Source organism: Bacillus sp. GW823-FHT06B01, assembly GCF_058952315.1.
The window spans coordinates 57672-173014 of record NZ_JBXAHR010000006.1 but is presented as its reverse complement, the minus strand read 5'-3'; the positions used below and the strand labels follow the sequence as shown (position 1 = coordinate 173014).

Annotated in this window: 97 protein-coding genes and 3 pseudogenes (2 of these 100 cut by a window edge); 68 read left to right on the top strand and 32 right to left on the bottom strand. The window is 35.3% G+C overall.

The features are described from left to right. From AC1Q8N_RS24535 to AC1Q8N_RS24505, 7 genes and pseudogenes are all read left to right on the top strand, one after another. A protein-coding gene (locus tag AC1Q8N_RS24535) for a C39 family peptidase (protein ID WP_142330325.1) crosses the window boundary here: on the top strand, window positions 1–403 show its 3' portion. It extends 347 nt beyond the left edge of the window; the window shows 403 of its 750 coding nt (coding positions 348–750); its start codon lies off the left edge, out of view; it ends in the stop codon at window positions 401–403. Between the two features lie 252 nt (window positions 404–655). Beyond that, window positions 656–1699 (top strand): annotated as a pseudogene (locus tag AC1Q8N_RS24530) (HAMP domain-containing protein); the annotation flags it as partial. After that, window positions 1691–2638 carry a methyl-accepting chemotaxis protein gene (locus tag AC1Q8N_RS24525; RefSeq protein WP_438285567.1) on the top strand — a complete coding sequence of 316 codons (948 nt, stop codon included), beginning with the start codon at window positions 1691–1693 and terminating at the stop codon, window positions 2636–2638. The pseudogene AC1Q8N_RS24530 and the gene AC1Q8N_RS24525, both read left to right, overlap by 9 nt. A gap of 78 nt (window positions 2639–2716) precedes the next feature. Beyond that, complete coding sequence (locus AC1Q8N_RS24520; protein WP_048541627.1) at window positions 2717–4315, top strand: sensor histidine kinase; 1599 nt, start codon at window positions 2717–2719, stop codon at window positions 4313–4315. Between the two features lie 2 nt (window positions 4316–4317). Then, the gene (locus AC1Q8N_RS24515; protein WP_048541629.1) at window positions 4318–5025 is read left to right on the top strand and encodes a response regulator; all 708 of its coding nucleotides are present in this window, start codon (window positions 4318–4320) and stop codon (window positions 5023–5025) included. A gap of 122 nt (window positions 5026–5147) precedes the next feature. Then, complete coding sequence (locus AC1Q8N_RS24510) at window positions 5148–6494, top strand: 2-hydroxycarboxylate transporter family protein (RefSeq protein WP_000512729.1); 1347 nt, start codon at window positions 5148–5150, stop codon at window positions 6492–6494. Between the two features lie 59 nt (window positions 6495–6553). Then, window positions 6554–7753: an NAD(P)-dependent malic enzyme gene (locus AC1Q8N_RS24505; RefSeq protein ID WP_088608950.1), complete on the top strand. Its 1200-nt coding sequence runs from the start codon at window positions 6554–6556 to the stop codon at window positions 7751–7753. Between the two features lie 297 nt (window positions 7754–8050). Here AC1Q8N_RS24505 and AC1Q8N_RS24500 read toward each other — a convergent pair whose 3' ends face one another. Both AC1Q8N_RS24500 and AC1Q8N_RS24495 read right to left on the bottom strand, forming a co-directional pair. Continuing rightward, the gene (locus AC1Q8N_RS24500) at window positions 8051–8575 is read right to left on the bottom strand and encodes a DUF4871 domain-containing protein (RefSeq protein ID WP_098048142.1); all 525 of its coding nucleotides are present in this window, start codon (window positions 8573–8575) and stop codon (window positions 8051–8053) included. A 115-nt stretch (window positions 8576–8690) separates the two neighbouring features. Continuing rightward, window positions 8691–9617, bottom strand: a complete 927-nt coding sequence (locus tag AC1Q8N_RS24495; RefSeq protein WP_098076912.1) for a DMT family transporter — start codon at window positions 9615–9617, stop codon at window positions 8691–8693. Between the two features lie 120 nt (window positions 9618–9737). On the opposite strand from AC1Q8N_RS24495, the gene pdxR reads away from it, so the two are divergent. Further along, window positions 9738–11138, top strand: a complete 1401-nt coding sequence (gene pdxR / locus AC1Q8N_RS24490) for a MocR-like pyridoxine biosynthesis transcription factor PdxR (RefSeq protein WP_048541634.1) — start codon at window positions 9738–9740, stop codon at window positions 11136–11138. 32 nt (window positions 11139–11170) lie between these two features. Here the strand turns inward: pdxR and AC1Q8N_RS24485 are convergent, their stop codons facing one another. From AC1Q8N_RS24485 to AC1Q8N_RS24475, 3 genes are all read right to left on the bottom strand, one after another. Next, window positions 11171–11683, bottom strand: a complete 513-nt coding sequence (locus AC1Q8N_RS24485; RefSeq protein ID WP_000351216.1) for a GNAT family N-acetyltransferase — start codon at window positions 11681–11683, stop codon at window positions 11171–11173. A gap of 145 nt (window positions 11684–11828) precedes the next feature. Continuing rightward, window positions 11829–13292, bottom strand: a complete 1464-nt coding sequence (locus tag AC1Q8N_RS24480) for a sensor histidine kinase (RefSeq protein WP_048541636.1) — start codon at window positions 13290–13292, stop codon at window positions 11829–11831. Window positions 13293–13357: 65 nt separating this feature from the next. Continuing rightward, on the bottom strand, window positions 13358–14029 hold the full coding sequence (locus AC1Q8N_RS24475) for a response regulator transcription factor (RefSeq protein ID WP_000238948.1): 672 nt from the start codon (window positions 14027–14029) through the stop codon (window positions 13358–13360). A gap of 329 nt (window positions 14030–14358) precedes the next feature. Between AC1Q8N_RS24475 and AC1Q8N_RS24470 the strand changes: the two genes are divergently transcribed. Continuing rightward, window positions 14359–14481, top strand: coding sequence for a hypothetical protein (locus tag AC1Q8N_RS24470; protein ID WP_001068388.1), 123 nt, complete (start codon window positions 14359–14361; stop codon window positions 14479–14481). A gap of 346 nt (window positions 14482–14827) precedes the next feature. Here the strand turns inward: AC1Q8N_RS24470 and AC1Q8N_RS24465 are convergent, their stop codons facing one another. Beyond that, the gene (locus tag AC1Q8N_RS24465; protein ID WP_000405878.1) at window positions 14828–15334 is read right to left on the bottom strand and encodes a GNAT family N-acetyltransferase; all 507 of its coding nucleotides are present in this window, start codon (window positions 15332–15334) and stop codon (window positions 14828–14830) included. A gap of 230 nt (window positions 15335–15564) precedes the next feature. Beyond that, on the bottom strand, window positions 15565–16371 hold the full coding sequence (gene fdhD, locus AC1Q8N_RS24460) for a formate dehydrogenase accessory sulfurtransferase FdhD (protein WP_048541637.1): 807 nt from the start codon (window positions 16369–16371) through the stop codon (window positions 15565–15567). Between the two features lie 299 nt (window positions 16372–16670). Here fdhD and fdhF point away from each other — a divergent pair, with 299 nt between their 5' ends. The 8 genes from fdhF to AC1Q8N_RS24420 all read left to right on the top strand — a co-directional run bounded on the left by fdhF (window position 16671) and on the right by AC1Q8N_RS24420 (window position 28175). Then, window positions 16671–19607, top strand: a complete 2937-nt coding sequence (fdhF, locus tag AC1Q8N_RS24455) for a formate dehydrogenase subunit alpha (protein ID WP_098076909.1) — start codon at window positions 16671–16673, stop codon at window positions 19605–19607. Between the two features lie 12 nt (window positions 19608–19619). Next, window positions 19620–20102, top strand: coding sequence for a helical membrane plugin domain-containing protein (locus AC1Q8N_RS24450; RefSeq protein WP_048541641.1), 483 nt, complete (start codon window positions 19620–19622; stop codon window positions 20100–20102). 46 nt (window positions 20103–20148) lie between these two features. Beyond that, the gene (locus tag AC1Q8N_RS24445) at window positions 20149–20271 is read left to right on the top strand and encodes a hypothetical protein (protein WP_255288421.1); all 123 of its coding nucleotides are present in this window, start codon (window positions 20149–20151) and stop codon (window positions 20269–20271) included. After that, window positions 20258–22129: a glycerophosphoryl diester phosphodiesterase membrane domain-containing protein gene (locus AC1Q8N_RS24440; RefSeq protein ID WP_087983419.1), complete on the top strand. Its 1872-nt coding sequence runs from the start codon at window positions 20258–20260 to the stop codon at window positions 22127–22129. The genes AC1Q8N_RS24445 and AC1Q8N_RS24440 overlap by 14 nt, the downstream gene beginning before the upstream one ends. 370 nt (window positions 22130–22499) lie before the next feature. Then, a complete protein-coding gene (ald, locus tag AC1Q8N_RS24435; RefSeq protein ID WP_048541645.1) occupies window positions 22500–23633 on the top strand; it encodes an alanine dehydrogenase in 1134 nt (377 codons plus the stop codon). A gap of 103 nt (window positions 23634–23736) precedes the next feature. Next, complete coding sequence (locus AC1Q8N_RS24430) at window positions 23737–25152, top strand: amino acid permease (protein WP_098643049.1); 1416 nt, start codon at window positions 23737–23739, stop codon at window positions 25150–25152. Between the two features lie 255 nt (window positions 25153–25407). Further along, window positions 25408–25785: an ArsR/SmtB family transcription factor gene (locus AC1Q8N_RS24425; protein ID WP_000290207.1), complete on the top strand. Its 378-nt coding sequence runs from the start codon at window positions 25408–25410 to the stop codon at window positions 25783–25785. A 23-nt stretch (window positions 25786–25808) separates the two neighbouring features. Further along, complete coding sequence (locus AC1Q8N_RS24420; protein WP_098076906.1) at window positions 25809–28175, top strand: heavy metal translocating P-type ATPase; 2367 nt, start codon at window positions 25809–25811, stop codon at window positions 28173–28175. Window positions 28176–28377: 202 nt separating this feature from the next. Here AC1Q8N_RS24420 and AC1Q8N_RS24415 read toward each other — a convergent pair whose 3' ends face one another. After that, on the bottom strand, window positions 28378–29841 hold the full coding sequence (locus AC1Q8N_RS24415; protein ID WP_048541651.1) for a nicotinate phosphoribosyltransferase: 1464 nt from the start codon (window positions 29839–29841) through the stop codon (window positions 28378–28380). A 199-nt stretch (window positions 29842–30040) separates the two neighbouring features. On the opposite strand from AC1Q8N_RS24415, the gene AC1Q8N_RS24410 reads away from it, so the two are divergent. The 3 genes from AC1Q8N_RS24410 (at window position 30041) to AC1Q8N_RS24400 (ending at window position 33307) form a co-directional block, all read left to right on the top strand. Continuing rightward, a complete protein-coding gene (locus AC1Q8N_RS24410; protein ID WP_048541653.1) occupies window positions 30041–31312 on the top strand; it encodes a helix-turn-helix domain-containing protein in 1272 nt (423 codons plus the stop codon). 2 nt (window positions 31313–31314) lie between these two features. Beyond that, on the top strand, window positions 31315–31440 hold the full coding sequence (locus tag AC1Q8N_RS24405; protein ID WP_000738188.1) for an NprX family peptide pheromone: 126 nt from the start codon (window positions 31315–31317) through the stop codon (window positions 31438–31440). Window positions 31441–31606: 166 nt separating this feature from the next. After that, complete coding sequence (locus tag AC1Q8N_RS24400; protein WP_060487028.1) at window positions 31607–33307, top strand: M4 family metallopeptidase; 1701 nt, start codon at window positions 31607–31609, stop codon at window positions 33305–33307. A 63-nt stretch (window positions 33308–33370) separates the two neighbouring features. Here the strand turns inward: AC1Q8N_RS24400 and AC1Q8N_RS24395 are convergent, their stop codons facing one another. Then, entirely contained in the window at window positions 33371–33919 is a 549-nt protein-coding gene (locus AC1Q8N_RS24395) for a TVP38/TMEM64 family protein (RefSeq protein ID WP_046953834.1), read from the bottom strand. A 396-nt stretch (window positions 33920–34315) separates the two neighbouring features. Here AC1Q8N_RS24395 and AC1Q8N_RS24390 point away from each other — a divergent pair, with 396 nt between their 5' ends. Then, window positions 34316–34834, top strand: a complete 519-nt coding sequence (locus AC1Q8N_RS24390) for an RNase A-like domain-containing lipoprotein (RefSeq protein ID WP_000822712.1) — start codon at window positions 34316–34318, stop codon at window positions 34832–34834. A 15-nt stretch (window positions 34835–34849) separates the two neighbouring features. Next, window positions 34850–35122, top strand: coding sequence for a hypothetical protein (locus AC1Q8N_RS24385; RefSeq protein ID WP_048541658.1), 273 nt, complete (start codon window positions 34850–34852; stop codon window positions 35120–35122). Window positions 35123–35161: 39 nt separating this feature from the next. Here the strand turns inward: AC1Q8N_RS24385 and AC1Q8N_RS24380 are convergent, their stop codons facing one another. The 3 genes from AC1Q8N_RS24380 to AC1Q8N_RS24370 all read right to left on the bottom strand — a co-directional run bounded on the left by AC1Q8N_RS24380 (window position 35162) and on the right by AC1Q8N_RS24370 (window position 39041). After that, a complete protein-coding gene (locus AC1Q8N_RS24380; protein WP_048541660.1) occupies window positions 35162–36424 on the bottom strand; it encodes a VanW family protein in 1263 nt (420 codons plus the stop codon). 234 nt (window positions 36425–36658) lie between these two features. Then, window positions 36659–37675 carry an LCP family protein gene (locus tag AC1Q8N_RS24375; RefSeq protein WP_048541662.1) on the bottom strand — a complete coding sequence of 339 codons (1017 nt, stop codon included), beginning with the start codon at window positions 37673–37675 and terminating at the stop codon, window positions 36659–36661. A 187-nt stretch (window positions 37676–37862) separates the two neighbouring features. Then, window positions 37863–39041, bottom strand: coding sequence for a NupC/NupG family nucleoside CNT transporter (locus tag AC1Q8N_RS24370; protein ID WP_048541664.1), 1179 nt, complete (start codon window positions 39039–39041; stop codon window positions 37863–37865). A 91-nt stretch (window positions 39042–39132) separates the two neighbouring features. Between AC1Q8N_RS24370 and gloA2 the strand changes: the two genes are divergently transcribed. From gloA2 to aspA, 3 genes are all read left to right on the top strand, one after another. After that, the gene (gene gloA2, locus AC1Q8N_RS24365) at window positions 39133–39519 is read left to right on the top strand and encodes an SMU1112c/YaeR family gloxylase I-like metalloprotein (protein WP_048541666.1); all 387 of its coding nucleotides are present in this window, start codon (window positions 39133–39135) and stop codon (window positions 39517–39519) included. 107 nt (window positions 39520–39626) lie between these two features. Continuing rightward, entirely contained in the window at window positions 39627–40925 is a 1299-nt protein-coding gene (locus AC1Q8N_RS24360; protein WP_098076903.1) for a hemolysin family protein, read from the top strand. A gap of 276 nt (window positions 40926–41201) precedes the next feature. Further along, window positions 41202–42635: an aspartate ammonia-lyase gene (gene aspA, locus AC1Q8N_RS24355; RefSeq protein WP_048541670.1), complete on the top strand. Its 1434-nt coding sequence runs from the start codon at window positions 41202–41204 to the stop codon at window positions 42633–42635. A 41-nt stretch (window positions 42636–42676) separates the two neighbouring features. Here the strand turns inward: aspA and AC1Q8N_RS24350 are convergent, their stop codons facing one another. After that, entirely contained in the window at window positions 42677–44296 is a 1620-nt protein-coding gene (locus AC1Q8N_RS24350) for an L-lactate permease (protein WP_098048151.1), read from the bottom strand. An 815-nt stretch (window positions 44297–45111) separates the two neighbouring features. On the opposite strand from AC1Q8N_RS24350, the gene AC1Q8N_RS24345 reads away from it, so the two are divergent. Then, window positions 45112–45399: an ArsR/SmtB family transcription factor gene (locus AC1Q8N_RS24345; RefSeq protein WP_000081429.1), complete on the top strand. Its 288-nt coding sequence runs from the start codon at window positions 45112–45114 to the stop codon at window positions 45397–45399. A gap of 191 nt (window positions 45400–45590) precedes the next feature. Then, on the top strand, window positions 45591–45770 hold the full coding sequence (locus AC1Q8N_RS24340; protein ID WP_000382688.1) for an acid-soluble spore protein H: 180 nt from the start codon (window positions 45591–45593) through the stop codon (window positions 45768–45770). A gap of 38 nt (window positions 45771–45808) precedes the next feature. Here the strand turns inward: AC1Q8N_RS24340 and AC1Q8N_RS24335 are convergent, their stop codons facing one another. After that, window positions 45809–47158, bottom strand: a complete 1350-nt coding sequence (locus tag AC1Q8N_RS24335) for a peptide MFS transporter (protein ID WP_000338304.1) — start codon at window positions 47156–47158, stop codon at window positions 45809–45811. Between the two features lie 379 nt (window positions 47159–47537). Next, complete coding sequence (locus AC1Q8N_RS24330; RefSeq protein ID WP_493521412.1) at window positions 47538–48503, bottom strand: ABC transporter substrate-binding protein; 966 nt, start codon at window positions 48501–48503, stop codon at window positions 47538–47540. Between the two features lie 172 nt (window positions 48504–48675). Here AC1Q8N_RS24330 and AC1Q8N_RS24325 point away from each other — a divergent pair, with 172 nt between their 5' ends. From AC1Q8N_RS24325 to AC1Q8N_RS24315, 3 genes are read left to right on the top strand one after another with little or no spacing between them, the layout of a single operon-like run. Further along, on the top strand, window positions 48676–49680 hold the full coding sequence (locus AC1Q8N_RS24325) for a FecCD family ABC transporter permease (protein WP_048541677.1): 1005 nt from the start codon (window positions 48676–48678) through the stop codon (window positions 49678–49680). Further along, the gene (locus AC1Q8N_RS24320; RefSeq protein WP_000760065.1) at window positions 49677–50735 is read left to right on the top strand and encodes a FecCD family ABC transporter permease; all 1059 of its coding nucleotides are present in this window, start codon (window positions 49677–49679) and stop codon (window positions 50733–50735) included. Before AC1Q8N_RS24325 ends, AC1Q8N_RS24320 begins: the two co-directional genes overlap by 4 nt. 12 nt (window positions 50736–50747) lie before the next feature. Further along, window positions 50748–51569, top strand: coding sequence for an ABC transporter ATP-binding protein (locus AC1Q8N_RS24315; protein ID WP_001167944.1), 822 nt, complete (start codon window positions 50748–50750; stop codon window positions 51567–51569). Window positions 51570–51601: 32 nt separating this feature from the next. On the opposite strand, the gene AC1Q8N_RS24310 is transcribed toward AC1Q8N_RS24315, so the two are convergent. Next, window positions 51602–52333: a class I SAM-dependent DNA methyltransferase gene (locus tag AC1Q8N_RS24310; protein ID WP_098643050.1), complete on the bottom strand. Its 732-nt coding sequence runs from the start codon at window positions 52331–52333 to the stop codon at window positions 51602–51604. A gap of 213 nt (window positions 52334–52546) precedes the next feature. Here AC1Q8N_RS24310 and AC1Q8N_RS24305 point away from each other — a divergent pair, with 213 nt between their 5' ends. From AC1Q8N_RS24305 to AC1Q8N_RS24290, 4 genes are all read left to right on the top strand, one after another. Continuing rightward, window positions 52547–53737, top strand: a complete 1191-nt coding sequence (locus AC1Q8N_RS24305) for a glycine C-acetyltransferase (RefSeq protein ID WP_000095906.1) — start codon at window positions 52547–52549, stop codon at window positions 53735–53737. A gap of 44 nt (window positions 53738–53781) precedes the next feature. Further along, complete coding sequence (locus AC1Q8N_RS24300) at window positions 53782–54747, top strand: L-threonine 3-dehydrogenase (RefSeq protein WP_000723143.1); 966 nt, start codon at window positions 53782–53784, stop codon at window positions 54745–54747. Window positions 54748–54858: 111 nt separating this feature from the next. Then, a complete protein-coding gene (gene pyrE / locus AC1Q8N_RS24295; RefSeq protein ID WP_493521411.1) occupies window positions 54859–55401 on the top strand; it encodes an orotate phosphoribosyltransferase in 543 nt (180 codons plus the stop codon). Next, the gene (locus AC1Q8N_RS24290) at window positions 55388–55810 is read left to right on the top strand and encodes an NUDIX hydrolase (RefSeq protein WP_048541686.1); all 423 of its coding nucleotides are present in this window, start codon (window positions 55388–55390) and stop codon (window positions 55808–55810) included. The genes pyrE and AC1Q8N_RS24290 overlap by 14 nt, the downstream gene beginning before the upstream one ends. A 40-nt stretch (window positions 55811–55850) precedes the next feature. Here the strand turns inward: AC1Q8N_RS24290 and AC1Q8N_RS24285 are convergent, their stop codons facing one another. From AC1Q8N_RS24285 to AC1Q8N_RS24275, 3 genes are all read right to left on the bottom strand, one after another. Next, complete coding sequence (locus tag AC1Q8N_RS24285; protein WP_493521410.1) at window positions 55851–57734, bottom strand: vWA domain-containing protein; 1884 nt, start codon at window positions 57732–57734, stop codon at window positions 55851–55853. A 3-nt stretch (window positions 57735–57737) separates the two neighbouring features. After that, on the bottom strand, window positions 57738–58631 hold the full coding sequence (locus tag AC1Q8N_RS24280) for an ATP-binding protein (RefSeq protein ID WP_000892965.1): 894 nt from the start codon (window positions 58629–58631) through the stop codon (window positions 57738–57740). A gap of 127 nt (window positions 58632–58758) precedes the next feature. After that, entirely contained in the window at window positions 58759–60288 is a 1530-nt protein-coding gene (locus AC1Q8N_RS24275) for a cardiolipin synthase (RefSeq protein WP_098643052.1), read from the bottom strand. Between the two features lie 387 nt (window positions 60289–60675). Here AC1Q8N_RS24275 and AC1Q8N_RS24270 point away from each other — a divergent pair, with 387 nt between their 5' ends. Both AC1Q8N_RS24270 and AC1Q8N_RS24265 read left to right on the top strand, forming a co-directional pair. Further along, window positions 60676–60999, top strand: a complete 324-nt coding sequence (locus AC1Q8N_RS24270; RefSeq protein WP_493521409.1) for a cobalt transporter — start codon at window positions 60676–60678, stop codon at window positions 60997–60999. 490 nt (window positions 61000–61489) lie between these two features. Next, window positions 61490–63193, top strand: coding sequence for a putative bifunctional diguanylate cyclase/phosphodiesterase (locus tag AC1Q8N_RS24265; protein ID WP_048541691.1), 1704 nt, complete (start codon window positions 61490–61492; stop codon window positions 63191–63193). Between the two features lie 31 nt (window positions 63194–63224). Here the strand turns inward: AC1Q8N_RS24265 and AC1Q8N_RS24260 are convergent, their stop codons facing one another. Next, a complete protein-coding gene (locus AC1Q8N_RS24260) occupies window positions 63225–64622 on the bottom strand; it encodes an amino acid permease (protein ID WP_048541693.1) in 1398 nt (465 codons plus the stop codon). A 449-nt stretch (window positions 64623–65071) separates the two neighbouring features. Here AC1Q8N_RS24260 and treR point away from each other — a divergent pair, with 449 nt between their 5' ends. The 3 genes from treR (at window position 65072) to treC (ending at window position 69025) form a co-directional block, all read left to right on the top strand. After that, window positions 65072–65782 (top strand): trehalose operon repressor, encoded by a 711-nt coding sequence (treR, locus tag AC1Q8N_RS24255; RefSeq protein WP_098124197.1) that lies wholly within the window; start codon window positions 65072–65074, stop codon window positions 65780–65782. 140 nt (window positions 65783–65922) lie between these two features. Beyond that, window positions 65923–67350, top strand: a complete 1428-nt coding sequence (gene treP, locus AC1Q8N_RS24250) for a PTS system trehalose-specific EIIBC component (RefSeq protein WP_098642936.1) — start codon at window positions 65923–65925, stop codon at window positions 67348–67350. Window positions 67351–67363: 13 nt separating this feature from the next. Then, on the top strand, window positions 67364–69025 hold the full coding sequence (treC, locus tag AC1Q8N_RS24245) for an alpha,alpha-phosphotrehalase (protein WP_098076882.1): 1662 nt from the start codon (window positions 67364–67366) through the stop codon (window positions 69023–69025). A gap of 32 nt (window positions 69026–69057) precedes the next feature. Here the strand turns inward: treC and gerKC are convergent, their stop codons facing one another. Genes gerKC through gerKA form a run of 3 tightly spaced genes read right to left on the bottom strand, consistent with a single transcriptional unit; the run spans window position 69058 to window position 72752 of the window. Continuing rightward, the gene (gene gerKC / locus AC1Q8N_RS24240) at window positions 69058–70182 is read right to left on the bottom strand and encodes a spore germination protein GerKC (RefSeq protein ID WP_098076879.1); all 1125 of its coding nucleotides are present in this window, start codon (window positions 70180–70182) and stop codon (window positions 69058–69060) included. Beyond that, window positions 70163–71269 (bottom strand): GerAB/ArcD/ProY family transporter, encoded by a 1107-nt coding sequence (locus AC1Q8N_RS24235; protein ID WP_098076877.1) that lies wholly within the window; start codon window positions 71267–71269, stop codon window positions 70163–70165. Before AC1Q8N_RS24235 ends, gerKC begins: the two co-directional genes overlap by 20 nt. Further along, window positions 71250–72752 carry a spore germination protein GerKA gene (gene gerKA, locus AC1Q8N_RS24230; RefSeq protein ID WP_098642935.1) on the bottom strand — a complete coding sequence of 501 codons (1503 nt, stop codon included), beginning with the start codon at window positions 72750–72752 and terminating at the stop codon, window positions 71250–71252. The genes AC1Q8N_RS24235 and gerKA overlap by 20 nt, the downstream gene beginning before the upstream one ends. Window positions 72753–73158: 406 nt before the next feature. Here gerKA and AC1Q8N_RS24225 point away from each other — a divergent pair, with 406 nt between their 5' ends. From AC1Q8N_RS24225 to AC1Q8N_RS24150, 16 genes and pseudogenes are all read left to right on the top strand, one after another. After that, window positions 73159–74982: a GAF domain-containing sensor histidine kinase gene (locus tag AC1Q8N_RS24225; RefSeq protein ID WP_493521408.1), complete on the top strand. Its 1824-nt coding sequence runs from the start codon at window positions 73159–73161 to the stop codon at window positions 74980–74982. Window position 74983: 1 nt separating this feature from the next. After that, complete coding sequence (locus AC1Q8N_RS24220) at window positions 74984–75625, top strand: response regulator (RefSeq protein WP_098076871.1); 642 nt, start codon at window positions 74984–74986, stop codon at window positions 75623–75625. 390 nt (window positions 75626–76015) lie between these two features. Beyond that, on the top strand, window positions 76016–80257 hold the full coding sequence (locus AC1Q8N_RS24215; RefSeq protein WP_098642933.1) for a S8 family serine peptidase: 4242 nt from the start codon (window positions 76016–76018) through the stop codon (window positions 80255–80257). Window positions 80258–80515: 258 nt separating this feature from the next. Beyond that, entirely contained in the window at window positions 80516–81115 is a 600-nt protein-coding gene (locus tag AC1Q8N_RS24210) for a TasA family protein (RefSeq protein WP_000023371.1), read from the top strand. Window positions 81116–81317: 202 nt separating this feature from the next. Next, window positions 81318–82004: pseudogene (locus AC1Q8N_RS24205) on the top strand (CPBP family intramembrane glutamic endopeptidase). 23 nt (window positions 82005–82027) lie between these two features. After that, on the top strand, window positions 82028–82999 hold the full coding sequence (locus AC1Q8N_RS24200; protein ID WP_098076865.1) for a phosphotransferase enzyme family protein: 972 nt from the start codon (window positions 82028–82030) through the stop codon (window positions 82997–82999). A gap of 159 nt (window positions 83000–83158) precedes the next feature. After that, window positions 83159–84619: an alanine/glycine:cation symporter family protein gene (locus AC1Q8N_RS24195; protein WP_493521407.1), complete on the top strand. Its 1461-nt coding sequence runs from the start codon at window positions 83159–83161 to the stop codon at window positions 84617–84619. Beyond that, a pseudogene (locus AC1Q8N_RS24190) lies at window positions 84564–85488 on the top strand (amino acid ABC transporter ATP-binding protein). Before AC1Q8N_RS24195 ends, AC1Q8N_RS24190 begins: the two are co-directional and overlap by 56 nt. A gap of 12 nt (window positions 85489–85500) precedes the next feature. After that, window positions 85501–86331, top strand: coding sequence for a glutamine ABC transporter substrate-binding protein GlnH (gene glnH / locus AC1Q8N_RS24185; RefSeq protein ID WP_000916483.1), 831 nt, complete (start codon window positions 85501–85503; stop codon window positions 86329–86331). Window positions 86332–86431: 100 nt separating this feature from the next. Continuing rightward, complete coding sequence (locus AC1Q8N_RS24180) at window positions 86432–87088, top strand: amino acid ABC transporter permease (RefSeq protein WP_048541718.1); 657 nt, start codon at window positions 86432–86434, stop codon at window positions 87086–87088. Continuing rightward, on the top strand, window positions 87089–87733 hold the full coding sequence (locus AC1Q8N_RS24175; RefSeq protein ID WP_493521406.1) for an amino acid ABC transporter permease: 645 nt from the start codon (window positions 87089–87091) through the stop codon (window positions 87731–87733). It abuts the gene before it with no gap. A gap of 204 nt (window positions 87734–87937) precedes the next feature. After that, a complete protein-coding gene (locus AC1Q8N_RS24170; RefSeq protein WP_098132096.1) occupies window positions 87938–89356 on the top strand; it encodes an amino acid permease in 1419 nt (472 codons plus the stop codon). Beyond that, window positions 89340–89717, top strand: a complete 378-nt coding sequence (locus AC1Q8N_RS24165; RefSeq protein WP_048541724.1) for an OsmC family protein — start codon at window positions 89340–89342, stop codon at window positions 89715–89717. The genes AC1Q8N_RS24170 and AC1Q8N_RS24165 overlap by 17 nt, the downstream gene beginning before the upstream one ends. A 62-nt stretch (window positions 89718–89779) precedes the next feature. Next, window positions 89780–90214: an HIT family protein gene (locus tag AC1Q8N_RS24160; RefSeq protein ID WP_098132097.1), complete on the top strand. Its 435-nt coding sequence runs from the start codon at window positions 89780–89782 to the stop codon at window positions 90212–90214. Window positions 90215–90393: 179 nt separating this feature from the next. Beyond that, entirely contained in the window at window positions 90394–90951 is a 558-nt protein-coding gene (locus AC1Q8N_RS24155; RefSeq protein ID WP_048541728.1) for an RNA polymerase sigma factor, read from the top strand. Next, window positions 90917–92341, top strand: a complete 1425-nt coding sequence (locus AC1Q8N_RS24150) for a DUF4367 domain-containing protein (protein ID WP_048541730.1) — start codon at window positions 90917–90919, stop codon at window positions 92339–92341. Before AC1Q8N_RS24155 ends, AC1Q8N_RS24150 begins: the two co-directional genes overlap by 35 nt. Before the next feature lie 29 nt (window positions 92342–92370). Here AC1Q8N_RS24150 and AC1Q8N_RS24145 read toward each other — a convergent pair whose 3' ends face one another. After that, window positions 92371–93324 carry a helix-turn-helix transcriptional regulator gene (locus AC1Q8N_RS24145; RefSeq protein WP_048541732.1) on the bottom strand — a complete coding sequence of 318 codons (954 nt, stop codon included), beginning with the start codon at window positions 93322–93324 and terminating at the stop codon, window positions 92371–92373. 106 nt (window positions 93325–93430) lie between these two features. Here AC1Q8N_RS24145 and AC1Q8N_RS24140 point away from each other — a divergent pair, with 106 nt between their 5' ends. Further along, a complete protein-coding gene (locus AC1Q8N_RS24140; RefSeq protein WP_048541734.1) occupies window positions 93431–93955 on the top strand; it encodes a dihydrofolate reductase family protein in 525 nt (174 codons plus the stop codon). A 149-nt stretch (window positions 93956–94104) separates the two neighbouring features. Here AC1Q8N_RS24140 and AC1Q8N_RS24135 read toward each other — a convergent pair whose 3' ends face one another. Both AC1Q8N_RS24135 and AC1Q8N_RS24130 read right to left on the bottom strand, forming a co-directional pair. Further along, the gene (locus tag AC1Q8N_RS24135; protein WP_098132100.1) at window positions 94105–95490 is read right to left on the bottom strand and encodes a sensor histidine kinase; all 1386 of its coding nucleotides are present in this window, start codon (window positions 95488–95490) and stop codon (window positions 94105–94107) included. Between the two features lie 11 nt (window positions 95491–95501). Continuing rightward, the gene (locus AC1Q8N_RS24130; protein WP_098079410.1) at window positions 95502–96179 is read right to left on the bottom strand and encodes a response regulator transcription factor; all 678 of its coding nucleotides are present in this window, start codon (window positions 96177–96179) and stop codon (window positions 95502–95504) included. A gap of 174 nt (window positions 96180–96353) precedes the next feature. On the opposite strand from AC1Q8N_RS24130, the gene AC1Q8N_RS24125 reads away from it, so the two are divergent. The 4 genes from AC1Q8N_RS24125 to AC1Q8N_RS24110 all read left to right on the top strand — a co-directional run bounded on the left by AC1Q8N_RS24125 (window position 96354) and on the right by AC1Q8N_RS24110 (window position 100030). Beyond that, window positions 96354–97601: an ArsR family transcriptional regulator gene (locus AC1Q8N_RS24125; protein WP_098630995.1), complete on the top strand. Its 1248-nt coding sequence runs from the start codon at window positions 96354–96356 to the stop codon at window positions 97599–97601. A gap of 155 nt (window positions 97602–97756) precedes the next feature. Next, window positions 97757–99208, top strand: a complete 1452-nt coding sequence (locus AC1Q8N_RS24120; RefSeq protein ID WP_098630993.1) for a SulP family inorganic anion transporter — start codon at window positions 97757–97759, stop codon at window positions 99206–99208. A 65-nt stretch (window positions 99209–99273) separates the two neighbouring features. Further along, window positions 99274–99696, top strand: coding sequence for a universal stress protein (locus AC1Q8N_RS24115; RefSeq protein WP_000277996.1), 423 nt, complete (start codon window positions 99274–99276; stop codon window positions 99694–99696). Window positions 99697–99904: 208 nt separating this feature from the next. Next, on the top strand, window positions 99905–100030 hold the full coding sequence (locus AC1Q8N_RS24110; protein ID WP_000453510.1) for a DUF4027 family protein: 126 nt from the start codon (window positions 99905–99907) through the stop codon (window positions 100028–100030). Window positions 100031–100130: 100 nt separating this feature from the next. On the opposite strand, the gene opp4A is transcribed toward AC1Q8N_RS24110, so the two are convergent. The 6 genes from opp4A to glpT form a co-directional block, all read right to left on the bottom strand. Further along, a complete protein-coding gene (gene opp4A, locus AC1Q8N_RS24105) occupies window positions 100131–101903 on the bottom strand; it encodes an oligopeptide ABC transporter substrate-binding protein (protein WP_048541830.1) in 1773 nt (590 codons plus the stop codon). Window positions 101904–101918: 15 nt separating this feature from the next. Next, complete coding sequence (locus tag AC1Q8N_RS24100) at window positions 101919–102824, bottom strand: ABC transporter permease (protein WP_048541744.1); 906 nt, start codon at window positions 102822–102824, stop codon at window positions 101919–101921. Between the two features lie 18 nt (window positions 102825–102842). Continuing rightward, on the bottom strand, window positions 102843–103808 hold the full coding sequence (gene opp4B, locus AC1Q8N_RS24095; protein WP_048541746.1) for an oligopeptide ABC transporter permease: 966 nt from the start codon (window positions 103806–103808) through the stop codon (window positions 102843–102845). Window positions 103809–103822: 14 nt separating this feature from the next. After that, on the bottom strand, window positions 103823–104749 hold the full coding sequence (locus AC1Q8N_RS24090; RefSeq protein ID WP_048541747.1) for an ABC transporter ATP-binding protein: 927 nt from the start codon (window positions 104747–104749) through the stop codon (window positions 103823–103825). Continuing rightward, complete coding sequence (locus tag AC1Q8N_RS24085; protein ID WP_048541749.1) at window positions 104736–105755, bottom strand: ABC transporter ATP-binding protein; 1020 nt, start codon at window positions 105753–105755, stop codon at window positions 104736–104738. Before AC1Q8N_RS24085 ends, AC1Q8N_RS24090 begins: the two co-directional genes overlap by 14 nt. Window positions 105756–106039: 284 nt before the next feature. After that, window positions 106040–107389 carry a glycerol-3-phosphate transporter gene (gene glpT, locus AC1Q8N_RS24080; RefSeq protein ID WP_048541751.1) on the bottom strand — a complete coding sequence of 450 codons (1350 nt, stop codon included), beginning with the start codon at window positions 107387–107389 and terminating at the stop codon, window positions 106040–106042. Between the two features lie 271 nt (window positions 107390–107660). On the opposite strand from glpT, the gene AC1Q8N_RS24075 reads away from it, so the two are divergent. From AC1Q8N_RS24075 to rbsB, 8 genes are all read left to right on the top strand, one after another. Next, window positions 107661–108119, top strand: coding sequence for a MarR family winged helix-turn-helix transcriptional regulator (locus AC1Q8N_RS24075; protein ID WP_001132358.1), 459 nt, complete (start codon window positions 107661–107663; stop codon window positions 108117–108119). Window positions 108120–108138: 19 nt separating this feature from the next. After that, window positions 108139–109752: an MDR family MFS transporter gene (locus AC1Q8N_RS24070; protein WP_493521405.1), complete on the top strand. Its 1614-nt coding sequence runs from the start codon at window positions 108139–108141 to the stop codon at window positions 109750–109752. 137 nt (window positions 109753–109889) lie between these two features. Then, a complete protein-coding gene (gene rbsR / locus AC1Q8N_RS24065) occupies window positions 109890–110861 on the top strand; it encodes a ribose operon transcriptional repressor RbsR (RefSeq protein WP_029437473.1) in 972 nt (323 codons plus the stop codon). A gap of 13 nt (window positions 110862–110874) precedes the next feature. After that, window positions 110875–111771, top strand: a complete 897-nt coding sequence (gene rbsK / locus AC1Q8N_RS24060) for a ribokinase (protein ID WP_048541756.1) — start codon at window positions 110875–110877, stop codon at window positions 111769–111771. Next, a complete protein-coding gene (gene rbsD / locus AC1Q8N_RS24055; protein ID WP_000716160.1) occupies window positions 111768–112163 on the top strand; it encodes a D-ribose pyranase in 396 nt (131 codons plus the stop codon). Before rbsK ends, rbsD begins: the two co-directional genes overlap by 4 nt. An 18-nt stretch (window positions 112164–112181) precedes the next feature. After that, a complete protein-coding gene (gene rbsA, locus AC1Q8N_RS24050) occupies window positions 112182–113666 on the top strand; it encodes a ribose ABC transporter ATP-binding protein RbsA (RefSeq protein WP_048541758.1) in 1485 nt (494 codons plus the stop codon). Window positions 113667–113668: 2 nt separating this feature from the next. Beyond that, window positions 113669–114604: an ABC transporter permease subunit gene (locus AC1Q8N_RS24045; protein ID WP_001074641.1), complete on the top strand. Its 936-nt coding sequence runs from the start codon at window positions 113669–113671 to the stop codon at window positions 114602–114604. 14 nt (window positions 114605–114618) lie between these two features. Further along, window positions 114619–115343, top strand: the 5' portion of a protein-coding gene (rbsB, locus tag AC1Q8N_RS24040; RefSeq protein WP_493521404.1) for a ribose ABC transporter substrate-binding protein RbsB. The gene runs 202 nt beyond the window's last position; only the first 725 of its 927 coding nucleotides appear in the window; the start codon lies at window positions 114619–114621; the stop codon falls past the right edge of the window.

Genomic DNA, 115343 nt, shown 5'->3' with positions numbered 1-115343 from the left:
AAATATTTATACCTTTTCTGAATCTGGATATGGTGTATATCACGGACCACTTTTTCAATTAGCGAAAAAGTATTTACCTAATAAAGCTGTGGACTTAACAGGGAAGAGTATAGAAGAACTTTATAAGAGTGTAAAATCAGGACAACCGGTAGTTATGATTACGAATGCAACATTTGCGCCATTAGATGAAGATGAATTTACTACATGGGAAACAAATAGCGGAGATGTTTCTATTACGTATAATGAACATTGTGTTGTAATGATTGGATACGATGAAGAATTTGTATATATTCGGGATCCTCTCGATGATAGCCTAGATGTAAAAGTGCCGAGAGAAAACTTTGAAAAGGCATGGATGCAAATGGGGAGTCAGGCAATTAGTTATGTGAAAAGCTCTAAATGAATTAGTAAGGAAATAGATGTAAGGAACTGTAAGAGGAGTTTTTGTGGGTGTTTTTTGTTAAGAAATAAGAGAACTTCAGCTTATTATATAAGCTGAGGTTCTCTTATTTTTTATGATTAAATCTTTAGAAGTAGTGAATATGTAAAAATGCATAATTGACAAAAAAATTACATGTTATCATTATATATTGTTTTACACATGTTAATTGTATAAAATTACACAAGTATTCACATTACATAAAGGAGGCTTATTATGCAAAAAATATTTAACTGGGTTAAATGTATGAGTATCAAGAAAAAATTAATCATTTCATTTTTTCTTATTTTAACTATACCAGGACTTATTATCGGTGGTGTTTCATATCAAACTGCCAAAACAAATTTTGAACAACAAATTACAGGTAAGGCAAAGGAGAATATTTCAGTTTTAAATACTGTTATTTCTCAAAATATAGAAGAGAAATTTGTTGATGCGGCGTACTTTGCAGATATTTTAACAGAGGATACATATCCAAACGGACAAGAAGAAATAGTAAGAACGAAGTTAACGCAATATATAAAACTTCATCCAGAAGTAGAAGGTATTTATATTGGAACACAGGCAGGAAAGTTTATAAGAGAACCATTTATCCAAATGGCTGATGGGTATAATCCAACAGATAGATCTTGGTATAAAGAAGCACATGAAAATAAAGGGAAAGTAATTGTTACTGCACCATATCAATCAGCATCTACTAAAAATATGGTAGTGACAATTGCTAAAGAAGTAAAAGATGGTAAAGGTGTTATAGGAATTAACTTAAATTTAGATAACATCTTAAAAATTTCCAAAATGATTAACATTGGTGAAAAAGGTTATGCAGTTATTCTAGATCAAAATAAGCAAATTGTTAGTCATCCATCTAGAAAACCAGGTGCAAAAGTTACTGATCCGTGGATTAAACCAATTTATGAAGAAAAACAAGGAAATGTGTCTTATACAGAACAAGGTGATAAAAAGAATTTAATCTTTGCAACAAATGAGAAAACAGGATGGAAAGTAGTCGGGGTTATGTTCGACGAAGAAATTACCGAAGCTGCGAATCCAGTGTTTTATAAGACTTTGATTGTCATTGCTATAGCTATTGTATTTGGTAGTGTATTAATTTATTTCATTACAAAGTCTATTACAAGACCATTAAGAAAAATAGCTGACTCGGCACATAAAATTAGTAAGGGAGATTTGACAGAGAAAATTACAATCCATTCCAAGGATGATATAGGGAAATTAGGGAATTCATTTAATGAAATGTCTGCCTCTTTACAAGATGTGATTACTCAAATTAGTTTTTCAGCAGAACATGTCGCTGCATCGGCTGAAGAGTTAACAGCGAGCGTACAGCAAGCAAATGATGCGACAGATCAAATTACAATTGCAATGGAGCAAGTATCAGGTGGAGCTGAATCACAAAGTCAAGGTGTTGAAGAAGGTGCGGCTACATTACAACAAGTAAATACAGCAATTCAAGATGTAACTGGAAGCGCGGAATCAATTTCTATCTCCTCATTACATGCGAGAGAAAGAGCTGAAGAAGGGGAAGAATTGGTTGAACAAACAGCAAAACAAATGCAGTCTATTTCTAAATCGGTATCCGAGTCAGATGCTATTATTAAACTTCTTGATGAGAAATCAAAGCAGGTAGGAGCTATTTCTGAAGCGATTCAAAACATCGCTACTCAAACGAACTTATTAGCTTTAAATGCGGCTATTGAAGCGGCTAGAGCAGGTGAACAGGGCCGAGGGTTTGCTATTGTAGCTGATGAGGTTAGAAAATTAGCGGAGCAATCAGGAGAATCATCTGGAGAGATTGCAAATTTAATTGCAGAAATTAAGGCGGATATTGAACATACTGTTAAGGCGATGGATAATGTGAATGGAGAGGTCCAACAAGGCCTTGATGTTGTAACAAAAACGAAAGCAAGTTTTACGGAAATTTTAAGTTCTACTACACATATTGTTTCTCAAGTTAATCAAATGGTAGAAACAACGAAGAGAATTGCTGGAGATGCAAATGAAGTGACAAATGCTATTGATGAAATTGCAGCGGCTGCAGAAGAAAATACAGCTAGTATGCAAAGTGTTGCTGCTTCAACAGAAGAACAAGTGAATTCAATGGAAGAAATTAGTTCAGCTTCGCAAAACTTAGCTGGGATGGCCGAAGAACTACAAGCGATGACTAGTAAATTTAAAGTATAATAACAGCAGATAAGTAAGGTGATATTATTTTCACCTTACTTATTTTTCTATTCAGCAATTAGGGGAGTCATTAACGGGATGAAAAAAAGAAAAAGACTATGGAATTTATGGAAAACGATTACATTGTTAGTTTGTACAGTTGTAATTTTTTCTTTACTTGTGACAGATATATTAATTAGTCATAATGTAGAACGGACGACGGAGGATAGCCAAGCAGAGAAAGCAAAAACAATTGCACACATTGTGGCGAATGATTCAATTGTAATCGATGGTTTGATTGGGAAGGCAGATACTTCTGCAATCCAAACGTATACAAATAGAATATTAAAAAACACAGGTGTTCAATTCATTGTAGTTATGGACATGAATGGAATAAGAAAATCACATCCAAATCCTCAAAAAATAGGCTATCACTTTATTGGGGGAGATGAAGGGCCTGCATTGAAAGGAAAGGAACATGTATCGCTGGCAGAAGGAACTTTAGGTATTTCAATGCGAGTGTTTGTACCTATATTTTCTGAAACAGGTGAACAACTTGGAGCGGTGGCCGTTGGTATTTCAGCAGATAATGTAAAAGAGAGAGTTAAGGAAAGTAGACATATCATTTATATTGGTGTCGGAGTAGGAGTACTAGTCGGAATTATAGGAGCAATATTGCTAGCTAGACATATAAAGAAAAGTTTATTCGGTCTTGAACCTCACAGGATAGCAAAAATTCTTGAAGAAAGAAATACGATGCTACAATCTGTAAGGGAAGGTATTATTGCTGTAGATAAAGAAGCCAATGTAACTTTAATAAATAATGAGGCAAAACGATTGTTTAAGAAAAGTGGACTTGAAGAAGATTTTATCGGTAAAGATGTTGAGTTGTATATGCCTAATTCACGTATAAAAGAAGTATTACAAACGGGAGAGGTACAATTAAACGAAGAACAAAATATTTATGGAATTACGATTGTGACGAATCGTGTCCCTTTATATGTAAAAGGAGAAATAGTTGGTGCAATTGCAACATTTCGTGATAAAACAGAGATTAGAAAATTAGCAGAAGAATTAACTGGTATTAGACTATATGCGGAAGCATTACGGGCACAATCGCATGAGTTTATGAATAAAATGCATGTCGTATTAGGGCTTACACACATGAAGCAGTATGAAGAATTACAGAAGTATATAAGCGGTATGGTATCAGAGCATCAATATGAAATTGGTGGGGTTATGAAAAGAATAAAAAGTCCAGTATTTGCTGGTTTTTTACTTGGGAAACTTAGCTATGCTAGAGAGAAAAATATAAAATTAATTATAAGTGAAGATTCTTACATGCCGGAAATGGATGATGAAAGTATTACTCATGAACTGATTACGATTGTCGGAAATTTAATTGATAATGCATTAGAGGCAGTGACGAATTGTGAAAAGAAGCAAGTTGAAGTTGAGATACAATATGGGGATACATTAACCATTACAGTACAAGATACGGGAAAAGGTATACCAGAAGAAGAAATAGGGGCATTATTTACGAAAGGTTATTCCACAAAGGGAGATAACCGTGGTTATGGTTTGTATCTTGTAAAAGAAAGTATACAGCGAATAAATGGGGAAATTCATATGCATTCATTAGTAGGAAAGGGAACAACGATAACAATTGAAATACCTAAAGGTAGGGATGAGAGGTAAATATGATTAAAGTTTTAATTGTAGAAGATGACCCGATGGTAGCAATGTTAAATACGCATTATTTAGAGCAAGTAGGAGGGTTTGAACTTGTTCAAGCAGTTAACTCCGTTAAAGAAGCGATAGAAGTATTAGAGGAATCACGAGTAGATTTAGTATTACTTGATATTTTTATGCCAGAAGAAACTGGATTTGAGCTTTTAATGTATATTCGGAACCAAGAAAAAGAAATCGATATTATGATGATTTCAGCTGTACATGATATGGGGAGTATTAAAAAAGCATTACAATATGGTGTAGTAGATTATTTAATTAAACCATTTACATTTGAACGATTTAAAAAGGCGTTAACTATATATCGAGAAAAGCTTACTTTCATGAAAGAACAACAAAAAATTAGTCAATCGGAATTAGATTCGTTAATTTTGCAAAAAGAAAAAAGAGAGCCTACTGTCACTAAAGAGCTTCCGAAAGGATTAACGAAGCAAACGATGCAATTAATTTGGCAGAAGATCGAGTCGCTGAATGGACGAGCGTTTACAACAGATGAAATGGCGCAATTAGTTGGAGTTTCAAGAGTTTCTATTCGAAAGTATGTAATGTTTTTGACTGAAATTGGAGTATTAGAAAACGAAATGGTGTATCAACATGTAGGAAGACCAGTGAGTAAATTAAGATGTATTGACAAAAATAAAATAGAGTTTTACGTATAAGCGACTTATTATAAGTCGCTTATACTTTTTTTAATTACAAAATCAATTACAAAACTTACAAAAACTATTTTTACTATTGAAAGCGTTTTAATATTGTTATTAAGAAAACAAGGAGGTGCCATATGGGAATTCAAAAGAATGTGGAAGCGGTATCATTTTCTGGAGGAAATGAAGTACAAAGAGAATCTTTCGCTTCTAAAATTATGAATGTAAAAATCGGTGTTATACCTTTACCGTTATATGTAGTATTGGCTGCTATTATTTATGGGGCATCTGTATATAATAAATTGCCAGCAGATATGATTGGTGGATTTGCAGTTATTATGATTATGGGTATTTTCTTAGGTGACATTGGAATGAGAATTCCAATTTTAAAAAATATCGGCGGTCCGGCAATACTTTCATTATTTATTCCATCATTACTTGTATTTTTTAACTGGATGAATCCAGCTTCAATGGAAGCTGCGACTATGTTAATGAAAAAATCGAACTTTTTATATTTATATATTTCTTGTTTAGTAGTCGGAAGTATTTTAGGAATGAATCGTAAAGTGTTAGTACAAGGTTTCGTTCGTATGTTTATACCTTTAGTAGTAGGGACGTTAGCTTCGGTAGCAGTAGGATTATTAGTCGGTTCACTATTTGGATTTGAAATGAAGCAAACATTCTTCTTTATCATCGTACCAATTGTGAGTGGTGGTATTGGGGAAGGGATTTTACCATTGTCGCTAGCTTATAGTGATATTTTAAATGAATCATCAGCAACGTTTGTATCACAACTTATTCCAGCGGCTATTATTGGAAATATGTTCGCAATCGTGAGTGCAGGGTATATGAAGCGTTTAGGTGAGAAGAAACCGGAGCTTAGTGGTAACGGTGTATTAGTGAAAACAGACAATCAAGCAGAGCTATTAAAAGAACAAAATACAGAGAAGCCAATTGACTTCTCATTAATGGGAGCAGGTTTATTAATTGCGTGTACGTTCTTCATCTTCGGAGGATTTGCTTCTAAGTTCATCGGTATTCCTGGGGCAATCATTATGATTTTCTCAGCAGCACTTGTGAAATACTTTAAATTAATGCCGGCAAAAATGGAGCAAGGAGCATTCCATTTATATAAATTCATTTCGAAGAATTTAACTTGGCCGTTAATGGTTGGACTAGGATTGCTATATATTCCGTTAAAAGACGTAGCAGCAGTTCTTTCAGTAGGATATGTTGTTGTGTGCGCATCAGTTGTTCTTACAATGGTAGCATCAGGTTTTCTTGTAGGGAAAGTGATGAAAATGTATCCAGTTGAATCAGCAATTGTAACGGGATGTCATAGTGGTTTAGGTGGAACTGGAGATGTTGCTATTTTATCAGCTTCAAATCGTATGGAATTAATGCCGTTTGCTCAAATTTCAACACGTTTAGGCGGGGCAGCAATGGTTGTAACAGCGACAATTTTATTGAAAATGTTTTCATGATCAAACAAGCTAGCTATATTCATATAGCTAGCTTGTCAATTTAAGGGGAGATTATAAGTATGTTAGATAATCAAATTAATGAAAGATCATTGTTACTGCATAAAGAATTAGTAGGGAAAATTGAAATTACAAGTAAAGTAGAAGTAAATTCAGCGGATGATTTAAGCCTGACATATACACCAGGTGTAGCGGAGTCTTGCAAAGCAATTGCGGCGGATGAAGAAACAGTGTATGACTATACGGCACGCGGTAATATGGTGGCAGTTATCTCAGATGGAACAGCGGTACTTGGTTTAGGGAATATTGGACCGAAAGCAGCTATGCCTGTTATGGAAGGGAAGAGTATTTTATTTAAGAAATTTGCGAATGTAGATGCTTTCCCGTTATGTTTAGGTACGACTGATGTGGATGAAATCGTTACTCTTGTGAAAAATTTAGAGCCTACGTTTGCAGGAATTAACTTAGAAGATATTGCGGCACCACGTTGTTTTGAAATTGAAAAGCGATTAAAAGCAGAAACAAATATTCCTGTATTCCATGATGATCAACATGGGACCGCTATTGTCGTCTTAGCAGCTGTTATTAATGCATTAAAAGTTGTTAGCAAACAAATGGATAATGTGAAAATTGTTATTAACGGTGCGGGTTCGGCAGGAATTGCAATTGGAAAATTATTATTAAAAGCTGGTGCAAAGCGCATTACGTTAGTTAGCTTAGAAGGTATTGTTTGTGAAGGTGAATCATGGATGAACGAAGCACAAATTGAAGTTTCCAAAAAGACAAATCGAGAATATGTGCGTGGAACGTTAAAAGAAGCGATTCATCAAGCTGATATTTTTATTGGCGTATCTGCTCCTAACGTATTAACGAAAGAACTTGTACAAACGATGAATGAGAAAGCAATTGTGTTTGCTATGGCGAATCCAATTCCAGAAATCTTCCCAGAGGATGCATTAGAGGCTGGGGCAGCTGTAGTAGGAACCGGACGCTCGGATTATGCGAATCAAGTAAATAATGTATTGGCGTTCCCAGGGATATTCCGTGGTGCGTTAGATGTGCGCGCGACTGATATTACAGAAGAGATGAAATTAGCGGCAGCATATGGGATCGCTAACATCATTACGGACGAAGAACGTAATGCGAATTATGTAATCCCGAATCCGTTAGATAAAAGAGTTGTTCCAAGTGTTGCGGAAGCTGTAGCGAAAGCGGCCATTGATTCAGGTGTGGCGCAAATTATGAAAATACCAAGTTATTAATAGCTAAAAGCAGTGCCTAAAAAGGCACTGCTTTTTTGAGATAAGAAATCAAAATAATGAAGAAGTGTAAAATTATTTATTTGTGTGTCTTCACTATTTATTTAATTCCATTGCAACTTGTTTACCATTTACTAAAACCTCAGTTACTGCTACGATTACTTCTATCATTTTTTTCATCTCTCATCTCTCCTCGTGTCATTTCTTACTTTAAGTATAAGAGAAGAGAGATACTTCAACTATCGAAGTACATGACGTAGAAATTACATTGTTGTAAGAAAGTGTTTTAGTTTTGTCACTTTACTCAGCGGTAATTAAAAACTGATCATAATATTTTTCATTCACATATATATTTAATACCCATAATCCAGATGAAGGTAGTGACATAGTGAGAGGGAGTTCGTTTGTAGTAGAATCAATTGTATTTGAAGTAGTCCAAGTTGGTTTGGAAGTTTCTTGTTGAAAGAGTACGGGTGTTGGAGTTATTGATCCTTGTTTTAGTGCAATAATAGATAGTTTTCCAGTTGGCATTTCAGGATCTAAAAAGTACCACATTATTTCATTTTTTTCATTTGCGATAATAGGACTATCAGCCATTGCGATTTTTTCTTCGATGCCTTTTAAAGGTATTTTTTCTTGTATGAAGGAGGGTGTTTCTTCCCAATTTACATCTTTTAAAACGCTAAGATGAAAGAAGGAAGGTGCATTAACTTGAGTGGATGACGTTGCGATGGCTTCTTTTTTAGGTGCTTCTGAATCAGGTTGCGCTTGTGTGCATCCAGCGATGAGAAAAGAGAAAAGTAGCATAGTTCCGATTTTTTTCATGGTGTCACACTCCTAAATTTTATTGTTAGTGTAATTGTATTTGCTAGAAAGCGGGACAATTCCTTTAAAGTATAAAAAGAGGTCGTAAGTTTTGTACGACCTCTTTTGACATTTTCTATATTTGTTCAGTTGAAAAGGTAGGTTCATTCTCTTTTTGTGGCATCGTTAAGAAAATAACAGAAAAAATGATACATACGCCGCCTAATAATTGATATGCTCCAAAGGATTCATTTAGCCAAGCGATTGAAACGATGGCAGCTACAAGTGGTTCAATGCTAGATAAAATGCTCGTTTCTGTTGCTGCTAAATATTTCAGACTACCGATATAAAGGAGGAAAGAAAGAGTGCCACTTATGATGATAAGAATAAGCATAGAAAAAGTTCTTGATGTAAAAGTTTGTGAAAGCTGATTCCATTCAAACGAGCGATTACAAATAAGCAGGGCAATACCGCCAATTAACATTCCCCAGCCGATTACTACAGTTGTTCCGCATTCTTTAATAAGAGAGGCTGGATGGAGGGTATAAAATGCAAATCCAATTGCTGTTAATAGACCAAAAATAATGGCTTCTTTTGATAAAACAATATTTTCAATTGAACCATTTGTAATAATAAAGTATGTCCCCGTTAGTGCTGTTATAATTGCGAGCAGTTGCATAGACGCTGGGAATTTTTTTTGTCCAAATGCGACATAAATGGTAATAAAAACAGGGCCAAGAAATTGAAATAATGTCGCTGTAACGGCGTTACTAATATGAACTGTTTCAATAAAGGCGTATTGCGCACCAAGCATGCCGAGAATAGAGAAAATAATAAGTTGTATAGAATATCTAGGGTGTTTCCAAATTTGAAATATGTTTTGTTTCTTTATAAGTAAGAAAGACAAAATAAATATTCCTGCAAGCAACAAGCGAATTGTTAAAAAATCAATTGAGGATACATTAGTATGCTGAAATAGCCACTGAATCATTGGACCAGATAATCCCCATAATGTAGCCCCTATAATAATCATAATGAGTCCGATACGTCTACCATTGTTCATTATCATGTTTCTCCTCTCCGGTATTTGATTTTTTATGTGTGACATGATAAAAGGAATTATATATAAAATCTGATACTGTAAAAAGTATCAGATTTTAGTTTTATTAAGGGGTCAGATATTATGTTAGAATTAACGCCTAATTTAAATGTGAATAGTAAAAGAGCATTGTACATGCAATTGTATGAGTATATAAAAAAAGAGATTAAAGATGGAACGATTCCGGCTTTAACAAAATTACCTGCAAAAAGAAAGCTGGCAAGCTATTTAAAAGTGAGTAAGAATACAGTAGAAGCGGCTTACGAGCAATTACTTGCAGAAGGTTATATTGAGTCAGCATCGAGAAAAGGTTATTTTGTATGTAAAATTGAACGAATGATTTATGTAGAAGGAAGTGAAGCGAAAGTAGAAGAAGTACCGTTTCGGGAGGAGAACTATACATTTGATTTCACCCAAACAGGGGTTGATACGAATACGTTTCCATTCACTACGTACCGCAAGCTTATAAATGATGTATGGCAACCACATAATAATGAGTTGCTTTTTCTTGGACACCCTCAAGGGGAATTGAGCTTAAGGGAGGAAATTGCGAACTATTTGTATGAATCTAGAGGTGTACGTTGCTCAGCTAGTCAAATTGTATTAGGGGCGGGAACACAAATATTAGTGAAGTTACTTTTTCAATTGTTGAAGGGAAGTAATTATGCTGTTGAAAATCCAGGTTATCATAGGAAAATGGTCGTTTTTGAACAGGGAGAAAAGAAGGTTCAAATATTGTCTTTAGATAGGGACGGAATTTGTATGGCAGATTTAGAAAATAGTGATGCAAATGTTGTATTTGTAACTCCTTCTCATCAGTTCCCATATGGAATGATTATGCCTATTACGAGAAGGACGCAGCTTTTACAATGGGCAAAGAAAGAAGAAGACAGATATATTATTGAAGATGATTACGATAGTGAATTTCGTTATTCAGGAAAGCCAATTCCGGCACTACAAGGGTTAGATACAGATGGGAAAGTTATTTATATGGGGACACTATCAAAAGCTTTGTTGCCCTCATTACGGATGAGTTATATAGTATTACCGAAGAATGTAATTGAAAAATATCAAAAGGAATATTTGTTTTATACACAAAGTGTTTCAAGAATGGACCAAGAAGTGATTAGAAAGTTTTTAAATGAAGGCTATTGGGAAAAACATATTCATAAAATGCGCGTCGTCTACCGGAAAAAGAGGGATCGACTTGTTTTTGAAATAGAGAAGTATTTCTCTAATCGTGTTGAAGTGATAGGAGAAGATTCTGGATTACACATTTTATTAAAAGTGCATAATGGAATGCGAGAAGAAGAACTAATTAAAGAAGCTGCAAAATATAGTATTAAAATATATCCTGTTTCTACGTACTATAAAGACGGTACTGCGCCTGAAAATGTAGTTTTACTTGGGTTTGCAATTTTATCAGAAGACGAAATTGCGAAAGCGGTTCAATTATTACATAAGGCATGGTATACAAGAAAGTAAAAAACATCCTCCAGGCATGAGGATGTTTTTTATTATTTATTTTCATCTAAGAATAAGACCATATGCTCTTCGTCCCAATATTGTCCGTTATATTTTAATGAACGCTCTTGTACACCGAATGTTTTAAATCCTAATGATTCATAAAGTTTTTTTGCTCCATCGTTGCCAACAACAACATCAAGCATAACTTGTTCTACTTCTAAAGATTTAGCAAGTTCAAGACATTCTTTAATAAGTGCTTTTCCTGCTCCAAGTCCGCGTGCTTTTGGAGACACATATACAGAACCGATTTTAGCTTTATGTTCTTGTTTTACATATGGTTTCGTTTCCAGTGTTGCAACCCCGATTAATTGTCCATCTTTAAATGCACCTAGCGTATAGTTTTCATCTTGTGCTAATTTTTGTGCTTTATATTCAATCGCACACTCTTTATTAATAATATCTTCATAAGAAGAGCTGAAAGCTTCAGGATTTTGCTTTAATCCTTCTACACGAAGTTCTAAGTAAATTTCAGCTTCGTCTTTTGTTAATACATGGATATCCAATTGTATCACCCTCCAAATCTTTGCAAATGTACCTTTATTTTATATTGAAATAAGAATAATTTCAAAAGCTTAGCTTATATGAGCTGATTTTATGAACAAAATAACACCAGTAGTGTTTACTACTACTGGTGTTTTCACACGCATCTTATTCAAAAGGTAGCTCGATTATAAAGTTTGTTCCTACTCCTAATTGGCTTGTTACTAGGATGGAACCGTTATGCAATTCTACAATTTCTTTTGCAACAGCTAGCCCGATGCCTTTTCCACCAGTAGCTCTCGTTCTGGATTTATCAACACGATAAAAACGATCAAAAATATGCGGGATATCTTCTTCAGGAATACCTTCGCCTTCATCGGCTACACTTATTATAAAAGAATCTGTTTCTGTGAGCACGCGTATCGTAATAGTTGTGTTTTCTGGCGAATGTTGATAAGCATTGTGTAATAAATTTAACATAACTTGTTCCATACGTCTTTCGTCTATGCAAACTTCTAAATCATCTTTGCAATATACATGGAGTTGCATTTGTTTATTTGTTAATGTTGTTTTTGTTTTTTCAACCATTCGTTCTAAAAATGGTTGAAGAATCACTTTTTGTTTTTTTATAACAAACTGGTGTTGTTCTAATTGCACTAACATAAATAAATCTTGGACGAGATCGGTTACACTATCTGTTTCATCCTCAATGATTTGTAAGTATTCTTCACGCTCTTCTTTCGTTAAAGAGTCTCTCTTTGCAACCTTCGCATAACCTTTCATATAGGTCAATGGAGTTAATAGTTCATGGGCAACACTAGCGAGAAATTCATTACGTTCTTTTTTCATATAAGTCAGTTCACTGGATAAATCTTCAATCGTTTTTGCTAAGCTTCCAAGTTCATCATTCCGTTTAATACCTAATTGAATTGGTGTATTTAATTTTGATATTTTTTCTGTCGCCCTCTTCATTTTTATAAGTGGTTCTGTAATAACGCGCGAAAAAACAAAGACAGAAATAGTAGTCAAAATAATTGTCAAAACACCAATGATAAGAAATTGTTTCATGAGTTTAAGTAACATATTCTCTAAGAAGGATGTTTTTAATAACATATATAACTTCCCTTGAAACTCTGCTGTGTTAAGTGGGCTTACCGTTGTGATGAATTTTGATTTTTTCCAGTTCTTTTCGACGATCAATCCGCCTTTTGGAATAGGTTCTGTCTTGCAAATAAGTTGTTTTTGCATTGCCTTTGTTACGGGTTCTGAAGTGGAAATAATTTTGCCATTATTGTCTGTTAGTATGATAGCTATATCAGAGTTAGCAATTAATTCTGATTCTACTAAGTGTGCAGCTGCATCCGCGATATCGAAATCTGGATACATAGGACGGTTAGGGTTTTTATTGTATTCAGCGCGTTCGGGATGTTGCTTTTCTTTAGCAATTGCATTCCACTTTGTGCGGCTTGTAATTTTTTTACTATAGCGATTACCTTTTTCTAAAAGAGCAAGTGTTTCTTCCTCAATCCGCATTGTTGAAATGCTTTTGTAAAAAGATACAAAAGCAATTGTTTCAATACATAAAGCTAATATTAAAAAGTATGTCCCAATTTTAAGTGAAAGTTTACTCATTTTCTCACCATACCTTATTTCATATAAAGGGTCAGTGGTATACTATTGTCCACTGACCGAAGTAATTATTCACTTTTCCATTTATATCCGACTTTATAAACAGTTTCTAAGTAATTTTCAACTGGAAATCCTTTTTTGCGTAATTTATCACGGATATTGCGAATATGTGAATCGATTGTTCTATATTCAATGTCTGTTTCATAACCCCAAATTTTTTCGATTAAATCATCTCGGCTATAAGCACGGTTTGTATTTTGTAAAAATAGTCCAAGTAAAGAAAATTCGATAGGAGTTAGTGGAATTTTTTCATCATATACTGTGACAGTATGTTTCGTTTTATCCCACTCAATACCATTGAAGCTAACGAAGCCATCTTTCTTTGTACGGCGTAATATAGCTTCGATTCTTGCAACTAATACATGCTCATCAAATGGTTTTGTAATATAGTCATCCGCGCCCATAGTAAGGCCTTTCACCATATCGTAATTTTGATTGCGAGCTGTTAGCATAATAATTGGAACGTTGGAAATTTGACGGATTTGATAGCAAGTATCCCATCCATCCATATTCGGCATCATAACATCTAACAAAATAATATCGAAGTCTTTTTGTTCTATTAACTTTAGTGCTTCAAGGCCAGAGGTAGCTTTCATACAAAAATAGCCACGAGGACTTAAGAACAGATCTAATAATCTTAACATGCGTTCTTCATCGTCTACTAATAAAATTTTAACCATAATATTGTGCACCCCAAACTGTTCATTCTACTTGTATAGTTTACATGAAAATGATAAAAAACTCTTTTTATGTGATTGAGTGGAAGAGTGATTTCTCGCTCAGAGTAATTGACATAAAAAATGCACTAGTTTTGCACAACTATTTTTTATAATAGAAAACGTAGCGACACAAAATACCCTATGTTGCGACATAACGTCATGTCATTTTATTTATAAAATGACAATTCCATTCTATTGTGTATGTGAGATAGAGAGGGTTTTCGTATTCACCTCGCATCGGATAAGAAAAAATTCCTATCTCACACTTTTTTTAAAAGGAGATCATACACATGAATCCAAAAGAAGAAATTTCAAAAAAAGAAAAGCAAGATCGTAATACGGTTGTCATGTGCATTGCCGTATCTATGGTTATTATTATAAGTTGTGTAAATAAAATTTTGGGGATTTTATAATATAGAAAAAGCTTATTGCTTCTTAAGAAGCAATAAGCTTTTTTTCGTTATTAGGGGAATAGTTTTATATAATAAACCAAGGTAAAATTGCTAACCCAGAAGTTACAATTGCTGTAGTAAATATTAAAAGCATAGCTCGTTTGTTTTGTTTCATGTCACATTCTCCTCTATCTATCAATTGAATGCTATACGCTCATTTCATAATTGGTGCCTTACTTTATACTTTTAGTATAATGAATGGAAAGGTTTGGTACGATCGATAAAGGTGACATGAAGATTACATTGTTGTAATGAAAAAAGCACCTTCCTTAATAAGAAGATGCTTTTAAAAAACTATATTGAAGTATTAATCATTTAAGAACAGAACCATATGTTCCTCGTCCCAATATTGCCCGTTATGTTTTAATGAACGCTCTTGTACGCCGTAAGTTTGGAAGCCTAATGACTCATATAATTTTTTTGCTGCATCGTTACCAACTACAACATCGAGCATAAGTTGTTCTACATGTAATTTATCGGCATTTTCGATAATTGCTTTAATTAGAGCTCTTCCTGCTCCAAGGCCACGCGCTTTTGGGGAAACAAAAACGGAACCGATTTTTGCTTTATGTTCTTGTTTAATGAAAGGCTTTGTTTCTAAAGTAGAAATGCCGATTAAATCGTTATCTTTGAAGACCCCTAGAGTATACTTATCCGGATTGCTTAATCGTTTTGCCATAGCAGCTACAGGATCCTCATGTTTAAGAACATCTTCATAAGAAGAGCTAAAAGCTTCCGGGTTCTTCGTTAAACCTTCCATACAAACTTTTAAATATATTTCTGCGTCCTCTGTCGTTAATAAGCGAATTTCCATAGTTATAACCTCCTTGGTCGATTTCAAATAAAATAAATCCATTACTTCTATAAGATTGTGTATGTGTTTTGTTAACAGTCTCTTTTAATTTGTAAAAGAATGAAAAGATATATGCTACAATGTTTTGTTTTTAATATGTAATGAAATTATATATTAACTTCATTAACTATTCAAGTCTTTAATATATTACATTTTTATAACTAAAATAACTCCTCAACCGAGGAGTTATTTTAGTTATTCGATTGATAACCATCAATTCGATTTGGATGTGTGTAAATATTGCAAGATTCATTTCTAATAAATCCTACGACTGTAATGCCTAAATCATGAGCGAGTTGTAATGCTAATTTTGTTGGAGCGGATTTAGATAGAACCATTTCACATCCGATTTTTGAAACTTTGAGTAAAATTTCGGATGAAATACGCCCACTAAATGCGATGATTTTTCCTTTAACGGATATATCGTTGCGTAAACAATGGCCATATATTTTATCTAATGCATTATGTCTTCCGATATCCATTCTTGATAGGAGGATATTGTTTCGATCACATAGCGCGGTATTGTGAACCCCACCGGTTTGGCGAAAGGTAGTGGAAGATTGTTGTAAAGTATTCATTAAGTAAAAGCATTCTTCAGGAGTAATTTTTACATGTATATCATGTAAATCTTTTGCTTTTGCTGCATCGTTAACGAAAATAAAACCTTGTCTACCTTTTCCGCAGCAAGAAGTGATGTATCGTTTATTATATAAAGTTTGATAGAGTGGATTTACTTTTGATGATGTTACATGGACAATTCCGTTATCTTTTTGCACCCATAGTTCTTCAACATCTTTATAGGAAGCAATAATTCCTTCAGAAATTAAAAAACCAATTACCATATCTTCAATATAATTTGGTGTGCATACAACTGTTACATATTCTTCACCATTTAATTTAATTGTAATAGGAGATTCTGTAACAATCTCATCCAGTTGTTTTGAAAATGTACCAGATTGATAGCGTACAATTGTATAAGTCTCTTGCGTAGGCCCCATATTTAATTCCCCTTTTATATGTATTTCTCTCCCATATTTATCATAAAACAATGGGGAAATAAAAACACCTATTAGCAAGGAAATCACAGATTATTTTGGTTATTATTGTATATGTACGATATAATAGAACTGTAGAATAGTGATATTTTCAAGCTTTCGTAGTTATACCTTATAACATCTAGAATCGACTTCATAAGAAAAGTATTCGGACAGAGCGTTCAAAAATATGTACAGTAATGCGATTTTGAAAACGGATTCATAATTGTGTTGTACAGTTGGTTGTAAGGAGAGGGGAAACTATGGCAGAACAGACAGTCCATGTAACCGTGGATGGTAAAGAATTTTCCACATCGGGTGAAAAGACGATACTACAATTATTTAACGAGAGTAATTTGGAACATCCTCAAATTTGTCATGTACCAGAAGTAGATCCAATTCAAACTTGTGATACGTGTATTGTAGAAGTAAATGGGAAGTTATTACGTGCTTGTTCAACAAAATTAGAGAACGGTATGCATATTGAAAGACAGTCCCAGCGTGCAAAAGAGGCACAGACTGAGGCAATGGATCGAATATTAGAGAATCATTTATTGTATTGTACCGTTTGTGATAACAATAATGGTAACTGTAAAGTCCATAACACAGTACATATGATGGGAATTGAAGAACAGAAATATCCGTATGAGCCGAAAGTAAGTGCTTGTGAAGTGGATATGTCACATCCGTTTTATCGGTATGATCCAAATCAATGTATTGCTTGTGGACAGTGTGTAGAAGTATGTCAAAACTTACAGGTTAATGAAACTATATCGATAGACTGGAACTTAGATCGTCCACGTGTTATATGGGATCATGGTGTAAGCATAAATGACTCATCTTGTGTAAGTTGTGGGCAGTGTGTAACAGTATGTCCATGTAATGCGTTAATGGAAAAAACAATGCTAGGTGAAGCGGGGTTCATGACTGGATTAAAACCAGATGTGTTAGATCCAATGATTGATTTTGTAAAGGATGTAGAGCCTGGATATAGTAGTATTTTAGCGGTTTCAGAAGTAGAGGCTGCGATGCGTAAGACGAAAGTTAATAAAACAAAAACAGTTTGTACATTTTGTGGTGTCGGTTGTTCCTTTGAAGTATGGACAAAAGATCGCCATATATTAAAAGTGCAACCTGTTTCAGATGCACCTGTTAATGGTATTTCCACATGTGTAAAAGGTAAATTTGGATGGGACTTTGTAAATAGTGAAGATCGAATTACGAAGCCATTAATTCGCCAAGGAGATATGTTTGTTGAAGCTTCATGGGAAGAAGCATTAGAAGTTGTTGCTTCTAACATGCAGCATATTAAATCTCAATATGGCAGCGACGCATTTGGATTCATTTCTTCATCGAAAGTAACGAATGAAGAAAATTACCTTATGCAAAAACTAGCCCGACAAATATATGGAACGAATAATGTGGACAACTGTTCTCGTTATTGTCAATCTCCAGCGACAGACGGTTTATTTAAAACTGTCGGTATGGGCGGGGATGCTGGAACAGTGAAAGATATAGCTGAAGCAGGCCTTGTTATTATCGTTGGTGCGAATCCAACAGAAGGACATCCTGTACTTGCTACGAGAGTAAAACGTGCTCATAAATTACACGAGCAAAAACTGATTGTAGCAGACCTTCGTAAACATGAAATGGCAGAGCGTGCGGATCTATTTATTCATCCGCGTCAAGGAACGGATTACGTATGGCTTGCAGGTATTACGAAATATATCATTGATCAAGATTGGCACGATAAAAAGTTTTTAGCTGAAAATGTGAAGAACTTTGATGAATATAGCAAAATGTTAGAAAAGTATACGCTTGATTACACAGAAGAAATTACGGGGATTTCTAAAGCTCAGTTAAAAGAAATGGCCCGTATGGTATATGAAGCAGATGGTACTTGTATACTTTGGGGAATGGGTGTAACTCAAAATACAGGAGGAAGTACGACATCAGCAGCAATTTCAAATTTACTACTTGTTACGGGTAACTATCGTCGTCCTGGTGCAGGTGCATACCCATTAAGAGGGCATAATAACGTACAAGGTGCTTGTGATATGGCAACATTACCAAACTGGCTTCCTGGTTATCAAGCAGTATCAGATGATACGCTTCGTGCGAAATTTGAAAAAGCATACGGTACAACTATTCCGAAAGCACCAGGATTAAATAATATTGCAATGTTACTTGCAGCGGAAGAAGGAAAACTACGCGGTATGTATGTCATGGGTGAAGAAATGGCTTTAGTCGATTCAAATGCGAACCATGTGCAACATATTTTATCAAATTTAGACTTCCTCGTTGTTCAAGATATGTTCTTATCAAAAACAGCTCGTTTTGCTGATGTTATTTTACCGGCAGCACCAAGCTTAGAAAAAGAAGGAACGTTTACGAATACAGAGCGCCGTATTCAAAGATTATATGAAGTATTGAAACCGCTTGGTGATTCCAAACCAGACTGGTGGATTTTGCAAAAAGTTGCTCGTGCACTGGGCGGAGATTGGAATTACGAAAGTCCAAGTGAAATTATGGACGAAATTGCATCACTTGCACCGTTATACTCTCAAGCGACGTATGACCGTCTAGAAGGATGGAATAGTTTATGTTGGGGTAGTCATGATGGTAGCGATACACCGCTATTATATGTAGATGGATTTAACTTCCCAGATAAATTTGCTCGTTTATCATTAGATGAATGGGTACCACCGGTTGTAGCGCCAGATGAGTATGATTTACTTTTAAATAATGGTCGTATGTTAGAACATTTCCATGAAGGGAATATGACGAATAAGTCGGCTGGTATTTTATCTAAAGTATCTGAAGTATTCGTTGAAATTTCACCTGAACTCGCTATAGAGCGCAATGTAAAAGATGGTGGTCTTGTAGAATTAGCATCACCATTTGGGAAAATTAAAGTACAAGCGCTTATTACTGATCGTGTAACGGGGAAAGAGCTATATTTACCAATGCATGCAACAGTAAATGAAGAGGCAATCAATATTTTAACTGGGACGGCAACAGACCTTTATACGTGTACACCAGCATATAAACAAACGATGGTGAAAATGCGTGTGTTACGTGAAAAAGGAAATCGTCCGTTACCATCTTCAAACCCGCGAGATAAAAAGCGTAATCCGCAAAATGGTGTTGAAATCGAGCAAAAGTGGCAAAGAAAACAATACGTATCACTTGTGGACTAGGGGGCGGAGATAGTGGCGAAAGAAATTACGTTAATTAAAAAGAAAGTTGTAACAGAGGAAGAACAGAAACAGCAATTAGCAGATGAACTTCTACATGAGCTATCTAATAATCGTGAAGCAGTAGAAGAAACGATGCAGCTTTTAGCACAGTTGCAGAAGGCTGGGATATTAGATGCAGCGATTAGTTTACTTGCTGCGAAGGAAGATGTTTCAAAAATCGCTGTGGAGCAATTAAATCGTGAACCCGTTAAAAATGCACTCAACAATATGATGGGAGCGGGGGAAGCGCTATCTGCAGTTGACCCAGAAGTAACGAAGCAAATCACATCGAGTTTAGTTACTGGATTGCAATTTGCAACAGATGAATTAAATAGTGGTAAAAAAACAAAAGTGATGGATTTCTTTAAAGTGTTAAAAGATCCAGATATCAATAGAGCCATTACATTCGGTTTTAGCTTCTTGAAAGCATTTGGGCAAGGATTAGAGAAAAAATAGAGTAAATGAAAAAGTGATGGGACGTAGCCATCACTTTTTTCATTGTATGTATAAGAGTGTTCATGTTAAGCGGAATATATTATTATTAAAAAGATGGATTGGAAATGGAAGTATGGAATCCATCTCAAATATCGTTTTAGAATGTGGAGGAATATATGCAACACCGTAAAAGACTATCTATACCAGGGGTAATGGGACATTCCTTTCAAACAGTTAGATTTGCTTTTTGGAATGTATTAACCTTTCAACTTGCTTATAAATTATTAGCAGCAATTGTATTTGTCCCGCTATTTGGGATTATTTTTAATAAGTTATTGTATTTTGGTGGTTATGCAAATGCGACGAATGATGAATTATTAGCGTTTTTAAAGACACCATACGGCATTTTGGCAATCGTAATTTTATCATTGTTAGCACTGTTTCTTATCTTTACGGAATTTGCGGTACTTATTATTATTTCGTACTTCGCTCATAAAAGACAAAAGGTGAAATTACGTCCGATTTTATATAAAACTGTAACGTATTTACCTACTCTGTTCACATATTGCTTACCAGGATTTATTTTATATGCTGTCGTATTGTTACCTCTTTTAAATATTGGATATGAAACGGCATTAATTCCGCAAATTCAAATTCCTAACTTTATTACAGGGGAACTATTTAAGACAACGATGGGACAAGTTGGCTATTACACATTTTTTGCTGTAGTTGCGTATTTGAATCTTCGCTGGATTTTTGTTCTACCTATTGTTGTTTTAGAGCAAAAGCCGTTTCGCACAGCAGCACGTAAAAGTGCAACGTTAGTAAAAGAAAGTTTTTTAAAAGTACTATTCTTTTTAGTAGGATTTTTTATTTCAATAGGGATTGTGTACGGTGTATTTTTTGGAATATATTTATTGTGTCTATGGGGCATGTACGAATTTACAAATCCACAGGGAACATTTGCATTATTAGCGGAATCAACAATGTCTGTATTTTTAACGAGTACATTGTATTTATTTAGTTTTATCGTGACGCCATTTTATATTATGGCAATAACAAGATTATATTTACAAAAGGTTCCGGTTGAAGATGTTTTATTAGAAGAAGGATTAGATTATTCAAAGACGAAAGCAGATAAATGTTTCTTCCAAAAACATCGTTGGAAATTTATTGGCGTATATATTGTAGGAATTATTACTGCGGGAATGGTTGTGGCTTTCATTGTTACCTTTATTACAAACACATATAAAGAACCAATTATTATGGCTCATCGTGGTTATATTTCAAAAGGCGTAGAGAATACGAAAGAAGCTGTGCAGGGGGCTATTGATGCGAAAGCAGATTATGCTGAAATTGATGTACTGCAAACGAAAGACGGTGAACTAGCAGTTATACATGATTTGAAGCTAAAACGTCTTGCTAATGCTAATGTTCATGTGTCAGATTTAACGATGGATGAGTTAAGGCAGCTTACTCTTAGTCAAGACGGATTGTCAGGACAAATCAGTACACTTGATGAGATCATTAAGCTGTCAAAGAACAAAATCAAACTTAATATTGAAGTGAAGCTTCATGGTGGCGAAAAAGATTTCGTAAACAAAGTATTAAAAGTGATTAAAGATAATGAATTTGAGAAACAATGTGTCATTCAAACGCTACACTATCCGCTTATTAAAGAGTTTAAACGTGCAAATCCAAATATAAAAGTAGGATATATACTGTATGCAAGTAGAGCCAACTTAAAGAATGTGAAGGCTGATTTTTATGTAGCAGAAGAATACATGTTAAATAAGAAATTAGTAAAAGAAGCAAGAAAGTTAAACAAGCCGATTTACGTATGGACGGTAAATGATATGGAAAGTTTAAAGGGATATTATAAATTAAACGTAGATGGTATCATTACCGATTATCCTGAAGATGCACGTGAAACAATTAAGATGTTAAAAGAGCAAGAAGCGGAAGAAAGTGATCTGTTTGATAAAATTAGTGAAACAACAGATGATTTATTTTCCAAGTTATTTATAAGTTACCCAGCTGCTGGCTAAATGCCTGCAGCTGTTTTTTTTAGGAAAAGAATATATCTCTAAAGTATTGTGTACAGTAATAAGTGTATATGTATACGTCGATACTTAGGTTTCTTACATTGTTACATTATTGTCGAATAATAAGTGAATACTGCTTATTTTTAGGGAGTATAATAAAAATAGAGTGATAGATAATGAAATGGAGCGAAGATGCTAATAGAATCAATGTTTCTTATATTTACACTATTCTAAATATATAAACTTTTAAAAAATGATATGTTAGCGTTTTCATAACTTTTAAGTTATGCTAGAATAAGGACATAAGTTATTAATTATTACAAAAAGAAAAAAGACTTTCTTTTTTCTGTTAATTATAAGGGGGCATTTCATTATGCGTATTGGGGTACCAGCAGAAATTAAAAACAACGAAAACCGTGTGGCAATGACACCAGCAGGTGTTGTACATTTAATTCGTAACAATCACGAAGTATTCATTCAAAAGGGTGCAGGTCTAGGATCTGGTTTCACAGATGCTCAGTATGTTGAAGCGGGAGCAAAAATTGTTGATACGGCTGAAGAAGCATGGAACATGGAAATGGTTATGAAAGTTAAGGAACCAGTTGAAAGCGAATACAAACACTTCAGCGAAGGTTTAATCTTATTCACATACTTACACTTAGCTCCAGAACCAGAATTAACAAAAGCATTAATCGAAAAGAAAGTTGTTTCTATTGCATATGAAACAGTACAATTAGAAAACCGTTCTCTACCATTACTTGCACCTATGAGTGAAGTAGCTGGTCGTATGGCTGCACAAATTGGTGCACAATTCCTTGAGAAAAACAAAGGCGGTAAAGGTATCTTACTTGCAGGTGTTCCAGGGGTTAAACGTGGTAAAGTAACAATCATCGGTGGTGGACAAGCTGGTACAAATGCTGCTAAAATTGCAGTTGGACTAGGTGCGGATGTAACAATCATCGACTTAAGTGCAGAACGTCTTCGTCAATTAGATGACATTTTCGGAAACCAAGTAAAAACTTTAATGTCTAATCCTTACAATATTGCAGAAGCTGTAAAAGAGTCTGATCTTGTAATCGGTGCAGTATTAATCCCAGGTGCAAAAGCGCCAAAACTTGTAACAGAAGAAATGATTAAATCAATGGAACCAGGTTCTGTTGTTGTAGATATCGCGATTGACCAAGGTGGTATTTTCGAAACAACTGACCGTATTACAACTCATGATAACCCAACTTACGAAAAACACGGCGTTGTTCATTATGCAGTTGCAAACATGCCAGGTGCGGTTCCACGTACATCAACTCTTGCATTAACAAACGTAACAGTACCATATGCAGTACAAATTGCTAACAAAGGCTACAAAGAAGCTTGCCTAGGGAACGCTGCATTACTAAAAGGTATTAACACATTAGACGGCTATGTAACATTCGAAGCAGTTGCAGAAGCTCACGGTGTAGAGTACAAAGGTGCTAAAGAATTATTAGAAGCAGAAACAGTATCTTGCTAATAGAAGCATTATACAAAACAAAATCGAACAATATATAAAACAACATGAGAAGAGCTAAGAGTGAAGATCTCTTAGCTCTTCTTGGCAAAAGGGGGCATACATCGTGGCCAACCTATTTAAAAAGAAATCCGTTACGCAATTGTTAGGGGAAAGTAAAAGTAAAACTTTAACGAAAACGCTAGGGGCATTCGACCTAACAATGCTAGGGATTGGTGCGATAATCGGTACAGGAGTTCTAGTATTAACAGGATTAGTAGCAGCAAGAGATGCTGGTCCAGCAGTTATTTTTTCATTCATGATTGCAGCAATTGTTTGTGGATTTGCAGCTTTATGTTACGCAGAAGTTGCATCTACACTTCCTGTTTCAGGTAGTGTGTACACATATTCGTATGCAACAATTGGTGAGTTTGTTGCCCATTTAATGGGATGGACATTGTTATCCGTATATGTCGTAACGACTGCCGCAGTAGCTGGCGGATGGACGGGTTATTTCCATAACTTAGTGAGTGGATTGGGACTTGAAATTCCAAAAGCATTGCTAACGATTCCATCGCAAGGTGGCATGGTAAACTTACCAGCAGTTATCGTTACGTTAGTGATAACTTGGTTATTATCACGAGGTACAAAAGAAAGTAAGCGCGTGAATAACATAATGGTATTAATTAAAATTGGTATTGTTGTTTTATTCATTGCAGTTGGTGTATTCTACGTGAAACCAGAAAACTGGATACCATTTGCACCTTACGGTTTAAGTGGAGTGTTCGCAGGGGGAGCAGCAGTATTCTTTGCTTTCTTAGGATTCGATGCATTAGCAACTTCTGCTGAAGAAGTAAAAAATCCACAACGTGATCTACCAATTGGTATCATTGCTTCGCTAGTTATTTGTACAATCATTTATGTTGTAGTTTGTCTCGTTATGACAGGTATGGTTTCTTATAAGGAATTAGATGTACCTGAAGCTATGGCATATGTGTTAGAAGTTGTAGGACAAGATAAAGTGGCTGGTGTAATTGCTATTGGAGCTGTAATCGGAATTATGGCTGTAATTTTCGCTTACATTTATGCAACAACTCGTGTATTCTTCGCAATGAGCCGTGACGGTTTATTGCCAAAATCTTTTGCGAAAATTAACAAGAAGACTGAAGCTCCAACATTTTCAGTTTGGTTAACAGGAATTGGTAGTGCTTTAATTGCTGGATTTATCGATTTAAAAGAATTGTCGAATTTAGCGAATATTGGAGCGTTATTAACATTCGCCATGGTTGGTGTAACTGTTATCATTCTTCGTAAAACGCATCCGAAATTACAACGTGGATTTATGGTACCACTTGTACCGATCTTACCGATTATTTCAGTTGCATGTTGTCTATTCTTAATGGTAAATTTACCATTAAAAACATGGATATACTTCGGTGTTTGGTTAGCAATCGGAGTAGTTGTATACTTTGTTTATTCGAAAAAACATAGTCATTTAAAAGACGATGGAAGTTCGCAGGATAATTTAGAACAAGCTAATTAAAAGGGATATAAGTATAGTAAGCCTTGTGCGTCTAGGGAGCGCGCAAGGCTTTTTTCTTTTGTGCAAAATGTACATCCTTTTTTGTATGAGAATGTAATGGATGTGGAAAATATGTGTAAGCCTTATTAAAATATGAACAAAATGTTCGGAAAAATATATGAGATTTCATTGACACATATGAATGGACGCTCATATAATAAGAGTATAAGATATATGAATGATTGTTCATATGTTCAAATGAAGAGGTGAGCTATAATGGCTGTAAATAAAGTAGAAACACCACAAGAGACATGTTCTCAAACGATAATTCATGAAGAAGTTGTTGATCAAGTAAAACAAACAATTCCAACTGACGAAAGTTTAAGTAAAGTAGCAGAACTATTTAAAGTATTAGGTGATCGTACACGTACGAGAATATTACATGCGTTATTTGAAGCAGAAATGTGTGTGTGTGATTTAGCGTATTTATTAGGAATGACACAATCATCTATTTCACATCAGCTTCGTGTGTTAAAGCAAGCGAAACTTGTAAAGAATCGTAAAGAAGGAAAGGTCGTTTATTATTCGTTAGCTGACCAGCACGTAATTCATATCTTCGAGCAAGCGTTTGAACACGTAAACGAGGAAGAATAAAAAGAACGCGAGGAGGGAGAACGATGGCTGAAGCATTAGTGAAAAAGAAACTGGTGTTAGAAGGTTTAGATTGTGCGAACTGTGCAATGAAAATTGAAAAAGGCGTTGGGAATATAGAAGGAGTAAATTCTTGCTCTGTAAATTTCGCGACAAAAACAATGGTTTTAGAAACAGTACAAAATAAAGAAAGCGAAGTTGTTACAGAAGCAAAACAACTCGTTACAAAATTAGAACCGCACATTAAAGTACAAGAAGAAAACAACACAAAAGTAGCGAAAGAAGTATTTATATTAGAAGGTTTAGATTGCGCAAACTGTGCGATGAAGATTGAAAATAAAGTGAAAGAAATGCCCACTGTTTCAGCAGCAACTGTTGATTTCGTATCAAAGAAATTAAGAGTTGAAGTAGCGAATAAAAGAGAATTAGAAGCGACTATAGCAAATATAACAAATGTCGTTCAAAAGTTAGAACCAGATGTAAAAGTTATTCGTGAAGAAAAAGGTGGTCATGACCACGGACATAGTCACGACCATGGTGAAGCAAATGTGAAAAAGATGGTAGGACGATTAGTGGTCGGCGGAATTTTGACAGCAATTGCTGCATTAGCTGGCTTACCACAAATGATAACAATTCCGTTATTCGTCCTTGCGTATTTATTAATAGGCGGAGATATCGTTTGGAGAGCGGTAAGAAACATAACTCGCGGCCAAGTGTTCGATGAGAACTTCTTAATGGCAATTGCAACACTAGGAGCTTTTGCGATTCAACAATATTCAGAAGCTGTTGCGGTAATGCTATTCTATCAAGTAGGGGAACTATTCCAAAGTATTGCGGTCAATCGCTCCCGAAAGTCAATTACTTCATTAATGGATATCCGTCCTGATTATGCGAATGTGAAGGTTGGAAATGAAACGAAACAAGTATCACCAGAAGATGTACAAATCGGCGATTATATTATCGTGAAGCCTGGTGAGAAAGTACCATTAGACGGAAAAGTAGTTGAAGGAACATCAATGGTAGATACTTCAGCATTGACTGGTGAATCTGTACCACGTGAAGTCGAAGTTGGAAATGATGTATTAAGTGGTTTTGTGAACCAAAATGGCGTATTAACAATTGAAGTTACAAAAGAATTTGGTGAATCAACTGTATCAAAAATTTTAGATTTAGTTCAAAATGCAAGCAGTAAAAAAGCGCCAACAGAAAACTTTATTACGAAGTTCGCGCGTTACTACACTCCGGTTGTAGTTATTACAGCAGCGATCATGGCGTTTATTCCACCACTTATTTTAGAAGGAGCTACATTCTCAGAATGGATTTATAGAGCTTTAGTGTTCTTAGTAATCTCTTGTCCATGTGCGTTAGTTGTATCTATTCCTCTTGGATTCTTTGGAGGAATTGGTGGTGCATCTAAAAGTGGTGTGTTAATAAAAGGAAGTAACTATTTAGAAGCTTTAAATGATGTGAAATATATTGTTTTTGATAAAACAGGAACATTAACAAAAGGTGTCTTCAAAGTTACAAAAATGGAACCAAGCGAAGGTATTACAAATGAAGAATTATTAGAGTATGCAACATTTGCTGAAGTGTATTCTAATCATCCAATTGCACAATCTATTCGAAAGGCATACGGAAAATCAATTGATGAAAAAATAATCGATGAGTATAGCGAAATTTCTGGTCACGGTACAGTCGTAAAAGTACAAGGAAAAGAAATTTTTGCAGGTAATGCTAAATTAATGAAAAAAGAAAACATTACATTTAAGCAACCAGAAACGGTAGGTACATTAGTTCACGTTGCTGTAGATGGGGAATATGCAGGTTATATCGTTATCTCTGATGAGGTAAAAGAAGATTCAAAACAAGCAATTCAAAAATTAAAAGAACTAGGTATTAAGAAGACAGTCATGTTAACGGGTGATGCAAAATCCGTTGGTGAAGCTGTTGGTAAAGAATTAGGTTTAGATGAAGTTCACGCAGAACTATTACCGCAACAAAAAGTCGAAGAGATTGAAAAAATTGATGCGGCGAAGAACGGAAAAGAAAAAGTTGCTTTCGTTGGTGATGGTATTAATGACACACCGGTATTAGCAAGAGCAGATGTTGGTATTGCGATGGGTGGTTTAGGATCAGATGCAGCGATTGAGGCGGCAGACATTGTTATTATGACTGATGAGCCTTCAAAAATTGCAACAGCCTTAAATATTGCAAAACGCACACGACGCATTGTATGGCAGAATATCATCTTTGCATTAGGGGTAAAAGGATTAGTTTTATTACTTGGTGCTTTTGGTATTGCAACAATGTGGGAAGCTGTCTTCTCAGATGTTGGTGTGACACTACTTGCAGTGTTAAATGCAATGCGTGTACTACGAGTGAAAGATTTATAAAAAAGAGGACGCAACCTGCGTCCTCTTTTTTAGGTTATTTTGTTGAAATTGACTCAATAAAATAATAACAAATATTATTTTGTAAATAAATAACGTAATATTAAAATTTACAAATAAAAAATATTTGTCGTACTATTTTAATATATTTTCCACAAAGATACATATCGTATTGAAAAAACAGAGAAGGAAAAGCTTCTCTGTTTTATTTTTGTATATTTTTTTCAACTTGTTCTCGAACAGTTTGAATGTAATTCATTTTATGATCCCAACATTCTTGACTTAAATCGACAGGGTACTCTTCGGGATTTAAAGTTCGCATATATTCTTCCCAAAATAGTGCGAGACTCTGTTCATTATATTTTTGAATATCTAATATACCTGGTAGTTCATATGTTCTTTCGCCGTTAATGAAAATGTCTTTATGCAGTTCGCGTGCTTCAAAGTTTGTTACAAATTTACTTATATACGTGTGTACAGGATGAAACATTTTTAAACGTTCTTCTTTTCCTGGCTCTTCAGAATCTAATGCAATATAATCGCCTTCTGCATGATCGTTAACTCGATTGATAATGCGATAAATTCGTTTCAGTCCTGGAGTGGTAATTTTTTCAGGGTTAGATGAAATTTTAATTGTATCATTTAACTTTCCATCAGTATCTTCAATCGCAACTAGTTTATAGACAGCCCCTAACGCTGGTTGCTCAAAGGACGTAATTAATTTTGTTCCAACGCCCCATACATCAATTTTTGCGCCTTGAGATTTCAAATGCATAATTGTGTATTCATCTAAATCGCTAGAAGCAATAATTTTTGTATTTGTAAACCCAGCTTCATCTAGTAGTTTTCTTGCCTTTTTAGATAAATAAGCCATATCACCACTATCAAGGCGAATGCCGTAAAAATCGATACGATCTCCAAACTCCTTCGCAACGCGAATTGCATTTGGAACACCTGATTTTAAAGTGTCGTATGTATCAACGAGAAAGACACATTTTTTATGAGTTTCAGCGTATTTCTTAAACGCGACATATTCATCGCGATACGCTTGAACGAAAGAGTGAGCGTGTGTGCCTGCTACAGGTATTCCGAAGCGTTTCCCAGCTCGTACGTTACTCGTAGATGAGAAACCACCAATAAAGGCAGCGCGTGTGCCCCAAAGAGCTGCATCAAACTCGTGGGCACGTCTTGTACCAAATTCTAAAAGTTCATCATTATTTGCAGCGTGCTTCATACGAGCAGCTTTTGTTGCAATTAATGTTTGGTAATTCACAATGTTTAACAGGGCAGTTTCAATAATTTGTGCTTCACCGAGCGGTGCATCAACACGTAATAAAGGCTCGTTATTAAATACAACTTCACCTTCTTGCATACTTCGAACGGTCCCAGTGAATTTCATATTTTGTAAATAATGAAGGAATTCTTCTTCAAATTGTAATTCTGCTAAATAAGCGATATCGCTTTCGGTAAAGCTGAAGTTTTCTATGTACTCTACAATCTTTTCAAGGCCAGCAAAAACAGCATAGCCGTTCTCGAATGGAAGCTTTCGAAAGTATAAATCAAACACCGAGCGGCGATTATGAATACCATCTTTCCAATATGTATAAGCCATATTAATTTGATATAAATCTGTATGTAAGGCATAGCTATCGTCTTTATAATAAGTCATCGCGAAAACACCTCCATAATTTGGTTATAGTATACCAATTTTTCACCGCTCGTAGCAAAGAATGGATATGAAAGTATAGTCAAGAGGGAAAAAAATGAAATAATGCATATTTTTTAGAAAATTAACATTTATCAATTTATATTTCTCAAGATTTTATGTATTATTAGAGTAATGGGGGTAATGAGAATGGAGGAGGACAATGCAACAAACATTAGAAAAAATAGGCAAACAAGTCTTTTATAAACGGCTACAGCAAAAAATGACACAAGAAGAATTATGTCAGGGCATTTGTTCTGTCTCATACTTAAGTAAAATCGAAAATGGAAAGATCGAGGCATCAGAAGAAATTCTACAATTGCTCTGCACAAGGTTAGAAATTGCCGTGACGGATTTGAGAGATGTAGAAGAAGATGTGAAGGGGAAGCTAGATGAATGGTTGAATGCACTAGTTCATTTGGACAAGCCACAAGTAGAACGCATATATGAAGAGTTGCAAGGTGAAATGAAGCATGTTTTGGATTTTGAAATTATAAATTATTATAAACTGCTGTATACGCGGTATTTAATTATGAAACGAGATTTTCTGGCTGTTGAAGAAGAATTAGAGAGATTAAAAAAGATGTACAAAAAGTATTCGCCATTTCAGAAATTATTATATACGTATAGTAAAGGTCTATATTATTTTTTACAGCATAAATATAAAACGGCCTTAGATTATTTAGTTCAAACTGAAGTGATGGCGAAAGAACAAGGCTATTATGAAACTGGGATCTATTATAATTTAGCTCTTGTTTATAATGAATTAGAAATAGAACATATGGCTTTACATTTTGCTCATTTAGCTATGGAAGGCTTTAAGAATGAATATAAATTTCGTCATGTGATTAATTGCCAGTTATTGATAGGGTTAAGTTATATACAGAAAAAACAATATAACGAAGCTTTAGGGATTTATAGAAATATTTTAAGAGAGGCTAATTCTTTTGCGGATAAAGATAACATAACAGCGATTGCTCTAAATAACATGGGGTATTTACATTACCATTTAAAGGATTATGCAAAAGCGAAAGAGTATTATTTACAATGTTTACAATACAAGAAGGAAGAAGATTTAGATTACATTGATGCTGTATATGAGATTGCATTGCAATGTATTGAATTGAAGGAATTTGAAGAAGTAAAAGAGTGGATTAATAAAGGGATAGAAGTTGCGAAAAGAGATGAGAAGTATAAAAGTATGTTATATACACTTTTAATACTTCAATATAAATATTTTGAAGAAAAGGGGGTGTATAAAAAGTTTTTAGAAACAGAAGCTTTAACATTTTTTAGGCAAGAGGAAAATAAAAAAGATTTGAAAAAGGTATATTTAGAATTAGCAAAATATCATGAAGAAGTATTAGAATTCCAAGAAAGTAATCGGTATTATAGACTAACTATTAATTTATTAGAAGAAAAGGGAGGAAGATGAATATGAAGAAAATGATTTTTGGTGCACTAGCATTAGTGGCTATATTAGTAGTGTTAGAACCTCAATATGCTTGGACTGGAGATATGTATGGTCAAGCTAAAGAAGTAATAGAAGTAATAAATTCTTAATAAAAACCCCTTTCCAATCGGAAAGGGGTTTTTCAATATTTGTTCCTCAAAATTCTACAAAACTTGAGAAAAAAATTATTTGAATTTTTAGTATATTAATAGTGGAAACATAGTGCTACGATAAAACTACTCTTTTTCAAAAAATAATTTATTAGGGGGAAGATTCATGAAAAAGAAAAGTTTAGCGTTAGTGTTAGCGGCAGGAATGGCAGTTACAACGTTTGGAGGGACAGGCTCTGCATTTGCGGATTCTAAAAATGTGCTCTCTACGAAGAAGTACAATGAAACGGTGCAATCACCTGAGTTTATTTCTGGTGATCTAACTGGAGCGACTGGTAAGAAAGCAGAATCTGTTGTGTTTGATTACTTAAACGCAGCAAAAGGTGATTATAAGTTAGGGGAAAAGAGTGCGCAAGATTCTTTCAAAGTAAAACAAGTGAAAAAAGATGCTGTAACTGATTCAACAGTAGTACGTATGCAACAAGTATACGAAGGAGTACCTGTATGGGGTTCTACTCAAGTAGCTCATGTAAGTAAAGATGGTTCTTTAAAAGTATTGTCTGGAACAGTTGCACCTGATTTAGACAAAAAAGAAAAGTTGAAGAATAAAAATAAGATCGAGGGCGCAAAAGCAATTGAAATTGCGCAAAAAGATTTAGGTGTTACACCTAAGTATGAGGTAGAACCAAAAGCGGACTTATATGTATATCAAAATGGTGAAGAAACAACATATGCATACGTTGTAAATCTAAACTTCTTAGATCCAAGCCCAGGAAACTACTACTATTTCATTGAAGCAGAAAGCGGTAAAGTATTAAATAAGTTTAATACAATCGATCATGTGACGAATGATGATAAGTCACCAGTTAAACAAGAGGCTCCTAAGCAAGATGCAAAAGCAGTTGTAAAGCCTGTAACAGGAACAAATAAAGTAGGTACTGGTAAAGGGGTATTAGGAGATACGAAGTCGCTTAATACAACGTTATCTGGATCATCTTACTACTTACAAGATAATACACGCGGGGCAACGATTTTCACATATGATGCGAAAAATCGTTCAACATTACCAGGAACATTATGGGCAGATGCAGATAATGTTTTCAATGCAGCGTATGATGCAGCAGCGGTAGATGCTCATTACTATGCAGGTAAAACATATGATTACTATAAAGCTACATTTAACAGAAATTCTATTAATGATGCAGGAGCGCCGTTAAAATCAACAGTTCATTACGGAAGCAATTATAATAATGCATTCTGGAACGGATCACAAATGGTATACGGAGACGGTGATGGTGTAACGTTTACTTCATTATCTGGTGGAATTGATGTAATTGGTCATGAATTAACGCATGCGGTTACGGAAAATAGCTCGAATTTAATTTATCAAAATGAATCAGGAGCATTAAATGAAGCAATTTCTGATATCTTTGGTACATTAGTAGAGTTCTATGATAACCGTAATCCAGATTGGGAGATTGGTGAAGATATTTACACGCCTGGTAAAGCAGGAGACGCACTTCGCTCTATGAGTGATCCAACGAAATATGGTGATCCAGATCATTATTCTAAGCGTTACACTGGTTCAAGTGATAACGGTGGAGTTCATACGAACAGTGGTATCATTAACAAACAAGCTTATTTATTAGCAAATGGTGGTACACATTCTGGTGTAACTGTAACTGGTATTGGTAAAGATAAGTTAGGTGCAATTTATTACCGTGCAAATACACAATATTTCACGCAATCTACTACATTTAGCCAAGCTCGTGCTGGTGCAGTACAAGCTGCAGCTGATTTATATGGTGCGACTTCTGCGGAAGTAGCAGCAGTTAAGCAATCATTTAGTGCTGTTGGTGTAAACTAAGGGTTTAAGAGAGTATTATTAATAAAATACTTCAAAAATAAAGAAGGAGCATAGGCTCCTTCTTTATTTTTTTCTCCATTTTTTCCACAAATAAAACAATCCAACACAACCCGCTATTGTTACAATCCACTTCGCTTCATTCGTTCCATTCATGACATGATAGGCAGAATATACTTCGATTAACAAAGCCGGTATTTTACCTATTGTGCTGGCAATACTGAAAGAGAGTAATGACATTTTGCCTAGAGCGGCAAATAAAGTAACGATACTTGATGGGATGAAAGGTATGAATCGAAACGATAGAACGAGTAGAAAGGCCTCTCTACCTTCTACATAAAGTAGGCGTTCTACCTTTGGATACTTATTTACTTTGTTGTGAGTGAATTTCTGAAGGCCTATACGATAAATATAAAACGAGATAATAGCCCCTAATGCCTCACCTGCGATCGAAATAATGGTTCCGTTTGTTACACCAAAGAGCTGTATGTTAATAGCGGTCAAAAAAATACTAGGGATAAAACCTAAAAGACTGATGATGACGTTAATTAAGATACTAAGTGGAATTGCGATTGAATAATAGTCTGTTAAGAAGTTTTGAATTGTTTCAGCCATTGTTTAAAATCCTTTATCTTTTTTTGCATTACACCATATTTCTATTGTGTAGGCAAGTACAAATTTACATAATGTAGAAAACGTTGATAAAACACCATCAATATACCTTATATAGGTATTGGGTATATTGAATTGGGGGTATATTTTATTTTTAGAAAATCACCAAAAAACTCTGTTTTTAAAGGGAATATTTAGCTTTTTTAGGGGTGATTTAATCCGGGAAATAATTATAAAAACATAGGGGTATATTTCAGAGGGGGTCCAAAATAGTAGTTTGATGAAATTAGGGTGGTAATATGGCAAAATTGATGATGAATTTTAAAAATGTATATGTTTTTTCGTTGTGAAATTGACTTTTAGTGAAGTTACGATAATAATCATGGAAGAGGTGATATGATGAAACGAATAAGTAGTCTTTTCTTGAGTAGTTTATTGGCATTAATGCTGATCTTAAGTGGATGTGCAGGAAAAGAACAAAAAACAGAGAAACAAACAGGGAATCAATCGACATCAGTAGAAAAAATTAGTGATAATATTTTAGATGAAATGGAAGGGCCACCTAAAAATGGTCATACGATTGAAAGACATGTAGGAAAATCAGAAGAGGATTTGAAGAATCGCTTGAAGACAGATAAAGTATCAGCGGCAAGTACATACTATGATAAGGAAACAGCGACGAAAGCTGTAAAAGATAGTTTGAAGCAGCATGATAAGGAAATTCAAGATTGGTTAAAAAATTCTAAAGAGGCTCGTCTCGTATTAAATACAACTCATTCATTCCCGGTTGGAAAAACGGTAATAAAGAAAAATATGAATGTAAAAGACAAGCTAGTAAAAACTGTTACTGTTTTGGCGAGAGATAAGTCAGGAGATTTAGGATATAAGATCATTACTTCTTATCCATCTGACAAATAAGAAGGGGGAGTACATATGTATACGACATTACAATACTTTCTTAAATCGTACTGTACGTTAAGTGTTCATGAAGATGAAATAGTAGGCGTGATGGAAGAGTTTATAGAGCAAGAAGATGAAGAAATTGTTTTGAAATTACGCGATGAATTATTATATATGAAGAAAAAGGATACTTGGGAAGAGGCGTGCGTATTAGCTGCGAAGCAAGGAAATCGCATGTGGTCTTTAGAGGAAACGAAAGACCATCTGGAAGCTTTTTTACTATTATTGCAAAAGAAAAAGGCGTGAATAGATCACGCCTTTTTTGTTTGCCAATTTGATGGTGTCTCATTGTGTTGGGGCACTTTTATATACGCTTTTGGAAATTTGTCCATTTGATACTACTTCACCGTTTTGTGTTACTTTTTTATACGTAACCGCTGTTATTTTATCACCAGTTCTACTAACTACTTGAGAAGAAACTTCAACATTTTTACCAGTATTTGTACCAAAAATGCGAGTAGTAATACTACCGCCGTTTGAAAATGCTTGAATATAAATATGATTGCCTGTATTGTTTTTAAATTTTAAATCCGGACCATAATCTGCCACTGCTGCATCTTGCCCAAGTGGTAAATAATTTACGGGCATAGAATGATTACTTCGAGAAACAATTCCTAAATCTGCTCTTAAAGCTGCGCTATATAAAGTACTACTAACTTGGCAAACGCCTCCGCCTGCACTTTGTATAACTTTACCTTCTGAAAATACTGCTGCGGATTTATAACCATGTGCAGCATCCGTTACGCCAACGCGGCCATTAAAACTAAACGTTTCATCAGGTGCGACAATAACTCCACTTAAAGTATTAGCTGACTTATTTACGTTATAGGATTGGTTTCCATTACGACCAGCCATTGGAGTTGAATATTCAGCAATTACTTCTTTAATCCCCATTTTTTGTATATCTTCTGTAGAACGCTCAGGTTTTAAGAGTGTAACTGGTAACGTAACGTCTGATGTGCCAGAAGTAATGGCCTGTTTCGTTAAATCAGTTAACTTTCCTTTATCAATTTTTTCTCCATTTTGACTTTGGCTAATATTTACTGTAGAGCCTTCAACACTTAATTCTGCATTAACAGGATTTTTTAATGTGTCATTATATTTATCCTTCATAAAGCTTTCATAGGCAGTTGTATTTAATTGAGCTGTTAATTTATAATCACGTTTTAATTCACCGTTTTCAGCCTGCTTCCGCATTTTGTAACGATTCATTGCATTTCCTTCTTGTTCTGTAAAGATTTTGTCGATAATATCTTTTTCCTTATAATTTACCCCTAAATCTTTCCATGTGTACGTTTGTTTATCATTTTGGAATATGTACGTAAGAGATTTTTGATCTAATTCAGTTACCTTTTGATTAATAATTGCTTGAATATCTTTTTTGTTTTTTCCATCGAGAGAAATACCTTCAAATGTAGTATTCGGTAATGCAGTAGTATTTAATTGATTATTTAGTTTGGATACATATTGATATCCACCCACACCGCCTACACAAAGTAATATGCCCCCAGTAATTGCAGAACCGATTAGTATTTTACTTAGCTTCATTTATTTCCCCCCAGAAATTTTTGTATAAATATATGTATTACATTTTTTGTATAAAAATGATGAAAATAACATTATGTACGTACTAGTATACTATTATTTTCACTATGCGTGTAATGTTTTTATAAAAAATGTTACACTGGTGTAATAATTGTCTCTTTTTGTCACAATATGTACGAGAAATATGTTGGAAATTATAATAAAAAGGCTGTCTAGAAAGATCTAGCAGCCTTTTTATTATAATTTTTTATGTTCATTTTTATTCGTAACACCGAGATGTTCTTGTAGTTTTGTCGAAATGTTATTGACGCTTTTTTCGTTTGGAACGTAATAATAAATACCACCAATATATTTATCTGTACCTTCTACTTGCATTTTGTCCATTTTCAAATTGGAATCCATTGAATTTTTTGCAATTGTCATCATATCATCAAAAGTTAAATTTGTTTTTAAGTCTTTATCAACAGCGTCTAATAGACCACCAATCTTATTAATGGAATTAAGTGATAGTGCTTTTTGAGCAATAGCTTCTAAAACAAGCTGTTGTCGTTGACCGCGCATATAATCACTATCGATATGACGAGTTCTAGCTAGTGCTAATGCCTCTTCTCCATTTAAATGTTGACGTCCTTTTTTCAAATGAATTGCATCTGGTTCGTCTTTACTATTTTGTTCTGTGAATTCAACAGGAACATCGACAGTAATACCACCAAGGGAGTCGACAATTTTAATAAATGATTTAAAGTTGAATTTTACATAGTAATCAACTGGAACATCTAAAAAGTTCTCTACGGTATCAATCGTGCTGTCTACACCACCGAATACGTGCGCGTGTGTAATTTTATCGTATTTATCACGTGATTTAATGAAGACACGTGAGTCACGTGGAATACTGACAAGTTTAACAGATTTGTCGTTTTTATTAATTGTTGCAAGTAATAGCGCATCCGTACGAGTTGCTTTTCCATAACTCTTATCCCTAATATCACTTTCATCAACACCCATAATAAGTACGGAAATGTTGTCAGTCATAGGTTTCACGGCTTTTTCACGTTTGCTGGATTTGTCCCCGCGGCCCAGTTCAGAATAAGCATTATTTAATACAGACTTTGCTTTACTGTATATATGGAAGGAATAGCCTCCTGCTCCAAGTGCTATAATCAGTAATGGAATAAGAAGGAACCAAAGGAGGCGTTTTTTCTTTGAGCGTCCTTTTTTGGCTCGAGTATCTTTGTTCATATCGGATTTCATCATTTTTTCTCCTTTAAAGCTATCAAAGTGTATACATCTAGAAGCGCATTCAAACACATAAAAAATATTGTACGCTAAATAAAAGCGATTGTACATGTATAAAAAATAGATGTCTTGATTATTTATAAAGACATCTATTCGTTATTGTATACAAAAGATAGGGATAAGAAAATGATAAAATTTTACCTGATTACAACATAATGCTTACGATAATTGCAGATAAAATGCTAACGAGAGTAGCTCCATATAGTAATTTAAGGCCAAATCTGGCAACGACGTTTCCTTGTTCTTCGTTTAACCCTTTTACTGCACCTGAAATAATGCCGATAGAAGAAAAATTGGCAAAAGAAACGAGAAAAACAGAAATAATCCCCACTGTACGGGGAGAAAGGCTATTAGAAATTTTACTAAGGTTCATCATTGCTACAAATTCATTCGTTACAAGCTTCGTTGCCATAATGCTACCAGCTGTGACAATTTCAGAACTTGGTACACCGATAAGGAATGCAACAGGCGCAAATACGTAGCCGATTAATTGCTGGAAAGTAATGCCGAATATAATGAGGAATAGGTCATTAATGCAGCTCATTAATGCGACGAATCCGATGAGCATAGCGCCGACAACGATGGCTACGCGAAAGCCATCTAGAATATATTCTCCAAGCATTTCAAAAAAGCTTTGCTTTTCGCCTTTAATTTCTAAAATATCTTCGTCATCTTTAACGTCGTAAGGATTGATGATGAGTACGATAATAAAACCACTAAATAAATTGAGAACGAGTGCGGTTACTACATATTTAGGCTCGATCATTGTCATGTAGGCACCTACGATAGACATAGATACGGTTGACATGGCAGAAGCACAAAGTGTATAAAGACGGTGTTTTGGAATTTGAGCTAATTGCTTTTTAACTGTAATAAAAACTTCTGATTGGCCGACAATGGCAGAGGCGATAGCGTTGTAAGATTCCAATTTCCCAAGACCATTTATTTTGCTAAGGAAGTAACCGATCCAATGAATAAAAAATGGTAGTATTTTGAAATGTTGTAGTATACCAATTAAGACGGAAATGAAGACAATTGGTAATAATACAGTAAGGAAAAATGACATTTCACCTTTATTGGCAAGACCGCCAAATACAAAGTTTATACCATCAGCAGCATACTCGAGCAGCTTTGTAAACAGACTGGAAATGACCCGAATAAGTATGAGGCCGATTTCTGTATTTAATAATAAATAGGTTAAAATCAACTGTATAATAAGCATGATGAAAATTGGTTTAAATTTAATATGTTTCTTATTGTTGCTAGCAATATAAGCAAGGAAGAAAACAACGATAAGTCCCACGAAAAAAGTAATAAATTTCATAGTAAGCCCCCTAAAAGAGATATTCTGCTATATATGTTTTTCATTTCAAGGGAGAATATGCATCTTTGGTAAAGAAAGGAATAGAGAGAGCATGAATATATGTAAAGTGCACCACGTTGCAATTATTTGTTCGAATTATGAACTGTCAAAGGATTTTTATACTCGGATATTAGGTTTAAAAGTGATAAATGAAGTATATAGAAAAGAACGAGATTCTTATAAGTTAGATTTATGTGTAGGGGAAGAGTATCAAATTGAATTATTTTCATTTCCTAGTCCACCTGAGCGCCCCAGTTTTCCAGAAGCAGCTGGACTTAGACATTTAGCATTTGCTGTTACAAATATAGAAGAAGCTGTAAACCATTTAAAACAATGCGGTGTGGAGACTGAAGCGATACGTATGGATGAAATTACGGATAAAAAATTTGTCTTTTTCCAAGATCCTGATGGCTTGCCTTTAGAATTGTATGAGGCTTGAAATTGGTGAATTTTATACAGGGTTGCTTTCAAATAAATGAAGAAACTAAAGTGAAACTTCTTTTTTAAAGGAGGTGTAACTTTAGCTAAGAAAGCTAAAGGACATATGTGGATATTTTAAAATTATTGATGGTAGTTATCCTTATTGCGTTAACAGCATTTTTTGTAGCTGTTGAGTTTGCAATTATTAAGGTACGTAGCAGTCGTATTGATCAACTCGTTAGTGAGAAACGACGAGGAGCATTGGCAGCTAAAAAAGTAACGTCGAATTTAGATGAGTATTTATCAGCATGTCAGTTAGGTATTACAATTACTGCTTTAGGGCTTGGGTGGTTAGGAGAGCCCACTATAAAACATATACTCGAGCCGTTGTTTTTAAAACTACACCTATCTCCTGCAATTGCAAGTACAGTTTCATTTATTATTGCCTTTGCAGTGATTACATTTTTACATGTTGTCATTGGTGAACTTGCTCCGAAGACGCTCGCTATACAAAGAGCAGAGCAAGTTAGCTTATTATTATCGAAGCCAATTATTTATTTTTACCGAGTAATGTATCCGTTTATTTGGGCTTTAAATGGTTCAGCAAGGCTTGTAACAGGGCTATTCGGATTACATCCAGCCTCTGAACATGAAGTAGCTCATTCGGAGGAAGAATTGCGATTAATCTTATCCGAGAGTTATGAGAGCGGAGAGATTAATCAAAGGGAATTTAAATATGTAAATAATATTTTTGAATTTGATAATAGAGTCGCAAAGGAAATTATGGTACCTCGTACGGAAGTTGTAGGTTTATATGAGGACGAACCATTTGAAACACATATTAAAATAATCGCACAAGAAAAATATACGAGGTATCCCGTATTTGGTGAAGATAAAGATGAAATTATTGGGATGGTTAATGTAAAGGATTTATTTATTCGTTATATGGATGGTAACCGAGATGAGGAGTGCTCGATTACACCGTATACAAGGCCAGTTATTGAAGTACTAGAAAATATTCCTATACATGATTTGCTATTACAAATGCAAAGAAAACGAATCCCATTAGCTGTACTATATGATGAATATGGTGGTACAGCGGGGATTGTTACATTAGAAGATATTTTAGAAGAAATTGTTGGAGAAATCCGAGATGAATACGATGAAGACGAGCACCCGCCTATAGAGCATATAAGTGAAGGGTGTAAAATCGTAGAGGGAAAAGTGCTTATTAGTGAAGTAAATGATTTATTTGGCATACACTTAATCGCTGATGATGTAGATACAATTGGTGGCTGGATTATGGTACAAAAGCAAATCGTTGCTGAAGGAGATGTTATTGAAAAACACGGCTTTTCTTTTAAAGTTCTCGAAAAGGATATGCATCAAATTAAACGAGTGGAAATAAAGAAGGTAGAAGAATGATTTTCTATAAATTGTTATCCCGCTATTTGTGGGCAGTAAGACCCCTACTTCAAAATTCAGCGAAAGCGAAGAAGTTAGGTGGGGGATCAACAAAACCCTCACTGATTAAAGTTTCACTTTATAAAAGGTATATATAGAAAAATAAATGTTTGCGCTTTCAAAAAAGGTGCTATATAGTGAAGGTGGATACTGAAAAATTCTTCTGAATGATACTCGTTTTTTTTAGAGGCGAATTTTTTAGATAAGGATTTAGAATGAAAAGTATAGGTGATGAAAATGATAGCAACGAAGGATATACGTATAGAGAAAGATTTTTTAGGTGAAAAGGAAGTACCGAGTGTAGCTTATTATGGGGTACAAACATTACGTGCTGTAGAAAACTTCCCGATTACAGGATATCGCATTCATCCGTCACTCATTACGGCAATGGCAATTGTGAAAAAAGCGGCGGCACTTGCAAATATGGATACTGGTTACTTAGCTAAAGACATTGGATATGAAATTGCAGAGGCAGCGCAAGAAATTGTTGATGGGAAATTCCATGATCAATTTATCGTGGATCCAATCCAAGGCGGTGCTGGAACTTCTATTAATATGAATACAAATGAAGTAATTGCTAATCGAGCTTTAGAACGTATGGGATGTGAAAAAGGCGAGTATGTGAAAATTAGCCCAAACACGCATGTGAACATGGCTCAATCAACAAATGATGCGTTTCCAACGGGAATTCATATTGCAACTCTTATGATGTTAGAAGAACTTCTTATTACAATGGAAGAACTTCATGCTGCTTTCCGTGCAAAAGCAAAAGAGTTCGACCACGTCATTAAAATGGGACGTACACATTTACAAGATGCTGTTCCGATTCGTCTTGGACAAGAATTTGAAGCGTATAGCCGAGTGCTTGAACGTGATATAAAAAGAATTAAACAGTCTCGCCAACATTTATATGAAGTGAACATGGGGGCGACAGCTGTTGGTACGGGATTAAATGCAAACCCTACGTACATTGAACAAGTGGTTAAACACTTGCGAACATTTAGCGGATTCCCACTTGTTGGTGCAGAGCATTTAGTTGATGCAACGCAAAACACAGATGCATACACAGAAGTATCTGCGGCATTAAAAGTATGTATGATGAATATGTCTAAAATTGCAAATGATCTTCGTATTATGGCATCTGGTCCACGTGTTGGATTGGCGGAAATTCAATTACCAGCTCGCCAACCAGGTTCATCTATTATGCCAGGTAAAGTAAATCCTGTTATGGCAGAAGTAATTAATCAAGTTGCTTTCCAAGTAATTGGTAATGATCATACAATTTGCTTAGCATCAGAAGCAGGACAATTAGAGTTAAACGTAATGGAGCCTGTACTCGTATTTAATTTAATTCAATCTATTAGTATTATGAATAACGGATTCCGTGTATTCCGTGAATATTGTATTAAAGGAATTACAGCAAATGAAGAATTGCTGAAGCAATATGTAGAGAAAAGTGTTGGAATTATTACAGCAGTTAACCCTCATATTGGTTATGAAGCAGCATCTCGTATTGCACGTGAAGCAATTGAAACAGGAAAATCTGTTAGGGAGCTATGTTTAGAACATGGTGTACTGACAGAAGAAGAATTGGATATTATTCTAGATCCGTTCGAAATGACGCATCCTGAAATTGCTGGAGCTTCTTTATTAAAGAATAAGAAGATGTAATATGAATAAAACACCGATCCATTTGGATCGGTGTTTTATTTTTAAAAGATATTAAATACAGCGTTTAATTGAAGTAAGCTAATAATAGCTAAGAAGATTAAACTGTATTTCATCGCTGTTTTAAATAGGGCAGACTCTTTACCAACTAGTCCAACTGCTGCACAAGCAACGGCTACAGATTGTGGTGAAACCATTTTTGCCATTGTACCACCTACTACGTTTAATGCAACAAGAGTAGAAGGAACGATATTTAATTGATCTGCAGTTACTGCTTGAAGCGGTGCGAATAATGAACCACTTGATACTACTGAACCTGTAATGAATACGCCAATCCATCCTAAGATTGGAGAAAGAACTGGGAATGCATTACCAGTAGAAGAGAATGCCAGTCCAAGTGTAGATGACATACCAGAGTAGTTCTCTACGTAAGCTAAAGCGATAACGCTACAGATTGTATATACTGGAGCTTTTAGTTCTTTCATTGTTTCTACTATTAATTCTTTAACCATTTTACCTTTTACGCGGTAAACGATAAGTGAAACAATAATTGCTAATACGATTGCAGTAGTTGTAGATGAGAATACATCAAACTTGAAAACAGCCGCGAAAGGTGTATCAGCTTTTGTAATTGGTGTAGTTTTCATAACAGCATTATGAAGACCAGGGAACTGAATGTTAAATACTAAGTTTGCTAGTGCGCCATCCGGAGCAAATAAAGCTTTAATTGGTTTTAAATTAAAGATTGTTACGAATGCAGTTAAGAATACGAATGGAGACCAAGCATATAAAATTTGATTGAATGTATGAGGTTCTTGTTCTTCTTGTTTTTCTTCTGTAGAAGAAGATTTTGGTTGCCAAACACGTAAGAATAATGCTAGAGAAACCATACTTACAACGGCTGCGAAAATATTAGTAAGTTCTGCACCTAAGAAGTAAGTCACAAGGAACTGAGTTATAGCGAAAGAAAAACCACTTACAAGAATACCTTGCCAAGTTTCTTTAATACCTTTAATTCCATCAACCATTGAAACAAGTAAGAAAGGTAAAACAATACTAATGAATGGTAAAATAAGAACAGTTTGACGACCGATAGTTAATGCGTCTAGCTCAGTTAATTGTGCTGGTACTGTAACTGGGATACCCATAGCACCCATAGCACCACCAGCGATGTTAGCTACTAAACAAATACCTGCTGCTTTTAATGGATTAAAGCCCATACCCACAAGTAATGCAGCTGTAATAGCAACTGGAACCCCTAAACCAGCTGCGCCTTCTAAGAAAGCACCGAAAGAATAAGCGATTAATAATACTTGTAAACGTTGATCATTTGTAATGCTTGAAATACTATCACGAATGATGTTGAATTGCTCTGTTTTAACAGTTAATTTGTAAAGGAAAATTGCTGCGATAACGATAGTACAAATTGGATAAAATCCAGATAAAACACCGAATCCGGCAGATGCTACAGCTACGGTTGCTGGCATTTTATAAACGAATATAGCAAGAATAATAGCGACAATCACACTGTAAAGACCAGCCATGTAACTTTTCATTTTCAGTCCCATTAAACAAATGATGAAGCAGAAAATTGGAAGTGCTGCGATTAGTGCAGATAACCAAATATTGTTTAATGGGTCATAAATTTGTGTCCAAGTACTCATAATAATGACAACTCCTATCTATTTTATGTGAAGAAATTCACATTATTTGTGAAACAATTCACAATCAACTTACATGCTTAGTATATTCTCCTTCAACACTATTGTCAACGTAAAAAAGTATAATTATTCCATAATAGTATTAAAAGAAATGCTTTGTTCATAAAGTAGACAAAAAGCAAACTCAAATAGATTTGAGTTTGCTTTTTGAAGTTATTTCTATATTGTTTTATTTGTTCGTATATCATTAATCTTATATGTTAGATGACGTCTTTGCATTAAGTATATAGGATGTTGAAATTTGATAGGTGTCACATGCTGGTCTGAGTTGATCTAGTAAGAAAGAGAAACCAAATGCATTTAATAGGAAGTTTTGAATAACAGTCTGAGCAAGTACAATACGAATTAAAACAACAATAAGTCAATTTTTAATATTACATTATCTTTTTTTACTGAAAATTCCTTTTAGCATAACAAAGAGGTTAAATATAACCCAAATACGTTACGATAGGTTATCAATTATAGACGGTATTTTACAATATCGTTACTGTAAGTTGCAGTGAGGTGAAAATATAACAAAAAGCTTGATAAAACAACGTTTGTAAGCAAAGTATTCATAGCCCTTACTTTTGCTTTTTCATTATATCATATAGTATAATATTCAAAATCAGCAAGGAATTTTTCCTGAATTCTTTCCTGATAAAGGTGGAAAAAATTTTCAGCATTATAGGTTGATAAAGTTATGTCGTAACAGGAAATATAAGAACAGATATATAAATAAATAAAAAGAAAATAAAAACGAAAATGAGGGGAACTTTATGAGCCAAAATCAATTCGAATGTCGTATTTCAGAAGAAGATGTACAAATGTTAAGAGCGTTAGCGCATCCGTTACGTTTACGCCTAGTAATGGAACTAATGCAACGTGGAACTTGTAATGTAACACAATTACAGGAAGTGTTAGAAATTCCACAATCAACGGTTTCACAACATTTAACGAAATTAAAACAAAATAAAGTAGTGCGCTTTGAAAGACGAGGACTAGAAGTGTATTATCAAATTCATAATGATAAAGTAAGTGAAGTTGTAAAAACATTATTTTCTTAAAATTTGAATATTATGGAAAAAGACGTGTGGGATATACGTCTTTTTTTATTTGTCAGAAAGGTGATATGAGAGTAAATGTTAGCATGTAAGGAAGAAAAGGTTATCAATTAACATGTTGTTATATGGAATATATTCTAAAGGGAAAAGAAAAGATAGAAAGGAGTGTAGTAAGGAAAAGGAGGAATAGTAGTATGGATGTAAAACGTGTGAAACAAATCTTATCTTCTTCAAGTAGCATTGACGTTACATATGAGGGCGTACCAGTATGGATTGAGAGCTGTGACGAGCAGAGTGGAGTTGCTCAAGTGTATGATGTATCTAATCCTGGAGAAAGCGTTCACGTGAACGTGACGGCTTTAGAGGAGAAGTAATAGAAAAGACGCTTCTAATTTTAGAAGCGTCTTTTTTATTATTCCATCATATGTGCAATTTTCTTAGAGAACATAAGAAGTACTAATCCTAGTACGATTACGATAACACCGATGCTTGCGAATACTTCTAAATATCCTAAAGATTGAGTGAAAGCAGCTAATTGTCCTGCTAAGAAGTTTGCACATCCAGTACCAGCTAACCATACACCCATTAATAAAGAAGCTAATTTAACAGGAGCGATTGCACTAACCATAGATAATCCGATTGGTGATAAGAATAATTCACCGATTGTGTGGAACATGTAAGTGAATACAATGAATAGTAAGTTTGCCTTCATTGTAATGTTACCTTCATCACTACCAGTTTTTAAAACAGCTAAAGTTAGAACTAAGTATCCAATACCTAGTAAAATCATACCTAGTGCCATTTTTGTTGGAATTTTTAAATCACCATTTTTTGTTTTTGAAAGCTTAATCCATAAAGCTGAAACAGGTAATGCTAGTAAGATAATGAATAGTGGGTTTACAGATTGGAACCAAGGTGTTGGAATTGTAAATCCACCAATTGTACGATCTACGAACTTATCTGTGTAAAGTGTTAAAGAACTACCAGCTTGTTCAAAGCCTGCCCAGAAGAATACAACGAAACAAGTTAAAATTAAAATTGCAGCTGTACGTTTTTTCTCTTGTGATGTTAAAGGTTTTTTCTCAATTACTTTTGCAGTTTTTTCTTTAGACTTTTTACCTACAACAGTTGTACCAATTGTTCCTAAGTAACGAGGTGCTAAGAAATTAAAAGCAACCTGTCCAATGATCATACCGATACAAGCTGTTAAGAATCCATATTTGTAATCTGTGAAGTAACCGCAAATGAATGGAGCGATAAGAGCTCCTAAGTTAATTCCCATGTAGAAGATAGTGAAAGCACTATCACGACGAGAATCGTTGTCGCTATATAATTGACCTAGTAAAGTCGAAATATTTGGTTTGAAGAATCCGTTACCAATAACTAATAATCCTAATCCTAAAAATAGTCCAGTTTTCGTATTCATTGAAAATAGTACAAAGTTACCAATTGCCATGATGATACCACCAATAGTAATGGCGTGTCGCTTCGTAATGAAATGGTCAGTTAACCAACCACCAATAATCGGAGTGAAGTATACTAACATTGTGAAAATACCGTATATTTGTACAGCAACTGCTTTATCAAATCCTAAACCGCCGCTTACTAAGCTCGTTGTTAAATAAAGAACTAATAAGCCACGCATTCCGTAATAACTAAATCTTTCCCATGCCTCTGTAAAGAACAACAAATATAATCCTGGTGGATGTTTTTTTGGTGATTGTTGCTCTCCAGCTTTGTCTAATTTTAAAGCTGCATCCATGTTTGTTTCCCCCTAATCCTGTATAACGGATATTTATGTAATTATTTTAATTCACAAAATATTTAGAAGTCAATAGAATTATATGGAAATAGAAAGAAAATTTCTAAAAAAATCTATTTCTCTTCAACCGTTACTGTATTTTTCCCTGAAAACTAGATAATAAGCGTTTTCAAATGTAATAATTGAATTCTAAAAGAATATAAAATAGTGATTAATCAGAAAATTTAGATTAAAATATTTATTCTGATATAGAGAAAATATATTCTATTTACTTTTATAATATAACATATTGGGAATAAAAATACAAAATGAAATAATGTGACATTTAAGTGAATCAAAAAATAACCAGCTCCATAGAAGGGAGCTGGTTAGGGAAATATTATTTAACAAAGCGTTTTTCGATATCATCTAATAGTAGGTTAGCAGCCATTACACCACCGGCTGTATTCCAAATAACGTCGTCAACTTTGTATGCTTTACCGTTTTTCACTGCATTTAAATTTTTAAATAGAGGATCATTGATATATTCTTTTTCTAATTCAGAACCTTTTTTCTCGTTTCCTTTATCGAATGTGAAGTAGAATAATACATCGCCGTCCATTGTTGAAATACGTTCTTTAGATACGTTACGCTCTGCAAAGTCATCTTTATTTTGATCTCCAGGACGTTTAAATCCAAGTTCTTTTAAAATAACACCAGAGAATGTATCACCGTGATAAATACGAACATCACCAGGCATAAAGCGAACCATAGAGATTTCTTGATTTACTTTATCGCCTAGTTTAGTTTTTAAATCTTTCATACGTTTATCGTAATCAGCTAAAACCTTTTGACCTTCTTTTTCTTTATTTAATGCTTTTGCATAAAATTTGAAGTTATCTTTCCATTCACCACGTAGCGTTTCCGAGAACACAGTAGGTGCAATTGCCTTTAGTTGCTCGTACACTTTTTCGTGACGCATTTTGTTACCGATAATTAAGTCTGGTTTTAAGGAAGCGATTGTTTCCACGTTCACTTGCCCTTCATCACCAACAACCTTTACATCTTTCATTTTATCTTTAATATGTGGATACCATGGATCACCAGTCCAAGATTTCACAGCCCCAACTGGTTTTACACCTAACTCGAGTAAAGCTTCAGTGCCTTCATTTGTTAAAATAACTACACGTTTTGGACTAGCGGGAACTTCTGTTTTACCCATTGCATGTTCTACAGTAATCATTTCTTTTTTCGTATCTTCTTTTGATTCTTCTTTCGTATTTGATTTTCCACAAGCACTTAAAAGTAGTGAAAAGGCTAGTAAAAATACAAATACTGTAAACGATTTCTTTTGCACGAATTTCATTATGTACCCCCTACATACTGAGAAGTTTTTTCAATAGCAAGCATGATATTAAGCTTTTATCTTTTGATTGTCAATACATATCAATGAAAATAGTTCTCATTATCGTTGACAATGAGAATTAAGTTGAAATACACTTACAACGTATCATTATACATTGAAGGGGAAACGCTGCATGTTATTAAAAACAAATCAAGCAAAATGGATTGGGTTATTTGTTGGAATCATTGCAGTCATTATTTGTATTTGGGGAAGTATTATTTTCGGATATACAAATACGAGTTGGAAATTAGCGTTAGATGCTTTTTTCCATTTTAATGGTTCCAATGAACATATTATTATTCAAAATGTGCGTCTACCAAGGGCACTAATTGCAGCTAGTGTTGGTGCTAGTTTAGCCATTGCTGGTTGTCTTATGCAAACTTTAACGAAGAATCCACTTGCTTCTCCAGATTTTATTGGATTAAATTCAGGCGCTGCGTTTTTCATAGTTGTAGCAATTGTGGTTTTTTCTGTTACATCATTGTCAGCTTTTACTTGGATTGCCTTTTTAGGGGCAGCAGTTGCTGCAATCCTTGTATTCGCTTCTAGTTCTTTAGGAAAAGAAGGGACGACGCCTCTTAAGTTAACATTAGCAGGGGTCGCAATTAGTGCGTTATTTTCATCATTAACACAAGGATTACTTGTGTTAAATGAAAAAGCGCTTGAAGAAGTACTGTTTTGGCTTGCCGGATCTGTGCAAGGAAGAAAGTTAGAAATTTTACAATCTGTATTCCCATATTTATTAGTAGGCTGGATCGCATCGCTTATGATGGCAGGGAAAGTAAATACATTGATGATGGGGGAAGACGTCGCGAAGGGGCTTGGACAACGAACAATTTTAATGAAATCATTCGTGTTACTTATTATTGTCCTGTTGTCTGGTGGTTCAGTTGCAGTCGCTGGTCCGATTGGATTTATCGGAATCATTATCCCACATTTCGCCAGATTTCTTATTGGAGTAGATCACAGATGGAGAGTACCGTATAGCGGCTTGTTAGGTGCAATACTACTAATCTTGGCTGATATAGCAGCGAGATATGTCATTATGCCACAAGAAGTACCAGTAGGGGTTATGACAGCATTTATCGGGGCACCATTCTTTATTTATATTGCACGTAAGAGAGGGCTTAGCAAATGAAGAAGTATATTCCGTTTCGTATAGGAAAAGGCGGGCTCTCGTTTTTAATGTATAAACGAGCGTGTCTCGTCTTATTCAGTTTACTAGTTGTTTTAATAGGATTATTTTTTGCGAGTGCAGGTATGGGAGACATGAAAATTGCTCCTTATGATGTATGGCAAGCAATCACTGGAAATGGCGATGCGATGTCTAATATGGTTGTAAATAAGTTTCGTATGCCGCGTATTTTAATTGCCATCCTTGTAGGAATCGCACTTGCAGTAGCAGGATGTATTTTACAGGGGCTCGTTCGAAATCCACTGGCTTCTCCTGATATCATTGGGATTACAGGTGGTGCAAGTGTTGCAGTTGTATTATTTTTAGCTATATTTAGTGATAAAAATAATGCGCTAACTGTAAGCATTCATTATATGCCGTTAGCAGCCTTCGCTGGGGCAACGATTGTAGCGCTTTTTGTATATTTATTTGCATGGAGAAATGACGGATTATCACCGATTAGTCTTGTTTTAATTGGTGTTGGTTTTTGGGCATTAACGAAAGCGGCAACGACTTTGTTTATGCTGTTAGCGCCAATTTATCAAGCGAGTCAAGCGAATGTATGGATTACAGGTACTGTTTACGGTTCTTCATGGCAAAACGTTATGGTGCTTGCGCCGTGGGTTCTCATTTTAACGGTAATATCATTTATAGCTGCTAGGCATTTAAATGCGCAAGAGCTAGGGGATGATATTGCGGTAGGACTCGGTGTTCCTTTAACGAAGTCACGCGTATTCATGTTATTACTGAGTACAGCTTTAATTGGTGGCGCAGTTGCCTTCGCCGGAGGAATTGGGTTTGTCGGTTTAATGGCACCTCATATTTCACGAAGACTAGTTGGTTCTTTATACGGTGCATTACTCCCAGTTGCGGCTATTGTTGGTGCAATTTTAGTACTTGCTGCAGATTTAATCGGGCGTACAGTTTTCACACCACTTGAAATTCCAGCAGGGGTATTTACATCAGCAATTGGTGCACCTTATTTTATTTATTTACTTTATAAAAGTCGGAATTCATAAAGGGAGATGAATATGCAAAAAGCATTGGAGACGAAACGTTTGACGCTGTCTTATGGTGAAGCAATTATTATTGATGAGTTGAATTTAGAAATTCCAAAAGGCGAAATTACAATCTTTATCGGTTCTAACGGTTGTGGAAAATCAACTTTATTACGTTCACTAGCTAGATTATTAAAGCCAACAACTGGTGACATTTTGCTAGATAATCAAGCCATTCAAAGTATGCAAACGAAGCAAATCGCTCGTCAAATGGCAATTTTACCGCAAGGACCGCAAGCTCCAGAAGGGCTTACAGTATTGCAACTTGTAAAGCAAGGGCGTTATCCATATCAAACGTGGCTGAAGCAATGGTCAGAAAAAGATGAGGAAATGGTACAAAAAGCACTCGCAGCAACAGGTATGACAGAATTTGCTGAGCGTGATGTGCATGCTCTTTCAGGTGGACAACGTCAACGTGCTTGGATTGCAATGACGCTTGCACAAGATACAGATATTATTTTACTGGATGAGCCAACTACATATTTAGATATGACTCACCAAATTGAAGTGCTAGATTTATTGTTCGAATTAAATGAAACAGAACAAAGAACAATTGTTATGGTATTACACGATTTAAATTTAGCATGCCGCTATGCAGACAATATTGTAGCCATTCAAGATAAACAAATATATGCACAAGGTAAGCCGGAAGAAGTAGTAGATGAGAAGCTAGTACGTGATGTATTCCGAATGGAGTGTCAAATCAGTACGGATCCATTGTTTGGGACGCCACTTTGTATTCCGCATGGAAAAGGAAGACGTGTACGTAAAGAGGTTGCTCAGGCAATGAGTTAATGAAAAAAGACGATGAGGATTCATCGTCTTTTTTATTTTCTACAAGAAAATAAGAGGAAGAGGGGAATTCGTAAACGTCGTTCATATTCTTCTTCGCTCTGAAAATAAGTTTGATTTGGTGTAGCTTCTTTTATATTTGTAATCGTAAATCCAGCTTGTTGTAATAATGTAAAATATTCTTCCGTTGTACGATGATATTTAATAACTTCTTGATCAATCCAAGGTTCAACGCGTTTTCCCATTTTAAAATAATCATCGACGAGCCAGCTTGTTCTTTCTCCGCTCGTTTGCAAGCTTTCAAATGAAGAAGTAATAACAGGGTGTTGAACACTAAAAGTAAAGGTTCCATTTGTTTTTAAAGCTTCGTACACATTTTGAAAAATGATAGGAAGATGTTCAATATAATGTAAGGCGAGTCTAGATGTTACTAAATCAAAAGTAGCGGGAGGGTATGTGTAGTCTTTGAGGTTTAAAAAATGGACGGTCCCATTTTTATTTTCTAGTTGTTTTTTAGCTTTTTCATACATAAGTTCGGAGCCTTCAATACCAGTGTAAGAGTGGCAGTCTTTTTCTAATAATTCCTCGCCGAATTTAGCATCACCGCAGCCTAGATCGAGGATTTGCTTTCCTTTCACATCACCAATGAGTTGAAAGAAGGCTGGTTTTTCAAGTGACTCATTTGGGCTATTTTCTCGGTATCTTCGTTTCATATATTGTTCAAAAAATGCTTCGTGATTATATACATCAGATTCAGTAAATGCCATGATTGAAGCCCCCTTAAATATTTTTTTAATTCTACCAAATATGAAAAGTAAATGATAGATTTCTTGTAATGAATCATTTATAATCTAGAATTGTAAGCGGTTACTTTAAACTATTTTTCTATAATAAATTCTGAAAACGTGTTAAGCTAGTAGAGGGATTATTAGAACTATTAAGACAATAATTCGCTTACATGAACGATGGGAGGCTTCACAATGTCTAGTAAAACACTTGCGAAATTTTTAGAAGAAAATTTAGAGGATTTAAAATCAAAGGGGCTTTATAACGTAATTGATCCGCTTGAGAGTTCAAATGGACCGATCATTACAATTGGCGGAAAAGAATATATTAACTTATCTTCAAACAACTATCTTGGATTAGCAACAGATAGCCGTTTGCAAGAAGCAGCAATTGGTGCAATTCATAAGTACGGCGTTGGAGCAGGAGCTGTTCGTACAATTAACGGTACTTTAGATTTGCATATTAAATTAGAAGAGACAATTGCAAAGTTTAAACATACAGAAGCAGCAATTGCTTACCAATCAGGATTTAACTGTAATATGGCAGCGATTTCAGCCGTTATGGATAAAAATGATGCGATTCTTTCAGACGAATTAAACCATGCTTCTATTATTGATGGTAGTCGTTTATCAAAAGCAAAAATTATTGTTTATAAACATTCTGATATGGAAGATTTACGCCAAAAAGCAATCGCGGCGAAAGAATCAGGTCTTTACAATAAATTAATGGTAATTACAGATGGTGTCTTCTCAATGGATGGAGATGTTGCAAAATTACCAGAGATTGTTGAGATTGCAGAAGAATTAGATTTAATGACATATGTAGACGATGCACACGGTTCAGGTGTACTTGGAAAAGGTGCAGGAACTGTAAAGCATTTCGGTCTATCTGATAAAGTTGATTTCCAAATTGGTACATTATCAAAAGCAATTGGGGTAATTGGTGGATATGTAGCAGGGAAACAAAACTTAATTGACTGGTTAAAAGTTCGTTCACGTCCATTCTTATTCTCTACAGCATTAACACCAGCTGATGCAGCTGCATGTATGCGATCAATTGAAATTTTAATGGAAAGCACAGAGTTACATGATCGTTTATGGGAAAATGGCCGCTATTTAAAACAAGGGTTAAAAGAACTTGGCTTTAACATTGGAGAAAGTGAAACGCCAATTACACCTTGTATTATTGGTGACGAAGTATTAACACAAGAATTTAGTAAACGTCTAAATGAAGAAGGCGTATATGCAAAATCTATCGTGTTCCCAACTGTAGCTAAAGGAACAGGACGCGTTCGTAATATGCCTACAGCAGCTCATACGAAAGAAATGTTAGATGAAGCAATTCGTAAGTATGAAAAAGTAGGGAAAGAAATGGGCATCATTTAAGTAACGACATCTTTTGAATAGCTTGCAAATGAGGAGTGGGGAAAATGAAAAAAATTCTAGTAACCGGTTCTTTAGGGCAAATTGGTTCTGAACTAGTAATGAAACTTCGTGATGTATACGGTGCATCAAATGTTATTGCAACAGATATTCGTGAAACAGATAGTGAAGTAGTAACGTCTGGTCCATTTGAAACGTTAGATGTAACAGATGGACAAAAACTACATGATATCGCAAAGCGTAATGAAGTAGATACAATTATTCATTTAGCAGCTTTACTTTCAGCAACAGCAGAAAAAAATCCGTTATTTGCTTGGAATTTAAATATGGGCGGACTTGTAAATGCGTTAGAAGCAGCTCGTGAATTAAACTGTAAGTTTTTCACGCCAAGTTCTATCGGTGCATTTGGTCCATCAACGCCGAAAGATAATACGCCACAAGATACAATTCAACGTCCTACTACGATGTATGGGGTAAACAAAGTAGCAGGAGAATTACTATGTGATTATTATCATCAAAAGTTTGGCGTTGATACGCGCGGTGTACGTTTCCCTGGTTTAATTTCTTATGTAGCTCCTCCAGGAGGCGGAACAACTGATTATGCAGTTGAAATTTATTATGAGGCGATTAAAAAAGGCACATACACCTCATACATTGCAGAAGGAACATACATGGATATGATGTACATGCCAGATGCTTTACAAGCGATCATTTCATTAATGGAAGCTGATCCAAGTAAACTTGTGCATAGAAACGCATTTAATATTACAGCGATGAGCTTTGAGCCAGAGCAAATCGCAGCATCCATTCGTAAACACATCCCGACGTTTACAATGGATTACGCTGTAGATCCTGCTCGTCAAACAATCGCTGATAGCTGGCCGAACTCTATTGATGCAACAGCAGCAATGAACGAGTGGGGCTTTAAAGCAGAATACGATTTAGACAAAATGACAACGGACATGTTGGCTAAGTTAAAAAAAAAGTTCACAGCTGAGTTAGTGATGAATTAACAGGAAGGGTCGATTCTTAGGAATCGACCCTTTTATTTGTATTTTAGGAATATACAAATAATTACAAGTGTGATAGAATGAGTTAATTTGTGAATAAAGGGGAGAGATACAATGGAGAAATGGGAGTTAGCAAAGGAAATTTACAATACGTCACGTTTAACGGGAACATTTAAGCTTCGATCAGGGCAAGTATCAAATCAATACTTTGATAAGTACTTATTTGAATCTAATCCAGTACTGTTATTAGAAATTGCTAAACAATTGAAAGAGCTCATTCCTCCTGAGACAGAAGTACTCACAGGTTTAGAAATGGGAGGAATTCCAGTAGCAACAGCATTATCTTTACAAACAGGTATACCTGTTGTATTTGTAAGAAAAGAAGCGAAGAAGTACGGTACATGTAAGTTAGCAGAAGGCGTTAATATTGCTGGGAAAAATGTTTGTGTTGTTGAGGATGTTATTACGACAGGTGGTCAAATATTATTAAGCACGAAAGATTTAAGAGAACTAGGTGCGAAAGTACATCATGTTCTAGGTGTAATTGAACGAACGAAAGAGGGAAAAGACAACTTATTAGAAGATGGCTTACAACTACATTCTTTATTTACAATGGATGAGTTAATTGAAGGAGAAAAGCAACATGCAAAGAGTTGACGTCGTATATGCACTAATACATGATGAAGAAACAGATAAAATATTAATGGTACATAATATAGAACAAAACGTTTGGTCACTGCCGGGTGGGGCTGTTGAAAAAGGTGAAATATTAGAGGAAGCACTAATAAGAGAAGTAAAAGAAGAGACAGGTTTAACTGCTGTGGCAGGTGGACTTGTTGCGATCAATGAAAAATTCTTTGAAGCATCAGGGAATCATGCGATACTATTTACATTCCGAGCAAATGTAGTAAAGGGTGAACTGATTGCGGAAGATGAAGAAGAAATTTCTGCAATAGAGTGGGTGGACCGAGCAATTGCAAATGAACGATTCCCATTCTACGATGGCGGATTCGAGGCATTATTAGAAGTAGCTATTCCATACAAGTTTCAACCAGAAACAAAGTGATTGAGTAGAAAAAAACAGGAGCGACAACGCTCCTGTTTTTCTATTCAATCGTCTTCAGTAATAACTTTTTCAATAGTGGTTTAATCTTCAGACGTAAATCTTCAGCATGATTTGCAACTAAGAAGTGATGGTTATAAATGTTCTTCATTAATTGATAAGTTGCTTCTTTTGCTTCGCCTTCTTCGATGAAGATTCCGATTACTTCCATACCACTTTTACGAGCAAGTTTGACAGCTTCATGCGTATCTAAAATACCGTCTTGTTGATAGTCTAGCGCAGAAGGCTCACCGTCTGTAAAGACAAGTAAGAATTTATGTTTTTCTGTTCTTTTTGCAAGTTTTTCAGAAACGATACGAATAATATATCCGTCGCGGTTATCTTCTTCTTCGCGAAGCTGCATAATTTCTGGACCGACGTTTGGTAACGTTGAGTTTTTATACGTTACAACTTCATGGATAACGTTTGGCTTATCCTCAGGCTTAGCACTAGAAGCATCTTCCCAAAATCCACTAATGGCGTGCGGGATTTTTAAAGATTTCAATGCTTCATGGAATAGGACCACACTCTTTTTCGTTTCTTCCATTTTGTTATACATAGAACCAGAGCAGTCCACTAGTAGTTGGAATGCAACGTCAAGTTCTTGTGATTCTTGTCCTTTTTTATAAAACATGCGCGGCTGCTTTTCAGTATAAATACGAAGGAATTTCTTACGAAGTCTTCCGTAATATTTATCACTATTTGCATTCGTTTTATTTTCAATCGTTTTTTCGATAATTTTCTTTAATTCTTTTACATCTTTATTAACGACTGATTTGATAGCTTGGTAATCCTTTTTTTCATCAGGATTTGATTTGCGAGCTTCTTTAAATATATGAGAAGCACCAACGTTATACTTACCGTATGCACCCTCGTTTTGGCTAGAAGCGTGTGAAGCTCTTGCTTCTTCTGTATCAGCGCCATCAAAGTTGGATTGTGTACTCTTTTGAGAAGTACCTTGTACAGAACCAAGTGCTTGGTCGCCATCTTCTGATTCACGAGCAGTATCGCCCATCATGTTTGTTTTTGTTCCACTTTCTAATTCAAAGCGTAAAAAATTCTCGTTTTCGTTATTTTTATTTTCACGATGCCATGTGGAGAAACTTTCATCCATTTTGTTTTTATTTTCATCGTCATCTATGAGCTGCGTATCATCATTTGCTAAATCTTCGACGCGACAGTTCTTTTCGTCTGCAATGACAGATAAATAAAGCGGAGCATGTCCGAAATAATTATTAAGCATATCACTTTCAAGAAGTCCTTCTACACGATAGCGAATTTTTTCAACGATATACATAATGTCTTCTGTATTACGAGCTTGGAATGTTTCATGCAAAATTGCTTCAATTTGCTCGAAATATTCATTATTAAACATTTCATATTTATCGCTCGTTAATGAAAGATAGCAGAGACAAAATAGACGATCACCGTGATAGTTACGAACACGATTGATTTCATTTTGTGAACCAAAGTAATTGCGATACATTTCTTTTCTTCTTTTAAAAACATGCTTTGTGCCAGGGCGTAAGTCTTTTACGATTTCCTCAACACGTAAATCTTCTAATAGAACAAATAATTGTGTTAAAAACTTTTTTAAGGGTGATTCTTGTAATTCAATCGCATAAGAACGAATTAAAGTCATGTCCGAGTAATGTTTATTACCAAGTGCTTTTAAAAACACTTCGCTTTTTAATCCGATTACTGTATCCTCTTCTTTTCGATCATCCCAAAAGTGACTAATGACAACCTTTTTTTCAATTTCGTCGTAGTATGCTTTATAGCCATACTCAAGGTAGGCATCGTCTTCTTTTAGAAGAGCATACATTAAGTTTTCCATTTGTAGAAACAGCGACGCATCAATTTTTTTGTCACTAAAAATTTGTCTCATGAATTATCCCTCAAAGAAATAACTTTCTGCTAATTCACGGACAGTCATTTGTTCTGTTTCATCGTTTAATTTTGCGATAATACTACGTTCAATTGCACGCATAACAGGAATATATACACCTAAATCACATGCGTCGATAATGCCACGAATACTTGCTGCTTCTTCACTTACACGTCCATCACGAGCTAAAGGCATAAGGTCGCTTGCAAATGCAACGAACTTTTCAATTGTTGCAACATCATTTAATTTTGATTCAGATAGTAATAGTTCTTTTAATGTGTCACCTTGAATGTATGGAACTTCAATAATAACGAAACGGTTTTTTAATGCTTCGTTTAGTTCGCTTGTTCCAACGTAACCTTCATTAATTGCTGCAATTACACGATACTCGTCATCGCCATACACAACCTCTTGTGTAAATGGATTTGTAATCATTTTACGGTAATCTAATGCACCGTGAAGAAGTGGTAACGTTTCAGGTTTTGCCATATTGATTTCATCAATATATAGGAAATGACCGTTCTTCATTGCTTTCATAAGAGGGCCGTTAACAAATGTAACTTCAGATGCGCCATCTTTCGTTTGTAGTGTGTTGTATCCTAAAATACCTTCTACATCTAGGTCAACAGAACAGTTAATGCTATGCATTGGTTTTTGGAATAAAGAAGAAAGAGTTTCAGCTAGTACTGTTTTACCACTACCAGTCGGCCCTTTTAATAGAATGTTTTTGCCAAGAAGAAGCGCTGTAATAGCATCTTCAATAATGCTGTTATCAGATGCTTTATATATTTTCTTTCCAATTAAATGTGCGTTTTCACCAGCTTCTTGTTTATTTTTTTCGTGAATGGTTGAGAGCTGTTGTTTTAAATCAGCATGTATATGAAATTGTTCTAACATGTATTTCCCACCTAACATTATTTTCATAAAGTAATACATCTTATGATAACTTGTTTTAATATGGTATGCAAAGAAAAGGAGAGAGGGGAAATGGAAAAGAAAAAGCAATCAATAGTACATTGATTGCTTACAGTAAAGGAGAAATGAGTCGCATGAAAGACTCTAATATTCGTTTTTTGATACTTCTTTTTTGGAATGCGTTCCATTTAATTTCAGTGGAATGCTTAAAGTCGTCTTCAAAATCATGTTTAATATCATGAACGGTTTCTGATTCATATAGTACGCTAATAAGTTCATAATTTAATTCGAAGCTGCGTACGTCCATATTTGCCGTTCCAATTGTCGCGATCTTATCATCAACGAGTACAATCTTTGCATGCATAAAACCATCTTTATAACTATAAATGGAAGCACCAGCTTTTAAAAGCGGAGTGAAGTAGGACTGAGATGCCTGATCACTAATAATACTATCACTTTTACCAGGATATAAAATGCGTACATCTATGCCAGATATTGCACTTAAACGTAATAATGTTAAAGTTTCTTGATCTGGAATAAAGTAAGGTGTAGCGATCCAAATCGATTTTTTTGCAGATCCCATAACAGCTAATAATGTATTGCGAATGCTTTTATCATCTGAGCTAGGCCCGCTGGCTACAATTTGCACAGCACCTTCTGCACTTGAAATTTCTTTACCTGGGAAGTATTGTCTATTCATAAATTGATCCCAAGAATAAGTATTCAATCCACTAGAGGCATAGAGCCAATCTTCTAGAAAAATTGCTTGTAATTTATATAACGCTTTTCCTTCTACTTTTAAATGACTATCACGCCAAACGGGAAATTTTTTTGAACGGCCAAGATATTCATCACCGACGTTGAGTCCACCAGTAAAACCGATTTCTCCATCTACAATAACGATTTTTCGATGGTTACGATAATTGACAGTTTCAAGTAACCAAGCTGAAAAAATAGGGTCAAATTCTACAATTTCAATACCAGCTTCTTTCATAGGTTTTAAAAAGCGCCTTCTTAACGTATTACTTCCGAGTCCATCATAAAGAAAGCGTACAATAACACCAGATTTTGCTTTTTTTATTAAAGCATCTCGAACTTTCGTACCAATCTCATCAGATTTATAAATATAGTATTGAATATGTATGTGATGTTTTGCTTGCTCGATAGCTTGCAAAATTTCTGAGAATGTTTGATCTCCGTTTGTTAAAAGCTTTGTAGTTGTTCTATCTGCGGCAGGCCCGCCTCCAAATTTTTGTACGACTTCTGTTAAATGGGCAGAGCGTTCACTTAATGGGACTTTGAGTGATAACTCTACTCGTCTTCCTTCTAATATTTCACGGAATAATTTTCTTTGCTCTTCTGAACGATGGAGATGTTTTTTTCTTCTCCAACGGCTACGACCGAAAATAGAGTATAAAAGCACCCCTATAACGGGAAGAAGTGCTAATACTAAAAACCACGCTAAGGTGCTTTGAGGAGATCTATTTTCGATGAAAATAACGAATGAAATTCCTACGATTGTAATAGACCATAGGGCACCGACAAATGTATATAAAGAAATAAACGATGTATTTAATAGGAAAAGAACGATAGATATAATTGTAAATATTAATAGTAATTGAACGATAGGCTTCTTCATTTCTATAAAATTCCTCTAATCTTTCTTAAATATAGACTTCTTATATAAAAGGTATAATCCGACATTCTTATTATAAAGTGTTTTGTTTTTTTTACAAAATATAGACATTTTCCCCATGCTTTCCGCATTTGTCCTACATACAGTATATTGTTACGTTATTATCCTGCTATTTGCTGGTTAATAAACAGTGTAGGGGGGACAAAACATTTGTCCGTTATATAGGAACAGGGATAACCATATCATGGATTTGTAACAGGTGCATGATGAAGCGAAGGATATGGTTATTCGTATTATACAGATTCTTCTTATTATATAGGTTACTAACAAGGTCCGTACTATTCATACAATACCTATTAAGATAAGAAAATGGAAAAGGAGAGGGGAATAATGAATTATATAGAAAATAACGGATTGTATTATCGTCATAATCATGGAGGTCACCATCATAATGGCGGACATAACCATCATGGAGAGCACAATCACTATGATCATCACCACCATCACGGAGGTGGATGGGGCTGGGGTGGCGGCTCATGGGGCGGTGGATTTTTCCCAGGAAGTTTTGCTGGAGGCGTGTTAGGTGGACTTACAGCTGGCGCATTAACGGGTGCAGCAAGTGGAGGCTACTATCCAGCAACGTACCCAGTAACTTATCCAGCGCCATACCCAGCACCATATCCAGGGTATCAGCAAATACCATATCCGTATTAAACTAAAAAAGAGGCTTGCCTCTTTTTTAGTTTAATAAAGTATTTATAAAATATTTCCAAAATAAAGGTGAAAATATGTTAATATTTTGTTATTGTAATTCAAAAACATATATACTAATTTTAACTTTTATATTAGTATCCGTGAATAGTTGTATAGTGTGCTCGGAATTCTATTTCGCTAGTAAAGTAAAGAGGGTTAAATGTGAGCGGGATTATTAGGAAACAATGGTCGTATAGAGCTAGTTATAAAGGAACGTAAGAGAATGAATAAGGTATAATAAAATAAGATCATTATAGTGATAAGAAACTACTATTTATAATGGAAACGGCATTATATTGCTTTTTATTATAAATAATATTATGTTATTTTAATCGGCATATTTCAAAATGTGATGAATGCAAATAGCTATTATTAAGAAATGAAATATCTCTATTTCTATGAAGAGAAACAAGTTGTGTTTTAGTCAGATAGGAAGCAAGGAGAGATGCGCATGCTAGAACAAAGAGGTCATGCATTATATGACTCTTCATTGCGAGATTTAAAGTTAGCATTAGATGAGTCTTCAATTGTTGCGATTACAGACCGAAATGGTCTTATTACATATGTAAATGATAAGTTTTGTGAAATCTCCAAATATACACGAGAAGAGTTAATAGGAAAAGATCATCGTATTTTAAATTCAGGATATCACCCGAAAACATTTTTTCAAATTCTATGGAAGCGTATTTTGAACGGAAAAGTATGGAGAGGTGAGATTCGAAATCAAGCAAAAGATGGGACGTATTATTGGGTTAAAACAACAATTGTTCCGTTTTTAAATGAAAAAGGAGAGCCGTATCAATTTATCGCGATCCGAAATGATATTAGTAGTAGGAAAGAAGCAGAGCAGAGGTTGCGGTTAAGTGAAAGTCGTTATAGGGAGCTTGCGTATCATGATGCTTTAACGAGTTTACCGAACCGATTGCAGCTAATAACGACTGTAAACGAGATGATTGCAGGAAAAAAAGAATTTGGTATGATTTACTTTGATTTGGATCGTTTTAAATTAGTAAACGATACGCTAGGTCATATGATAGGGGATTTACTTTTAAGCGAAGTTGCTTCACGGTTGCATTACGTGCTAGGAGAGAAAGACGTTCTGGCTAGGCTGGGTGGCGACGAATTTGTGCTGTTAACAAAAAATCATAAACAAGATGAAATGAGGCAGTTAGCGACATCTGTGTTGTCATGTTTTCAGGCACCATTTATGCTTGAAGGTCATGAAGTATACATTTCAGCTAGTCTAGGACTGTGCGCATATCCGCAAGACGGACAAGATGTAGAAACTCTATTGAAAAATTCGGATTTAGCCATGTATAGTGCGAAAGAACAAGGCAGAAATGCCGCGTGTTTCTTTACAGATGAGTTACGTGCGAAAATAAATCGTAGAATGAAAATTGAATTCGCTTTGCAAAAGGCAATTCGTGATGAAGAATTAGATGTGGTACTGCAGCCTATTATTGATTTGAAAACGAAGAAATATACCGGTATTGAGGCTTTAGCGCGTTGTTCGACAGAAGAAGGGCCTATTTCGCCAGGCGAATTTATTCCAGTAGCTGAAGAATCTGGACTTATTATAAAATTAGGAGACTGGGTATTAGAAAAGTCATGTCGCTTGTTTAAAACATTGCCAGATTACGAAGAAGGACTAAAGTTATCTGTTAATTTATCCATACAACAATTAATGCAAAAGCGTTTTATTATATCTGTACGTAGCATTTTAAGGAGAACTGGCTTTCCACCGAATCGTTTAATTTTGGAAGTAACGGAAAGTATCGCTGTTCGCCATTTTGATTATATTATTGCTACATTACAAGAATTAAGAAATATGGGTATTTTAATTGCTTTAGATGACTTCGGAACGGGCTATTCTTCCTTATATTATTTAAAACAACTGCCACTGGATATAGTAAAAATTGATCGTAACTTTATTCGTGAATTTCATTATGATCATGCACAGCCAGAGCGAACGATTGTAAAATCTGTTATTGAAATTGCTCATAGCTTAAATTTAGCAGTAGTTGCTGAAGGGGTAGAAACAGTAGAGCAAGAAAGTTTATTACAATCTATGGGCTGTGATTACGTACAAGGATTTTATTATGCGAAGCCTTTATCTGTAGGGGAGTTAAAAGAAAAGTTAATTATAGATTTTTAATAAAAAAGAGAAGCTGGTAGCTTCTCTTTTTTTAATTTATTTTTTGTGAGTTTTTCATTAGTACTGGATAAAGAATAAGACCTAATACAAACAATCCAATTCCTAAGAAGAACGTTTTTAAATCAGCAGTTCCTGTTTTAATAACCCAAATAGAGTAGACAAATGCTAATGTAGTAATGATCCCATCTTTTATTCGAGAGCCAGGCATTATATCATACGTTTCTCCTGTAATAACCAATTTGAATTGGTACAGCGTAGAAACAAGGTATGGAATTAAATAAGCTAATGTTGCTACAACGATAGCGAAATTATAAGCTTCTGATACGGTACCAGAAATCGTTGAGAATAAGAAAATTTGCGTCATCACATTTGTAATAAATAATGATTTTGAAGGACTACCTTTTTTATTTGTTTTCGCAAAAAACTTAGGGAAAAGTCCATTCTTTGCTGCCTGGTAAGGTACTTCTGAACTAACAACGATCCAGCCAACTGTAGATCCAAATAAAGATACAAGTGCAAGTAAAGCCATTATATATGCGCCTTTATTGCCAATTGCTAAATTTAATGCGTCTACTAATGGTTTTTGAGATTCTTTTAAAGCATCTTGCGAGAGAGCTCCCATTGTAAGTAAAGTAATTGACATGTAAATAAGAAGAGCGATAATCAACCCGAAAATGGTAGCTTTTTTTACATCGCGCTGAGATTTTGCGCGGTTAGAAAGCATTACAGCAGATTCAATACCGATAAATGCCCAAAGTGTTGCGATAGCAGCTGAATTGATTTGTCCACCTAACGAAATTGATTGTCCTGCTTCATTCATAAATGTTTGACCGTCTCCGAAATTAGAGGCATTGAAAATGAATAATGTGATTACAATAAACATTGTAAATCCAATAATTTTTGCAATGGTAGCAAGAAGATTCATATTTCCAGCTCGGTCAATATTTTGAGAAAGAATATATTGAATTCCCCATAACATAAGGCTACATACGAGGAAAGTTAGTCCTTTTCCGAGTTCTAGTGAAAATCCGTTCGTTGAAAAAAGAATTTGCTTACTTTGTAACACTGGAAAGAATGTTGATAAATATCCAGCAAAGGAAATAATAACAGATGCGGTTGCAGCCCAGTTCGCAGCCCAATAGCCCCATGCCATACTATATCCTGCAACTTTACCCGCTTTTTTTGAAGGGAACATCGCTTGAGCATAACTTTGTGGTCCAGCTTTTAATTCTGGTTTTCGGATTGCTAAATTTCCAAATACGAGTGCAATCATAAATACGCCAAGGCCTGTAATACTCCATGCGAGTGTAGAACCCATTGGACCTGATACGTGTGCTAAATTTGCTGGGAGCATAAATACGCCACCGCCAACCATATTTCCGATTACAAAAGCTGTTAAAATCCATAATCCCCATTTTTTCGTTTCCATTTTTGTTAACTCCTTTGTAGTAAGTTTTGCTTAAACATCATTTTTTACTAGCTTTTTGGCAATAAAAAAAGAGCCATGTAGATAAAAAATACCTACATGGCTCTTCGCCTAACGTAGGTACAACGGGAATAACCCTTGTACCTACGCGTAATTTTTCCGCTAGGTTTCAAGGGTTACGTATGATGATGATGTTTTTGTGCAAATGTAACTACAATTGTTGTATAAGTAAGCATAGTTCTTTGCTCCCTTTCTCCTCTGATTTTGAAGTTAGTATACTACATGTTTTTTTGAATGAAAAGAAAAATATAAAAATTTTTATAAAAATACGTTTTAGAGATTAAATATTTACCTGTATTTTTCCTATACTGGAAAATAAGTGAGAGATTGGCAGAAGAGTGTAGCATGGTATAATACATATAGAATTAGAAGGTGACAAGGGGCTATTGTAGATGATGAGTAAGTATGAACAAATTTATACAGCAATCAGTAAGTCTATTGATAATAAGCAATTAAAAGAGGGATGCAAAATCCCATCCGAAACTGAATTAATGAAGCAGTATGAAGCAAGCCGCGGTACGGTAAGAAAAGCTGTAGATTTATTACAAGAGCGTGGATATGTTCAAAAAATACATGGAAAAGGTGTTTTTGTTTTAAAGCGAAAAAACATTGAATTCAACTTTGGTGGTATTGTAAGTTTCCAAGAAGAAAATGAACGTTTAGGACGCCATTGTATTACAGAAGTCGTGGAAATGGAGAAAGTAAAAGCGACAAAAGAAGTTGCAAAGCTATTAAATGTGAAAGAGAAAACAGAAATAGATCATATTAAACGAGTACGAAATATTGATGGAGAAAAAGTAATTTTGGATATTAATCATTTTGTATCGGAATATATTCCTGGATTAACGAGTGAAATTGCAGCAAAGTCCATTTATAAATACATTGAGAAAGAATTAGGTCTTCATATTAGTTACTCACAGAGGGTAATTGAAGTGCAGCCATGTACAGAGGACGATAGAGAGTATTTAGATTTAAATGGAACAGACTATGTTGTCGTTGTGAAAAACTTTACGCATTTTTATGATGGAAGTCAGTTCGAATATACAGAATCACGCCATCGTTTAGATATTTTTCATTTTTCGGATGTGGCGCGGAGAAAATAAGGAGATGGAACGAAATAACGTTTCATCTCTTTTTTTATAAAAAAATCACAAACTCGTATATACGAGTGTTGACTAACTTATATATACGAGTTAATATGTAATTGTAAACGGTATCAAAAAAAGAAAAGAGGGACGGGAATATGGGGAAAGACTATCGTCAAACAGCAGAGGAAGTGTTGCAGTATATTGGTGGGAAAGACAATATTGAACAAGCTGCGCACTGTGTAACGAGGCTCCGTATCGCTTTAAAAGATGAAAGTAAAATAGATAATGATAAATTACAGTCTGTTTCATTAGTGAAAGGAGCGTTTCATAACGCTGGGATATTTCAAATTGTAATTGGCCCAGGGGACGTAGATCGTGTATACGCTGAATTGATAACGCTTGCAGGTATGAAGGAAGCGACAGTAGCTGACGTGAAAGACTCTGGAAACCAAAAGTTAAATCCAGCTCAAAAGTTTGTAAAAGTATTTTCAGATGTATTTATGCCGATATTACCAGCGATCGTAACAGCTGGTTTACTAATGGGGATTAATAATCTATTGGGGGCAAAGGACTTATTTTTTGAAGGTAAAAATTTATTAGATGTGTATCCAAACTTAGGCGGGCTTTGGGATTTAATTAATATGATGGCGAATACAGCATTCGTATTCTTACCAGCACTTGTCGGTTGGTCAGCGACGAAGCGTTTTGGTGGTAGTCCGATATTAGGGATCGTTATGGGATTAATGCTCGTTCATCCGGCCTTATTAAACGCGTGGGATTATGGAAAAGCAGCGACTGGTTTAGAGGGACAAAAGATTGAGTACTTCGATATTTTAGGATTATTTCAAATTGAAAAGGTAGGGTATCAAGGTCAAATCTTACCGGTTTTAGTAGCAGCATTTGTATTAAGTAAAGTGGAAATTTTCTTGAAGAAACATGTACCAAATGCAATTCAATTATTAGTTGTACCAATTACAACGATTGTCGTAACAGGTGTGTTAGCATTAGGAATTATTGGTCCAGTTACACGTCATATTGGAGATTTATTAACAGCTGGATTAGTAGGTGTATATGAAACAGTACCAGTAGTTGGAGCAGTATTGTTTGGAGCATTATATGCACCGCTTGTAATTACAGGTATGCATCATATGTTTATTGCCATCGACTTACAATTAATTGCACAGCACGGTGGTACATTCATTTGGCCAATGATTGCTCTTTCTAACATTGCGCAAGGTAGTGCGGCACTTGCGATGTTCTGGATTTCTAAAAATCAAAATGATAAAAGCATGGCATCTACATCAGCAATCTCAGCATATTTCGGTATTACAGAGCCAGCTATGTTTGGTGTAAACTTACGAAATAAATTCCCGTTCTATGCAGCGATTATAGGATCGGCTATTGCAGCTATATTTATTACGTTAAATGGTGTATTAGCACCTGCTATCGGAATTGGCGGATTACCAGCATTTATTTCTATCATTCCGAAATCGATTCCAATGTTTATTGTAGGAATGGTTATCGCAGTTGTAATCCCATTTACGTTAACATGGTTATTTGCAAAACGAGTAAAACAGAAGTAGGAGGAAGTTAAACATGAAGGATTGGCATAAAAGTGTAGTTTATCAAATTTATCCGAAGAGCTTTAATAGCTATTACAATAAAGAAACCGGTGATATAAAAGGAGTTACAGAGAAACTAGATTATTTAAAGGAACTCGGAGTAGATTATATTTGGCTAACACCGATATACCAATCACCACAAAATGATAATGGATACGATGTAAGTGATTACTACAGTATTGATCCATCTTACGGAACGATGGAAGAGTTTGAAGAGCTTTTAGAAGAAGCAAAGGCACGTAACATTGAAATTATGCTCGACATTGTTGTAAATCATAGTTCTACGGAGCATAAGTGGTTTAAGGAAGCGAAGGAAGATAAAAATAGTCCATATCGTAATTACTATATTTGGCGTGATGAAAAAAATAATTGGCAATCTAAGTTTGGTGGGTCTGCTTGGAAATATGATGAGAAGACAGAGCAATATTTTTTACATCTATTTGATGAGACACAAGCTGATTTAAATTGGGAAAATAAAAAACTTCGTGAAGAAGTATATGATATGATGCGTTTTTGGCTTGATAAAGGGGTAACTGGATTCCGATTAGATGTTATTAATTTAATTTCAAAAGATCAACAGTTCTTAAATGATGACGGAAGTACGGCGACAAGCGATGGGCGTAAATATTATACAGATGGCCCGCGCGTTCATGAATATTTACAAGAGATGAACCGAAATGTTTTTGAAGGGAAAGATGTAATTACAGTTGGAGAAATGTCATCTACGACAATTGATAATTGTATTAAATATTCAAACCCTGAGCGTAATGAATTAAGTATGACGTTTAGTTTCCATCATTTAAAAGTAGATTATCCGAATGGAGATAAGTGGACGCAAGCTGATTTTGATTTCATTAAATTAAAAGAGATTATGTCTAATTGGCAAATTGAAATGCAAAAGGGCGCAGGATGGAATGCGTTGTTCTGGTGTAATCATGACCAACCTCGCATAGTGTCACGCTTCGGTGATGATAGAAAGTACCGAAATGAATCTGCGAAAATGTTAGCGACAGCTATGCATATGTTGCAAGGAACACCTTACATTTATCAAGGCGAAGAAATCGGTATGACGAATCCTAAATTCGAGTCCATCGAGCAATATCGCGATGTGGAATCGTTAAATATACACGATATAAAGCTAGAAGAAGGATTATCAAAAGAAGAGATTATCGGGATTTTAAAACAAAAATCTCGTGACAACTCTCGTACTCCGATGCAGTGGAATGAAAAGGTGAACAGTGGTTTTACAACAAGTACACCTTGGATTTCAGTGGCTGAAAACTTTACAGAAATAAACGTAGAAAAAGCATTAGAAGATAAAGAGTCTGTATTTTATCATTATAAAAAGTTAATAGAACTTAGAAAAACGTATGATGTAATTACAGAAGGGGAATATGCTATTTTAGATGAAAAACATGCAAAGGTTTGGGCATATACTCGTACCTTAGAGAATGAAGTACTACTTGTTATCAATAACTTCTACGGAGAAGAAATAACGTATGCTGTACCAGCTCATGTTCCATTAGATGGAATGAAACAAGAAATACTACTGTCGAATTATAAAGATTTCAGCAAGGATATTACAAAACTTAACTTAAGACCATATGAATCAATTGTATATCGATATACGAAATAAAAAGGTTGTATGCCCGCGTGGCATACAACCTTTTATTTTAAGACACCACTATACAAAATGTTTACTTCTACTTCAGGTTTGAATTTTACTTTTGCATAATCTTTATTCCAATTTTTTTTCTTCCATAACTCAGGGTGATATGCGATAAGGTGTCTGCCGACACCGAAAGCATCACAATTTGCTTTTTGTAACCTGTTCGTTATTTGTTTTGCTTCTTTTGTAAGTTGTTTAGATAATTTTTCATTTAATTTTTTTCTTTCTTCCATTTTGTAAATATTATCTCTTGGAGCCTCAAGGGCTATAACTTTTAGTTGAAGCTTAATGTGAGCATATACATTTCCTTTTTTATCTGTTGTTATTTTTAAGTCTCGCTTTAACTTTCGATTGCTAATTTCCATTGTTAAATAATCAGATGTCTTCTCTGATTCATCGCTAGTAAGTTTTTGGGTTATACGGGCACTTGTTCCCATTTTTCCGGTTAATAATACGAATAAAACAGATTGTTTCAAAGGTAAATGCCCAGTTAATTTATCATTATTAAATAAAGCTAACCCGTTTGTAATTACTTCTTTTCCTTTTATTTTTATAGACGGGAGGGTGAAATCTTTACCGGGATCTAACATTTTTGTAGCAGCTGTTTCTAAAGTTTCTTTTGGAAATACACTCATATCTTCTAAGCTTTTCACTTTTTTCTTTAGAAAATCTCCAATTAGTAAATTTCCTATTTTCTTTTTTTCGAGTATCTCGGACGTTTCACCATCTACTGCAATAAGTTTTACTAAAGCAGTTGGGTTTGTTGGGTCACGAAAGCTGACATCTAAATACGGTAGTATACCTTTTTTTAGAATTTTGGTTCCTAGTAATTGAACACCATATTTGAAATAGCGAATATTCCCAGTCACATTTTTTTTTAGGGCATCGCTTGTATCCCTTATGTTATGCCCGGTTGCTGAATGTATTTCATTTTCGAATGAAGATTGCTCTCCGCTTGAACTTTTTACGAGTTCAAGCGTTTGCTGAAGTTTATTTTGTTCCGTAATATCATATCCAATGCTATAAGCTAATCTCGCTTCTCTTAATGGTTCTTGATCCCAACAGCCAGAAAGGAATGCACTAGTACATAATATAAAAAGTAATTTAACTCTTTTTTGGAACATACTGTTCTCCTTTCTTATTCCTTATTACTGAATAAAGTAGAAATAAAAGAGGGAGGACAACTATGAAAATATACGTGAACTTATCAGTAAAAGTTGCAATTACTTTTAATTCTTCAGGTGTATCTATAAATAGGGCTACACTAAAAGCAATAATACCAACGATTGGAACAGCCTTTTTATGATTAGCCAGATTGAAGATATGTCCAATTCCTATAGAAGCAGCACAGTAATAACTAGCAATAGAAGCTACAACAGTTATCATCCATATTGGGATGAATAGTAAATCGGTTCGGTCTATAATCCCAATATGTAGAGAACGCAATAAGTAAGCAACTGGCTCTGGAATAAGTTCAACTTGTTTTGGACTAAATACGATAAAGCAAATCCAAACAGTAAAAGTATAAAAAAGAGTTACAAATCCATTAGCGATAGAAATTGCTTTCAGTTTTGCCACAGAATTCCCATTTACTTTTGGGAAAGCGATAAGAATAATCTCAAAACCATACATAGCTGTAATGGTTTCTTTTGATGCTTGAATAATATTCCACCATCCGGCTTCTGTAATTGGAAAAATGTAAGAAAAATCAGCTCGTGTAAGCCCTAGGGCAATTAAAAGAGCCATTGGTAAAATGAGAATAGAAGCCATGACGTAAAACCGTACGATGACTTTGAACGTATTATAAGCTATGTAACAACAAGCTATTGTAAATAGCATGAGGGTGGCATACCAAGGAGTTGCTTGTAATATCCAAACTTTAATGACATTACAAGCATTTAACATAACCGTCATACCGATAAGGGTAAAATAAAAAACATAAGCAAAACCTAATAGTTTTCCAAGCTTATTCCCAAATAGCATACAAACACTTTCATACATATCTGCATCAGGAAATCGTTTTAAGAAAAGCCACATAAGTAAAATAATAAGTTGAATTGCAAGACCAGCGATGAGAGCAGAAATCCATCCGCCACCTTTCGCTATTGGGTGAAGACGGTTTGGTAGAGAAAGTATACCAACTCCGATTTGGCATTGAATAACGAAAAAGGTAAATTGAACAAGTGAAATTTTACTTTGCGTGTTTGTCACCGTTCTCATCCTCTCTCGTTACATGTTGTCGTTGCATTTCTTTCGGTTTTGAATCATGTGGTCGTTCCCAAAACGACCAAATTGGTAGTCGTACAAAAGAGTCTTTCATATCTTTTATCCGCATCGGAGCAACAGGAGAAAGATATGGGGTATGAAATGAATGTAACTGGCATAAATGAACGAAAGTTATAATGAGACCGAATGATATTCCTACATAGCCGAATATGGCAGCAAGGAGCATTAATGGAAAGCGAAGAATCCGAACTGCGGAACTCATATCATTTGATGGAACAAGAAAAGATGAGATTGCAGTTAAAGCTACAACGATAATCATTGTATAAGAAACGAGACCGGCTTTTACAATTGCATCACCAATTACTAAACCACCTACAATACCGATTGTTTGTCCAACTCGGCTTGGCAAGCGAATACCAGCTTCCCGTAATAATTCAAAGATTAATTCCATTAAGAGAGCTTCAAAAATAGGAGGAAGTGGCACTTTTTCTAATGAAGCTTTAATCGTATAAACAAGTTCGAGCGGCAACACATCAGGATGAAAAGCAACTGTTGCGATATATATAGCGGGCAAGAGAAAGGCAATCAAGAAACTGACTAAGCGAATCATTCGGATGAAAGAACCGACAATCCAGCGGTTATTATAATCATCTGGAGATTGATAAAAGGCAAATAATGTGACGGGTACAATAAGTGCTGTTGGATCCCCATCAGAAAAAATGGCGACTCGTCCCTCCATTAGATTCGCCGCGACTCTATCTGGACGTTCTGTATTTAATTGTTGTGGAAAGGGTGAGAAAGAGGTATCTTCTATGAATTCTTGTATGTATCCTGGAGGCATTAATGCATCCGTTTGAATCGTTTCTAACCTTCTTTTTACTTCTGTAACTAGATCGTCATTCGCTATATTTTGCATATAAGCAATTGCCACTTTCGTATGCATTTCTTCACCGAGTGTGAAATATTTAACGACGACATGTGGACTTTTTATGAGTTTACGAATAGAAGCTAAATTGGTTGCTAAATCTTCTACTAAACCAGTATGCGGTCCACGGACAATCCCTTCATTATCAGGTTCTGTTATATCTCTCTTTAAAGATAGAGCTGTTTCGAAAATACAAAAACTGTCGACGTGTTCATGAAAATATAAAGATTTACCTTGTAATAAAAGCTGCACACCATAATTTAAATTTGTTTCTTTTTTCATATTTAATGTGGCAAAAGCTTTATCTAAAGACAGATCCGATCGAGTTAATAATGGTTCAAGAGCTAATTGATGAATTAAATTTGGGTCTGCTAAAGATTCGATATATATAATTGTTCCTTTTCCATTTTGAAAAGGGATATCTAATTTTTTTATATCGTCTGAATGGGAAAGTTTGTTTTCAATGTAATTAATGTTCTCCGGAAGTGATGGAAACATATGCTTTTGATTTTTACTCTCTTGTTGTTCTTTAGGCTCTGTCATAATTTCCACCTCTTTTAGAATAAAGTCACTTCAGTTAATTTTTGTTGTTTGTGAGAAATTTATGCTTGGATTATTCGGGTGAGAGATTGAAAATTCTGCTTTTTTATCTTCTATACTTAAAGAAAATGAAAATTAGGAGAATGGGAAGAAAGCGTATATTAGATTGGCAATATTAATATATATCTTTTGTACTATAGGAGGGTAAACCTAGCGGCACATATAATTACATCATTCGATGAATAGGAAATTTAAGAAAAGCGATTTATAATAATAGTATTGTGTCTTGCCTTTTTAGGGGCAGTACACAGCCGGTGATTGGCTAGTGGAGGTTCTTCCATTTTGCCAGTGCCGGTTTTTTATTGGATAATAGAGAAAATGAAGTTTTATAAAGAAAGAAGGGGTTGTTTTGAAGGATGTAAATTCTATCTTTATGAGAGAAAAGATTGCTAGTTCTTATCTTTATTTTATTTCTTTTCTTGGTTTGATTACTATAACTATATCTTTACTTGAAATTAAAATCCCTTCTCATTTAACAATACTAATATTGTTATTAATATTTATGGGGATTGCAGAGTATTTTCCTGTACGATTTTGGAGAGGAACGAGCTCGCTTACCTTTCCCATAATTTACGCTATGAGTTGGCAGTTTGGAATCCATATAACTATTATTGCTATTGTACTCGTAACGTTAATTATTCACCTGCATCGTCGTTCACCAATACAAAGAATGTTATTTAATAGTACTCAGCATGCGCTTAGTTTGATCTTGGCCGAATGGTTTTCAAATAAATGTATGCACTTATTAATTAACAATATAGATATGTCAGTTCTGTATGAAAATTTAATATCTTTGTTATTATTTTGCGTGTTTTTTTGTTTTTTCAACAACCGCTTTTACGATTTGTTAATGATACTCCTTCCACAGCCATATTCAATCTATCAGTGGTATAAAAAAACTGTAACGGTATTCCTTTGCGAAACTTTTGGTTTCTCTTATGCGGCCTTGATGCATGTATTAATTAGTACATATAGTGTGGAAGTAAATGAGATTACAGTACTTTTTTTCTTTTTTCCACTTGTAGCAATTTCAGTTATTAGCTCTTTTTCTGTACGGATAAGGATGGAGAAGGAACGATTATATGAGCTGTTTCTTATTACGACAGAAATTAGTCGTGGACTAACCGGAGGGAACCTGAAACATATTAAACGAGCACTTAAAGGTTTTTTTGGCATACAAGCATATGGAATATGGACAAAAGATGATGGAAACTGGAATCTTCTATTAAAAGATGGGAAAGTCCGTCTTGATATTTCTGATCATTCGGAAAAGTTTGAGGGAATCTCTAAAAATCTTGTGTTTAATGATTGGAAAACTGGTACGGCTCCTGGAGATGAAATATTTGATAGTGTCATACGCTCCCTTGTATATTTTCCTCTTATTGTAAATGATGAACTAGTCGGAATGTTTGTTGCAGGGAAAAGTAGAACTGCGGGTTTTTTCCCGGAAGATGTACAGTCTTTAGCTACGTTTTCTAATCAATTAGCTAACGTAGTTAAAACAAGGATATTGATTTCTGAACAGGAAAAAAGAATGATTTTAGAAGAAAGAAATAGAATCGCACGCGAAATTCACGATGGTATTGCGCAAACATTGGCAGGGGTGATATATCAACTAGAATCCGCACAGAAAAAATATCGTGATAAACCAATAGATATGCAACAAATAGTAGAGAAAAGTATAAAAGATTTAAGAGGAAGCTTAGGAGAAGTTCGCTATTCTATTTATGCTTTAAAACCATATCCGACACAACAATTAGGGCTAAAGCAGGCGATAGCAAGTAAAATAAAGTCTTTAAAACAAGAATATGAACTAGATATTACATATCATGAAAGAGGTCATGCACGTGCGCTTAGCTTTTCAAAAGAAAGAGCTATTTTTGATACATTACAAGAGAGTTTGCAAAACATTGTAAAACATGCACAAGCAGACAAGACTGATGTTTTACTTAGCTATCAAAGTGAGCACGTGCTTTTAAGGGTTAAGGATAATGGAGTTGGGTTTTCACTATTTGAGTCTATGGTTAAAACGAAGAATGAGCCACATTATGGTATATTACATATGAATGAACAAGCTGAACAATTAGGGGCTACTTTACAGATTGATAGTTCTGTAGGGAAAGGGACAGAAATTACACTATTAATTCCAGATTCACAAACAAGGGGTGCGTAAAATGATTAAAATATTAGTAGTGGATGATCATGCTTTTTTACGAGACGCAATTCGGAGCATACTAGAGGATGAATCTGATATGAACGTGGTTGGAGAAGCTAGCTCTGGGGACGGAGTATTGGAAAAAGTAGAAGAATGCAGACCAGATTGTATTTTGATGGATATTAATCTTCCTGGGAAAAATGGTATTGAAGCTACAGAGTTGGTGAAAAAAAATTATCCGAATTGCCGAGTACTTGTGTTTACAATGTATGAGCATGATGAGTATTTAATGGATGCACTTCAAGCTGGTGCTGATGGGTATTTATTGAAAGATTCATCATCGGAGCAGGTAGTAGCAGCAATTCGGATGTTATATCGAGGCGATTCAGTTATTCATCCGCGTATGACTAAAAAATTAATTACATATCATCAGCAAAAAATGAAAGTAGAATCAAATGAAAATGAACTGACGGAACGTGAAAAGGAAATTCTCTTTGAATTAGTAAAAGGATTTAGTAATAAAGAAATTGCTGAAGCTCTGTATATTAGTGATAAAACAGTTAAAATTCACATCAATAAAATTTTTAAAAAACTAAATGTGAAAAGTCGGTCGCAAGCGGTGATTTATGCTGTTCGAAATCAATTGGTTCCGTTGGATTAAATAAGAGATGTTTAAAAGAACTATCGTGTTTCTTTATTCTATATTACAAAGAATAAAGAGCAAGATAGTTCTTTTGTACTATGTAGACATAGAATCATTAGAAAAAAGATACGCCTTTCGTTTAATTTTCAGAAAAGTTAGAATGTGGAATAATAAAAATAGAACTATTGCTTAAAGCTACTAATAATTCATGTTGTAAATCATTGTAGTTGGAAACAATTTATGGGGGCTTTTATAGAAAGAAGATTAGAAGTGTGGGGATGGCGGTAGTAGTGTTGGAGATTTTTGATCCTTTTAAATAGATCCAAGGTTGATAGAATTGCCAATGCTACATAGGAGCTCAGAAGATTTATTTTAGAAAAAATAATTTTAATAATAAGGAGATGCGCTATGAAGAAGGGGAAATTCGGAAGAATACTTATCGGAACGCTAACTGTTGGCATGTTAATGTCTCAAGGAATTCCATATAACGTATTGGCAGAAGAAGTAAATACATCTACTTTAACTGGAATTGATGATGCAAGTTCTATATTGAAAGGACTTACAAAGGAACAACGTAATGCTTTAAAAACATTAGATACAAAACCTGGTTTTGTTATTTCACCAGGCATTAATACAGCAAGTCCTGATAATGTGAATGTGATTGTAGAATTTAAGCAAGCACCTAGCAAAATCGAGATGTTAAAACAAGCAGCTAAAGGGAAAAAAATAGCTCTTTCAACTGCAGAACAAAAGGTGGAAGCATCGCATAAAGGATTTAAAACTGAGCTTGAACAGCTTCAAAAAAAGAAAGATAAGGGGCCGGATTTTAAAACTGCCAAAATAACAAGAGAATATAAGAATGCTTTTAATGGTGTGGCAATGTCGTTACCTGCGAATATGATCGAAGATTTAGTTCGCACTGGTATTGTTAAGCGTGTATGGGAAGATCGTGAGGTCAAAATTGATTTACCGAAAGAAACAGCTAAGACGGCTGCCGAACCCAAAATGGCAGATAGTGTACCACAAATTGGTGTGGACAAGCTGCATGATGAAAAAATAACAGGAAAAGGAATTAAGGTAGGTGTACTGGACACAGGTATTGATTATAACCACCCTGATTTAAAAGATGCTTATAAAGGGTATCGTGCAAAGCAAGGTGAAGATCCAAGCAAAATAGATCCGAACTCAATAAAAGGATGGGATTTTGTTAATAATGATGCTGATCCAATGGAGACAACGTATAAGGATTGGCAAAATTCTGGAGGATATCCTGAAATTTATGATGGAAGTGCATACTATACATCCCATGGGACTCATGTAGCTGGGACAATTGCTGCAGACAAAAAGAATAGTGTGGATTATGCAGTTACGGGAGTCGCTCCGGATGTAGATTTATATTCATATCGTGTATTAGGTCCATATGGAAGTGGACAAACAAGCGGTATTCTTGCTGCGATTGATAAAGCAGTGAAAGACGATATGGACGTTATCAATTTATCATTAGGTGCGTCTATTAATGATCCTTTATATCCTACTTCTATTGCAGTAAACAATGCGATGTTAGCTGGTGTTGTTACAGTAGTAGCGGCAGGTAATAGTGGTCCAGAAGAAGGTACCCTTGGATCACCTAGTGCAGCAGCACTTCCAATTACAGTTGGAGCAAGTGACGCTGCGATGACTATCCCGACATTTTCCACCGATGCAGCTGATTTACATGTGGATAAAATGATGCTACTTGGAAAAAGCTTTACTGATAAGATTGAAGATTTGAAAGGTCAATCCTTATCGCTTATATATGCAGGACTTGGGAAATCAGGTGATTTTACAGGGAAAGATGTAAAAGGGAAGTTAGCTCTTATCCAACGCGGTGAGATTACATTTGATGAAAAAATTAAAAATGCTAAGGAAGCAGGTGCAAAGGCGGTAATTGTATATAACAATGTAGATGGTGAAATTACAAGTTATCTTGGAGAAAGTACTTCATCTATTCCATCGTTCCGCTTAACAAAGGCAGATGGTGAGAAATTGCAAGCAAAAGCTGTCCAAGGAGATGTCTCTTTAACATTTGGAGAACTGAGTAACACAAAAACAGAGGGAGATCACTTAGCCGATTTCAGCTCTCGCGGTCCTGCAAGTAAAACAGATGATATTAAGCCGGATATTGTAGCGCCAGGTGTGTCTATTTTCTCTACTGTTCCTGAATATATTAATGATCCAAAGGATGGAGAAAATTATCCGGTAGCGTATGGACGTATGTCAGGTACATCTATGGCAACTCCTCATACAGCGGGGGTGGCAGCACTCATTTTGCAAGAAAATCCAAACTACAGTCCGTTTGAAGTAAAAGAAGCGCTTATGAATACTGCAGTTGACTTAAAAGAGGCACGCTCTGTATTTGAGGTGGGATCAGGCCGAATTGATGCGTATCGTGCAGTTCATGCAGATACAGCTATCGAGGTTATCGATAAAACATCAAACGTTGTAAATGATGAAGAAGTAGAAATTGAAGAAAAAACAGGGTCTATTGCATTCGGATATAAAAATCAATTGGGAAATGGACCTATTAAAGATAGTCGAAAAGTCTTAATTAAGAATAGCAATAAAACAGACGAGAAAGAGTTTAAATTAGAAGTAGAGTTTTCACCAACAAGTGTAGGTGTGCAAGATGCAGCGAAGAATGGTGTGAAGCTGAACGTACAAGATTCTATTAAAGTAGCTCCTAGTACATCAGGGGAAATTAGCCCTGAAATTATCATTCCAGAAAACGCTGAATTTGGTAGATATGAGGGATATATTCATATTTCAAATAAAAAAAATGAAAAAGAAGTATATCAAGTGCCATTTGCAGTTAAATTCACAGAAAAAGGAATTGAATCTGTAGATTTGCTGAGAGATGCAATGGCAACAGATACATCTAACTTCCATCCATTTATGGAAAGGCCGAGTTCACCGCTGACATTTAAATTGAACAGTCCACTTGAAACTATCGATGCAGTGGTGAAGGATCGAAAAACAGGAAAGGCATTAGGAATTGTGGGGACAATTAATGCTAGCAGTCTAACACCAAATATTGAATATATCATGTTCGATGGTATGGGTGGCTATGTATTCCCGTTTACAGGAGATCCAAATCATCCAATTGGAGACAAGCGAGTTACGTTGCCTGATGGAGATTACCAACTTGATTTCATTGGATATGACAAAGAAGGGAAACCTTATACAAAAGGAGATAGCGTAATTATTGATAATATCAAACCTGAAATGAAATTTACCGATGTAAAACCTGGCGTTCATGAGGTAAATGAATCTATGTTCAAAGAAGAAGATGGTCAGCGTGCATTATGGGTACATGGTAACATATATGATTCTACGATAGATGTATTAAAGGCAAAAGGCCTTCAGTATGACCAAAAAACTAATGAAATTGTATATTACCAAAACTCTGCTTTTCCGTCAGGTTGGTTGAATACAATTCAAGCCAATGGTGATTTTAAATTTGGTGTACTTCCAGAGGAAATCAATGAACCGCTTAATTTAAGGTTATTTGGATATGATCTTGCAACTGCATCAAATATGGTAAATGGATTTAAAGATTATGTCTTTGTTAAAGAGGGAACGGAATACGCTGTCCCAAGCTATGACAAGGATAAAGTTAAACTAGGAGAAAAAATTACATTAACTTTAAATCTTAATAATGTGAAACAACTTATGTCAGGTACATTTGAGATTCCTTATAGTAAACAGTTGTTTAAATTTGTAGATGTTAAACCAAATCCAGCACTTGCAGAATATGCAAAACAACATGGATTAAATATTAAATTAGAAGATCCAGTGATAAATGAAGAAGGAAACTGGGAAAACAAGGTGAAAGTTGGTGCATCTTTAGAAGGAACAGAATTTAAAGGTCTAGATGGAGACGCACCATTTGTAGATGTTACATTCGAGATGACGAGTGACGAGTATTTTAATAATTTAACAGCATTTGGAGTAGATAAATTCTCTTATACAAAAACAGGTGCATCAGAAGGCGTTGAGATTCCTGTGTTTAAAGATAAATCCTTTTCTATTATTTCGAAACATGCAATGGTTACAGGATATATTGGACCAGAAGCTTTCTTAACTGAAGAGGGGTATTTAGGTAAGAATGACTACACAAAACTAGGAGCAAAAGTGTATGCAGTTGGTAAGGATGGAAAGAAATATACAGGAACGGTTGATGATAATGGGCAATTTGAAATTCATAGTGTTCCAGTAAGTGATACAGAATATAATATTTTCGTAGAAATGCCAGGTCATTTAAATAGTAAATTAACTACAAAAATAGGGAAAATGCAGGATGGAGAATTAGTGGGACAAAACTTTAGAGCTGATATGGATGACAGCCTTGCAGGTGATGTAAACGGCGATAAAATGGTAGATATTCAAGATGCTAGAATAGCAGCTCTTTCATATGAAAAAGGAAAAGTGGCTGTAAAAGATGGAGATGTCAATCAAGATGGTGTTGTAAATGAAACAGATATTCGTTTTATTGAGAAGAATTTCATGAAAAAGGGTCCAGATGCCAAAGAAAATCAGAAACCGAAAGAAAATGTAGGGCCAGTGACGTTAGATAAAATCTTACGTTCCATTGGATTAGAGCCAAAAAAATAAGTGGGCACAATTCTAGAGTAAACTAAGTGATAAAACAATGAGTATAGAATTAAATAGGATTTACTAACAATGGACCGGTAATGATTCGATGTAACATTACCGGTTATTCTTAAAGTGATAGTTATTTGTAAACATGAAGTAAATAATTTAACGTTGGTTAGGTTTCGTTATGGGGAATATTATTTGTTTAATTAGTATTGTTTGTGGGATGGAAATAAGGTTTGGAGTTTGAACTTTAAAAATAGGGGGACTTGTGAAATGAGTATTAAGAAAAAACTTGGTATGGGTGTTGTAACTGCAGGGCTTGGTTTATCTTTAATTGGCGGGGGGACATATGCGTATTTTAGTGATAAGGAAGTATCACAAAACACGTTTGCAGCGGGTACTTTAGATTTGAGTGTTAATCCTGAAGTTGTTATTAATGTCGACAATATTAAACCAGGTGATGAAATGGAACGCGGTTTTCAATTAGTTAACAAAGGAACTTTAGCGATAGGAGACGTGAAACTTCTTACAGATTATAGTGTAATCGATGCTAAAGGAGATAATGGAAGTGCTGATTTTGGTGATCATATCCGTGTCGATTTCTTATGGAATTTGGATAAAAATGAGGTTCCAATTTGGTCTACTACATTATCTGAATTAAAGGTAGCTACGCAAAACGGAAGTATTCCTGATCTTGTACAAAAAGGTGTTGTAGACCGAGAAGGAAATGGACTTGCTCCTGGTGATGATGATACTTTCTATGTAATGTTCACATTTGTAGATAGCAATGAAGAGCAAAATGTATTTCAAGGAGATTCATTAAAATTAAATTGGACTTTCAATTCAATGCAGACAAAAGGTGAAGAGAGATAAAGATAAATGTTATATATAAGAATAAATTGATGAAGAATTGAGAAATAAAATTTTTAATAGTGTAAGGGTTGATTTAGTGAATCAACCTTTTTTGTGTTTTGAGAGAAAATTATGCTTGGATTATTTGAAAAAAAATAAGCTTGAAAGTTACGTTACGTCATCTTTTATACTTAAGGAAACAAGGAGTAGAGGGATGGTGTATATAATTTTGAAAAGTATGTGGGGATGGAAAGAAATTTTATATTTATTTGTGTTTGTATTTATTATTGTTCCAGTAATTGTTGAATCTCTTTTTTATGACTATGCTTTAAAAATAATAGGGAACTCATTATATGCTGGAGTATTAATGGGATTTATAATGGCAGTGATATTTACTACTGTAGTTTATCTTTTTTGTATAAAAAGATATAAGCTCTCGTGGAGAGATATTGGAATTCGGAAGCTTTCATGAAAAGATTTCTTATGGACATTTGGAGCGGTTATTTTCTTAATTGTAGTTAGTATTGCTGTATTAATGATAATGGAGAAAATGGGTATTTCTTTTGAAAATAGTAAAACGGAAACGGTCCAAAATGATAAATCAATATATTCATTCTGTATCGCGGTAATCGGAGCAGCAGTTATATCACCAATCTATGAAGAGATTTTGTATCGAGGGGTTTTTTATACGTTTTTTCGTGATAAATATGGTATATGGGGCGGAGTGCTTATAAGTTCCATAATATTTACCGTTGTTCATATTCCAACATATAACACATTACCAGTGAATTTTTTTAGTGGAGTAGTATTTGCGTGGTTATATGAGAAAACAAATTCTATTTTATCAGCTATGATTGCCCACGCATTATTCAATTTTATAGCAGTACTTCTCACATTTATGTCGAATTAAGAAGATATATAGGAGGGATACATATGGAAATAGCTGTAGAACGTGTTTTTACAAAAGAGGTTTTAGCAAGAGCAGCAAAGGCATTTCATGTAACAGTGGAAGAAAAGCCACTTGGAGATTTTGAAAATTATATTTTTAAGGCAAAGGGTGATCGTGGTGAAGATTACGTATTACGTTTAACACACTCTTCTCATCGTTCTAAAAAAGAAGTTGAAGCTGAACTAGATTTTTTACGATATGTTGCGGAGCATGGGGCAAAGGTAGCAGGACCTCTTTATTCAAAGTCTCAAAATCTTGTAGAAGGGATCAGAGCAGAGGATGAAACTTTCTTTTTCGCTTCTTTATTTACATATGCAAAAGGTGAACAAGTAAAAGGAAAAGAATCGCCTTATTGGGGAGATGCTTATTTTGAAGCATGGGGAAAAGCGATTGGTCAACTGCACCGCTTAACAATGAACTACCCTAAAACAGATTATCGTGATACGTGGGAAGAAGACGAAAGTGGGATTGTTAATGAATTAGAAGATGATCAAGTGAAAAAGATTGCAGCGGTATTAATGGATGAAATAAAGGCTCTTCCAATTGAAAGAGAAACGTTCGGCCTTATGCACGGTGATATCCATCCCGGTAATTTTCATTATGATGGTAAAGAGCTAACAATCTTTGATTTTGATGATGCGGCTTATAATTACTTTATACATGATTTAGCAATGGTTCTCTATTACTCTGTTCTATTTACACCGTGGACAGCGGAAGAGAAGACAGACTTTGCTCGTAAACAGCTACAAGTGTTACGAAAAGGCTATGAGTATGAGCACAGACTAGCGGATAGTTGGTATGAATCGTTACCGTTGTTCTTACGTCTACGTGATGTTGGTTTATACGGTACACTTCAAAAGAAGTTTAAGGAGAAAGATATGCCAGATAACTTCCGAGAATTATCAGAAGAGCTATATGAAAGAATTATAAAAAGAGAAGCAATTGTGAATATATAATACATTTTTGTGAAAACAAAGTATACAGAATAAATGTATGCTTTGTTTTTTTATACAAAAATATGTTTGTTTTATTAAAATAATATTGTTATAGATTCGGTATACACTTATAATTTTATATATATTCTGAATATTCTTTATAAAGAAGGAGGGGGAATGTTGGAAGCTTTCGTAAATTGGTTAAATAATATTGTTTGGAGTCCAGCACTTGTTTATTTATGTTTAGGAGTAGGTTTATATTTTTCCATTCGAACGAGGTTTTTACAAGTAAGGCATGTAGGCGAAATGGTGAAGCTGACATTTCAAGGTGAAAAATCAGAGGCTGGTGTTTCTTCATTCCAAGCGTTAGCACTTTCGTTATCAGGGCGCGTTGGGACAGGGAATATAGCTGGGGTAGCAACAGCGGTTGCATTCGGTGGACCAGGAGCTGTATTTTGGATGTGGGCAGTGGCCTTTTTAGGAGCAGGATCAGCTTATGTAGAATCTACATTAGCACAAATATATAAGACGAAACATCAAGGGCAGTTTCGTGGTGGACCTGCTTATTACATTGAAAAAGGTTTAGGTGTGAAATGGTATGCATTAGTATTCGTTGCAGCGACAATTCTTGCAACGGGGCTTTTACTACCAGGTGTGCAAGCAAATAGTATTGCTGTAAGTTTAGAAACAGCTTTTGGAATTAACACTACCGTATCAGGGGCTTTATTAGTTGTTATATTAGCTCTTATCATCTTCGGTGGAGTAAAGCGAATTGTTAACGTGGCACAAGTTGTCGTACCGTTTATGGCAGTTGGTTATATTTTAGTAGCTTGCGTTATTGTTGCTATGAATATTGAAAAGTTGCCAGAAGCATTTATGTTAATTATAAGAAGTGCTTTTGCATTAGAGGCGGCTTTCGGTGGTATTATCGGTTTAGCAATTTCTTGGGGAGTAAAACGTGGTATTTATTCCAATGAAGCAGGGCAAGGAACTGGACCACATGCAGCAGCTGCTGCGGAAGTATCACATCCAGCTAAGCAAGGTTTAGTGCAAGCATTTTCCGTTTACATTGATACATTATTTGTTTGTTCAGCAACAGCATTTATGATGATTATTACAGGCATGTATAACGTATTTGATGCAAGCGGAAAAAACTTTATCGTAAATAAATTAAATGGTGCTCAGCCAGGACCGGGATATACACAGGCAGCGGTAGAATCTGTTTTCCCTGGATTTGGAAACGGTTTCGTTGCAATTTCGTTACTATTCTTTGCATTTACAACAATTATGGCGTATTACTACATTGCAGAAACGAATATCGCGTACTTAAATCGTGATAAAGACCGCCCTTGGTTGTCTATGGTACTAAAGTTTGTATTTTTAGGAGCTGTATTCTACGGCTGTATAAAAACAGCAGCAACAGCTTGGGCTTTAGGTGATATCGGTGTAGGAATTATGGCATGGGTAAATATCATTGCGATTTTACTATTACAAAAACCTGCATTAGTTGCATTAAAGGATTATGAAAAGCAGAAAAAAGAAGGAAAAGATCCGGTATTCAATCCAGGGCCATTAGGAATTAAAAATGCTGATTTCTGGGAGCATGAATACGGGAAAGATAAGAAAGAAGAAGTATCTTAATCGAATAGAAATGGAGAAGCAAAGGGAAATCCCTTTGCTTTTTTTATGGGCAAAAATGAAGGGAGAAGTTATTTTTGGGACTGTTTTTGAATATAAAAAGAATGTACATGCTTTGTTAGGGGAAGGAGGGGGAGAGTATGTTGATAGAGTTTCGTAATGTAAATAAATATTATGGCAACTTTCAAGTTTTAAAAGATATTAATGTGCAAGTGAAAAAAGGGGAAGTGGTAGTAGTTGTTGGTCCTTCAGGATCAGGAAAAAGCACGTTGCTTCGGTGTATAAATCAGCTAGAGACAATTACAGATGGAGAGTTACTTGTACAAAATACGGAGGTACACAATACAAAAACAGATATGAATGAATTACGCCGGAATATTGGGATGGTCTTTCAACATTTTTATTTATATCCACATAAAACGGTTCTTCAAAATATTACACTAGCACCGATTAAAGTAAATAAAGTTTCAAAAGAGGAAGCTGAGCAAACAGCGATGTTTTATTTAGAGAAAGTAGGAATTCCGGAGAAGGCTAGTGTATACCCGCATCAATTATCCGGAGGACAACAGCAAAGGGTAGCGATTGCTAGGGGATTGGCAATGCAGCCGGAAATTATGCTATTTGATGAGCCTACGTCTGCTCTTGATCCGGAGATGATTGGGGAAGTACTTGATGTTATGAAAACACTAGCTAAAGAAGGAATGACAATGGTCGTTGTCACGCATGAGATGGGATTTGCGCGAGAAGTAGCAGATCGGATCTTATTTATGGATGATGGTCAAATTATTGAAGATACGACACCAACACAATTTTTTGCAAATCCTGAACAGGAAAGAGCTCGTCTATTTTTAAGCCGAGTGTTAAATCATTAAAGGAGGAATTTCATGCTTAAAATGAAAAAGCTGTTTACCTTAATCGTATTCTCATGTTTATTCGTACTTGTCGTTGCCGGATGCGGAAGTAAAAAAGATGAGGCGAAAGAAACGAATACGAAGCAAGGTGGGGCTGTTGAGCAAATTAAAAAGCGCGGGAAACTAGTAGTTGGGGTGAAGAATGATACGAACTTATTTGGATTAAAAAATCCTTCCACTGGGCAGGTAGAAGGATTTGATGTTGATGTCGCGAAAGCACTTGCGAAAAAAATTCTCGGAGATGAAAAGAAACTAGAATTAAAAGAAGTAACATCTAAAACGCGTATTCCACTATTGAAAAACGGTGATATTGATGCAATTATCGCAACAATGACAATTACAGAAGAACGTAAAAAAGAAGTGGATTTTTCAGATGTATATTTTAAAGCGGGGCAATCGTTACTTGTGAAAAAAGGGAGCGATATTAAAAGTATTGATGATGTGAAAAAGGGTGTGAAAGTGTTAGCTGTAAAAGGTTCAACGTCTACAAATAATATTCGTCAAAAGTCACCAGAAGCGACTGTATTAGAATTTGAAAATTACAGTGAGGCATTTACGGCGTTAAAAGCGGGGAAAGGCGATGTTTTAACGACAGATAATGCAATTCTTTACGGCATGGCAAAACAAGATTCAAATTATGAAGTTGTAGGGAAAATTTTTACGGATGAACCGTACGGAATTGCAGTGCAAAAAGGTGCAGATGATTTGACGAAAGAGATTAATAGCTTACTAAAAGATATGAAAGCGAATGGGGAATACGATAAATTGTATGAAAAATGGATTGGACAAAAACAAGAGAAGTAAAGTGAAACTTTAATTAGTGGGGCTTTATTTCTAGTGAATAGTAACAGTGAGAGGATGAGGGATGCTCATCCTCTTCTTGTAAAGAAAGAGGGGAGAATATGTGCCTGATTTTTCTATATTAACGAATAACATTGATATGTATTTAGAAGGCTTTAAGTATACAGTTATGTCTAGTGTAATTGCATTAATAGGAAGCTTTATTTTAGGAGTAATTTTGGCTGTAATGCGTATTGCACCTATTCGTATTTTAAATTGGATAGGATCAGCTTTTGTGGAGTTTGTAAGAAATATTCCACTTGTATTAATTGCATTTATATTCTATTTTGCTTTACCTGTAATAGGAATTACTTTAAATGGTTTTGTAGCAGGAACAGTTACGCTTACCGTATATACGGCAGCGTTTATTGCGGAAGTTATTCGCGCTGGTATTTTATCAGTGGCAAAAGGCCAAATGGAAGCAGCACGTTCCTCAGGATTGACTTATACGCAAGCAATGTACCATATCGTTTTACCCCAAGCGATGAAAATCGTAATTCCTCCTCTAGGAAATCAATTTCTCAATTTAGTAAAAAACTCTTCCATACTCGGAATTATCGCTGGTACGGATTTAATGTATCAAGGAGACTTAATTTCAACGAAGACATTGGTTACGTTCGACGTCTATATATTTGTCGGGATGTTTTATTTAATATTAACAATTCCGCTCAGTATGCTAGTGCGTTATTTAGAAAAACGCTTAGCAAAGGAGGCGGTGTAAATGGATTTTAAGGGAGCAATTACAGGAGATCATATTCTGTTTTTATTAAAAGGATTACTTATAACGCTAGAGGTAGCGCTCGTAGCGATTGTACTTAGCTTTATTATTGGTAGTGTAATAGGGATATTGCGGTATATGAAAATACCTATGGTCTCACAAGTATTAGGAATTATCGTTGAAGTAATTCGAAATTTACCACTACTTTTAATTATATTTTTCACGTATTTTGCACTTCCAGAAGCAGGCTTGAAATTAGAAATTATAACAGCTACAATTGTTGCTTTAACAATATTTGAAGCAGCAATGATATCTGAAATTGTTCGAAGTGGTTTATTATCTATTGAAAAAGGACAGATTGAGGCTGCAAGATCTTCAGGATTAACGTATGTTCAAGCGCTTTGGCACATTATTTTACCACAAGCATTAAGAAGAATGGTCCCGCCGCTTGTTAGTCAGTTTATTTCATTGCTGAAAGATACATCATTAGCAGTTGTTATATCACTGCCAGAGCTTATGCATAATGCTCAAATTATTAGCGGACAGAATGTGAATTATATGATTCCAACGTTTATAGTAGTAGCTTGTATGTACTTTATCATAAATTATAGTTTATCAATTTTATCGAGAAGATTAGAAATTCGTTAACCTTTACAATATATGTAAAGGTTTTTCCTTGTTTCTCCTTATTTTCCTTTAATTATAATCTAAATCTCGCGATAATTCGATTTTTTATATTGTTTTATCAGAAAAGTTTTAATTTTATATAGAAATTGTAATCGCTTTCGTGTATATTTTTATTATCAGAAAATTTTAACAAGATATAGGGGTATCGGTAGGGGGAGGATTTAGATGCAGCAATCAACGAATGAGAAATTACATCGTACGATGAAGAGTAGACATTTATTTATGATCGCACTAGGTGGTGTAATCGGGACTGGTTTTTTCTTAGGTTCAGGTTATACCATTAATCAGGCTGGACCAGGGGGAGCCATCCTTTCATATTTAGTGGGCGGATTTATTATGTATTTAACAATGCTTTGTCTTGGAGAGTTAACGGTAGCAATGCCGGTTTCAGGTTCTTTCCAAAAGTATGCGACGAAGTTTATTGGGCCAGGAACGGGCTTTATGATTGGCTGGCTATATTGGCTTGGCTGGGCAGTGACAGTAGGACTAGAATTAACGTCAATCGGTTTAATGATGAAAAGATGGTTTCCGAATGTTGATGTTTGGGTATGGTGTCTCGTATTCGGCGTTATTCTATATGCGTCAAACGCAATTTCGGCGAAAAGTTATGCTGAATTAGAATTTTGGTTCTCTAGTATTAAAGTAGTGACAATTCTTGCGTTTGTTGTTCTTGGTGGTGGTGCATTATTAGGGTTTATATCATATGACGGAAAAGAAGCAGCACCTCTTTTCTCTAACTTTGTAAGCGATGGTGGATTATTCCCGAATGGACTAGCTGCCGTATTACTTACAATGATTACGGTTAACTTCTCATTCCAAGGAACAGAGTTAATCGGGATTGCAGCGGGAGAAAGTGAAAATCCAGAAAAAACAATTCCACGTGCAATTCGTAATACAGTATGGCGCATTATGTTATTCTTCATTTTAACAATGACGATTTTAGTAGGATTAATTTCTTGGAAAGAAGCAGGGGTAATTGAAAGTCCATTCGTAGTCGTATTTGATAAAATCGGTATTCCATACGCAGCTGATATTATGAACTTCGTTATTATTACAGCGTTACTATCTGTAGCGAATTCAGGATTATATGCGGCAACTCGTATATTATGGTCACTTGCAAATGAAGGAATGGCACCAACATCTTTCAAGAAAGTAAATAAACGAGGTATTCCAATTACAGCGCTAGTCGTAACAATTGCGGTAGCAGGGCTATCTTTATTCACAAGCTTCCTTGCAGAAGATACAGTATACATGTACTTATTATCTATAGCTGGTTTATCAGCTGTTTCAAGTTGGATCATTATTGCTTTATCGCAACTTCGCTTTAGAAGTCAGTATATAAAAGGCGGAGGAAAGTTAGAGGACTTAAAGTATAGAACGCCGTTATATCCAATTGTTCCTATTTTAGCTTTAATTACAAATAGCATCGTTGTTATTAGTTTAGCGTTTATTCCAGAACAAAGAATGGCGTTATACTGTGGTATTCCATTTATCATTTTCTGCTATATATATTATTATATGAATAAGAAACGGAAGAAGCCGATGAAAGTGGAGATGGAAGCGAAGTATGAAAATAAAAATTAAGCATGATGGTATAGAGGCAGATTTATCGTATGGTCCATTAGCGATTGGAAAAGAAAATGGGTATTCACCGTTACAATTACTCGTTTCTTCTATCGCAGGATGTAGTGCAATTGTCTTTCAAACAATTTTAGAAAAGAAACGTATTACATACGATACGTTTACAATTGAAACTGAAATTGGTAGAAGTGAAGCTTTATCCAAACCAGTTGAAAGTGTTCATTTGCACTATAAAATTAAAGCCCAAAACATTACAGAAGAGCAGTTGGACAAGGCGCTGCAACTTGCAGTGAAAAATTGTACGATTGTTCAATCGGTAAAAGATAGTATAAAAGTTACGGAAACAATTGAACTAATAAAGTGAAACATAAAAACGTGAGAATACGGCTCTCACGTTTTTATGTTTTAGAGAGAGGAGAAAGTGTAATGGAATGTTTAGGATGTAAATTAGCCAACGAAGAAGAAATTATATATAGAATATATGAAGATGACTATGTAACATGTTTTTTAGATCATGAACCTTTTTATCCAGGTCATACTTTAATTGTGCCAAAGCAGCATGTTGTAGAAGTGGACGAATTAGATGATATTGTAGCAAAATCCATTATGGATGCTTCTAAACTGATTGCAAAAGCGATTAAGCTATTATATAAACCAGATAGCGTTACAATTTGTCAAAATGGTGGAATCTTTAATGAGTTAACGCATTATCATATGCATGTCGTACCGAGATATAAAGAGCGCTCGTTTGCCGAGTTTTATACGGTAGAATTAGGAGAAAAGAAGAATTATAACTTGGAAGAGACAAAGTATTTGTTACAAGAAGCGATAGAGCAAATGCTGTTTACTGAAAAGGCGTAAGAGGGGTTTTCTTAAGGGAACAATCAGGGAAATTCTAATAAACAAAAGCCCAATTTCTCAGTTAAAATAGAGAAATTGGGCTTTTGTTTATTCTATTATTAAATTTTATATATAAAGGGATTTTGTAGTGTCACAAAGTATATCGCCCATTCGTTATATAGAGTGAGAGGAGGAATTATATGAAAGTCACAAACAACGATTATGAAAAGATGGAAGAGCTATACGAGTTGTACGAACAAAAAATTTATTATGTAGCGTATTCTATTTTAAATAATATTCAGCAGGCTGAAGATGCGGTTCAAGAGACGTTTATTACTCTTTATAAAAACTTGGAAAAGCTCCATAGCTTGGCTACTCAAGAGCTTAAACGCTACATTTTGAGGATCGCGAAAAACAAGGCGATTGATAGTTACAGGAAAAATAAACGACATGAAACATTTTTAGAAGAATATGAAAGAGAATCAATCGAAGCAGTAGACGAAAATATTGAAGAGTGGGAAAAACGTAAAATGTCTGAGGTTCAAATTGATACATTGCTAACAGAATTAAGTGAATCTAACAGACAGGTGTTTAAGTATAAAGTCTTCTATAACTTAACGTATCAAGAGATTTCAAGTGTTATGGGAATAACCGAGGGTAATGCCCGCAAGCAGTTTGAACGCGCTCGAAAACGAGTCCAAAATATGATAGGAGGTATACAACATGACGAATTCAAAGAACTCCAAAGAAATATATGAACTTGCTGAAAAAATTGCTTTAGATGATTTTGATAAACTCGAAGAACAACATGAATTTTCACATACATATACGCGCAAAAAGAAATTGTTTATGGAGGAAATGAAGTTGAAAGATGGACAACCGCAGAAAAAGCGTAAAAAACATCGTATGTTAATCGCTGCTGCTTGCTTATTGATTGGTATGCCGACAACCGTTTTTGGTGCAGTGAAAGTCTATAATATGATTGTTCAAAAACAAAATTATGAAGTAAATGTTTCGGTAACAAATAAGGACTCGAAAAAGGCTGATAAGTGGTATAAGTTGAAACTGGGTAAATTACCAGAAAATATGGAAGCAATCGATGAAACTGCTATGAAATATTCCTTTAAAGATAACTACGCAAAGGGTGGATTTTCATTCATTCTTTGGAGAGTAGGAAAAGATTCGAACTTTAAAACGCTGTACTCAAAAAGCTACGAAGAGAAAGAGATAAATGGCAAGAAAGCAGTGATTGTCAATAAAGAAAATGGAAACCACAATTTAGCGTTTAACAGAGAGGTCTTTCTCTTTTTTGAGAAAGAAGGGATTATGTTAGAAAGTTATATTGGATCCGATGTAAATGAAGAACAAATGATGGATGTGTTAGGGAGTATTTCACTTGAGCCTACGTCAAAAGAAAAGGCATCAGATATAACAGATTATGATAAAAAGTATTTTAGCCAAGCAGATGAACCGAAAAAAACTAAAGTGATTCCTTTGAAAAAAGATAGTAAACGACTATTTCATATAGGGCAAAAGGTTCCAGTAACGATATCTATGGATAACAGCCAAATTGAATATGTGATAGAAAAAGTTGAAGTCTTTGATTCAATTAAAGATTTTAAACAAGAGAACTTTAATGAACTTGGCCTAGAGATATTAAGCAAGAATAAGGCTTTAGATCAGACGGGAAAATTACTATCGTACAGACGAGATGAATATAAATTAGGGAATGGTAAAGATTCAATTGATACATTAGTAGATTCGAAATTAGTTAATGTTAAATTTGTCTACTTAACAACAACAGTGAAAAATATTGGTAAAAAGCCGACAGAAGAAATCTATATGCATCCATCCATAAAACAGCTTAAATTTGAAGGGAATGCATGGAAATACGCTAAAGAAGAGGGAATGGACGCAACGCGTATTATGACAGGTGAAGTTGATTATTTAGAACCTCACGGAGATGGAAAAAGTTTTTACAATATTGGCAGTATCCGACCAGGACAAACGATGAAAGTAAACTTAGGTTATTTTGTAGATGAGGATAAACTAGATTCAATCTTCCTTGATGCTTTCCATTACAGAGGGAATGGTGGCACTGAAAATATGAATGCGGAATATCGTTGGTGGATTGATATTCGTCAATAGTAACAAAGAGACTAACAAGCTGCTTATATTTAGCAGCTTTTTTCGTCTTCATACATATGTAAAATTTCTTTCGCACGTATACGTAAACCATGTATCAATTCTTTCGGTTCTAACACTTTTGCATCTTTTCCAAGTCTATAAAATAAAGGCGTAATAAAATTAATTTCACCTTTATCAATTGTTGAATGTATATATCCTGTCCCGTCTTCGTTTGCTACAACGAATTCTTCAAGGTAAGGCACGCTTTTACATTGGCGTACACCTTCTGTCGTCAGTAAAACATGTAACTGAGTAGGACTATGTATTACGTTAGAGTTAGAGGCAAACCACTCTTCTAAATTCATGAATGTATCTTCAGTTTTTTCTGTTGATAATATAGAAAGAATACGATCAACGCGATACAGTAATACTTTTTTTCTACTGAAGTCATAGGATGGTAAGTACCATAGCCCATCATGAGCGTATACACCGATAGGATGAACATGTTTTATTTTTATCCCCGATTTAGATTCGTATTGAAAGTGTAAATTTTTATTTTCAATAGCCGCAGTTAGTACTTCGTTTAAAAGAGGTGTATTAATTGTTCTCTTCGGATTCCAAAACGCGATATAAGAACGTATTTTATCAACTTTCGCTTTCGCATCATGTTGTAGAGAGCTGTACAGTTTATGAGTAACAGAATTGATTTCTGTATTAAAAGGTAAGTTTCTGTAGTAGCTTAAAGATTGAAATGCAAAAAAGATGGAGACTGCTTCTTCTTCCGTAAATAAAATAGGAGGAATGACTCTATTTGTTAATACTTTATATCCTCCGTTGCGACCCTGTTCTGCATAAATAGGTAAACCCATATCACTTAAATCTACAATGTATCTATGGACAGTACGAACGGAAATATTAAATTCGTCAGCTATTTCTTGAGCTGTAAATGTCTTTTTGGCAGAAGCGAATATAAGAATATCTAATAAGCGTTTAGCTTTGGACAAATGTATCACCTTTTTCTTTTTAACATGACATAAAGTGTCATGTTTTACTGTTAGTATATTGTTTACATCATAATGTTATCAAGATGAGATGCAAGGAGGAAAAGAGATGTCACGTGAAATTGTTTTATTTATAGCCGCTAGTTTGGATGGATATATTGCGAAAGAAAATGATGATTTAGAGTGGTTAATGGAAACCGAAGGAGAGGGAGATAACGGTTATACGGAAATGTATGAAACGATTGATACAATAATTATGGGAAAGAAAACGTACGACTATGTAGTAGAGCATACAGACACATTCCCGTACTTAGATAAAGCATGTTATGTTTTTTCTCGTTCAGAAAAAGGTTCAGACGGAAACGTGGAGTTTGTAAATGAAGATATAGTGGAGTTTACTAAAAGGTTAAAAGCACAAGAAGGATCTAAAATATGGATGGTCGGTGGAGGGAGTTTACTGAAAGAGTTCTTTAAGAATAATCTAATTGATGAATATATCGTTACGATTACACCGCATATATTAGGTTCTGGAGTTCCTTTATTTCAAGACAAGAATCCAGAAATTAATTTAATTTTAACGAATACGAAACGTTTTGGACAATTTGTAAATTTATATTATAAAGTGAAACTTTAATCCCCACTGATTATTAGTTGAACCAATCGGACTTTTAGGGGGCAGTTGATCCCCCAACTAACTTCTTTGCTTTCGCTGAATTTTGAGTTGGGGGTTTTACTGCCCATTAAAGCGGGATAAAGTAAAATGATAAAGAAACACGACTACCATCAATAGTCGTGTTTTTGTATAGATGGCAATGAAATAATAAAGCAAGACCCATGATCGACTTCGCTCGTTACAGTAATATTCCCGCCGTGTAGTTCTACAATTTCTTTCACGATAGATAGTCCTAAACCAGTTCCGCCTGTAGCTCGTGATCTTGCTTTATCAACTCGATAAAAACGGTCGAAAATGTGAGGGAGGTCTTCAGGCGGAATACCTTCGCCTTCATCTTCAATTGTAATGGAAATACGTTTATGTTCTTCTGTAACAGAAATATTTATATGAGAATGCTCTTGTGAATGTCTATAAGCGTTATTTAAAATGTTTACTACAACTTGTTCAAATCGCTGTTCATCTAAGTTTACTACTAGTGTAGAAGGACAAGAAAAAGAAACTGTAATGTATCTTTCTTTATACATGGCATTTACTTTTTCAGCTATGCGAGTAAGGAAGGTGTGTAAATGTACTTCCTTTACTTGAATAGAAAAGTTATGTTGTTCCATTTGTGCAAGTGAAAATAAATCTTGAACTAAGTTCGTAATATAATCAGACTCATCTTTTATAATAGATAAATATCGTAAACGTTGCTCAGGAGATGTGTTTTCCTTTAAAGCAATGTCAGCATAACCTCTTACGTATGTTAGCGGTGTTCGTAATTCATGAGCAACACTTGCTAGAAATTCACTTCGCTCTGTTTTCATATAATGTAAATCATTAGCAAGCGTTTGAATAGATGAGGTTAGTTCACCAATTTCATCATTTCGACTAGTCGTTAATGAAACAGATAAATCGCCTTTACTCATTTTTTCAGTGGCATGTTTCATGTGTAACAATGGTTTTGTTAACAACCGTGATAAGAGAAAGATGGTGATGGCTGTTAATAGAAACGTAATGACTCCGGCAATAATGAATTGTCTTGTTAGTCCGTTAACCATTTCCTCGATTGATTCCGTTCCGAGAAACATATATACGTAGCCTACTGTTTTTCCTGCGACTATAATTGGACTAACTGTACATATATAATTAGATGTTTTCCAATGATTCTCTATAATTGCTCCGTCATGATCTGTCCGTGTTTGCATCTTTTCAATATGCTTTTTTATAGTAGTAGTTATTTCGTTGGATTTAGCTAGCACATCCTTATTGGCATTTGTAATAACGACAGTGGTTTCGGCTTCGGATTCCATTAGTGCAACATGGGAGATTGTTTGCTTATCAAAATACTTTTCAAGGACATCTCGGTGACTATTTCCACGCTTTAATAAAGCTGCCATTTCTTCATTTACTCTATTGTTGACAAGACTATAATAAAGCAAGACAAATAGAACACTTTCGATTAAAAGTGTAACAATTAAAAAATAAAATCCGAGCTGAATAGAAATTCGCTTCATTGCTTTGCTCCTTAATCTACAGTATCAACCCATCGATATCCGACTCCGTAAACAGTTTTTAAATGATGATCAATAGGGAAATTTACTTTTCGTAATTTATCACGCAAATTACGAATATGTGAATCAACTGTTCTATCTTCTGTATTTGTATTTAATCCCCAAATTCGTTCAATGAGCTGATCGCGGCTTAATACGTAGTTCACATGACGTAAAAATAATCCGAGTAAAGAGAATTCGATTGGAGTGAGAAGAAGTTCTTCATTATAGACAGAAACGAAATGCTTTGCCTCATCCCATAAAATACCGTGATATTGGATTTGCGCGTGTTGATTCGTTCGCCTTAAAACAGCTTCAATTCTTGCGAAAAGCTCTTCTTCATGGAAAGGTTTCGTTACATAATCATCCGCTCCAAGTTTTAATCCTTGGATGACATCTACCGTTTGATCACGAGCTGTTACCATAATGATGGGAACGTTACTAAAGGATCGAATTCTTTTGCACGTTTCCCACCCATCCATCTTTGGCATCATAATATCGAGTAAAACAAATTTGAAGTTTCGATTTTCTATATGTGAAATAGCTTCTTCCCCGGATACTGCACATACGCAGTTGTATCCGATTGGAGTAAGATAAAGCGTTAATAATTCAAGCATTCTCGGCTCATCATCTACGAGTAGTATATCGACCATAGAGTACCTCCGCATTTGTAGTTATTAATTAAATTGTAAGTCAAAATCATGAAGAAATGGTGCAGATTATCATGCATCTGCATAATTTCTTCAGAATTGCTTGTTATTGTAAAGTTGAAATTTCATTTTAGGTAATCATATTGGCTCGAAAATGATTTATACGGAGGCGGTATAGTGAAAAAGGTGACCCGAATCTTTGGGATAACAATAATTACAGCAGTTGGTCTTGCTGCATGTGGACAAACGAACACGGATCATAAAAATCATGAATCTAAAGAAGAGAAAAAAACAGAGCAAAAGGAAATGAAAATGAATCAGGAGGTAACTGCGCCGAAAGAAATGAACGAAGGTGCATCGAATGATTTATTAACGACAAGTTTAAAAAATGTAACGAGATTAAACACAAACGATCCACTGCAAATGGCAGTAGTAACTTCGCAAACGATATGGCCAGCAACGCATAAAGAGAATCAGCCAGGCGCTGTTATTTTAGTGCCAGTAAACGAGTGGCAATTAGGTATTGCGAGCGCGGATCTTATTCACCATCCGAATAACGGGCCAATTTTATTTATAGAAAAAGAAAAGGTACCCGAAATGACGTTAAAAGAAATAAAACGATTAAATCCGCTCGGAACGAAAGATGGAACACAAATTATGGTGATGGGGGATGTAGGTCCATCTATCCTTGAGCAATTAAAAGCATATAAAGTAAAGCAAATAAAAGAAGCGGATCCAGCTACATTTGCTAAAGATGTGGATAAAGAATATGCCGATATAACAGGTAGCTATCCAAACAGTGTTATTATCGGTTCGTCTGAAGAAGAAGGGCGTTTATATACAACACCAGCTGTAAATTGGATTTCTCATATGCCAGAACCGCTTTTATATACAGAAAAAGATAAAGTGCCAGAAGCGACGATAGAGGCATTAAAAATGAGAAAAGATAAAGCAAATATATATTTACTAGGACCAGAAAAAATCGTTTCAAAAGAAGTAGAAAAAGAGTTAAGTAAATACGGGAAAGTAACGCGTATTAGTGGAGAGACTCCAGTAGAAAACTCTATCTCATTTGCGAAGTTTAAAGATGAAAAAACGGAATTTGGCTGGGGATTCACAAAAACAGGCCACGGTTTATCATTTGTTTCAAGTAAAACACCAGACTTAGCAGTTGCAGGGGCACCTTTTTCTCATATGGGTAAACACGCACCTGTTGTATTGTTAGAAGAAGGGAAAGCTTCACAGCCAGTGTATGAATTCCTTGCTAGTATTCAGCCGAAGTTTAAAGATGACCCAACACTTGGACCGTATAACCACGGCTTCTTATTAGGAAGTACGAGTGATATTTCATTTGAAACACAAGGTATACTGGATGAAAGGTTAGAGATTGTTCAGGAAAGTGGTCAAGGGCACGGTGGACATTAATGAAATGAGAAAAGACGCTATGAAGGTAGCGTCTTTTTTTAGGAAACTTTTACATAGCAAAAATCTCTCTACTCGTTATATAATAGCCTTCGTGCAGTCGGTCTAGATTTTCTTATGGAGAAAATCAAATGATAAAAGAGTAGAGGAGTGGTATTTTGTTTCAAACCATAAAAAATGACTGGTTCTCCAATGTGAAAGGGGATGTGCTGTCAGGAATTGTTGTTGCTTTAGCGTTAATTCCTGAAGCGATCGCTTTCTCAGTTATTGCAGGTGTGGATCCGACTGTTGGACTATACGCAGCCTTTTGTATTGCAGTTACCATTTCATTTGTTGGCGGAAGAATTGGGATGATTTCAGCTGCAACAGGTGCAATGGCATTGTTAATGGTGACGCTCGTGAAGGATCACGGTTTGCAATACTTATTTGCTACAACAATATTAACGGGTATTGTCCAAATTATTTTTGGCGTGTTCAAACTGAGCTCATTTATGAAGTTTGTTCCTAAATCTGTTATGAGTGGTTTTTTAAATTCACTTGGAATTTTAGTTTTTACAGCGCAATTACCACATTTTAAACATGCAACTTGGCAAATGTATGCACTTGTCGCATTAGGACTTGTAATTATATATGTATTTCCACGTATTACGACGGCTGTACCGTCTACACTTATTTCCATTATTATTGTGACAAGTATTGCACTTATGAGCGGATTGCAGTTAAAAACAGTAGGAGATATGGGAAGCTTGCCGAAAGAATTACCGTTCTTTAGCATTCCTGACGTACCTTTTACACTTGAGACGTTAGGGATTATTTTACCGTACGCAGTTATGCTTGCAATTATCGGTTTACTAGAGTCATTATTAACAGCTTCAGTTTTAGATGATATGACGCATACGGACAGTAATAAACATAAAGAAGCACGTGGGCAAGGTATTGCAAATATTGTCGCTGGTTTCTTCGGAGGAATGGCAGGATGTGCAATGATTGGACAATCTGTTATTAATATTAAATCAGGTGGACGAGGTCGTTTATCGACATTTGTAGCAGGCGGGTTTTTAATCGTATTACTATTCGTTTTAGGTGATTATGTTGTTCATATTCCGATGGCAGCTTTAGTTGCAGTTATGATCATGGTTTCAATTGGAACATTTGATTGGAACTCTGTAACAACGATTCATAAAGTACCAAAAGGAAACGCATTTGTTATGATCGTAACAGTTGTGATTGTCTTAATTACACATAATTTAGCACTAGGTGTAATTATCGGAACAGTAATTAGTGCGGTTTTATTTGCTTTCAATATGGCAAAGATTCACGTGAAACATTTATATATTGAAAATAAGAAAATATACGAAATTCATGGTCAACTTTTCTTTGCATCTACAGCGGACTTCATAAATCATTTTTCATTTGAGGAAGATGTAAAAGAAATTGAGTTGAATTTTACTCATGCACACGTATGGGATGATTCAGCGGTAGCCGCAATTGATAAAGTTATCATGAAGTATGAACAAAGTGGCGTGAAAGTAAGTATAACGGGATTAAATGAACGAAGCTCGAAGATTATTTCAAACTTAGCTACTTATAATAAAAGAATTGCTAGTTAGAAGCCTCCTTTTTAGGGGGCTTTATTATATAATACGGGTAGGATAACGAAAAGGGGATTCAGCATATGTACAAACAAATTATATTAGCATGTGACGGTTCTGAACATGCACTTCGAGCAGCGGAACATGCAACATATATTGCGAAATGTAGCGAAGAAACAAATGTTGAAGTTGTGTACGTAGTAGATAATAGAACGGCAAAATCAGATATTATACAAGGTCAAACAGATCTAGAAACAATATCGGCTAGTCGAAAAGATAAATTAAAAGAGATTGAAGGTTTATTAAAGAAAGAGAACATTTCTTATAAAATTACGATATTACATGGCGATCCAGGAGATACGATTGTTCAATATGTAAATACAGGAGACATAGATCTTGTTATCGCTGGAAGTAGAGGATTAAATACACTGCAAGAGATGGTGCTTGGTAGTGTAAGTCATAAAATAGCAAAACGAGTGAAATGCCCGGTGATGATTATTAAATAAATTGAGTGAGATACTCTGTAGTGTAAGCAGGACTTTGATATAATTCAAGGTCCTTTTTGGTGTATAAAAGGGGAAGGTATGGACATACTAGATACATAAGTTTTAGAAAATGTTAACTTACAAATTTGTAAGTTTGTTGTCAGAAAAATCGATGTTATGAAATTTTTCCCATTGGTAAAATAAGAGTATCAAAGGGGAGATAGGGAGGATGGAAGTAATGAAATCATTGCAAAATTTATCATATAGTCAAGGGGTAAGCTTAATTTGTTTAGGCGGATTTGCTGCATCTGTTACGTTAGCTGTTGTAATAAAGATGATTCATCAAATCTTTTAATCTTAGAGTAGGAAAGGAATTGGTTGTTATTAATAGTAAGAGAAGGATGGTAAATAAAAAATAGCTCCTAGCATGTATCTTAGTGCTAGGAGCTATTTTCTTATTTCTCTGTTTCTGCTTTATCGCTTGTTACGCTAACTTTACCCCACTTGTATTGATCTTCTGGTGTATATTTATAATCTTTTACGCGATTATTTACACCTTTTAAGTCAAACTTATAATGAAGTGGAATTAATGGTACTTCATCGTGAACTAATTTTTGCCATTTATCGTAGACATCTTTACGGTATTTTTCATCAGCAGCTTCTTTAGAAATACCCTGTTTTAATAATTCTGTGTTTTTGTCAGTAGCCCAACGTGTGTAATTGAACGGTGCGTTTTTAGCCCAAATACCAGAAGGGTCTGGATCAGATGCAGTTCCCCAAGCAGCAGCGAAAAGGTCAACCTTTGGATCATCTTTTTTAATCATATCATAGAATGAGTTGAATTCGTGTAAGCGACCATCAAGAAGTTCTACTTTTAGGCCGATGTCTTTCCAAGATTGAATAAAGAATTTTGCAAGTGGTTCACTCACATCGCTACCACTCATTGATAAGAAATTAGCTTTAAATTCTTTACCATTCGGATCTTCACGGAATCCATCTCCGTTCGTATCTTTATAGCCAGCTTCATCTAATAACTTTTTAGCTTTCTCTACATCTTTATCATAGGCACCAATTTTATTGTTATGATATTTTGGTAGAGATGGTGGAATTGGTGAGTTAGCCGGATAACGTAGGCCGTGATATAATTTTTCGCCAATTTCTTTTCGATCAATAGCATAAGCCATTGCTTGACGTACACGAACATCTTTAAACTTATCCTTATCCATCACTACTTCTTCTTTTTCTTTATCCATATGACCTAATTTAAAGCCGATATAACTATAGTATAAATCGGTTTTACCAACTAATTGTGCATTTTTTAATTTACTCACATTTGGATATTGATCTGCACTTACTTCAGCAATGTCAATATCACCATTTTTTAAGGACGCGTTAACAATGGAAGGGTTAACAACTTTTAAAACCATACTTTTCAGTTTTGGTTTTCCGCCATAATAGTCATCAAAACGTTCAAATTCAACGGATTCTCCAGGAGTGATTTTCTTCACTTTAAAAGGTCCGAAACCAATTGGGTTTTTACGGATTTTATCAGATTCTGCTAATTTATCGATTGGTACATCTCCTAAGTATTTCTTATGAAGAGGGTATGTCCAAAGCCCAGTTTTCACTGAAGGATTCGGTTCTTTAAACGTAATCGAAATTGTTTTTGGATCCGTTACCTTGATACCTGAAATTTTTTCAGCTTTTCCATTATGATAATCTTCCATACCTTCAATCATTTGCATTTGAGTGTCATAGCGAGAACCAGCATATTGTTTGCTACCAATTACTAGATAAGAGTATTCTAAATCCTCAGCGGTAACAGGGTTTCCATCATGCCATTTTACATTATCTTTGATTTTTAATGTAATTGTCTTTTTATCTTTAGAAATTTCATATGTAGCAGCGCCATCATTCGTGTATTCCCAGTTTTCGTCATTTGATAATAAAGATTCATCGAAAATGGTAATGACTTGGTTATCAGGATCTCCTTCATATACAGCGAAGTTCAAAAGTCCTTCAAATGGTGTGTTAGAAACAAGACCATATGTTAATGAACCATCTTTCACTTCTTTTTTATCATTTTTAACATTTGTACTAAATTTATTTGTATCTACTTTTTTTGTGCTGCTCGTTTTTTCACTACCACCACTGCCCCCACATGCTGAAAGTAGTAATGTTGAAACCGCAAGTGTACTTAATACTTTAAAAAATTTTGGCTTATTCATCATTTCTTCCACCCCTTATCCTTTTCTTTGTCTTGCGTCGGCCGAACGGCGTAGCGCTTGACCAATAAAATTTATACACAGCATCAATGTTAAAATCATGATTGATGCGGGTAACCAAATCCACCATTTCTCTTGTAATACATCTGGATTTCTAGCATAACTAACAAGTGTACCAAGGCTTGGTGTACTCTCTGGTAGGCCAAAACCTAAGAAAGTTAAACCAGATTCAATACCGATGTTTCCAGCAAGATTTAATGTAACGCTAACAATGATAATTGAACTTAAGTTAGGTAGTACTTGGAAAAGAATGATTTTCCAGTTTGGTGTTCCTAAAGTTTTAGATGCTGAGACATAATCTAGTTCTTTTTCAGTTAATACTTTTGAGCGAATTAATCTGGCCTTTCCTGTCCATAGGAACACGCTCATAATTAAAATGAAAGTAAAAATATTGAATGTAGGAACAAGTGTAATAAATACAATTACAAGCATTAAAAATGGTAAAACCATAACAAAGTCGATAACGCGCATAATGATATTATCAATAGCTCCTCCAAAATAACCGGCAATTAATCCAATTGAAAGACCAATTAAACAAGAAAGAATAGTAATTGCTAATCCAATTGTAAATGAGTTACGTGTACCAATAATAAGTTGACCGAAAATATCGCGTCCTCCGTAATCTGTTCCTAACCAATGTTCAGCAGAGGGAGGAGCATAAATAGCGAATAAATCAACTCGTACAATATCTTCTTGTTTCATAATAAAAGATGTTGCGTAGACTGCTAGTAATAAGATTGCTAGGAAAAAAAGTGAAAACATTGCTAATTTATCTTTACGAAGTTCTCGCCACATAATAGAGAAACCGGAAGGGCTTTTTTCGTAATGAATAACTTCAGTTTGTTTTTCGGGTTTTGCTAACATAATGTTTCTTCACCTCCATTAATCAATACGAATACGTGGATCGACGATGCTTAGAATAATATCTGAAAGGAGAGTTCCAAGTAACGTTGCAAATCCAGTAAACATAACGAGTGCAGTTATTACACTAAAATCGCGTTGAGAGATAGATTGTATAAATAGTTGCCCAATTCCTGGATAGCTAAAAATACTTTCTAAAAAGATGGCACCCCCAACTAATCCTGTAATTTCATAGCCTAAGAAGGCTGCAATTGGTAAGAATGAATTTCGTAAAATATGTCTAGAATAGATTTTTGATTCTGGAACACCTTTTGCTCTTACTGTACGTACAAAATCTTTATGTTTCGTATCAATAATTTCGCTTCGTAAATATTGAACAGTACCAACTGTTGCAATTAATGCCCCGGATAAAGCTGGTAGTAGCATGTGATTCAATTTGCTTAAATAGTAAGCAAATGTACCTGTTGCAACTTGAGGATCTACGCTACCGCCGGTTGGGAATATTGCAAACTTAAATCCAAATAGGAAGAGCATAACTAGTGCAAATATAAATAGTGGTGTAGCGAAACCTAGATAGTTGTAAATGGTAATGAGTCGATCAGCCCATGTATCATTCCACCGTCCACTTATAACTCCCAGTGGTATGGCAATTAAATAAGTAAGAATAAGAATGACAAGTGCTAAAGATACTGTATTTCCAAGTCGTTCTCCAATTAACTCGGTTACTTTCATTTTATGTGCATAGGAAATACCAAAGTCACCTTGGACTGCATTTTTAATCCAGCGAACATATTGTGTTGGAACTGGGTCATTTAATCCAAGCTTTTCACGTTGTTCTTCAATTACTTTTGGATCCGCTTTTGGATTCATTGCTCTGCCGGTTAAGGCATCGCCTGGCATTGCTTTAGCTAGTAGAAAGACAAGTACACTTAACACGAATAATTGCGGGATCATTACTAAAAATCTCCGTAATATAAACTTCCACATGATTTATCACTCCCTTATGGTAATGCCACCCGATGCGTTGGCGAGATTGGTTTTAAATCGTAAGCACGACCGTTTTCATTGAAATAATTTTCATATGATTTTTCGTATTCAGTGCTGACCTCACGACGTAATTTACGTTGTTGTTCTCGATTTTCAGGACGAATATCAGGAATTGCTGATATGAGGCGCTTCGTATAAATATGTTGCGGATTACTGTATATTTCTGCACTAGTTGCTTCTTCGACGATACGTCCGCGATACATAACACCGATACGATCACACATATGACGAATTACACCTAAATCATGACTAATGAATAAGTACGTTAGTCCGAGCTCAGCTTGTAAATCTTGCAAGAAGTTTAATACTTGAGCTTGTACAGAAACATCTAGTGCTGATACAGGTTCATCAGCGATAATAAGCTTCGGTTTTAATGTAAGAGCGCGTGCAATACCAATCCGCTGCCTTTGCCCACCGGAAAATTCATGTGGATATTTATAAATTGACTCTGGATTTAGACCAACTTTATCAAGATATTCTTGAACTGCTCTACGTTCTTCATCAGGTGAGAGCTTCTCAAAATTTCGAAGAGGCTCAGCAATAATGTCGAGAACACGTTTCTTAGGATTTAATGATGAATACGGATCTTGGAAAATCATTTGAATATCTTTTCGTTGTTCACGTAGCTCAGAGCGACTTAACTTTGTTAAATCTCTATTATTAAAATGAATGCTACCCTCTGTTGCTTTCGTTAAATGCATAATTGCTTTACCCGTTGTTGATTTGCCACTTCCTGATTCACCAACGATCCCGTATGTTTCACCCGGTTGTAATTCAAAACTTACACCATCGACAGCACGTACGTAATCTAATGTGCGGCCGAAGAAACCACCTTTAATTGGGAAATGTACTTTTAAATCTTCTACTTTAAGCAGTGCCATGAGTTACGTCATCTCCTTTCTTATCTTGGAAGTTGAAATGCTTGTAGCAAGTACAACGCACCCAGTGGTCTGGTTTTACTTCATGTAAAATTGGATTTTCCTCGTGCTGATCAGGTCTAATCCATGGAATTCGAGCTTGGAAGCGGCAACCTGTGCGAGGAAGTTTCGCTAACGTAGGAACGACCCCTTGAATTACGTGCAATTTTTCTTTTTCACCATACGCAGATGGAATGGAGTTTAATAGAGAACGAGTATATGGGTGAAGAGGGTTGTTAAAAATCTCTTCAACTTTTCCTGTTTCTACAACTTGTCCAGCATACATAACGACGATACGATCGGCTGTTTCTGCGACAACACTTAAATCATGAGTAATTAAAATAATGCCCATTTTCGTTTGTTCTTGAATAGACTTTAGTAAGTCTAAAATTTGTGCTTGGATGGTTACGTCAAGAGCCGTTGTTGGCTCATCTGCAATAATGAGTGCTGGGTTACAAGCGATTGCAATTGCGATAACAATTCTTTGTCTCATTCCGCCAGATAATTCGTGTGGGTATTGTTTATATGTAAGTTCTGGTTTTGGAATACCAACTTGATGAAGTAGTTCTAAGGTGCGTTCTTTCTTTTCAACTTTTGAAAGGCTTGTGTGGTAGTCTAAGTTTTCTTCGATTTGCTTTCCAACTGTCATAAGAGGATCGAGTGCTGTAAGAGGTTCTTGGAAAATCATACCGATGTTTGATCCGCGTACTTTATTCATCTCTGCGGCTGACATAGTTAGTAAATCCTTATCTCTATAGTTAAGCTGCCCTTTTAATTTTGTATTTGCTTCATTATGCAATCGCATAATAGAAAGGGCAAGTGCACTTTTTCCGCAACCTGATTCACCAACTATCGCGACAATTTCATTTTCATGGACAGTTAACGAAACATCATCTACTGCTGCATGATAGTGATCTTGTATGCGAAAGGAAGTCTGTAAGTTTTCAATGCGAAGAAGTGGATTCTTCATGGCTATCCCTCCATCTTTTCAGAAAAGACTAAATATTTTGTATGTTGTTGTTATTTTAATATAAAATGACAATGTTTGACAAGTATAAGTTGAGAAAATATTCAAAAATCTTTTTATATAAAAATTGAATGCAGTTGTATTAGTGGTTGAGGTGTTTTGGAAACGCTAACATATATGTGAGAGGGAAATAAATCTTTTGTAAGAAAAAAGTATTATATGTAGAAAAAAGAGAGGTGTTCTGGAAAGAACAGTCTCTCTTTTTTTGATAAGAATAATATTAGTACTTAAGCTTGTTTTTGTTTTGCAGATCCTGTGTTTAAAGTAAGAGCAAGGAAGAACATTGCAAGTACACAAGATACAAGTAATAAGATGAATCCGCCATCCCATCCGAATGCATCTACGATAAAGCCCATAGCGGCACTAGCGAAAGCAGCTCCGCCTAAGTAACCAAAGAATCCAGTTAAGCCTGCTGCAGTTCCAGCAGCTTTCTTTGGTGCTAAGTCAAGAGCGTGTAGACCAATTAACATAACCGGTCCGTAAATTAAAAATCCAATCGCGACAAGTGCGATACTATCAACCATTGGATTACCAGGAGGATTTAACCAGTAAACAAGAACTGCGATAAATACACCAACCATAAATAAAATACCAGCAGGTGCGCGGCGTCCTTTAAATAGTTTATCACTCATCCATCCGCAAAGAAGTGTACCTGGAATACCAGCCCATTCATATAGAGCGTAAGCAGTACGTGAGCTACTATGAGTAAAGCTTTTTTCTTCTACTAAATAAGTAGGAGCCCAGTCTACAACACCGTAACGTACGAAATATACGAAAACGTTCGCAATAGCGATGTACCACAAAAATTTATTGTTTAGTACGTATGTAAATAAAATTTCCTTTGCCGAAAGTTCGCGTTCGCGATCTTTTATTTTCTCATCTGGTGGATATTCTCCAGTATGCTCTTCAATCGAAGGTAGTCCACAAGATTGAGGTGTATCTTTCATTGTAATTAATACATAAATACCAACTAAAATTGAAAGAATACCTGGGAAGTAAAAAATACTCTTCCAGTCATTTGCGAAGAAGTATAAGCCTAATGTCACAAGAGAAGGCATAAGCGCGCCACCGACATTATGAGCAACGTTCCAAATAGACATTTTTGTACCACGTTCACTAATAGAGAACCAGTGAACCATCGTACGACCACAAGGAGGCCAGCCCATACCTTGTACCCATCCATTTAAAAACTGAAGTACAAACATAAGTATAATGCTCGTTGTAATGAAAGAAAATGAGCCGAAAATAATATTAATGATACCTGATAAAAATAGTCCAGCTGCTAAAAAATAGCGAGGATTACAACGATCGGATACGATACCCATAAGAAATTTACTTAATCCGTAAGCAATAGAAACTGCTGAAAGGATAACCCCAAGTTCCCCTTTACTAAAGCCTTGTTCGATTAAGTATGGCATTGCTAGTGAAAAGTTTTTTCGAACGAAGTAGTAACCTGCATAGCCGATGAAGATACCTAAGAATACTTGTAAACGTAATTTACGGTATTCGCTATCAACACGATCAGCTGGTAAGCGTTCCGCGTGGGGCGCAGGTTTAAATAATTGTGTGAAAAACATAAAATGAAAATCCTCCCCTAATTAATTCGAAATGTTGTAAGTCAGAGAGAATATAAAAAGGCCATGAAATATAAAAAAGTTTCCTTTTTTATGATTCATAGCCGTATACTCCGATTCTCCGTGACTGTCAATATTAACTTCGTCGAAAATTATACAACTTTGTGACAAAAATGTAAACGTTTTTATAAATAAAAGTGTTGACGGATTTTGTTCGTGGTATTAATATTTAAATACATTAAATATTTTATTGTTTAAATAAGAGGTGGATAACATGCCAAATGATATGACGCATATCGATAAAATTCAAGCTCTTGCCTTTTCGATTGGAAAGAAAATGCAGACGGAGTTATTAGAACAAATGCAAGCAACAGGACTTACACCACCGCAGTTTTATATTTTAAAGATTTTAGATCATTACGGTGCTTCAAGAGCTACAAAATTAGCAAAAAAGATGTATGTAAAGCCTAGTGCAATTACAGTGATGATTGATCGCCTAATTGACCAAGAGCTTGTAGAACGCTATCACGACAAAGATGACCGCCGTGTTGTCATCATTGAGTTAACAAAAAAGGGGAAAGCTAGAGTAGAAGAGGCAATGACCGCTCGTAATGAGCATATTGCAAAATATTTCTCACATTTAGAATTACAAGAAAGAGAAGATTTGTTACGCCTCTTTGAGAAGTTAGAAACAATTATTTGCGGGACACAAGAGAAAAAAGAGAATAACTAAGAGGAATTGAGGAGATTACATGGAGCAACAAGAAAACATAAATAGAAAGTTGCTGTTAATCGGTTTAATAATCGCGATGCTATTTGCTGCATTAGATGGAACAATTGTTGGTACAGCAATGCCGCGTATCGTCGGTGAACTAGGCGGATTAAGCTTAATGACATGGTTAACAACAGCTTATATGTTAACATCAACAACAGTTGTACCAATTGCAGGTAAATTAGCGGATTTACTTGGTCGTCGTAACGTATATATAACAGGGCTAGTTATCTTTATGGTTGGCTCAGCGTTATGTGGTATGGCAAATGGTATGACAGAATTAATTATTTTCCGCGGTATTCAAGGTCTTGGTGGCGGTATTATGATGCCAATGGCTATGATTATTATCGGAGATATGTTCACGGGAAAAGAACGTGCAAAATGGCAAGGTATTTTTGGTGCATTATACGGTCTTGCTTCTGTAATTGGACCACAAGTTGGTGGTTGGATTGTAGACGCAGTGAACTGGAGATGGGTATTCTACATTAACTTACCAGTTGGTATTTTAGCAACAATCTTTATTGCAATGGGATTAAAATCACATAAACAAACAGGACCGATCAAAATTGATATTGCTGGAATCTTTACGATGATTCTCGGTGTTGTAAGTTTATTACTTGCATTAACGTTTGGCGGAAAAGATTATCCATGGGATTCTTGGCAAATTATCGGGTTATTTGCATTAGCTCTAATTGGTATTGTTAGCTTTATTATCGTTGAAACAAAAGCAGAAGAACCAATTTTACCGATGCATTTCTTTAAAAATCGCACGTTTACATTACTGAATGCAATTGGATTCTTTATGAGTATCGGAATGTTCGGTGCGATTATGTTCGTACCATTCTTCATGCAAGGAATTGTAGGAGTAAGTGCTGCTGAATCAGGAACAATCATGACGCCAATGATGATTACTATGATTGTGATGAGTATTATCGGCGGTCAACTTGTATTAAAAGTTGGTGTGAAACCACAAATTATTACAGGGATGCTTATTATGGCTGGTGGTTTCTGGTTATTAACAACGATGGATATGCACACGACTAAACTTACTGCTACTTTCTATATGAGTATTATCGGTTTAGGAATGGGTCTTGTTATGCCGACATTAACATTAGCGTTACAAGAAAGTTTCCCGAAAAAAGATCTTGGAGTCGTAACATCATCAAGTCAGTTCTTCCGTCAAATCGGTGGAACATTTGGTATTACAATTTTAGGGTCAATCATGAATAACACTTCAGGTACAACATTAACAAATAAATTAGTACCTGTATTAGATACGTTCCCGAAAGAAGCGGGCCAAATGGTAACGAAATTTAAAGATATGATTCAAACAGATCCACAAGGTTTATATTCGATGCTATTTAGTCCAGAGGCATTAAAACAAATGCCAGAAGCATTCGCTAACAGCATTGTACCAATCTTGAAAAACTCTTTAGTAGACTCACTTCATACTGTATTCTTAACAGGATTAGTATTTATCGTAGTAGGCGCTATCTTTACGATTTTCTTACAGAAGATTAAACTGTCAGATCGTAAAAAAGATGCTGAAGAGCCAGCCACAGAGGAAAAAAAACAAACTGTATCCTATTCGTAATGAAAAAGCATCGCCTTATGGCGGTGCTTTTTTGAGTATAACCTTAAAAGCTTTTTCATGAGAAATGATTGACGTATTTCGAGAAATACGTTATATTGTTTTCTGTAAACGGTTACATGGGATGGAGAGGAAAGAGAATGAGTACGATTAAAGACGTTGCGAAATTAGCGGGAGTATCTGTGGCGACCGTTTCCAGAGTGTTAAATAAAAATGGATATGTTCATGAAGATACATTAAAGAAAGTAGAACGAGCGATTGAGATGCTAGATTATAAACCTAGTACAGTAGCGCGTTCATTGTATAATAAAAAATCACGTTTAATTGGCTTAGTTGTTCCAAATATCGTGAATCCATTCTTTCCAGAAGTTGCACGTGCCGTAGAAGATGTAGCGCATAAGCAAGGATACACAGTTGTCCTTTGTAACTCTGATGAGAGTTTAGAGAAAGAAAAGCAATATATTGATGTACTTAGGCAAAATAATGTGGATGGATTTATTGTAGCAACGAATCCACAAAATAGTGTTAATTACATGAAGTTGTCTGTTCCAGTTGTTGCAATTGACCGTATGTTTAATGAGCGTATCCCTACTGTATATGCAGATAACTATGCAGGGAGTCAGGCAGCGACAAAGTTATTAATAGATAAAGGCTGTAAACATATTGCGCATATTCGCGGACCGCGTGATGTAAGCACTGCTAATGAACGTTTTGAAGGTTTTGTAGACGTTATTACGCAAAATAATCTTTCTTATATGATTGCAGAGAGTACATTTGATCCAGCTAATAGTGAGCGTGTAGCAGTGGAATTATTAGAAGAATACCCACATATTGATGGAATTGTTGCTGGAAATGATTTAATCGCAATAGGTATTGTAAAGGCTGCACTCCAAAAGGGGATTTCTATTCCAGATGATTTACAAATTATCGGATTCGATGGAATTTCTTTAACAGAAATGATGTATCCATCTATTACAACTGTTGCACAGCCAATTTATGAAATGGGGAAAATTGCAACAGAGCTGTTATTAGAGCAGATGGAAGGAAACGTATTAGAAGAGAAACACTATCGTTTACCGATTGAAATTATAGAACGAAATACAACGAAGTAAGGAGATGAAACAGATGCCAAATATTGCAGTGGTAGGTAGTATTTCAATGGACTTAGTGGCTGTTTCAAAAAAACGTCCGAAAGCAGGAGAAACAGTAATTGGTGAAGCATTTCATACAATCCCAGGAGGGAAAGGAGCCAACCAGGCAGTTGCTGCAGCTAGATTAGGCGCAAATGTAGCGATGGTTGGAGCGGTTGGAAACGATAATTATGGAACTGTAGTTAGGAACAATTTAGAGAACGAACGCGTTTTTATCGACTATGTGGTACCGGTTACAGATACGGCGACAGGAATTGCTCATATCGTTTTAGCAGAAGAGGATAACAGTATTGTTGTTGTGCAAGGGGCGAATGCTCTTGTCAATGAGTCGGTTGTAGATCGTTCAAAAGATCTTCTTATAAAAGCAGATATGGTTGTTCTTCAACTAGAAATTCCACTTGAAACAGTAAAATACGTATTAGCTATTTGTGAGGAACACAAAATCCCGGTTATGTTAAATCCAGCGCCAGCACAAGTGTTATCAGAAGATATTTTAGAAAAAGCAACTTATATTACACCAAATGAACATGAGTGCCGCATCGTATTAGATGATTTCATATCGCCAATTGAAGATTTACTGGCTAAATATCCAAATAAACTATTGATGACAGAAGGTTCTAACGGTGTTCGTTTCCATAATGGTAAGGAGATTGTACATGTTCCTAGCATTGCTGTTGATGTAGTAGATACGACTGGAGCTGGTGATACATTCAATGGTGCATTAGCAGTTGCACTTTCTGAAGGAGAAACACTTCAAAAAGCAATTCGTTTTGCGAATATTGCTGGTGGTCTTTCTGTAACGAAACTTGGAGCACAGGGCGGTATGCCAACGAGGGATAGAGTACGTGAAGTGCAGGTGATTGTCGGATGAAAAAGCACGGTGTATTAAACAGTGAGATTGCATCAGTCCTTGCTTCACTTGGACATACAGATACGATTGTAATCGCAGACTGTGGGCTACCAATTCCTGACGGAGTAAAACGAATTGATTTAGCTGTTGAGATTGGAAAACCTAGCTTTTTAGACGTATTGCAAGTGGTAGCTGATGATATGGCAATTGAAAAAGTAACGTTAGCAGAAGAAGTCATTAACAATAATGCGGAAGTAAATAAAGAAATCGAGCTGAAATTAATAGAGCCAGCGTTTGAATATGTATCGCATGAACAATTTAAAGAGCACACGAAGAAAGCGAAGGCGATTATTCGTACAGGAGAGGCTACTCCTTATGCCAATGTAATTTTACATGCGGGCGTGATTTTTTAATAAAAGGAAGTGATGGGAATGCGTATTGAAATGAAAAATATTTCAAAGGCGTTCAATGGTAATCCTGTTTTGAAGAATGCACAGTTTATGATTGAAACAGGGGAAGTCCATGCATTGATGGGGGAAAATGGAGCGGGCAAATCAACGCTCATGAAAATTTTAACAGGTGTATACAAAAAAGATGGTGGAACAATCACGATTGATGGACAAGAACGAACTTTTAAAAATGCGAAAGAAGCAGAAGAGTACGGTATTGCATTTATACATCAAGAATTGAACATATTATCGAATTTAACAGTAGCTGAAAATATGTTTCTCGGTAAAGAGTTAATGTATGGGAAGACAGGTATTTTGCGTACGCGTCAAATGAACGCGATTGCGCAGCAGCAACTAGCGGAGTTAGGGTTACATGTAAAAGGCGCTATGTTGGCAGGAGAGTTATCGGTTGGACAACAGCAAATTATTGAAATTGCGAAAGCGTTAATGACAAACGCGAGCGTTATTATTATGGATGAACCTACAGCTGCATTAACAGATCGTGAAATTGAAACGTTGTTTACTGTCATTAATAAATTACGTAAAGAAGGTGTTTCGTTCGTTTATATCTCACACCGAATGGAAGAAATTTTTTCAATATGTGATGCCATTACGATTTTACGTGATGGGGAATACGTAGGAAAGAGACTTATTCCGGAAACATCATTTGATGAAGTAGTGAGTATGATGGTGGGGCGCAGCATTGGTGAACGTTACCCAGAGCGAAATAGTCAAATTGGCGATGTCATTTTTGAGATGCGTAACGGAACGAAAAAAGGGAAGTTTGAAAATGTTTCGTTTCAAGTAAGAAAAGGTGAAATCCTTGGTGTTGCTGGCTTGATGGGAGCTGGCCGGACAGATATTATGAAAGCGATATTTGGATACGAACCTTTAGATTCTGGCCAAATTTTTATAAATGGACAAGAAGTAAAGATTGATAGTCCGATAGATGCGATTAGACAAAGAATAGCTTTTATTACAGAGGATAGAAAATCTGAAGGGTTAGTTTTAGATTTCTCAATTCGAGAAAATTTAGCTTTACCAAATTTAGAAAGTCTTTCAAAGGGAAGTGTCTTAAGTAACGAACTAGAACAACAGTTTACAGCGGATATGATGAAACTTCTTAATGTGAAAGCAGCTAGTGGAGAGCAAGCGGTGAAATCTCTTTCTGGTGGAAATCAGCAAAAGGTTGTTATTGCAAAATGGCTAGGTATCCACCCGCAGTTACTCATTTTAGATGAGCCAACACGAGGTGTAGATGTTGGAGCGAAAAAAGAAATTTACTCTATTATGAATAAGCTTACTGAGCAAGGCGATGCCGTTATTATGGTATCATCTGAGCTTCCAGAAGTTCTAGGAATGAGTGATCGTGTTCTTGTTATTCATGAAGGAAAAGTCGGCGGCATTTTAGAGAAAGGTGAGGCATCACAAGAGTCTATTATGGCACTAGCTACAGGGGGAGAGTAAGGATGGCTAAGAAGGGGAATGTATTACAACAACTCGGTTCTTTAATCGGTTTAGTATTAATTATCGTCGTAATTACAGCTTTAAATCCGGCATTTATTGAGATTCCAAATTTATTTAATATACTGCGTCAAGTATCGATTAATGCGCTTATTGCATTCGGAATGACCTTTGTAATTTTAACAGGGGGTATTGACTTATCGGTAGGTTCTATTTTAGCATTATCAAGTGCACTTGTTGCTGGAATGATGGCAAGTGGCATGGACCCGTTCCTTGCGATGGCAGTTGGATTATTAGCTGGTCTTGTAATGGGAATTGTAAACGGTATCATCATAGCGAAGGGAAAAGTAGCTCCATTTATTGCAACTTTAGCAACAATGACTATTTTTCGTGGGTTGACGCTTGTTTATATGGACGGACGTCCGATCACTGGTCTTGGTGATCATTTAATGTTCCAAATGTTTGGCCGCGGTTATTTTCTCGGTATTCCGGTACCAGCTGTTACAATGATGATCGCTTTCGCAGTACTGTACTTCATTTTGAAGAAAACGACATTTGGTCGCCGTACATTTGCAATTGGTGGAAATGAAGAAGCAGCAGCGCTATCAGGTATTAATGTTACGAGAATTAAAGTAATGATTTACGGTCTTTCCGGAATTTTGGCAGCGCTTGCAGGTATTGTCTTAACATCACGACTAGATTCTGCACAGCCAACTGCAGGTACTTCTTATGAATTAGATGCAATTGCAGCAGTTGTATTAGGTGGAACAAGTCTTTCTGGGGGAAGAGGATGGATTGTTGGTACATTCATCGGTGTACTTATTATCGGTGTACTAAATAACGGTTTAAATTTATTAGGTGTATCTTCTTTCTTCCAACAAGTTGTAAAAGGACTTGTAATCTTACTAGCTGTATTAATTGATCGCCGAAAAGAAGCGTAATGGAGGGATAGTTCATGAAGAAATGGTTACTTATACTCGTTGCATGTATTATGGTCATTACTGCTGGTTGTTCAATGGAACCACCAGAATGGGCAAAGGATTCTAGCGATAAAGGTCGAAATAAAACTATTAAAGTTGGATTCTCTGTTTCAACTTTAAACAATCCATTTTTTGTTACTTTGAAAAAAGGAGCAGAAAAGCAAGCGAAAGCAAGCGGCATTGAATTGATTGCTGTTGATGCACAAAATGATGCAGCAAAGCAAACGAACGATGTTGAGGATTTAATTCAAAAAGGTGTCGATGTAGTTGTTATTAATCCAACCGATTCAGATGCTGTTGCTTCAGCAGTAAGTGCGGCAAACGCCGCGAATGTCCCTGTTATTACAGTAGACCGCGTTGCAAATTCAGGTAAGGTTGTTTCTCACATTGCCTCTAATAATATTGAAGGTGGTCAAATGGCTAGTGACTATATTCGTGAATTAGTTGGCGAGGGAGCAAACGTTGCTGAATTAGAAGGAATACCTGGCTCTTCTGCTGCTCGTGAGCGCGGGAAAGGATTCCATAACGTAGCTGATAAGTCTTTAAAAGTAGTTGCAAAACAAGCAGCTGATTTTGATAGAGCAAAAGGATTATCTGTTATGGAAAACATTTTGCAAGCAAATGGTGATATTAAAGCCGTGTTTGCGCATAACGATGAAATGGCATTAGGGGCACTTGAAGCATTGAAGTCTGCTGGAAA

What these genes read in the sequence shown, in the direction of transcription:
- AC1Q8N_RS24315 (WP_001167944.1), top strand. Translation starts at nt 50,748, where the DNA reads ATGCAAAAAGCATTGGAGACGAAACGTTTGACGCTGTCTTATGGTGAA.
- AC1Q8N_RS24390 (WP_000822712.1), top strand. Translation starts at nt 34,316, where the DNA reads ATGAAACGAATAAGTAGTCTTTTCTTGAGTAGTTTATTGGCATTAATG.
- AC1Q8N_RS24330 (WP_493521412.1), bottom strand. Translation starts at nt 48,503, where the DNA reads ATGAAATTCGTGCAAAAGAAATCGTTTACAGTATTTGTATTTTTACTA.
- AC1Q8N_RS24340 (WP_000382688.1), top strand. Translation starts at nt 45,591, where the DNA reads ATGGATGTAAAACGTGTGAAACAAATCTTATCTTCTTCAAGTAGCATT.
- AC1Q8N_RS24300 (WP_000723143.1), top strand. Translation starts at nt 53,782, where the DNA reads ATGAAAAAAATTCTAGTAACCGGTTCTTTAGGGCAAATTGGTTCTGAA.
- AC1Q8N_RS24445 (WP_255288421.1), top strand. Translation starts at nt 20,149, where the DNA reads ATGTATAAGAGTGTTCATGTTAAGCGGAATATATTATTATTAAAAAGA.
- ald (WP_048541645.1), top strand. Translation starts at nt 22,500, where the DNA reads ATGCGTATTGGGGTACCAGCAGAAATTAAAAACAACGAAAACCGTGTG.
- AC1Q8N_RS24465 (WP_000405878.1), bottom strand. Translation starts at nt 15,334, where the DNA reads ATGGAAATTCGCTTATTAACGACAGAGGACGCAGAAATATATTTAAAA.
- rbsR (WP_029437473.1), top strand. Translation starts at nt 109,890, where the DNA reads ATGAGTACGATTAAAGACGTTGCGAAATTAGCGGGAGTATCTGTGGCG.
- AC1Q8N_RS24335 (WP_000338304.1), bottom strand. Translation starts at nt 47,158, where the DNA reads ATGGATGCAGCTTTAAAATTAGACAAAGCTGGAGAGCAACAATCACCA.
- AC1Q8N_RS24520 (WP_048541627.1), top strand. Translation starts at nt 2,717, where the DNA reads ATGAAAAAAAGAAAAAGACTATGGAATTTATGGAAAACGATTACATTG.
- AC1Q8N_RS24140 (WP_048541734.1), top strand. Translation starts at nt 93,431, where the DNA reads ATGTCACGTGAAATTGTTTTATTTATAGCCGCTAGTTTGGATGGATAT.
- treR (WP_098124197.1), top strand. Translation starts at nt 65,072, where the DNA reads ATGATGAGTAAGTATGAACAAATTTATACAGCAATCAGTAAGTCTATT.
- AC1Q8N_RS24135 (WP_098132100.1), bottom strand. Translation starts at nt 95,490, where the DNA reads ATGAAGCGAATTTCTATTCAGCTCGGATTTTATTTTTTAATTGTTACA.
- fdhD (WP_048541637.1), bottom strand. Translation starts at nt 16,371, where the DNA reads ATGGGGCCTACGCAAGAGACTTATACAATTGTACGCTATCAATCTGGT.
- AC1Q8N_RS24285 (WP_493521410.1), bottom strand. Translation starts at nt 57,734, where the DNA reads ATGAGACAAATTTTTAGTGACAAAAAAATTGATGCGTCGCTGTTTCTA.
- AC1Q8N_RS24410 (WP_048541653.1), top strand. Translation starts at nt 30,041, where the DNA reads ATGCAACAAACATTAGAAAAAATAGGCAAACAAGTCTTTTATAAACGG.
- AC1Q8N_RS24440 (WP_087983419.1), top strand. Translation starts at nt 20,258, where the DNA reads ATGCAACACCGTAAAAGACTATCTATACCAGGGGTAATGGGACATTCC.
- treP (WP_098642936.1), top strand. Translation starts at nt 65,923, where the DNA reads ATGGGGAAAGACTATCGTCAAACAGCAGAGGAAGTGTTGCAGTATATT.
- AC1Q8N_RS24470 (WP_001068388.1), top strand. Translation starts at nt 14,359, where the DNA reads ATGAATCCAAAAGAAGAAATTTCAAAAAAAGAAAAGCAAGATCGTAAT.
- AC1Q8N_RS24395 (WP_046953834.1), bottom strand. Translation starts at nt 33,919, where the DNA reads ATGGCTGAAACAATTCAAAACTTCTTAACAGACTATTATTCAATCGCA.
- AC1Q8N_RS24345 (WP_000081429.1), top strand. Translation starts at nt 45,112, where the DNA reads ATGAGCCAAAATCAATTCGAATGTCGTATTTCAGAAGAAGATGTACAA.
- AC1Q8N_RS24045 (WP_001074641.1), top strand. Translation starts at nt 113,669, where the DNA reads ATGGCTAAGAAGGGGAATGTATTACAACAACTCGGTTCTTTAATCGGT.
- AC1Q8N_RS24215 (WP_098642933.1), top strand. Translation starts at nt 76,016, where the DNA reads ATGAAGAAGGGGAAATTCGGAAGAATACTTATCGGAACGCTAACTGTT.
- AC1Q8N_RS24175 (WP_493521406.1), top strand. Translation starts at nt 87,089, where the DNA reads ATGGATTTTAAGGGAGCAATTACAGGAGATCATATTCTGTTTTTATTA.
- AC1Q8N_RS24415 (WP_048541651.1), bottom strand. Translation starts at nt 29,841, where the DNA reads ATGACTTATTATAAAGACGATAGCTATGCCTTACATACAGATTTATAT.
- treC (WP_098076882.1), top strand. Translation starts at nt 67,364, where the DNA reads ATGAAGGATTGGCATAAAAGTGTAGTTTATCAAATTTATCCGAAGAGC.
- AC1Q8N_RS24160 (WP_098132097.1), top strand. Translation starts at nt 89,780, where the DNA reads ATGGAATGTTTAGGATGTAAATTAGCCAACGAAGAAGAAATTATATAT.
- AC1Q8N_RS24480 (WP_048541636.1), bottom strand. Translation starts at nt 13,292, where the DNA reads ATGAGTAAACTTTCACTTAAAATTGGGACATACTTTTTAATATTAGCT.
- AC1Q8N_RS24515 (WP_048541629.1), top strand. Translation starts at nt 4,318, where the DNA reads ATGATTAAAGTTTTAATTGTAGAAGATGACCCGATGGTAGCAATGTTA.
- AC1Q8N_RS24510 (WP_000512729.1), top strand. Translation starts at nt 5,148, where the DNA reads ATGGGAATTCAAAAGAATGTGGAAGCGGTATCATTTTCTGGAGGAAAT.
- rbsA (WP_048541758.1), top strand. Translation starts at nt 112,182, where the DNA reads ATGCGTATTGAAATGAAAAATATTTCAAAGGCGTTCAATGGTAATCCT.
- AC1Q8N_RS24385 (WP_048541658.1), top strand. Translation starts at nt 34,850, where the DNA reads ATGTATACGACATTACAATACTTTCTTAAATCGTACTGTACGTTAAGT.
- gerKA (WP_098642935.1), bottom strand. Translation starts at nt 72,752, where the DNA reads ATGACAGAGCCTAAAGAACAACAAGAGAGTAAAAATCAAAAGCATATG.
- rbsK (WP_048541756.1), top strand. Translation starts at nt 110,875, where the DNA reads ATGCCAAATATTGCAGTGGTAGGTAGTATTTCAATGGACTTAGTGGCT.
- opp4A (WP_048541830.1), bottom strand. Translation starts at nt 101,903, where the DNA reads ATGAATAAGCCAAAATTTTTTAAAGTATTAAGTACACTTGCGGTTTCA.
- AC1Q8N_RS24170 (WP_098132096.1), top strand. Translation starts at nt 87,938, where the DNA reads ATGCAGCAATCAACGAATGAGAAATTACATCGTACGATGAAGAGTAGA.
- AC1Q8N_RS24325 (WP_048541677.1), top strand. Translation starts at nt 48,676, where the DNA reads ATGTTATTAAAAACAAATCAAGCAAAATGGATTGGGTTATTTGTTGGA.
- AC1Q8N_RS24265 (WP_048541691.1), top strand. Translation starts at nt 61,490, where the DNA reads ATGCTAGAACAAAGAGGTCATGCATTATATGACTCTTCATTGCGAGAT.
- AC1Q8N_RS24525 (WP_438285567.1), top strand. Translation starts at nt 1,691, where the DNA reads ATGTCTGCCTCTTTACAAGATGTGATTACTCAAATTAGTTTTTCAGCA.
- AC1Q8N_RS24075 (WP_001132358.1), top strand. Translation starts at nt 107,661, where the DNA reads ATGCCAAATGATATGACGCATATCGATAAAATTCAAGCTCTTGCCTTT.
- AC1Q8N_RS24375 (WP_048541662.1), bottom strand. Translation starts at nt 37,675, where the DNA reads ATGATGAAATCCGATATGAACAAAGATACTCGAGCCAAAAAAGGACGC.
- AC1Q8N_RS24500 (WP_098048142.1), bottom strand. Translation starts at nt 8,575, where the DNA reads ATGAAAAAAATCGGAACTATGCTACTTTTCTCTTTTCTCATCGCTGGA.
- AC1Q8N_RS24090 (WP_048541747.1), bottom strand. Translation starts at nt 104,749, where the DNA reads ATGGCACTGCTTAAAGTAGAAGATTTAAAAGTACATTTCCCAATTAAA.
- opp4B (WP_048541746.1), bottom strand. Translation starts at nt 103,808, where the DNA reads ATGTGGAAGTTTATATTACGGAGATTTTTAGTAATGATCCCGCAATTA.
- AC1Q8N_RS24310 (WP_098643050.1), bottom strand. Translation starts at nt 52,333, where the DNA reads ATGGCATTTACTGAATCTGATGTATATAATCACGAAGCATTTTTTGAA.
- pyrE (WP_493521411.1), top strand. Translation starts at nt 54,859, where the DNA reads ATGGAGAAATGGGAGTTAGCAAAGGAAATTTACAATACGTCACGTTTA.
- AC1Q8N_RS24100 (WP_048541744.1), bottom strand. Translation starts at nt 102,824, where the DNA reads ATGTTAGCAAAACCCGAAAAACAAACTGAAGTTATTCATTACGAAAAA.
- AC1Q8N_RS24420 (WP_098076906.1), top strand. Translation starts at nt 25,809, where the DNA reads ATGGCTGAAGCATTAGTGAAAAAGAAACTGGTGTTAGAAGGTTTAGAT.
- AC1Q8N_RS24280 (WP_000892965.1), bottom strand. Translation starts at nt 58,631, where the DNA reads ATGTTAGAACAATTTCATATACATGCTGATTTAAAACAACAGCTCTCA.
- AC1Q8N_RS24150 (WP_048541730.1), top strand. Translation starts at nt 90,917, where the DNA reads ATGACGAATTCAAAGAACTCCAAAGAAATATATGAACTTGCTGAAAAA.
- AC1Q8N_RS24260 (WP_048541693.1), bottom strand. Translation starts at nt 64,622, where the DNA reads ATGGAAACGAAAAAATGGGGATTATGGATTTTAACAGCTTTTGTAATC.
- AC1Q8N_RS24495 (WP_098076912.1), bottom strand. Translation starts at nt 9,617, where the DNA reads ATGAACAATGGTAGACGTATCGGACTCATTATGATTATTATAGGGGCT.
- AC1Q8N_RS24405 (WP_000738188.1), top strand. Translation starts at nt 31,315, where the DNA reads ATGAAGAAAATGATTTTTGGTGCACTAGCATTAGTGGCTATATTAGTA.
- gerKC (WP_098076879.1), bottom strand. Translation starts at nt 70,182, where the DNA reads ATGTTCCAAAAAAGAGTTAAATTACTTTTTATATTATGTACTAGTGCA.
- AC1Q8N_RS24380 (WP_048541660.1), bottom strand. Translation starts at nt 36,424, where the DNA reads ATGAAGCTAAGTAAAATACTAATCGGTTCTGCAATTACTGGGGGCATA.
- AC1Q8N_RS24270 (WP_493521409.1), top strand. Translation starts at nt 60,676, where the DNA reads ATGAATTATATAGAAAATAACGGATTGTATTATCGTCATAATCATGGA.
- AC1Q8N_RS24320 (WP_000760065.1), top strand. Translation starts at nt 49,677, where the DNA reads ATGAAGAAGTATATTCCGTTTCGTATAGGAAAAGGCGGGCTCTCGTTT.
- AC1Q8N_RS24070 (WP_493521405.1), top strand. Translation starts at nt 108,139, where the DNA reads ATGGAGCAACAAGAAAACATAAATAGAAAGTTGCTGTTAATCGGTTTA.
- AC1Q8N_RS24085 (WP_048541749.1), bottom strand. Translation starts at nt 105,755, where the DNA reads ATGAAGAATCCACTTCTTCGCATTGAAAACTTACAGACTTCCTTTCGC.
- AC1Q8N_RS24305 (WP_000095906.1), top strand. Translation starts at nt 52,547, where the DNA reads ATGTCTAGTAAAACACTTGCGAAATTTTTAGAAGAAAATTTAGAGGAT.
- AC1Q8N_RS24505 (WP_088608950.1), top strand. Translation starts at nt 6,554, where the DNA reads ATGTTAGATAATCAAATTAATGAAAGATCATTGTTACTGCATAAAGAA.
- AC1Q8N_RS24290 (WP_048541686.1), top strand. Translation starts at nt 55,388, where the DNA reads ATGCAAAGAGTTGACGTCGTATATGCACTAATACATGATGAAGAAACA.
- AC1Q8N_RS24370 (WP_048541664.1), bottom strand. Translation starts at nt 39,041, where the DNA reads ATGAAATTTATTACTTTTTTCGTGGGACTTATCGTTGTTTTCTTCCTT.
- AC1Q8N_RS24400 (WP_060487028.1), top strand. Translation starts at nt 31,607, where the DNA reads ATGAAAAAGAAAAGTTTAGCGTTAGTGTTAGCGGCAGGAATGGCAGTT.
- AC1Q8N_RS24220 (WP_098076871.1), top strand. Translation starts at nt 74,984, where the DNA reads ATGATTAAAATATTAGTAGTGGATGATCATGCTTTTTTACGAGACGCA.
- rbsD (WP_000716160.1), top strand. Translation starts at nt 111,768, where the DNA reads ATGAAAAAGCACGGTGTATTAAACAGTGAGATTGCATCAGTCCTTGCT.
- pdxR (WP_048541634.1), top strand. Translation starts at nt 9,738, where the DNA reads ATGTTAGAATTAACGCCTAATTTAAATGTGAATAGTAAAAGAGCATTG.
- AC1Q8N_RS24350 (WP_098048151.1), bottom strand. Translation starts at nt 44,296, where the DNA reads ATGAGTACTTGGACACAAATTTATGACCCATTAAACAATATTTGGTTA.
- aspA (WP_048541670.1), top strand. Translation starts at nt 41,202, where the DNA reads ATGATAGCAACGAAGGATATACGTATAGAGAAAGATTTTTTAGGTGAA.
- AC1Q8N_RS24155 (WP_048541728.1), top strand. Translation starts at nt 90,394, where the DNA reads ATGAAAGTCACAAACAACGATTATGAAAAGATGGAAGAGCTATACGAG.
- AC1Q8N_RS24130 (WP_098079410.1), bottom strand. Translation starts at nt 96,179, where the DNA reads ATGGTCGATATACTACTCGTAGATGATGAGCCGAGAATGCTTGAATTA.
- AC1Q8N_RS24475 (WP_000238948.1), bottom strand. Translation starts at nt 14,029, where the DNA reads ATGGTTAAAATTTTATTAGTAGACGATGAAGAACGCATGTTAAGATTA.
- AC1Q8N_RS24110 (WP_000453510.1), top strand. Translation starts at nt 99,905, where the DNA reads ATGGAAGTAATGAAATCATTGCAAAATTTATCATATAGTCAAGGGGTA.
- AC1Q8N_RS24200 (WP_098076865.1), top strand. Translation starts at nt 82,028, where the DNA reads ATGGAAATAGCTGTAGAACGTGTTTTTACAAAAGAGGTTTTAGCAAGA.
- AC1Q8N_RS24115 (WP_000277996.1), top strand. Translation starts at nt 99,274, where the DNA reads ATGTACAAACAAATTATATTAGCATGTGACGGTTCTGAACATGCACTT.
- AC1Q8N_RS24425 (WP_000290207.1), top strand. Translation starts at nt 25,408, where the DNA reads ATGGCTGTAAATAAAGTAGAAACACCACAAGAGACATGTTCTCAAACG.
- gloA2 (WP_048541666.1), top strand. Translation starts at nt 39,133, where the DNA reads ATGAATATATGTAAAGTGCACCACGTTGCAATTATTTGTTCGAATTAT.
- AC1Q8N_RS24275 (WP_098643052.1), bottom strand. Translation starts at nt 60,288, where the DNA reads ATGAAGAAGCCTATCGTTCAATTACTATTAATATTTACAATTATATCT.
- AC1Q8N_RS24210 (WP_000023371.1), top strand. Translation starts at nt 80,516, where the DNA reads ATGAGTATTAAGAAAAAACTTGGTATGGGTGTTGTAACTGCAGGGCTT.
- fdhF (WP_098076909.1), top strand. Translation starts at nt 16,671, where the DNA reads ATGGCAGAACAGACAGTCCATGTAACCGTGGATGGTAAAGAATTTTCC.
- AC1Q8N_RS24165 (WP_048541724.1), top strand. Translation starts at nt 89,340, where the DNA reads ATGAAAATAAAAATTAAGCATGATGGTATAGAGGCAGATTTATCGTAT.
- glpT (WP_048541751.1), bottom strand. Translation starts at nt 107,389, where the DNA reads ATGTTTTTCACACAATTATTTAAACCTGCGCCCCACGCGGAACGCTTA.
- glnH (WP_000916483.1), top strand. Translation starts at nt 85,501, where the DNA reads ATGCTTAAAATGAAAAAGCTGTTTACCTTAATCGTATTCTCATGTTTA.